The organism is Streptomyces sp. NPDC050264 (assembly GCF_040655895.1).
Taxonomy (GTDB): Bacteria; Actinomycetota; Actinomycetes; order Streptomycetales; family Streptomycetaceae; genus Streptomyces.
The window spans coordinates 1-114296 of the sequence record NZ_JBFAKV010000017.1 but is presented as its reverse complement, the minus strand read 5'-3'; the positions used below and the strand labels follow the sequence as shown (position 1 = coordinate 114296).

The window sequence follows — 114296 nt, the reverse complement described above, 5'->3', positions numbered from 1 at the left end:
GCGAGCGCGGGCGCGAACTTCCAGACGCCCATCATCATCGGGTAGTTCCAGGGCGCGACCTGCGCGCAGACGCCGATCGGCTCGCGCCGGACGATGGAGGTGAGCCCCTCCATGTACTCACCGGCCGCACGGCCTTCGAGCATCCGGGCGGCGCCCGCGAAGAACCGGATCTGGTCGACCATCGGCGGGATCTCTTCGCTCCGGGTGAGCCCGATGGGCTTGCCCGTGTTCTCCACCTCGGCCGCGATGAGCTCCTCGGCCCGCTCCTCGAACGCGTCCGCGATCTTCAGGAGGGCCTTCTGGCGCTCGGCCGGGGTGAGGTCGCGCCAGGCCGGGAACGCGGCCGCGGCGGCCGCCATGGCGGCGTCGACGTCGGCCTGCCCGGACAGCGGGGCGGTCGCGTACGCCTCGCCGTTGGCCGGGTTGACCACTTCGGTGGTCCGGCCGTCGGCGGCGTCCCGGAACTCGCCATCGATGTAATTGCGCAGACGACGCAGCTCACTGGTGGTCACTGACCGGCCTCCTTGCGGATGGAAATGACGGAAAAGACGGATGTCCACTGCTTGAGACACCCACCCTAATCCGTGCACCGACGTTTTCGACACCCCCCACCGCCCCACACCTACGAAATCCGTGACGATCGGACGCGTAGACAACGAATAACATCGATCCGGGCTTGCGGAACTGTCGAGTCCTCGTGCAGAGTGACGTCGTGGCCAGTCGCAGCGCAGATCCCAAGGGACCCCGTCAGAGGAACGGCGGGAGTCCGCCGCTGGACGCCGTCTCCCTCGCCATCATCGAGCAGCTCCAGGAGGACGGCAGGCGCCCGTACGCCGCCATCGGCAAGGCCGTGGGCCTCTCCGAGGCGGCCGTGCGCCAGCGCGTCCAGAAGCTGCTCGACCAGGGCGTGATGCAGATCGTCGCCGTCACGGACCCGCTCACCGTGGGCTTCCGCCGGCAGGCGATGGTCGGGATCAACGCCGAGGGCGACCTCGATCCCGTGGCCGACGCGCTGACGGCCATGCCGGAGTGCGAGTACGTCGTGATGACCGCGGGCTCGTTCGACCTGATGGTGGAGGTCGTCTGCGAGGACGACGACCACCTTCTGGACGTGATCAACAAACGCATCCGGGCCCTTCCCGGCGTGCGCTCCACCGAGAGCTTCGTCTACCTCAAGCTCAAGAAGCAGACCTATATGTGGGGAACCCGATAGCCGTGAGCAAGGACCTCAGCCGAACCGCGTACGACCACCTGTGGATGCACTTCACGCGGATGTCGTCGTACGAGAACGCGCCCGTTCCCACCATCGTGCGTGGCGAGGGCACCTACATCTGGGACGACCAGGGCAAGAAGTACCTCGACGGGCTCGCGGGCCTCTTCGTGGTCCAGGCCGGTCACGGCCGTCGCGAGCTCGCCGAGGTCGCTGCCAAGCAGGCGGCCGAGCTGGCGTTCTTCCCCATCTGGTCGTACGCCCACCCCAAGGCGGTGGAGCTGGCGGAGCGCCTGGCCCACCACGCCCCGGGCGACCTCAACAAGGTCTTCTTCACCACTGGTGGCGGCGAGGCCGTCGAGACCGCGTGGAAGCTGGCGAAGCAGTACCACAAGCTCACCGGCAACCACCAGAAGTACAAGGTCATCTCGCGTGCGGTCGCCTACCACGGCACCCCGCAGGGCGCCCTGTCCATCACGGGCCTGCCTGCCCTGAAGGCGCCCTTCGAGCCGCTCGTCCCGGGCGCGCACAAGGTGCCGAACACGAACATCTACCGCGCCCCGATCCACGGCGACGACCCCGAGGCCTTCGGCCGCTGGGCCGCCGACCAGATCGAGCAGGAGATCCTGTTCGAGGGCCCGGAGACGGTCGCGGCCGTCTTCCTCGAGCCGGTGCAGAACGCCGGCGGCTGCTTCCCGCCGCCGCCCGGCTACTTCCAGCGCGTGCGCGAGATCTGCGACCAGTACGGCGTACTGCTCGTCTCGGACGAGGTCATCTGCGCCTTCGGCCGCCTCGGCACGATGTTCGCCTGCGACAAGTTCGGCTACGTGCCGGACATCATCACCTGCGCCAAGGGCATGACGTCGGGCTACTCCCCGATCGGCGCCGCGATCATCTCGGACCGCATCGCCGAGCCGTTCTACAAGGGCGACAACACCTTCCTGCACGGCTACACCTTCGGCGGCCACCCCGTGTCGGCCGCGGTGGGCCTCGCCAACCTCGACATCTTCGAGCGCGAGGGCCTCAACCAGCACGTGCTCGACAACGAGGCGAACTTCCTCCAGACGCTGCAGAAGCTGCACGACCTGCCGATCGTCGGCGACGTCCGCGGCAACGGCTTCTTCTACGGCATCGAGCTCGTCAAGGACAAGGCCACCAAGGAGACCTTCACGGACGAGGAGTCGGAGCGCGTGCTCTACGGCTTCGTCTCCAAGAAGCTCTTCGAGTACGGCCTGTACTGCCGCGCCGACGACCGTGGCGACCCGGTCATCCAGCTCTCTCCGCCGCTGATCTCGGACCAGTCGACGTTCGACGAGATCGAGGGGATCGTCCGCCAGGTCCTCACGGAGGCCTGGGCGAAGATCTGATCAGCCTTCGAACGACGGCCCGGCTGCGCCCATCCGAGTGAGATGGGGGCGGCCGGGCCGCGTCCTTTCTCCGGCGCCCGCTCATGGATACCTACCGTGCCCAGTGACCGATCGGCCCCGCCTTCGTTCCCCCGTATGGGGGAAGGCAACTGATCTGAACCGAGGTGTACGCCATGGTGGCCCCGCCGGACAACGACGTGCTCTGGGCACGCGCCCTGCACGTCTCCCACAACGGCTCGCCCGCGCTCACCGGTGTCTCGCTCGGTGTCCGCGAGGGCGAGATCCTCGCCGTCAGCGGCCCGCGCGGCGCCGGAAAAACGACTCTGCTGCGGTGCCTGTCGGGCCAGCTCCTGCCGCGCGACGGCGAGGTGTGGTTCAACAGCACCCCGGTGCACACCATGGGCCCGCTGGTGCGCGAGCGGCTGCGCCGCGACCGGTTCGGCTGGATCGACCCCGAGCCGGCCCTCGTCCCCGAACTGAACGTCTGGGAGAACACCGCCCTGCCGCTGATGCTGCGCGGCACCGCCCGGCGCCCCGCCAAGACCGCCGCCCAGGAGTGGCTCGACCGGCTCGACGTCGGCCACCTCGCCCGCAAACGCCCCGGCGCCCTGCGGATGGCCGAGCGGCAGCGCGTCGCCATCGCCCGCGCCCTGGTGCACGCCCCGGACGTCGTCTTCGCCGACGAGCCGACCGCGACCCTGCACCGCGCCGACCGCGCGCACGTCCTGCGCACGCTGACGGCGGCGGCCCGCTCGCACGCCATCACCGTCGTCCTGGCCACGCACGACCCCGAGGTCAGCGCGCTCGCCGACCGCACGGTGTCGCTGCTCGACGGACGCCGCGTCACCACCGTGCACCTGCCCGCGGGGGCCGCCGAGACGGAAGGCCGGGCCGAGTGCTCGCTCTCCGTCTAGCCCGCGGCGCCCGTCCCCTGGTCCAGCTCCGCAGACTCCTGGTCGCCGCTGCCTCCGCGGGCACCGGCTTCCTGCTGCTGTGCACGCTGGGCTACGCGATGGGCCACCCCGAGGCCTCCACGAACGCCGCGCTGCGCCTGGCCTGGTGTGTCGTGCCGCTCGCCGCCACCGTGTACTTCGCCGTCGCCGTGGCCCGCTCGGACCCCGCGACGAAACCCCGCCCCGGCCTGTCCGCGGTCGGCCTCGGCCCGGCCCGCCTCACCCTCCTCGCCGCGATCTCCACGGCGGTCGCCTGCACGCTCGGCTCGATGCTGGCGCTGCTGTTCTTCCTGCATCTGCGCGGCGACCTCTCGGGGCTGCCGTTCGACGGCGCGGCACGGCAACTCCTCGCCTCGGACCGGCCGTTGCCGCTGGCCGCCGCGCTCACCCTGCTGACCTTCGTGCCGCTGGCCGCGTCCGGCGCCAGCGCCGTGGTGCTGCGCCCGGGGACCACCAAGCCCGCCGGGCCCGGCAGGGCGGCGACCGACGAGCCCGAGCAGCCGGCCGCGGAGCCGACCCCCGCGCCGACCGGACTGCCGTGGGGCGTCGCACTGCTCGCCGCCGGGCTGGCCGTGGAGACGTACGCCTCGCACGCACGCGGCGGCGACGGGCCGCCGATGCCGGGCGGCCTCGGCGGCAGCCCCGGCGGGGTCCTGGCCGGCTGGGCGCTGACCGCGCTCGGCCTCGCGCTCGCCGGCCCCGGCCTCACCTACCTGTGCGGGCGGGCACTGCAGGCGGTGCGCCCGGGAGCCGTCCGGCTGCTCGCCGGGCGGGTGCTGCAGGAGGAGGCGCAGCGCATCGGGCGCCCCCTCGGCGTCGTCTGCGCGGTGGCCTCGGGGGCGTACGCGGCGAACGTCCTGTCCGCGCACGCCGGGACGGCGGCACCCGGCCTCGGGCCGCTGTCGGCGCTGGGCGCGACGCTCGTCGTCGGCTGCGCCCTCGCCACGCTGGGGACGGCGGCCGTCGAGGCCCGCCAGGCCCGCAGGCACACCACCTCCGCGCTGCTGCGGCTCGGTGCGCCGGCGACGATACTGCGCGGCGCCGCGGCCCTGCGCGCAGGTGCTCTGCTGGCCGTCTTCGGGTCGCTGACCTGGGTCGTCTCGGAACTTTCGGCCATTCCCCTGTCCTCGCGATGACTTTTGCCTCCGAGGCCCGTCTAATCCTGCGTACGAGTCCCGCACAGGAGTCCTGGATGCGAGGACGACACCGACCGACTCAGAAGGCGACGGGCCCCATGTACCAGCAGATGATCTTCGTGAACCTGGCCGTGAACGACCTGGACGCCGCGAAGAAGTTCTTCTCGGAGCTGGGCTACTCCATCAACCAGCAGTTCACGGACGAGACCGCGTCCGCCGTGGAGATCAGCGACACCATCGTGTTCATGCTGATGACGAAGGAGAAGTACGCGGGCTTCACCCAGAAGACGATCGTCGACTCGGCCAAGAGCAGCGAGGTGCTGCTGTGTCTGAGCGCGGAGAGCCGCGAGAAGGTCGACGAGCTGGTCGAGCGGGCCCTCGCGGCGGGCGGCACCGAGCACGGCGAGAAGCAGGACCACGGCTTCATGTACGGGCGGGCCTTCGACGACCTGGACGGCCACACCTTCGAGGTCGCGTGGATGGACCCGTCGGCGATCCAGAGCTGAACAACTCCCGGGCCGGGGGCCGTGTTTGGCGACGCGCCCGATGTCGTACCAGGACCGGCTCTTAGCATGGGCGGGTGCAGCCGACATCATCACGGGCATCCGAACCGTCCCCCACGCCCGGGACCACCTCCGACCGCGAGATCGAGACGCTCGCCGAGTTCGACGAGACCGTCGCCGCGCGGGGCACCCTCGCCGGCCACCGGGTGCAGGCCGTCGACCTGACGGACCGCACGGACCGGCTGCTCGCCGCGGACGTCGCGGGCGCCGTCTTCCTCGGCTGCCCCATGGACCCGGCGGCCGCCGCTCAGGTCAGGGCCGCCGGGGCCCTGGTCTTCCCGCCGGTCCCCGGCCTCCCGTTCGACCCGTACCGGGGCCACCTGTACACGCCCGACGAACTCTTCGAGGGACTGTCCGGCCCCGGCGGGTACGAGGCGACGCCGGACGCCCGCGCGTACGCCTGGTTCCAGCGGACCAAGTCCGACGGGGACGTGTTCGCGTCCATGCTGCGCGCCGTGCACGACGACTCGGTCTCCGACGCCCTCGACGAACTCCTCGTCGGCGCCCGGGTGGTGGGCGTCATGGGCGGTCACGCGATGGCGCGCGGCACCCAGGAGTACGCCGGGGCGGCCCGGCTCGGCCGGTCGCTGGCGCGGGCCGGGTTCACGGTGGCGACGGGCGGCGGCCCGGGCGCGATGGAGGCGGCGAACCTGGGCGCGTACGCGACGCCCTTCGCCGACGGCGTGCTGGACGAGGCGCTGCAACTCCTCGCGAAGCAGCCGTCGTTCACGCCGTCGGTGACGGACTGGGCGGGCGCCGCGTTCGACGTGCGCTCGCGGTGGCCCGGCGGCGGCACCTCGGTCGGCATCCCCACCTGGTTCTACGGGCACGAGCCGCCCAACGCGTTCGCCGCGCACCTCGCCAAGTACTTCGCCAACGCCACCCGCGAGGACGGCCTGCTGGCCCGCTCGAACGCGGGCGTCATCTTCCTGCCCGGCGCGGCCGGCACGGTCCAGGAGATCTTCGACAACGCCACGCCCAACTACTACGAATCACGCGGCGAACCGACCCCGATGGTGCTCGTCGACCGGGCCCACTGGACGGAGCGGCTGCCGGCGTGGCCGCTGCTGCAGGCGCTCGCGCGCGGCCGGTCGATGGAGTCGCGCATCGCACTCGTCGACTCGGTGGAAGAGGCGGGCGAGGCGCTGGAGCGGATGGTTTGAGGTAACGAAGGTCAAGTACAGGTCAAGACTGAACTCCGGGTGCCCTCTGCGTATTGACGCTTCGTTATAACCACTTGTAAACGTGAGGGGACCGTGAGGGTGCTGAGGTGAGAGCTACGCGTTCCCTCACAGTACCCACCGTTTTCTGCACTTTATCCCGTGAAGGACAACCGTGTCCGTAACCCCCCGTATATCCGCACGCGCCGCGCGCTTCGCCGGAGTCGCGGCCGCCGCGACGGCGCTCACGCTGGGCGTCGCCGGTTCCGCTTCGGCGTGCAACATCAGTGAGTTCTCCGCCGAGGCCACCTGCGACGGCGACCAGGGCGTCATCACCGTCAAGGACGTCGACTCCTCAGGGACGCCTGCCACCATCACCCTGTTCACCGGGTCGGGCGCCGATGAGAAGCTCGTCGGCACCCAGACCGTGACGGGCTCCAAGGAGGGCACCACCGTCACGTTCAAGGAGAACTGGGCCCCGAACACCCAGTACCGCGTCCACGTGAAGACCGACAAGTACAACGTGGACGACGACATCAAGGGCGGCGTCACCACCCCGGCGACGGCCTGCGCCACCGAGAAGCCGACCCCGCCGGCGTCCACCCCGCCGTCCTCCCCGGCGCCGAGCACGACGAAGCCGGCCGAGACGGCCAAGCCGACCCCGTCGGCCTCCGAGTCGGCCACCCCGGCGGCCCCGGCCCCGAGCAACTCGGCCTCCCCGGCCGGCGGTTCGGACCTCGCCGAGACCGGCGCCAACAGCAACACCGGCCTGTTCGCCGGCATCGCCGCGGCGCTCGTCGTCGCGGGCGGCGGTGTGGTGTTCGCCCTGCGCAAGCGCGGTGCGGCCCAGCGCTAGCACTCTGAAGGGGTCGTACGGGGCGTCATCGGCCGAGCAGGTGGGCCAGCGCCGCGTACGACCTTTTCCAGTTCCACTCCCGGAGTACGCGGTCCCGCCCCTTGGCGCCCATCTCGCGCGCCAACTCCCGGTCGAGCAGCAGCCGTACGACGCGGTCGGCGACGGCGGCCGGCGACCGGCCGTCGACCACGTACCCGCTCTCTCCCTCTCGTACGGTCTCGGGCGCACCGCCGGAATTCCCGGCGATCACGGGCAGCCCGGCGGCGGCGGCCTCCAGGAAGACGATCCCGAGCCCCTCCACCTCCAGTCCGGCCCGGCGGGTGCGGCACGGCATCGCGAACACGTCGGCGGCGGCGTAGTACCCCGGCAGTTCGGCGTGCGCACGCCCTCCGGCGAACACCACGGCATCCAACACGCCGTGTTTCGCAGCGAGTTGTCGGACCCTGCGCTCGTACGGGCCCGCACCCACGAGCAGCAGCCGGGCCCCCGGCACCACGCGCCGCACCATCGGCAGCGCCTCCACGAGGGTGTCCTGCCCCTTGCGGGGCACCAGCCGGGCGGCGCACAGCACGACGGGCTCCCGCTCCCCGATGCCGTGCCGGGCGCGTACGGGCCACGGGTCGAGCCCCGGCCTGAAGGCATCGGCGTCGACACCGGGCACGAGCCGCGCGAGTTCCGTGCCCGGCGGCAGTACCGGCGCGATGGCCCGCCGCGTACGGTCCCCGAGGTACGTGACGACGTCCGCGCCCGCCCCGACGCGGCGCAGCAGGGCCCGGCTGCCCGGCGCCTTCGCCCACCACACCTCGTGCCCGTGCGTGGTGGCGACGACCCGGCGCACCCCGGCGTCGCGGCGCAGCGCCCCGGCGAGCAGCCCGAGCGGTGCCGCCGCCCCGAACCAGACGCTGTCGCAGCCGAAGCGGCGGGCCAGGGCGACGGCCCGCTCGGCGGTGCCGCGGGTGGGCAGCAGGGTGCGGGCGGCGTCCCGGACGACCGGGTGCGGCAGGCTCGGGTCGTACGCCTCGGCGCCGGGCTCCGCGGAGGCGTAGACGACGGTACTGTCCGCGGGGAAGCGGCGCAGCAGTCCGTCGACGAAGACCTCGATGCCGCCCTGCCGTGGCGGCAGGTCATTGGTGACGACGAGCGTGCGGTGGGAAACCGGTGCAGACATGTCCTCGACGCTAGGGAGCGGCGGATCCGCGCGCGTCGCCCGACGGGCCGCACCGACGCCTCAACCCGTGGCATGACAGCGCCGGGCGATCTCCACCCCCGCGGCGACGCCCGACCCGTCCGATGCCGGACACAATCGGAGGCATGAGCACGCCACACCGGACCGCCGCGGCGGCCTGGACGACCTGGACCGGCGCCCCGTCCTATCCGTACGTCACGGGCGCCGCGCTCACCGTCGGCACGCTCGCGGAGCTGACCGTCTACCCCGGCTCGCCCACCATGACGACCGCGATCCTGGTGTGCGCGGTGTCGTTGATGTGGCGCCGCGCCTGCCCGGCCGTCGCCCTGCTCACCGTCGCCGCCGCCCTGGTGAGCTTCGGCGCGGACACGGCCCTGTCGATCTCGGCGATGATCTGCGGCCCGATGGGCTGCTACGTCCTGGGCCGGCACCGCGTTCTGCACCCCGCGCTCCTGGTGGCCGGCGGTACCCTCGGCGCGCTCAGCGTGAATCTCGTGCACATCACGAGCTGGGCCCGGGTCGACCGCCTGCCGGACATACCGGCGTTCGGCCAGGCGGGCGCCCTGAGCCTGTTCACGGAGACGTTCGGTGTGTCGGCGTTCGTCCTGGCGGCCGTCGCGCTCGGCGACGCGGTCCGCTCCCGTGAGCGGGCCGAAAACGAACGGGCGCTGGCACAGGCCCAGTTGATCGCCATGGAGCGGCGACAGGCGGCGGAGGCGGAGCGGGCGGTGATCGCCCGTGAGCTGCACGACATCGTCTCCCACTCGGTGTCGATGATCGCGGTGCGGGCGGAGAGCGCCACGTACACGACCCCGGATCTGTCACCGGGGGCCCGCGACGGCTTCCAGCAGATCGCCGGCACGGCCCGCTCCTCGATGGCCGAACTGCGCCGCCTGCTGGGCGTGTTGCACGAGGACGGCGACGCGGCGACGGCCCCGCAGCCCTCGCTGGACCGTCTCGGCGACCTGATCGAGCAGCACCGGACGGTGGGCGGCGCCGCCGGGCTGACGGTGACCGGGGAGCGGGTGCCGCTGGCCGCCGCGTGGGAGCTGTCGGCGTACCGGATCGTGCAGGAGTCCCTGACGAACGTGCGCAAACACGCCACCGGGGCCCGCACCCGCATCGAACTCGCCTATGGGAGAGACCAGTTGATGATCCGCATCACCGACGACGGACCGGGGCCCGACGCGTCCTCCCCCACCAAGCCCCCGGGCCACGGCCTGCCCGGCATGCGTCAGCGTGCCGCCCTGGTCGGCGGCAGCCTGCGCGCAGGACCGGGCCGGGACGGCGGATTCGTGGTGGAGGCGGTGCTGCCGTGGTGACGGCGAGCCCTTCTGTCATCCGTACGCTGGTCGCCGACGACCAGGCGGTCGTGCGCACCGCCTTCGCCGGCCTCCTCGCGACCCAGCCGGACATCGAGGTGGTGGCGGAGGCCGAGGACGGCGCGGACGCCGTGCGGCTCGCCGCGGAGCACCGCCCCGACGTGGTGCTCCTGGACATCCGGATGCCCGGCACGAACGGTATCGAGGCGGCCCGCACCATCCTCGACGCGTCCGGAGGCGCGACGAAGGCGCTGATGCTGACGACGTTCGGGCTCGACGAATACGTGTACGAGGCGCTCGCGGCGGGCGCGTCCGGGTTCCTTCTCAAGGACGCCACGTTCCCCGAACTCCTGCACGCCGTACGGGTGGTGGCGGCCGGGAACGCGCTGCTGTCCCCGGAGATCACCAAGCGTCTGGTCGCCGAGTTCACGCGCCAGCGCGCCACCGCACCGCTGCACCGCAGCGTCGAGGGGCTCACCACCCGCGAGGCGGAGGTGCTCGTCCTGATCGCGCGCGGCCTGTCGAACGCGCAGATCGCCGACCGGCTCACCATCACCGACCACACGGTGAAGACCCATATCAACCGGCTCTTCGCCAAGCTGGAGCTGCGCGACCGGGCGCAGGCGGTGATCGCCGCCTACGAGACGGGCCTGGTCCGGCCCGCCTCATAGGGCCCGGTCACCCGTTCACGGCCTGAGCCTCACCCGAACGACGCCCGCTCCAGCCAGAAGTCCAGCAGCGACCGGTCACCGAGCACCTCGACCCGTCCGCTGTCGAGCGGCTCCCGCCGGTAGAAGGCGAGCAGCACGGCGGTCAGCGGGCCGCGCAGCGCGACGTCGGCCTTCGCGTGGTCGCGGCGCCAGACGACGCCCTCGTCACGCAGCTCGATCAGCCACTCGGCGGCCAGGTCCGGTGCGGTGTCGGTGGCGTGCAGGTGCAGGGTGCGCCCGTCGGACTTCAGCTCCTGGGCGGAGTCCCGGGCTTCGACGTCCTGGACGAAGCGCACGATCCGCAGCCACTCGTCGATCGCGTCGGCGGCGATCTCGGGCGCCACGGCGTAGTCGGCCTTCGTGGTGAGCGCCGCGTCGGCCCGGTGGATCACCGTCTCGTGGACCATCCGGCGGGCCCAGAACCCGGAGTCCTGCTGCCAGGCCCAGCTCCAGCAGGCGGTGTCGGGCCCGGCGGCGCGCAGCGTCTCCGCGAGGCGCCCGGCCCCGTCGCCGAGCCAGGTGCCGAGCGTGGCGGGGTCGCCGCCCGACGGGGCGCGGTCCGGCACCTCGTCCTCGGGCAGCGCCTCGGCCGCCCGGGTGCGTACCATCGCCTCGGCCCAGCGGTGGGCGCGGCCGACGTGTCCGGCGAGTTCGCGCAGGCTCCAGTCGGGGCAGGTCGGCACGGTCGCGGAGAGGTCGACGCCGGCCAGATGCTCCCTCAACAGCCCCGTCTGCACGATGATTTCGTCGCAGAATCGGTCATGGGAGAGCTGGCCGGTCGGTTGCGGCGCGGGTGTCGTCATGCGCCGACCCTACGTAGCCGGTCCCCCGCCCAGCACCACGATTTCCGCCGCGTCGAAGGCGACGCCCACCTCGGCACCCTGCTCCGGCGCCTCGCGCAGCGCGCAGGCCGCTTCGAGCCGGGGCCCGTCGCCGGGCTGCAACCGCAGGGCGACATGCGTGCCGCGGAAGGTGCGGGCGGCGACGGTGCAGGTCACCTGGGCGTCGGCGGCCGCGACCAGGCGTACGCCCGCGGGCCGTACGAGGATCGTGCCGGGGCCCGGCGGCGAGCCGGGCGGCACCGGCACCTTGCCCCAGGGGGTGTCCGCGGCGTCGCCCGAGACCGACACCGTGGCCTCGACGACGTTGTCGAAGCCGAGGAAGCGGGCCACGAACTCGTCGGCCGGGTGCCGCCACACGTCGAGGGGCGTGCCGGACTGCGCGATCCGTCCGTCGCGCATGACGACGACCCGGTCGGCGAGCGCGAAGGCCTCGCCCTGGTCGTGCGTGACGGCGAGCACGGTGGTGCCCAACTCGCCGAACAATTCCCGCAGTTCGACGACGAGCCGCTCGCGCAGCGACCGGTCGAGCTGGCCGAGCGGCTCGTCCAGCATCAGCAGCCGGGGCCGCGGCGCGAGCGCCCGGGCGAGCGCGACGCGCTGCTGCTCACCGCCCGACAGTGCGGCCACGGCCCGCCGCTCGGCGCCCGGCAGACCGACGAGTTCGAGCAACTCCCCCACACGGGACGCCTGTTCACCGCGGCTCGCGCCGTGCATCCGCAACCCGAAAGCGACGTTGCCGCCGACGTCCCGCTGCGGGAAGAGCTGGTGGTCCTGGAACATCAGGCCCACCCCCCGCTTGTGCGCGGGCACCCCGCCCTGGTCCTGTCCGCCCAGCAACACCCGGCCCCCGTCGAGAGGTTGGAGGCCCGCGACGGCCCGCAGCAGTGTCGACTTGCCGCTGCCGCTGGGTCCCAGGACGCACACGATCTCGTGCTCGGCGACCTCCAGGTCCACGGCATCGAGGGCGGCGCGCCCGCCGAACCGTACGGTCGCTTCGTCGAGTGCGAGCAAGGCCGCCATCAGAACTCCCCGGTCGAGGCCCGTGCGGGCCGCATACGTTCGAGCAGCAGCAGGGAGACGGCGCAGACGACCATGAGGACCGTCGACAGGGCCATCGCCTGCCCGTAGTTGAGGTCACCGGCCCGGCCGAGCAGCCGCGCCACGGCGACGGGCAGGGTCGGGTTGTCGGGCCGCGCGATGAACACGGTCGCCCCGAACTCGCCGAGGGACACGGCGAACGCGAACCCCGCCGCGACCAGCAACGCGCGGCGCACCATGGGCAGATCGACCTCCCGCCAGGCCCGCAGCGGCGAGGCCCCGAGCACGGCCGCGGCCTCCCGCAGCCGCCCGTCGACGGCCCGCAGCACCGGCAGCATGGTCCGTACGACAAAGGGCACGCCGACCAGGGCCTGCGCGAGCGGCACCAGGATCCAGGACGCCCGCAGGTCGAGCGGCGGCTTGTCGAGGGTGATGAGGAACCCGAAGCCGACGGTCACCGCGGACACTCCGAGCGGCAGCATCAGCAGCGCGTCGAACCCGCGCACGAGCCGCCCGGCCCGCCGGGTCAGCGCCGCTGCGGCGAGCCCGCCGATCACCAGCGCGATGGCGGTGGCGGCGAGCGCGTACTCCAGCGAGTTCCCGATGGCGTTGATGGGCGGCACGAGGAAGGTGCCGCCGTCGGCGTCGCCCAGCGCCCGGTAGTACGCGAACCCGTACCCGCCCGGAGTGTCGAGCGAGCGCTGCACGAGCACGCCCAGCGGCAGCAGGATCAGCACGACGACGGACGCCAACACCCCGCCCAGCAGGGCCCACTGACCCGCGCCGCGCGGTCGGCGCGCGGTGTGCGCGGGGTCGACGAGCCGCAACGCGCTCTCCCGCCGCCGCACGGTCCAGGCGTGCACTGCGAGGATGAGCCCCACCGCGACGAACTGCACGATCGTCAGGACCGCCGCGGTCGACAGGTCGAAGATCTGCGCGGTCTGCCGGTAGATCTCGACTTCGAGGGTCGAGTAGCCCGGCCCGCCGAGGATCTGCACGACCCCGAACGACGTGAACGTGAACAGGAAGACCATGAGCGCCGCGGCCGCCACGGCAGGGCCGAGCGCGGGCAGCGTCACCGTGCGCCAGGCCGCGAACCGCGAGGCGCCGAGCATCCGCGCGGCCTCCTCCTGCCGCGGGTCGAGCTGCGCCCACAGCCCGCCCACGGTCCGTACGACCACCGCGTAATTGAAGAAGACGTGCGCGATCAGGATCGCCCACACCGTGGTGTCGAGCCGGACGCCCCACAACTCGTCGAGGAGCCCGCCCCGGCCGACCAGCGCCAGGAACGCCGTCCCCACGACCACGGTCGGCAGCACGAACGGCACGGTCACGACGGCCCGCAACACCTGCTTGCCGGGGAAGTCGAGCCGGGCGAACACGTACGCGCCCGGCAGCGCGATCAGCAGCGTGAGCGCGGTCGAGGCGAGCGCCTGCCACGCCGTGAACCAGAGGACGTGCCGGATGTCCGACTCCCCCAGCACGTCCACGATCCGCCCGAACTGCCAGGCGCCGCCGACGTGCAGCCCGCGCCGGACGATCGCGACGACCGGATACGCGAAGAAGAGACCGAAGAACACGACGGGCACGACCATCAGACCGAGCCGCGCCACGCTTCCGGAGCGGCGTACGCGGACCGCGCGGGTCTTCGCTCCTCGCGCTACTTCCTTACGAGCGATGTCCACGACTTGACCCAGCTGTCACGGTTGTCCGCGATCTTGCGCGGGCTCATGGTCTCGGGATCGTCGACCCGCACGGCGTACTTCGTGTAGTCGGCGGGCGCGGTGGCGTTCCCGGTCACCGGGTCGACGAACATGTTGAGCGGCATGTCCTGCTGGAACTCCTTCGAGATCAGGAAGTCGAGGAGCGCCCGGCCGCCCTTCTCGTTCTTGGCCCCGTCGAGCAGCCCGGCGAACTCGATCTGCCGGAAGCAGGTCCCGGTCGAGACACCGACCGGCGACGTCTTGGGCTGCGGGTCGGAGTAGATGGCCTCGGCGGGCGGCGAGGACGCGTACGACACGACGAGCGGCCGCTCGCCACCCGCCTTCTTGCCGCCGGCGCTCCCGCTGAACTCCTCGTTGTACGCCTGGTCCCAGCCGTCGACGACCTTCACACCGTTGGCCACGAGCTTCTTCCAGTACCCCTGCCAGCTGTCGTCGCCGTACCGGGCGGCGGACCCGAGCAGAAAGCCGAGACCCGGCGAGGAGGTGGCCGCGTTCTCGGTGACGAGCAGATCCTTGTACTTCGGCTCGGCCAGATCGGCGAAGGACGACGGCGGCGCCAGCTTGTGGTCGGCGAAGTACTTCTTGTCGTAGTTGACGCAGATGTCGCCGCTGTCGACGGGAGTGACGCGGTTCTTCCCGGCGTCGAGCTGATACGCGCTCTTCACCTGGCCCAGACCCTTGGCCTTGTAGGAGGCGAAGACGCCGTTGTCGAGCGCCCGCGACAGCAGGGTGTTGTCGACGCCGAAGAAGACGTCACCCTGCGGATTGCCCTTCGACAGGATCGCCTTGTTGACGGCCTGCCCCGCGTCACCGTCCTCCAGGACCTTCACCTGGTAGCCGGACTTCTTCTCGAAGTCCTTCAGTACGTTCTTGGAGACGGCCCATGAGTCATGGCTGACGAGGGTGACGGACTTGGAGTCCCCGCCGGAGCCCGCGTCGTTCGACGACCCGCAGGCCGACAACGTGACCAGACCGAGGCCCACGGCCAGAGCCACGCAACTCTTCTTGCTCACCGAAATTCCTCCTGGAGTGACCAGGAGAAGACGCGGCCCTGCCCGGAGACCTTCGAAGATCTCCGGGCAGGGCGCAACAGCATGAGTGATGACCGAACTTCCTACCCGGAATGACCCGGGCGAGGTTCAGAGGGTCTGCGGCCTGCCATTGGTCTGGTGCCGCACTCTCAGCGCTGTGGCGCTCCCCTGTCGGAATATGAAGATGTAGAAACTACTGCACTACTGCACTACTGAACGCAGAACTACTGACGTCCAGGCTACCGCTCGGTGGCGGCGAGCTGGCCACACGCCCCGTCGATCTCCTGGCCACGGGTGTCCCGGACGGTGACGGGCACCCCGTGCGCGGCGATCGCCTCGACGAAGGCCTTCTCGTCCTCGGGCCGGGACGCAGTCCACTTCGAGCCCGGGGTCGGGTTCAGCGGAATCAGGTTCACATGCACCGGCTTGCCCTTGAGCATCCGGCCGAGCCGGTCACCGCGCCACGCCTGGTCGTTGATGTCGCGGATGAGGGCGTACTCGATGGAGAGCCGGCGCCCCGACCTGGCGGCGTACTCGAACCCGGCGTCGAGCACCTCCCGCACCTTCCACCGCGTATTGACCGGTACGAGGGTGTCGCGCAGCTCGTCGTCGGGCGCGTGCAGCGAGATGGCGAGGCGGCACTTGAAGCCCTCGTCGGTAAACCGGTTGATGGCGGGAACGAGCCCGACCGTCGACACGGTGATACCGCGCTGCGACAACCCGAGCCCGTCCGGCTCGGGGTCGGTGAGGGCGCGGATGGACTGAACGACACGCTTGTAGTTGGCGAGCGGCTCGCCCATGCCCATGAAGACGATGTTGCTGAGCCGCGCGGGCCCACCGGGAATCTCGCCGTCACGCAGCGCCCGCATCCCGTCGACGATCTGGTGCACGATCTCGCCGGTCGACAGGTTCCGGTCGAGCCCGGCCTGCCCGGTGGCGCAGAACGGGCAGTTCATCCCGCAGCCGGCCTGGGACGAAATACACATGGTGACCCGGTCCGGGTACCGCATCAGCACCGACTCGACAAGCGTGCCGTCGAACAGCCGCCACAGCGTCTTGCGCGTGGTGTCCTGGTCGGTCGACAGATGCCGTACGACGGTCATCAGCTCGGGAAGCAACGCCTCCCGCAGCTTCTCGCGCGAACCGGCGGGGATGTCGGTCCACTCCGCGGGATCGTGCGCGAGCCGCGCGAAGTAGTGCTGCGACAGCTGCTTGGCGCGAAACGGCTTCTCACCGACCGCGGCAACGGCTTCCTTCCGCTCGGCAGGCGAAAGGTCAGCGAGGTGCCGCGGCGGCTTCTTGGCTCCGCGGGGGGCAACGAAAGTGAGTTCTCCGGGCTTAGGCATGGCTCACCCAGTGTCGCACGCAACCCCGATCAGTTGAGAATCGCGCCGATCAGCAGGGCGACCCGGGCCCCGTAGTTCTTCCACCGGTGGCCCATCCGGCAGTACAGCCGCGGCCTGCGCCGTCCGCCCTGGTCGATGAGCGTGTCGCACCACTTGCACGGCATGTCACCGCTGTAGGTGCCGTCCTTGTCCCGTCTGGCCCGCCCCATGGACTGGACCATATGACAACGGGCCCCCACCAGAAGGCGGGGGCCCGTACCGGATCGGCAAAATCCGGGAGGCCGGTTCAGGATCCCGTTCAGGACCCTACGAACAGCACCAGAAGCAGCCACACCACCGGCGCGGTCGGCAGCAGTGAGTCGAGGCGGTCCATGATGCCCCCGTGCCCGGGGAGCAGGGTGCCCATGTCCTTGATGCCGAGGTCCCGCTTGATCATGGATTCGCCCAGGTCACCGAGGGTCGCGCTCGCGGCCACGAAGAAGCCGAGGATCAGACCCTGCCACCAGGTGCCGTCGTCCACAAGGAACTCCATGCACAGCACACCCGCCGCCATCGCGAACGTGACGGCGCCGACCAGGCCCTCGCGGGTCTTGCCGGGGCTGATGCGCGGCGCAAGTTTGTGCTTGCCGAACCGCCAGCCGATCGCGTACGCCCCGGTGTCGCTGACCACGGTGAGGATCAGGAACGTGAGGACGCGCCAGGCCCCGTCGTCCGCGGTGAGCATCATCGCCACGAAGGTCGCGAGGAACGGTACGTAGAACGCGGCGAAGACCCCCGCCGTGACGTCCTTCAGATAGCCCTCGGGCGGCTCGGTCATCCGCCACACCAGGACGGCGAGCGCGGTCAGCGCCATCGCCACCCAGGCGCCCTCGGCGCCGCGGACGTATCCGGCGACGACCATCGCCGCCCCGCCGACGGCGAGCGGCACGAGCGGAGCCTTGATGCCCTTGCGCTCATCGAGCCGCGAGGTCAGCTCCCACAGGCCGACGACGACGGCGACCGCTATCACGCCGACGAACACGGCCTTGACGATGAACAGCGACGCGATGATCACCACGCCGAGCCCGACGCCGACTCCTATGGCCGCCCCGAGGTCCCGGCCGGCGCTCTTCTTCTGCTTCGGCACGGAAGGCTGCGGCTGCGGCTGCGAAGAAGCGGCCGGGGCAGGCTGCGGCGCGGCGCCGGGCATGGGCTCCGGCGGCGTCTGCGGGGTCGTCGTCTCGTCGCGGAACAGGGGGCCACTCAGCCGAGCGGCCCCCGGGTCGACGTCCTGGTCCCCGTCCCCACCACCAGTGGGCACGTCGGGCATATCGGGCACGATAGGCATGGGCCGAGTCTCCTCAACCGCGTGCCGTTCGTACGCGGGACCCGCCGGGGCGCGCCCCTGGTCGTACGAGGGCCCCTGACCGTAGGCGGGCCCTTGGCCGGCAGGCCCCCAGTACCCGGGCTCGGACGGCGTCCCCCAGGAAGAGTCGTTCACGGATTCCTCGAACCTCGATGTTCCGCGCTGGCTCAGACTTCGAGCAGCTCGGCTTCCTTGTGCTTGAGCAACTCGTCCACCTGGGCGACGTACTTGGCGGTGGTGTCGTCCAGTTCCTTCTCGCCGCGACGGCCCTCGTCCTCGCCGATGTCGCCGTCCTTGATCGCCTTGTCGATGGCTTCCTTGGCCTTGCGACGGACGGAACGGATGGACACCTTGCTGTCCTCCGCCTTGCTCTTGGCGACCTTGATGTAGTCGCGGCGGCGCTCCTCGGTGAGCTCGGGGAACGTCACTCGAATGATATTGCCGTCGTTGCTCGGGTTGACGCCCAGGTCGGAGTCCCGGATCGCCTGCTCGATGTTGCGCAGCGCGCTCTTGTCGAACGGGGTCACCACGGCCATCCGCGGCTCGGGAACCGAGAACGAGGCCAGCTGGTTGATCGGCGTCAGTGCGCCGTAGTAGTCGGCCACGATCTTGTTGAACATCGCCGGGTGCGCACGACCGGTGCGGATCGCGGCGAAGTCCTCCTTGGCGACCACGACGGCCTTCTCCATCTTTTCCTCGGCCTCGAGGAGGGTCTCTTCGATCACCACTTGCTCCTGCGTGTCTTGAGTGAGGCCCGGCTTGCACGGGGGCGGCCGGCTGCGTCGCGTGTCTGTTTCCCGCGCGGTTTCCTGCGGTGTCCTTGCACGGTGTCCGACCGGCAGGACATTGTCCATCCCTCGCGGGCCCTCGCGAAGGCCCGTACGGACATGAGGTTCAGGCGCGGGTGCCCTGGTCGCCCACGAGCGTCCCGATCTTCTCACCCTTGACGGCCCGGGCGATATTGCCCGACGTCAACAGCTCGAAGACGAGAATGGGCAGCTTGTTGTCGCGGCACAGAGTGATCGCGGTCATGTCGGCGACCTTCAGGTCGCGCGTAATGACCTCGCTGTAGTTGAGCGCGTCGAACTTCACGGCCTCGGGGTTCGTCTTCGGGTCCGAGTCGTAGACGCCGTCCACGCCGTTCTTGCCCATGAGGAGCGCCTCGGCGTCGATCTCCAGGCCGCGCTGCGCGGCGGTGGTGTCCGTGGAGAAGTACGGCATGCCCATACCGGCGCCGAAGATGACGACGCGGCCCTTCTCCAGGTGGCGCACGGCGCGCAGCGGGATGTACGGCTCGGCGACCTGGCCCATCGTGATGGCGGTCTGCACGCGGCTGTCGATGCCTTCCTTCTCCAGGAAGTCCTGGAGGGCCAGGCAGTTCATGACGGTGCCGAGCATGCCCATGTAGTCGGAGCGGGCCCGGTCCATGCCGCGCTGCTGCAGTTCGGCGCCCCGGAAGAAGTTGCCGCCGCCGATGACGACCGCGATCTGCCACCCGTCGCGGACCACGGCCGCGATCTCCCGGGCGATCGCGTGCACCACGTCGGGGTCGACACCCAGACCCCCGCCCCCGGCGAACGCCTCGCCGGAAAGCTTCAGCAGAAAGCGGCCCGCGCCTTTGCCGTCGTCGCTCTTGTCACCGTTGTCGGCCTGGGTGGTGGTCATGGAGTTCTCCTCGTGGTGCACATACGAAGGAGGCCACTGCCGGTGGGGTGTTCGCAACCCATGCGCGGCAATGGCCTCCTCGTCACATCTGCGGCCGTCCGGCGCGTACCCGGACGGCTGCTGTCGACCCTAGCGGGGTCTCGCGGCTGTCGCGGTACGGACTCAGATGCCGACCTTGATGCGCGAGAAGCGCTTCAGGGTGACACCGGCCTCCTGGAGGACCTTCTCGACGGACTTCTTGTTGTCGAGGGCGTACGGCTGACCGAGCAGCGTCGCCTCCTTGAAGAACCCGTTGACGCGACCCTCGACGATCTTCGGGAGCGCGGCCTCGGGCTTGCCCTCGGCGCGGGTGGTCTCCTCGGCGACACGACGCTCGGACTCGACGACCTCGGCCGGAACGTCCTCACGGGAGAGGTACTTCGGCGCGAAGGCGGCGATGTGCTGCGCGACGCCCTTGGCGATCTCGGCGTTCTCCTTGTCGAGCTCGACAAGAACACCGATCTGCGGGGGCAGGTCGGGCATCGTGCGGTGCATGTACGCGGTCACGTAACCGTCGGTGAACTGCGCGAAGCGGTCCAGGACGATCTTCTCGCCCAGCGTGGCGTTGGCCTCGTCGACGAAGGCCTGGACGGTCTTGCCGGCCTCGATCTCGGAGGAGAGCAGCGCCTGGAGGTCGGCGGGGGTCGTCTTGGCGACGTGCTCGGCCAACTGGTTGGCGACCGACTGGAACTTCTCGCCCTTGGCGACGAAGTCCGTCTCGCACTTCAGCTCGACGATGACACCGGAGGTGTTGTCGTCGGCGATGAGGGAGACGACGGCACCGTTCTCGGCGGAGCGGCCCTCGCGCTTGGCGACGCCCTTCTGACCCTTGATGCGCAGGGCCTCGACGGCCTTGTCGACACTGCCGTCGGCCTCGTCGAGCGCCTTCTTGCAGTCCATCATGCCGGCGCCCGTGAGCTCGCGGAGCTTCTTGACGTCAGCGGCGGTGTAGTTCGCCATGATCCTGGTTTTCTCTCTACGAAGTCTGAAGTCGAAGGTCACGGGTGAACGGCGGGGGCCGAAATGGCCCCCGCCGTCACCTCATGAAACCGGTGTTGATCCCGGTACCCGTACGGGTCAGGCCTGCTCGGCGTCCGCGGCCGGAGCCTCGGTGGCGGCGGCCTCGGCGACCGGAGCCTCCTCAGCGGCCGGAGCCTCGGCGGCGGGCGCCTCGGCAGCGGGGGCCTCGGCGGCAGCAGCCTCGGCGGCCGGGGCCTCCTCAGCCTTCTCGTCGGCCTTCTTCTCGCCCTCGAGCAGGTCGCGCTCCCACTCGGCGAGCGGCTCGGCGGCGGCCTTCTCGCCCGGCTTCTGGTCGCCGGTCGCAGCGCCGGAACGGGCGATGAGGCCCTCGGCGACGGCGTCGGCGATCACGCGGGTGAGCAGGGTGACGGAGCGGATCGCGTCGTCGTTGCCCGGGATCTTGTAGTCGACCTCGTCGGGGTCGCAGTTGGTGTCGAGGATCGCGACGACCGGAATGTTGAGCTTCCGGGCCTCACCAACCGCGATGTGCTCCTTCTTGGTGTCCACGATCCAGACGGCGCTGGGAACCTTGGACATCTCGCGGATACCGCCGAGGGTCTTCTCCAGCTTGGCCTTCTCGCGCGAGAGCACGAGAAGCTCCTTCTTGGTCAGACCGGACGCGGCGACGTCCTCGAAGTCGATCTGCTCAAGCTCCTTGAGGCGCTGCAGACGCTTGTAGACGGTCGAGAAGTTGGTGAGCATGCCGCCCAGCCAGCGCTGGTTCACGTAGGGCATGCCGACGCGGGTCGCCTGCTCGGCGATCGCCTCCTGCGCCTGCTTCTTCGTGCCGACGAACATGACCGTGCCGCCGTGGGCGACGGTCTCCTTGACGAACTCGTAGGCGCGGTCGATGTACGACAGCGACTGGAGCAGGTCGATGATGTAGATGCCGTTGCGCTCCGTGAAGATGAAGCGCTTCATCTTCGGGTTCCAACGACGGGTCTGGTGACCGAAGTGGACGCCGCTTTCCAGCAGCTCCCGCATCGTGACGACGGCCATGGCCGTACTCCTTGTGTGTTCTCGGTTGTTTCCTGACGCCCCGCTGCGCGCCTGCCGCGTACGTGAGTACGGGACCGAAGGACGCTGACACCGAACCGGTAAGGCTCTGTGTTGGGGCGTGCGAAGTCGATCCGGTGGCCCGGATCGCCACATGAAGTGTACGGGACCCGCGAGGTAGGGGGTGACGCCGCTGTCCACAACCGCCCGGTACTCCACGTTTCCCGGCCATGATCCCCCGAAATCCACTCGTCCGTGGATCGTCGGAGCCATGAGAAAACTACTCTGCGTGACGCTGACTCTGCTTGTCTGCGCCCTGCCTCACCGTGCGCTCGCGGCAGGCTCCCGGTTCTGGCCGGTGGGCGACCGCCCGGCGGTGGTACGGCCCTGGGCCCCGCCGGCGACTCCCTACGGACCCGGCCATCGTGGCGTGGACCTGGCAGCCCCGATCGGCGCCCCGGTCCGCGCGGTCGCGGCCGGCCGGGTCGTGTTCGCGGGCGATGTGGCGGGCCGGGGCGTGCTGTCGGTGGAACTGGCGGGCACCGGGAATCCGCCCCTGCGCACGACATACGAACCCGTGACGGCGATGGTCGAGAAAGGCGCGCAGGTGGCGCCGGGCGACCCAGTGGGCGTTCTGCAACTCCCGACCGGGCACTGCCCGCCCGCTTCCCCCTCGTGCCTGCACTGGGGCCTGCTGAGAGGCGCCACGTACCTGGACCCGCTGTCGCTGCTGGACCCGTCGCAACTGCACCGTGACCCGGCGAGGCTGCTGCCGGTATGGGGATGGCCCCAGCCCGGCCTCTGGCGCTCCGCCGACCGTTGGGAAGACCGAGCGGGCGAGAGCCGACTCTGAGCGCCGAGCAACTCCTCGACGGACGTCCGCAGCAGCTGCCTCACGCGGAACAGCCTTACTGGGAACGGCGCTATGACGAACGGCGCTACGACGAACGGCCTCTTGCTGAACAGCCCCGGCATCGAGGAGCGAACCGGGCCTCAGCCCTGAATACCCCGCAACGCCATCCCCACGGCCGCGTCCACGATCACACCCGGATCCTCCGCGGCCCCGAGCTCGATCCGCCGCACCGCCGCGTCCACCACGCCCTGCAACAACATCGCGGCGAGCCGAGGCTGCTCGTGCCCCATCTCCGCGAGCGCCTCGACGATCATCGCGACGAGCCCGCCGTGGGCGGCGCGGATCTTCTCCCGAGCCCCGGCGTCCAGCTCGCTCGCGGAGATCGCCACCACAGCGCGGTGCCGCCGGTCCCCGACCAGGGCCAACTGTTCCCGCACATACGCCTCGACTTTGCCCTCAGGCGTAGCTGCCCGCGCCATGCCGTCCTCGACCTCGGCGGCCCACACCGGGAAGTCGACCTCGCACAGCTCCTCGACCACTGCGGCGCGGGACTTGAAGTACTCGTACACGGACGACCGCGCGAGCCCCGTCCGCTCGGCCAGCGCGGGGAACGTCAGCGCCTCCGTCCCGCCCTCGGACAGCAGGGAACGCGCCGCGTCCAGAAGGGCGCCGCGCTGCATCGACCGGTGCTCGGCCACAGAGGCCGCTCGAATCCTTGGCACGTCTCCACTTTACGGACGCCCCGCCCGGGACGGGAGTCGCACCGGCCACCCGACGCGGTCCGCACGGCAGGGACGATTCGCCTCCGCCAGCGGTCTCAGGCCGCTCACCGGCCGAAACTGGCCAGCTTCGCCCGCAGCTGCAGCACCGACTTCGTATGGATCTGACTGACCCGGCTCTCGGTGACCCCGAGCACGTTGCCGATCTCGGCGAGGGTGAGGCCCTCGTAGTAGTAGAGCGTCACCACAGTCTTCTCCCGCTCGGGCAACGTCGTGATCGCCCGCGCCAGGAACCGCCGCAGTTCCCGGTCCTCGGCGACCTCCACCGGATTGTCCGCCGCACGGTCCTCGAGGGTGTCCATGAGGCTGAGCCGGTCGCCGCCCTCACCGCCGACGTGCAGCAGCTCCTCGAGCGCCACCACGTTGGCCAGCGACAACTGGCTGAAAACGGCGTGCAGTTCCTCCAGCGCCACGCCCATCTCCTCGGCGACCTCGGTCTCCGAGGGGCTGCGCCGCAGCTTGGCCTCCAGCGTCGCGTAGGCCCGCTCCACATTGCGAGCCTTCTGCCGCACGGACCGCGGGATCCAGTCCAGGGCCCGTAGCTCGTCGATCATCGCCCCGCGGATCCGGGTGATCGCGTACGTCTCGAACTTGATCTCGCGCTCGATGTCGAACTTCTCGATCGCGTCGATCAGCCCGAAGACGCCCGACGAGACGAAGTCGGCCTGCTCGACATTGGGCGGAAGCCCCACGCTGACCCGGCCGGCGACGTACTTCACCAGCGGCGAGTAGTGCAGGATCAGCTGCTCCCGCAGCCGCTCGTCGCCGGTCGCCTTGTACGACCTCCACAGCTCCTCTAGGGAGGAGGGAGCCGGAGGCCGCACGCTGGAGCCGCGGGCGGCGGGAGGGACCGCCGCCCGGTCGGATCCGGAGGTGTGCTGTGGCATGCGCCGCCTTGTGCCGTTCTGCTGCGTACCGAGTGAGTCGGACAGGGAGTCGGGGAGGGTGGCCGAGGTTCTGGTCGCTGGAGTCGCTTTGCTGGTGAAGATGCCGTCTTGCCCGTCTGGTGGTGACTGGTGCCGAACCGCCTGCCTGAGTCCGGAATGAGGGGACGAACCCGAATCCTGGTGAGCGTAGCGTGACTGGAGAGTCGCAGTGTGCGAAGGGTATGGGATCGTACGCGCGCAGATACGTTCCGTTGGGGGACTTGCGCAAGCGCTTCCGTTCCCGTACGTGATCGGGTCGCGCCGCCAACTACCCGAATTGCCAAGGACATCGGGGTTCATCCGGACGGCGGAACACTCTGCGTCACGGAACTCCCCCGTCCGAAATCACCGGACGGATCGCCTGGCGTGTCAACTGCCAGCCGTCGCCGTGTCGTTCGACGAACCCCAAAGAGCGCAGTTCGTACAACCTCCCGATCGTGTCGTCCGCGCTCGCCTCTCCGTCTCTGCCGATCTCCGCGACGGAGCGCACCCCTTGCGCGGGCATCGCGGCGAGCACCCGCGCCGTGGCCGGCGGCAGCAGATCACGCGGCAGTACGGGCCCGCGCCGCTCCGGGGCCAGCTCCCCCATCTCCCCGATCAGCTCGACTACTTCCGCGGCGTCGGTCACCAGTACGCCCTCCTTGCGCAGCAGTTCGTGCACTCCGGCGGAGACGCTGCTGGTCACCGGCCCCGGCACCCCCATCGCATGCCGACCCAGTCGCTGGGCCCAGCGGGCCGTGCCCAGCGCGCCGCTGCGATAGGCCGCCTCGACGACCACCGTGCCTCTGGTGAGCGCGGCGATCACCCGGTTCCGCAGGATGAAACGGCTGGGTGTCGGATGATCGCCGGGTGGCAACTCACTCACCACAAGCCCCTGTTCGGCGACGCGGTCGATCAACTGGGAATGTCCGCGCGGATAGACACGATCGACGCCGCAGGCGAGGACCGCGACCGTGGCTCCCGAGGCGCCGAGCGCGCCACGGTGCGCCGCCGCGTCGACCCCGTACGCGCCACCGGAGACGACGACCCAGCCGCGCTCGGCCAGCCCAGCCCCGAGGCTCGCACTTATCCGCACCCCGTACTCCGTGCACGCCCGCGCTCCCACCACGGCCACCGAGCGCAGCGCCCACATGCGCAGGCTCGCCCCGCCCCGCAGCCACAGCCCGACGGGCCGCGCGTCCCCCAGATCGTCCAACTGTCCCGGCCACTCGGCGTCCCCCGGGCACACGAAGCGCCCTCCGAGTCCTTCCAGCCGCGCCAAGTCCCGCTCCGGCGGCGGCGTTTCACGCGCTCTCGCGAGAAGCCCGGCCCAGCGCTCGGCCCGCACCCCAGGCATCGGCGGCGGCTCGTCGCCTCCCTCGTCCGCCTCGTCGATCCGCCGCACGGTCTCCACCGGCCCGAACTCCCTGAGCCAGCTCCCCGCCACCTCCCAGCCCGGCTCGACGATCCGGGTCAGCCGGGCCCGCGCGAGCCGCACCTCCTCCGGGACGCGCGCCGCTGTCACGAGCCGACTCCGATCGTCATCGGAACCCCGCGCGAGATCCCGGTCCGCAGCTGCAGCGCGAGCGCCACGTCCTGCGCGAAGGGCCGGTCGCGCCCGGCCAGGTCGGCCACGGTCCAGGCCACCCGCAGGACCCGGTCGAGCCCACGCGCGGTCAGGAAGCCGCGCTCCAGATCCAGTTCCGCCTCGTCCAGGGCGCCGGGTGCGGCTGGCCAGCGCGTACGCAGGGCGTGCCCCGGCACTTCGCTGTTGGTCCGCCAGGGGGTCTCCGCGAGCCGTGCCGCTGCCCGCTCCCGCGCTGCCCGCACCCGGTCGGCGACGACTTGGGTGCTCTCGCCCCGGGGCCCGTGACCGGCCAGTTCATTACGGGTGACGGCATCCACCTCGACCCGCAGATCGACCCGGTCGAGGAGCGGCCCGGAGAGCCGCGACTGATAGCGCCGCACGGCGGCCGGCGGGCAGTCGCACTCACCGCCCAGGGCCCGGTACTGCCCACAGGGGCAGGGGTTCGCAGCCAGTGCCAGCAGAAAACGCGCGGGCAGCCGTACCACTCCGGCGCTGCGGGCGATCACCACGTGCCCCGCCTCGAGCGGCTGGCGCAGGGCGTCGAGCGCCTGGCCACTGAATTCGGGCGCCTCGTCCAGGAACAGCACTCCTCTGTGGGACAGCGACACGGCTCCCGGTCGCGCCGTCCCGGGCCCGCCTCCGACCAGGGACTGCATGGTCGCCGAGTGGTGGGGTGCGCAGTACGGCGCACGGTCGATCATCGAGGTGCCCGGAGGCAGCATGCCGGCCACCGAGTGGATCGCCGTGACCTCCAGGGACTCCTGGCGGGTGAGCGGCGGCAGGACGGCCGGCAGCCGCTCCGCGAGCATCGTCTTGCCCGCGCCGGGCGGGCCGGAGAGCATCACGTGGTGTCCGCCCGCGGCGGCGACCTCGATCGCGGTGCGGGCGGACATCTGTCCGACAACGTCGGCCAGGTCGAAGCTGTGTCCCTCGTGCGGCGGCCCGCCGAGCCCCATGCCCGCGCCGCCGCCCGGCATGCTCAGGCCGGAGAGCATCGGATCGGGGCGTCCTCGCTCGTCCGGGTCCTCGTCCGGCACCGGCTCATCCGTGAGTACCGCGATGAGCTGGCGCAGGCTGCGGACCCCGAGGACGGAGACGCCCGGCACCAGAGTCGCCTCGCCGACCGTGCACTCGGGGACCACCACCTGCTCGTACCCGGCGCCGGCCGCGGCGAGGACGGCCGGCAGCACGCCTGGCACCGGCCGCACCCGCCCGTCGAGCCCCAGCTCCCCGATCATCACGATGTCGGCGAGGACCCGCGGATCGATCCGCTCGGCCGCTCCGAGTACGGCGCAGGCCACAGCAAGATCAAATCCACTGCCGCTTTTGGGTACGGAGGCGGGGCTGAGCCCCACCGTGAGCTTCTTCTGCGGCCAGTCCGCCCCGGAGTTGACCACCGCTGCCCTGACCCGGTCGCGGCTCTCGACGAGGCTCTTGTCGGGCAGGCCCACGAGGGTGAAGGCGGCGATGCCCGGCTCCAGGTCCGCCTGTACCTCGACGACGACGCCCTCGACGCCGACCAGGGCCACGGAACACGTACGCGCGAATCCCATCAGGACACCCCCCGCACGTGCTCGACGCACGGAGCTCCGCGCTCCGGCAGCACGACGCCGACCAGATCGATCCGGACGCCGCCGGGTGGCGCTCCCCCGTGCTCCTGCACCCACCGCTCCGCGAGCTGCCGCAGCCGCCGGGCTTTGACCGGAGTGATCGCGGCCATGGGGTGCTCGAAGGCCGCGCCCTCCTTGCCGTGTCCCCTGCGGGTCTTGACCTCGCAAACGACGATCGCGTCGCCGTCCCGCGCCACGATGTCGAGCTCGCCCGTTCGGCCCGCGCGCCAGTTCCTCGCGAGCACCGTCATCCCGGCGTCGGTCAGCCGCCTCGCGGCCAGATCCTCGCCGTACTTTCCCATCGCGCCCCGTGCGTTCACGTCGGCACCACCTCCGACACCCACGCTGACGCACGGGCTCTCACGAAGTGGATCTTGGTGAACTACTCACGGGTTGTGGAAAACCCCGTCGCCCGCCAGGGGCGTTTGCCGAGCATTTTCGGCCCGCCTCAGCTGCCCGGGAGCTCCAAGTCGCTCTTGTTGAGCTCCTCGATGTTCACGTCCTTGAACGTGAGGACGCGCACCTGCTTGACGAACCGGGCGGGCCGATACATGTCCCAGACCCACGCATCCGCCATCGAGACCTCGAAAAACACCTCGCCCTGAACCGAGTGCACCTGCATCTCGTAGTCATTGGTGAGGTAAAAACGCCGCTCGGTCTCGATCACGTATTTGAACAGCCCGACGACATCGCGGTACTCCCGGTAGAGCTTCAGCTCCATCTCGGTCTCGTACTTCTCGAGGTCCTCGGCGCTCATGGCATGTTCCCCTTCAGCCGTGCGTCCCCCTATTGTGCGCCAGCCCCTGGGACCTCTAGACGATTTCCGTGTCGAGGACCAGCGGTCGGCTCGGGGGACCTTCGTCGAGCAGCCGGTTCAGCAGCTCGACGAGTCTGGTCGGATACACCGTCTCATGCGCCTCGGCCAGTTCCCGGTACGTCCACCAGCGCGCTCCGGCGACGCTGCGACGTTCCAGGTCGGTCAGGCCGCTCTCGTTGATCTCCGGCCGTGCCCCCTTGGCGGTCGTTCGAGCCAGGAAGTACCACTCGTCCTGGTCCCAGCGCCGCCCGTCGAACGGGAACGAGCAGATCCGCTGCCACAGCACGGGTCCCAGCTCCACGTCGGTGATGCCGGTCTCCTCTGCGAGTTCCCGCAGCGCCGCCTGTTCACGCGTCTCATCGCCCTCCAGGCCACCGCCCGGCGTGAACCACCAGTCGTCCGCGCTGTCATCGGGCTCATGCCCGTGCAGCAGCAGAACGCGCCCGTCCGGGTCGAGCAGCACGACCCGGGCCACCTTGCGCAGTTCGGGGCCGAGCTCAGGCACGAACCGGCTCCGCGGCCCTCGTCCGGGGCCGCTTCGACCGCTTGGCGATCGGCCCGTACGCCGCCCCGGCGAGCACCAGGACCGCGCCCGCGATCACGGCTGTCAGGACCAGCTTGAGGGGACCCGGCTGAGAGATCCCTCCGGGCAGCGCTTCGAATCCGGTGGGCTTCGCCAGCATGCCGTCCAGCGGCCAGGCCACCGCGTCCACGCGGGCCCGCACGGCGCCGCGCTCCACCGAGCCGTGATCGGCGTCGCCGAGGTGGACACTGGAGTCCAGGGATCCGCTGCGCTCGTCTCCGAGCAGGAACAGCCGGCCCTTCGGGACGGTCGTGGATTTGATGCCGGTGAGCGACACACTCTTGCCGGCCGGAAGATACGGTTCAGCGATCTTCTGCCCGTTGATGGTCAGTTTGCCGTCCGTGCAGCAGGCGACCTTGTCGCCGCCGATGCCGACGACACGCTTGACCATCGGCAGCTCGCCCCAGCTGGCCTCCTGGAAGACGACGACGTCACCGCGCTTGACCTCGCTGCCGTCGATCCGCTGCGCGAGGACCCGGTCGCCCGCGCCGATCGTCGGCGTCATCGAGTCGGTGGGCACCGTGTACGGCTGGTAGACGATGGCGCCCCATACGAATCCGCCGAGGAACAGCACACAGCCGAGGGCCACGGCTATGCCCGACAGCGTGCTGCCGACCCGGCCGTGGCCCTCGTCCGTACGACGTGTCCTGCTCATCCCAGTTGCTCCCCGCGTTGGAGAAATCGATCCCCGCGGTCCGGCCTCGGAACGGCACGGACCACGGAAGATCGGCGATCTGGGACGGCACCCTACCCGGCGGTACCGGTCGCAGAAACCCTGGTGTTCCCGTCGGTAAGGCGCTGGTTGATCTTGCGCCTGCGCCACAGGACCAACGGCACCGCGCCCGCGAGGCCGAGCGCGCCCGGAGCCGCGCTCGCCGCGGCGTTGATGCCCGACTGGTCGAAGGTGTCCGGCACCGGCAGGGTCGACCAGTGCGTGGGCGGCCAGGCGACGACGATGGCCCGACCCACGACGTTGCCGACCGGCACGAAGCCGTCGTTCGCGTCGTTCTGGTGGTACCGGGAGTCCGCCGAGTCCTGGCGGTGGTCACCCATGACCCAAACTTTGCCGTCGGGAACCTTCACCTTGAAGGTTCCGCCCGCGTTGTCGGCACTGCACGGGGTGTTGCCCGCGTACACGTACGGCTCGTTGAGCGCCTTGCCGTTGACCTTGAGCGGGCCCGTGCCCTTGCATTCGATGGTGTCACCGCCGACGCCGACCACGCGCTTGATGAGGTCCTTCTCGTTGGCGGACGGCATCAGACCGACCCAGCTGAGGACCTGCTGCACCGCGTTCGGCTCCGCGGTCGGCTCGCCCTCCAGCCACCCGTCCGGGTCGTGGAACACGATGACCTCGCCACGCTCGGGCTCCGAGCCGAACCACGGGGTGAGCTTGTCGACGAGCACGCGGTCGCCGATCTGCAGCGTGTTCTCCATGGAAGCCGACGGGATCGAGAACGCCTGGACCAGGAAAGTCTTGATCACCAGAGCGAGGACGAGGGCGATGATGATGAGGAGCGGCAGCTCCTTCCAGAAGGAGCGGGGCTTCTTCTGCCTGCTCGCCGCCTCGTCGCTGCCGGATCCCGCCTCGCCCGCGGGTGCCCGCTCCACCGCGTCACCGTCCTCGGGAACGCGGTCCGTCACGGCCGGACTCGCCGCGTCGTCGGATCGCCCGGGCTGCTCTTCGGGCCCATGCCCTGACCGTGCGCCGACCGCCAAGTCCCCCACATCCACTCCTCACTCCGTGCCGCTGCCTGATCCCTACGCGATGCAGGCCCACCATTCCCATAACGAGCGGGAGTTCCGCAGGGGTCGGGAGGGGGATCAATCCGTCCGAATCCGATGCCATCGAACTCGATCCGGCGCTGTTCGCAGTGGCCAGCCTATGCGACGTACCGGGGGCCGCGGTCGACCCGGAGCCACGCGGGTCGGCCACCGCCGCGAACGTGTCCGGCTCCCCGAGCCCGGACCAGTGCCCGACGGGCCACACGATCCATCTGGCGCGGCCCACAACGGACTTCTCGGAGACGGTCCCGTTGAACTTCTCGGTGAGGTGATAGCGCGAGTCCGCCGAGTTGGCGCGGTGGTCCCCCATCACGAACAGCCGCCCCTCGGGCACCTTCACCGAGAAGTCGAACTTGGAGGGGGCATTGCCCGGGTGGATGTACGAAGTCTCGTTCAGCGGCGTCCCGTTGACCGTGACGCGCCCCTTGTCGTCACAGCACTTCACGGTGTCGCCGCCGACTCCGACGACCCGCTTGATGAGATCGCGCTCGTTGTCGGACGGCAGCAGCCCGATCCAGGTGAGGCCCGTCTTGATCTGCTTGACGCCGACAGGGGCGTCCTTCGTCTGGCCGGTCTCCTGCTCGAGCCACTTGCCGGGGTCCCGGAAGACGACGACATCACCGCGCTGGACCTTCGCGCCGAACCACGGGGTGAGCTTGTCGACGACGACCCGGTCACCGATCTTGATCGTCTGCTCCATCGAGCCCGACGGGATCACGAAGGCCTGTACGAGGAACGTCTTCAGGACAAGGGCTATCAGCAGGGCCACGCCTATGAGGAGGGGTATCTCCTTGATCGCGGAGCGCCTTCTGCGTCGCTTCACCTTGCGGGCGAGCTTGCGTCGCTCGGCACGACCGGGCAACGGCTGGCCGCTGGTGGGTCGGCTCCCGGTGGGCAGTTGCTCGTCGGAGTGCTGACCGGAGCGGTCCTTGCCGCGCCTACCCATGGGCACCGCCGGGTGCGGGCACGCGCGCGTAGACGTCGGCACGTGACAAGGAGTGCCAGTGTCCGGCAGGCCAGCCGATCCACTGCGCCTTTCCGATCACCTGGTCCACGGGGACGAAGCCGCCCCCTGGCGCGCCCAAGTAGTCACGGGAGTCACGGGAGTCGCTGCGATGGTCGCCCAGGAGAAAGAGGGAGCCGTCGGGAACCACGATGTCGAACGGCACTTCCGAAGGAGCGTCCCCCGCGTGCAACAAGGAGCGCTCGTCCACGGACCGCCCGTTCACCTCGATCCACCCCTTGCTGTCGCAGCAGGTCACACGGTCTCCCCCCACACCGACCACGCGCTTGATGTAGTCGGCGTTCCCGAAGTACCCGCTGCCGTCGAAGACCACGACGTCTCCCCGCCTCGGTTCGGCACCGAAACGGTACGCCACCTTATTTACGAGAACGCGGTCCCCGACCCTCAACGTGGTCTCCATCGAACCGCTGGGGATCTGGAAGGGCTGCATCACGAAGATGCCGAAGGCCCACAGGAACACCAGGCACACAAGCAGCGTGAGTGTGACCCGGCCGCCGGGCAGCCAGGCGGCGACCCCGGACAGCAAAGAGGAGCGCGACCGGTCCTCCTCGCCCGCTGAGGTGCTCTCTGAGGGCTCGGAGGAGCGATCGCGCTCCACATGCTGTGCTTCGGTGTCCATCGAGGCCAGATGCTATCCGGCCGCGCTGTGACTCCGTCCGCGAGTGGTGCTCTCGCGGGCGCGAGATCAGTTCTCGCGCTTCTCCTTGATCTTCGCGGCCTTACCGCGCAGCTCGCGCAGGTAGTACAGCTTGGCGCGGCGGACGTCACCCTTGGTGACGAGCTCGATCTTCTCGACGATCGGCGTGTGCACCGGGAAGGTGCGCTCGACGCCGACGGAGAAGGAGACCTTGCGGACCGTGAAGGTCTCGCGGACGCCGGCGCCCTGGCGGCGGATGACTACGCCCTTGAACTGCTGCACACGGGAGCGGTTGCCCTCGATGACGCGGACGTGGACGTTGACGGTGTCACCCGGGCGGAAGGCCGGGAGGTCGCTGCGCAGCGACGCGGCGTCGACGGAGTCGAGCAGGTGAGTCATGATCGTCTGCTTTCTTCACCGATGCCACAGGTCATCGGTGGGAGGGTATGCGATGAGTTTCGGTAGCTGATCGCGTCGGGCTCGGCGTCGTTCCCCCTGTGGCAGGGGCGCAGGCTGGACGTACAGCGGCGGCCTATTCTTCCACGGCTTCGGGCGTTGGCCCAAATCGCCCGTCGGGACCGGGCCGCCAGCCCAGGATCGAGAGCATTTCCCGGTCCTTCTTGTCGAAGGCCTTCGGATCCGTGCGCTCGACCAGGTCGGGCCGGTTGCGCACGGTGCGGCGCAGCGCCTCGTCGCGGCGCCAGCGCGCGATCTTGCCGTGGTGACCGCTGAGCAGCACGTCCGGGATGTCCCGGCCACGCCACTCGGGCGGCTTGGTGTAGACGGGGCCTTCCAGGAGGTTCGCCATGACGCCGGGCGCGAAGGAGTCGTCCTGGTGCGAGGCGGCATTGCCGAGGACGCCGGGCAGCAGCCGGGCGACGGCCTCCGTGATGACCAGCACCGCGGCTTCGCCGCCCGCGAGGACGTAGTCACCGATGGAGACTTCGTAGACCGGCATACGGGTCGCGTACTCGTCGATGACGCGACGGTCGATGCCCTCGTAGCGTGCGGGCGTGAAGACCAGCCAGGGGCGCTCGGAGAGCTCCACGGCGAGTTCCTGGGTGAAGGGGCGCCCGCTGGGCGTGGGGACGACCAGGACGGGCCCCTGGGCCCCGTTCTCGTACCCGTCGGCCAGTACGTCGTCGAGGGCGTCGCCCCACGGTTCGGTCTTCATGACCATGCCGGGGCCGCCGCCGTAGGGCGTGTCGTCGACCGTGTTGTGCCGGTCGTACGTCCACTCCCTCAAGTCGTGCAGACGCACGTCGAGTTGACCGCGCGCGCGTGCCTTGCCGACGAGGGAGACGTTCAGCGGTTCGAGGTACTCGGGGAAGATCGTGACGACGTCGAGCCTCATGCGGACTCGTCCTCGGCCGCGTCGCGCTCGGAGACGATCTCCGCCTGGTCGTCGATGAGGCCGGGCGGCGGGGTGATGATCGCCTTCTGCTCCTCGAGGTCGATCTCGGTGACGATCTCCTCGACGAACGGGATCATGACCTCGCTGCCGTCGGGCCGCTCCACGATGAACAGGTCCTGCGAGGGCAGGTGCGAGATCTCCGTGATGCGCCCTACCTCGATGCCGTCGGCGGTGACGACGTCGAGGTCCATGAGCTGGTGGTCGTAGAACTCTTCCGGGTCCTCCGGCAGCTCCTCCGGGTCGACCTGGGCGATCAGGAGCGTATTGCGCAGCGCCTCCGCCCCGGTCCGGTCGTGGACGCCCTCGAAGCGCAGCAGCAGCCGGCCGCTGTGGACACGTCCGGACGCGATGGTGAGCGGTCCAGTGGCGGCGGGGTCGGTGGCGAGCACCGCACCGGGGCCGAGCCGCAGCTCGGGCTCGTCGGTGCGCACCTCGACGGTGACGTCGCCCTTGATGCCGTGGGCGCGGCCGATGCGCCCGACTACCAACTGCACGATCGGTAACTCTCCTGTCATACGACTAGGGCCGGGGACGGCCCGTAAGCCCTCCCCGGCCCGAGCCGGTGTTCAACTTGTTCAGCGAGCCTGGTCGACGTCGACGAGGTCGACGCGGACACCGCGGCCGCCGATGGCGCCCACGACAGTACGCAGAGCACGCGCGGTGCGGCCGTTACGACCGATCACCTTGCCGAGGTCGTCGGGGTGGACCCGGACCTCGAGAACGCGCCCACGCCGCAGGTTGCGCGAGGCGACCTGCACATCGTCGGGGTTGTCGACAATGCCTTTCACGAGGTGCTCAAGAGCCTCCTCGAGCATGCTCAGGCCTCGGTCGACTCGGACGCAGCGGCCTCGGCCGTGTCGTCCTTCTTCTCAGCCTTCTTCTTCTGGGTGATGGCCTCACCCTTGGGCTCGTCGGCCGTGGCGAGCGCCTCGAAGGAGGGGCGGGCCTTCTTCGGCTCGGCGACCTTCAGCGGCTCCGGGGCCGGCAGACCCTTGTGCTTCTGCCAGTCGCCGGTGAGCTTCAGGATGGCCATGACCGGCTCGGTCGGCTGTGCGCCGACACCCAGCCAGTACTGCGCGCGCTCCGAGTCGACCTCGATGCGCGACGGGTTCTGCACCGGGTGGTACAGGCCGATCTCCTCGATGGCCCGGCCATCACGGCGGGTACGGGAGTCGGCGACGACGATGCGGTAGTGAGGCGCGCGGATCTTGCCCAGACGCTTCAGCTTGATCTTGACTGCCACGGAAGTGGTGTCTCCTGGTCTTGACGTGGGTGGGCACGGCGAGATTGCCGCGTGGGGTTGCGGTACCCGAGTGCCCGATGGACGCGTCAGCCGGAGGAGAGAGGGGTCCTATGCGACTGTCGAGTACAGCTAGCCATTGTGCCATACGCCGCCGGGCGGCCGAACCTCCCCCAGGCTCTCAACTGCGCTCGAGCGGGAAAGGGCCCTTCGGCCGCCCCACCAGTCACCGGGCAGTTAGCCCACTGCGGCTCCGACGACCTCCGGGATGCGGAACGGCTTGCCGCACCCGCCGCACATGATCGGGGCCTGGGCGAGCACCGACGGTACGACGCGGACATTGCGGCCGCAGTCGCAGACGGCCTTGACGCGGACACCGCCCCCGGAGGATCCGTGCCGCGCGGCCGGGCCGCGGAAACTGCGCTTGGTGTCCGCGGCGGTCGCTACGGTGTGCGCCTTGAGGGCGTGCTGCAGTCGCTCGATCGTCTGCCGGTAACGCTGCTTCGCCTCGGAGTTGAGCGTGACCAGTGAGAAGCCACTACTGGGGTGCGGTTCCTCGGGGTGGTCGAGGCCCAACTCCTCGGCGATGGCCAGGAATCTGCGGTTGTGGTATCGACCAGCGCGCGATGTGTCGCGGATTCCGCGCGCGGCGGCGATGCCGTGGACTGCCTCATGGAGGAGTCGCTCGAAGGAGAGCTCGTGTCCGCAGGCGGACGACGACTCCCCGATCAGGGATTCGGGCGCGGCAAGATCCGGCAGTTCGGGGTGGTGCCGCTGAATGTCGGCCCACGCCCCTGCCAGCTCTGCGGCGAGAACAGGTGGTGTCGTGCTCACGTCGTGACAACGAGCCGGGGTGCCTCTGTGTTCCTATTCCGGGGCATCCCAAATATTTTGCACGTACCAGTCAGTTGCCGCTCATGCATCCGGACGAGGGCGGGTGCGCTGATCTGCGGAGAAGCCACACAGCTCACACCAAGGTGGTGCGTAGCAACACGTACGCCCCGGCGCGTAGAAGACTCGCTCGCGCCGGGGCGTACGTATCAGTCAGTTGCGCAAGAGACGTTTCGGCCTCTTCCGCCTCTTGTGCATGACCAGAGGTCGCTCAGTAGGCGCGTGCCACGACCGCGACGTTACCGGGCGCGTCATCGGCGTCGGGCACCGCCCCGTCCGCGGCGAGCAGACACCGTACGGACACCGCGTGCTCGGCGAGCTTCGCCTCGCCCGCCTCGCCGAGGGTTGCCCACGGGATGCGCGCCCAGCCACCGGCGGCGGCCGCCTCGATGGCCTCGTCGATGGTCGCGACGTCGCTGGTCCGGGATTCACGGCGCTCACGTGACTCCTTGAGGAGCAGCGCTTGGTCCTCTTCGAGGACGGTGGGCAGCAACCCGGCCAGGGCGTCCACGGACACGGCTTCTTTGCCGCCGGCGATGCGGCGGGCGAGCATGGCGGTGCCGTTCTCCAGGTCGCGGGGTCCGACCTCGACGCGCACGGGAACGCCCTTCAGCTCCCAGTCGACCGCGCGGCGTCCGAAGGGCGTGTCCGTACGGTCGTCGACCTGGACACGGAGACCCACCGCCTTCAAGGCGTCGCCGATCTCGCGGACCTTGGCGAGAACGGCCTCGTCGCCCTTGATCGCGAGCACCACGACCTGGATGGGGGCGAGCCGGGGCGGCACCCGCAGTCCGTGGTCGTCGCCGTGCATCATCACCAGGGCGCCGATCATGCGTGTCGTCGAGCCCCAGGAGGTCTGCCAGACCAGTTCCTGCTTGCCCTCCTTGGACAGGTACTGGGTGTGGAACGCCTTGGCGAAGTTCTGGCCGAGTTCGTGACTGGTGCCCATCTGGAGGGCCTTGCCGTCACCCATCATTCCTTCGAGGGTGAGGGTGTTGATGGCACCCGCGAAACGCTCCTTGGGCGTCTTGCGCCCCAGGATGACGTCCATCGCGAGAACGTTCTCCATGAAGTCCGCGTAAACGTCCCGGTGGATGCGTGCCGCGAAGTCGCGCGCCTCTTCGCGCGTCGCGTGCGCCGTGTGGCCTTCCTGCCACAGGAACTCCGTCGTGCGCAGGAAGAGCCGCGGGCGCAGCTCCCAACGCACCACATTGGCCCACTGGTTGATGAGGAGCGGGAGGTCGCGGTAGCTCTGGACCCACTTGGAGAAGTACTCGTTGACGATCATCTCCGAGGTGGGGCGGACGACGGCGGGCTCTTCGAGCTCCTTGCCGCCGCCGTGGGTGACCACGGCGAGTTCGGGCGCGAAGCCCTCGACGTGGTCGGCTTCCCTGGCCAGGTAGGACTGCGGGATGAGGAGCGGGAAGTACGCGTTCTGCGTGCCCGTCTCCTTGATGCGTGCGTCCATGTCCTGCTGCATCCGCTCCCACAGGCCGTAGCCGTACGGTCGGATGACCATCGTGCCGCGCACCGGCCCGTTGTCGGCCAGTTCGGCCTTGGAGATCAGGTCCTGGTACCAGCGCGGGAAGTCTTCCGCCTGGGGCGTGAGAACAGGTGCTTTGGCCATGTCGCGCATGCTACGGCGCGGGCATGGGCGCACGGGAATCCTTTTCGCCCGGATGCAGGCACCCGCCCGCGGACCGTTTTCCGGGGGCGCACGACGGTGCACGCGGGCATTGTCGGCACACCTGCCAAACACCCCCTAGACGTGACGGACGATGCGGAGTTCTCTGGCATACGGGGGGATTGCGAGCAGCGCGCGAACACGGTCGACACACCACAGCGACAACTCTCGGCATCTCTCGGCGGATTGGGGCACTTTCGATGACACCTACGCTCGTGCGGCGACTCCTCCCCCACGCGGCCCGTGGGCCGCGCGCGGATCTGTGGGCACGCGCGCGTGACTGGTCAGAGATTCAGGAGCGGATGCTGGCACCTGTCTACGAAGCTGTGTACGAGCGGCTGGAGGTCGGCTCGGGCACCCGGCTGCTGGGCCTGGGCTGCGGTTCCGGCCTGGCCTTGCTTCTGGCGGCCTCGCGGGGCGCCACGGTGACAGGCGTCGAGTCCGCGGAGCCCGAGCGTCTGGCACTCGCCCGGGACCGCTTGCTGCCCGCTGCCGGGAAGCGGCGCAAGCCCACGGTCGCCCGATTGACGGACGGCGGCGCGGACGGCATCACCGTGGCCGAGCCGGGCGACCCCCCGTACAACCTGATCACCGCCTTCCAGCCGATCGGCTGCACCGCGGGGGACTCGGACGGTCTGTCCGCGCTTCTGGAGAGCGCGGCGCCGTTGGCGCAGCGGGGGGCTCCCGTGGTCCTCGTCGGATGGGGTCCTCCGGAGCGTTGCACCGCGTCGGCCGTCCTACGGGTGGCCACGAAGCTCGCTGACCCTCTACGTAGTACGGGCAGTTGGCGGCCCGCTCTGCGGGACGACCTGGAAGAGGTGGCGCACCGGGCGGGGCTGCGGCCCGACGGCTCGGGACGCGTGGCGTGCCCCTTCGGGTACGCGGACACGGAGAGCGCGGTGCGTGGCCTGCTGTCCACGGGCCTGTTCGACGCGGCCGTGAGCGCGACGGATCTGGCGCAGGTGGACAAGGAGGTGACCGAGGCGCTGCAACCGTATGCGCGCCCGGACGGCACCGTATGGATGCCCAATGTCTTCAGGTACTTGATTGCCCGTACGCCGTGAACTGAGCGTTTAACGCGCCCAGTTCAGTCCTTAAAGAGGCGAGTGATGCCGGCGACCCGGTATGCGTGCGCCTCTTCCAGGGTCTCGTTCTCCAGTAGCGCGGCCGCCAGCGCGTCGAGCTTGTCGCGGTTCTCGCGCAGCTTGTCGCACGCTTCCTGGTAACACTCGTCCACGATGCGGCGCATCTCGCCGTCGATCGTGTCGAGGGTTTCGGGTGCGGCGGCGAGTCCGTACGCCTGCTGGGCGTCGTTCGGGAGGGCCGACAGGCGGCCGACCTTCTCGCTCATGCCCCAGCGGGCGACCATGCCGCGGGCGATGTTGGTGACCTGTTCGAGGTCGTTCTCGGCACCGGTGGTGATGACTCCGTAGACGACCTGTTCGGCTGCCATGCCTCCGAGGGCACCGATGATGCGGCCGCGCAGGTACTCCTCCGTGTACGCGTACTTGTCGGCGTCCGGAGTGGACAGCGTCACACCCAGGGCCCTGCCGCGCGGCACGATCGTGATCTTGCGGACCGGGTCGGCGCCGGGCTGGAGCATGCCCAGGAGGGCGTGACCGCTCTCGTGGTAGGCGGTGCGGCGGCGCTCCTCGTCGGGCATCACCAGGGGCCGCTCAGCGCCGAGCTGGACCTTTTCGAGCGCTTCGGAGAGGTCGGTCTGGGTGACCTGCTCCTGCTTGCGCTTGACGGCGAGGAGGGCGGCTTCGTTGGTGAGGTTGGCGAGGTCCGCACCGGTCATACCCGGTGTCGTACGCGCGACCTGGGCGAGGTCCACGTCGGAGGCGAGCGGGATCTCACGCGAGTGGATCTTCAGGATGGCCTCACGGCCGCCGCGGTCGGGCGGCGAGACGTTGACCATGCGGTCGAAGCGGCCCGGCCGGGTGAGGGCCGGGTCGAGGACGTCGGCGCGGTTGGTCGCGGCGATGACGATGACACCCTCGGAGCCGGTGAATCCGTCCATCTCGGTGAGGATCTGGTTCAGGGTCTGCTCGCGCTCGTCGTGGCCGCCCATACCGCTGCCGCCGCCCCGCGCCCTGCCGATGGTGTCGATCTCGTCGATGAAGATGATCGACGGGGCCACCTTGCGGGCCTCGGCGAAGAGCTCCCGGACACGCGAGGCGCCGACGCCGACGATCATTTCGATGAACTCGGAGGCGGAGGCCGAGAAGAACGGCACACCGGCCTCACCCGCGACCGCGCGCGCGAGCAGCGTCTTACCGGTTCCGGGCGGGCCCGCGAGCAGCACGCCGCGCGGCATCCTGGCGCCCATCTTGCGGTAGGCGTCGGGGTTCTTGAGGAAGTCGACGACGTCGTTGAGCTCACCCTCGACCTCGTCGATGCCGGCGACGTCCTCGAAAGTAGTGCGCTTCTTTCCTGGTTCCAACTCGACCGGCTTGGGCGGCTGTTTACGGCCGAGCATGCCGCCCGCGCCGCCCATGCCCTGGCTCATGCGCCGCGCGATGAAGATCCACAGGAAGACGAGGAGCAGCATCGGGGCGAGCGAGATGAGCAGGTTGGACAGGAAGCTGCGCTCCTGGACGACCGGTTCGGCCGTCACGACGACGTCGTGCTTCTCCAGGTTCGACCAGAGGTCGTCGTCGGCGAACGATGGTCGCTGCGTCGTGAATTTCGTGTACTTCTTGCCGTTGCTGTCGCTGCCGTCCGGAGTGGGCTGCTCCTTCTTGAGCTGCCCCTGGATCGCGTCACCCTTGGCATAGATCTTGGTGACGTTGTCGTCGGCGACCTGTTTGCTGAACTCGGTGTACGAGATCGTCGGCTCGTCGCCCTGGTTGAAGAACGACAGCACCAGGTTGGCGATGAGGTAGACGACCAGGGCCGTGAGGATGAGCCCGCCCCAGCCGCCGGGCATCTTGCGCTTGGGCGGCTGCTGGGGCGGCGGCGGGGGCGCGCCCTCGGAGCGCCAGGGCTGATCGGTCCGATCGCGCGGGGGTACGGGGTCAGCCACGCCTGTTCTCCTCCTGCCGTCCGCCGCCGATCGAGCGCCGTCCTGGCCCTTGAGCCTTGGGCCTATGACCGCACAGATCCCGAACCCTTGCCAGTATCCAGAATCCTGGTTACTGTCTGGATTGTGAACGGTTTCGACGATCGCTTCCTTACGCGCAACGGCCTCGCGGCCCGTCAGCTCGCGGTCCTCCTCATGGGCCACGAGCCGGACACGCGGCTGCCGCGCGTCAAGGACTTCGCCCAGGAGCTGGGCTGCGGGAACGGAACCGTGCAGGCGGCGCTGCGCCTCCTTGAGGAGGCGGGCGGCATCTCCACCGCCGCCCGGGGCCATCTGGGCACCTTCCTGGTCCGCTCGGACCGCGCCATACTGTGGCGGCTCTCCGGACTCGGCACCCTGCTGGCCGCGATGCCGCTCCCCTATTCACGCCGCTACGAAGGTCTGGCCACCGGCTTGCGCGCCGCCTTCGAAGAGGCCGGTACGCCTTTTGCCATCACCTTCATGCGAGGCGCCGGCGATCGTACGGCCGCCCTTCTTGAAGGCAAGGTCGACCTGGTGGTTCTGTCGCGGCTCGCGGCGGACGGGCTGGTCGAGCAGCACAAGGACCAGCTGGCGCTCGTCGCCGATCTGGGACCGGCCACCTACGTAGGCGCTCACGGATTCCTGGTGCGCGAGGGAGCCTCCCTGGACAGCCCCGGCCTGCGGGTCGCGGTCGACCACGCTTCGGAGGACCAGCGCATGCTGGCGGAGCGCGCCTTCGCGGGGCGAAGCGACATCCAGTGGGTCGAGTCGTCGTACATGCAGCTGCGCGACCTGTTCGCGCAGAACCAGGCGGACGCCACCGTCTGGAACCTCGACGAGGTGCAGGGCCGGCTCGGCATGGAAGTGGACGTGCTGCCCCTGGGCGACGAGGTCACCCGGGACCTGGCGCTGCGCAACTCCAGCGCGGCGATCATCAGCAGGACCGAGGGCGCGAAGGCGCTGTCCGCGGTGCGCGACGCCCTCGACCTGTCCCAGGTGGCACAGCTGCAGTCCGAGGTACTGCGAGGCGAGCGCGTTCCTTCGTACTGACACGGGCCGATCGCGGTTCCGCACTTGGGGACCTTCATCCCGGCTCAAAATCCAAAATCCCGGTTACTGTCTCGTTGAGGAGGTCCCATGGACGACCAACTAGCCCTCCGTATCCGGCTGTTCCGCGAGGGCGGCCAAGTCCCACCGGAGGTCGCCGACTTCGTGATCGCGGAGCTGACGGCCCTGGAAACCGAGGGCCGGACCATCACCGAAGAGAGCGCCGGGATGCTGACCAGCCATCTGATGATGGCGCTCACCAGGCTCCTGGGCGGCGCCCCGATCGGGGAGTTCGTCACGGACGAGCAGGTCGCCGCCGAACTCACGGACCACCCCGAGGCGGTGGAGCGCGCCCGCCGCGTCTCCGTCCGGGCGCATGCGGAACTCGGCGCGTCCCTGCCCGAGTCGGAGATCAACTTTCTGGCCCTGCATCTCGCCGTCCTGGCGCAGCAGCCCACCCACTGAGTCCTACGGAAAGAAGGAACCAGCCATGACGAAGATCCTCACCGGCGGCGTCGGCAAGGTCGAAGTGGCGAACACGGTCAAGGAGCTGGGGCTCGACGGCGTCGACATCACGGTCTCCAGCGACATGGACGCGGCGATGAAGCTGCGTGCCGGGCAGGCCGACTACTTCCTGGGCACCTGTCACACCGGCGCCGGCGCCTCCCTCGGCGTGCTCGTCGGCCTGATGGGGCAGGCCGCCTGCCACACCTTCGGCCGCGGCGTGCCGACCGAGAACGAGGTCAACGCCCTGCTGGCGGACGGCAAGAAGGTGTTCGGCTTCTCCATGGACCAGATCGACCGGATCGCCCCGCTGATGGCGCGCGCGATCGCGGCTCGCTCGTAGGCGCACAGGAGACCGCCATGCACACGTCCACGGGCACCGTCCTCGCCGCCGGTGCGAACCTCGACTTCACGCTCGCGCAACAGCTCACCGTGATCGCCCTGTGCGCGCTGACCGCGTTCATCTCGCACATGGCCCTGGCCGTCTTCAACGACGGCGTGCGCCCCTTCATGCTCGACTTCATCCAGGGGCGGTCCACCCGCAGCGCCACCACGGCGGTCTCCTTCGGTCTCTCCGCCGGGTTCATCTTCGGTCTGGGCGCGCCCATGGCCCTGTCCACGGGTGTCCTCAACCCGTGGCTGGTGTTCCTGCCGACCGACATCCTGGGCATCCTGTCGCCCAAGAAGTGGCTCGCGCCGATCCTGGGCGCGGCCTGGGGCGCGGTCGTCGTCTTCGGTCTGAACGGCGCCAACAACCTCGCGCACGACCTGCCCGTCGACTTCCTGACAGCGATGCAGCAGATGTCGACGCCGATCCTGTTCCTGTTCACGCTGTTCCCGGTGCTCGCCATCACCAAGCAGTTCGGCCGCAAGTGGGGCGGGATCGCGGGCGTGGCCGAGCTGGCCCTGGTCATCATGACCATGAAGCTGTGGCCGAACGTCTTCGCCGGTGCCATCGCCATGGCGGTCGGCGTCCTGATGCTGATCTCCCTGGCGATCGCCAAGGACCTCAAGCAGCGCAAGGCCGACCGGGCGAACGAGGTCGAGGAGATCGCCCTCGCCGACGACCCGATGGCTTCCCTGTTCAGCGCGAGCGCGGCCCGGCTGCGCAGGTACCTGCCGCTGTTCATGGTGCTCGGCGCGGGCGTCTGCGTGCTGGCCCAGATGCACATCTTCGGCGGCGGCGAGGCGACCAGCTTCCTGATCGCCAAGGGCCAGTACGGGGAGGCGGCCCAGGTCGACTTCTATCGCGTCTTCGGCTTCATCCCGCTGATCGCGACGACGGCCCTGGCGTCCGGTGCGTACGGCATCGCGGGCTTCACGCTCGTCTACCCCATCGGCTACCTCATGCCGAACCCGTTCGTCGCGGCCGTGGTCGGCGCCCTGGTCTTCGCGGCCGAGGTGCTCGCCCTGTCCTACATCGGCAAGGTCCTCGGCAAGCTGCCGAGTGTGCGCGACTCCTCGGAGCACCTGCGCAGCGCGATCTCCGACACGCTGCAACTGGCCATCCTGTTCGGCTCGTTGATGGCGGCGAACGCGATGGGAGCCGGGCTCGGCATCCTCATCGTGGGCGGGCTGTACCTGCTCAACGAGGCGATGGGCCGGCCGGTCGTGCGGATGGCGGCGGCGCCCGCGGCCGTGATCGTCGGCGGCATCCTGCTCAATGTCCTGTACTGGCTGAACCTGTTCACCCCGCTCAAGACCTGAGCGGCGCGGTCGCCAAGCGCCCCAACGTTTCACTCTCCGTGAAATTCTCCCTCCAATTCGTCACTCTCCGTGGAACTCATGGGGAACGCGAACCGTTGTGGGAGTGAACGGGCCGCCGACCGAGGCCGACAGCACCATCCAACCCGAGTCAGGACGCCGAGCCAGGGCCGGGTCAGGACGCCGGAAAGGAACACGCCCACCATGCACACCACCACCCTTCACACCGTCACGGGACCCCTTTCCTACGAAGCCGTGCGTGGCCCCGTCCTCTCCCATGAGCACCTCGTCCTGGACCTGGACCTCAAGGGCGACGGCGGCGCGATCCTCGACGCGGAGCGGCACAGCACGGCGGTGACCTCCGAACTCGTCTCACTGCGCGATGAGTTCGACCTCTCCCTCGTCATGGAGCTGACCTGTCGCGGGATGGGGCGCGATCCCCGCGCACTCGCCGCGATCGCGAGAGAGTCGGGGGTCGCGGTCGTCGCGGCCACCGGCTGGTACTACGAGCCGTTCCATACGCCGGAGTTGACCTCGGCGAGCGTAGAGGAGCTCGCGTGCAGCCTCGTGCGCGAGATCGAGGACGGCTTCGACGCCACCGGCGTCCGGCCCGGCGTCCTCGGCGAGGTCGGCAGCCACGGTGATGTGCCGAGCGAACCCGAGACCCGTTCGCTGCGTGCCGCCGCCCGGGCCGCCGTCGCCACGGGCCTCTCCGTCGCCACACACGCCCAGCTCGGGCGCGGCGGCCTCGCCCAGCTGGAGCTGCTCACCGCGGAAGGGCTGCCCGCGCACCGCGTCTCCGTCGGTCACCAGGATCTTCTGGACGATCCGGCCGTGCACAAGGAACTCGCGGCGAGCGGTGCGTACGTCGCGTTCGACACGGTCGGCAAGGAGAACTACCAGAGCGACGACACCCGGCTGCGGCTGCTGCTCGGTCTCATCGAGGCGGGCCACGCCGACCGGGCCCTGCTCAGCTGCGACATCTCCCGGCACGGATACCTCGTATCCGAGGGCGGCCAGGGCTACGGGCATCTGTTCCGCTCGTTCCTGCCGCGGCTGCGAGCGGCCGGGGTGGACGACGACCTGATCGACCTGATGACGCGGCGCAATCCCCTGCGCTTCCTGACCGGCGCGAGCACGGAGGAGATCTGATCATGCCTCTCGCGAACTCCCCTTCTCTGCCGATGACCCACCCGCTGGCCACAGTGCCCATCGAAGAGGCGGCGCGGCGCCAGTTCCGTCTTCTGGAGTGCACGGCCGCGCACTTCGAAGGTGCCGAGCTGTTCACCGCGGACGCGGGTGTGGTGCCCGGTCTCGGCCGGCCGAGGACCACCGCCCAGGTGGAAGCCGTGCTCGCCGACTTCTTCGGCGCCGAGGACGCCGCGTTCGTCCAGGGCGCGGGTACGGGTGCGATCCGTGCCGCGCTGAACGCGGCGGTGAGCGCGGGCGACCCGCTGCTCATCCACCGCGCGCCCGTCTACCGCACCACCGGAGTCACCCTGCGCGGCCTCGGCGTACAGACGCACGAGGTCGACTTCAACGACCTCGACGCGCTCCGTACCGCCCTCGGCTCCGGCCGGTTCCGCTGGGCGTACGTGCAGCACACGCGCCAGCGGCTCGCCGACTCGTACGACCCGGGCGAGGTGCTGGCCGCCTGCCGCGCGGCCGGGGTGCGCACGATCGTCGACGACAACTACGCGGTGCTGCGGGTCCCGGCCTCCGGTGTCGAACTGGGCGCCGACGCCTCCTGCTTCTCGCTGTTCAAGCTGCACGGCCCGGAGGGCGTGGGTGTCGTGGTCGGCGCCCGTGACCTCGTCGAGCACGTACGTGCGGACAACTACTCGGGGGGCGGCCAGGTTCAGGGCCACCAGGCGCTCGACGCGCTGCGTGCGCTCACGCACGTGCCGGTGATGTGGGCCCTGCAGTCGAGGGTCGGCGCCGAGGTGGCCGAGCGCCTCGCGGCCGGTGAGGTGCCGGGCGTCGCCGAGGTGCGGCTCGCCAACGCGCAGGACCGCTGCCTGCTGGTGCGGCTGGACCGGCCCGTCGCACGTGAACTGCCCTCTGTGGCAGCGAGATTCGGTGCGGCGCCCTACCCGGTGGGCTCCAACTCGCGGTACGAGATCGCGCCGCTCTTCTACCGCATGTCCAGCTCCGCCCTCGACGACGCCCCGGAACTCGCCGAGTGGACGGTCCGGATCAATCCGATGCGCGCGGGCGCCGACCTGGTCGTCGACATCCTGCGCCGCTCGCTCCACGAACTCAGCAAGGACTGACCGACCGTGTTTCTCGACAGTCTGCTCACCCGCAATCCCGCACTGATCGACGCGGCGGCCGACCTCCATCGGCGCGGCGCGATCCCGCCGGACACCTACGTGATGGACCTCGACGCGATCGAGGGGAACGCGGCCCTGCTCGCCGCGGAGGCAGAGCGGCTCGGCCTGGGCCTCTGGTTCGTCGTCAAGCAGCTCGGGCGCAACCCCGAGCTGATCAAGGCCATCGCCCGGCACATCCCGAAGTACGCCGCCATCGACCCACCCGAGGCCCGCACCCTGCACGCGGCCGGCGCGCAGGCGGGCAACCTCGGGCATCTGGTCCAGATCCCGCACCGCGCGCTGCCCGAGATGCTGGCGTGGCGTCCCGAGACGGTGACTGTGTACGACCTGGCGAACGCGCGGGCCGTGTCCGACGCCGCGCGCGAACTCGGCTTCGTACAACACGTGTTGATCCGCCTCGAAGGGGCGCAGGGGTCCGTCTATCCCGGGCAGGAGGGCGGTGTCCCGCTCGCGGGGACAGACGGGTTCGCCGCGGAGGTGGAGCGGCTTCCCGGGGTGCGGATCGCGGGTGTCACGGCGTTCCCGTGCGTGCTGTGCGACCCGGCCACCGGTATGCCGGCACCCACGCCGAACTTCGAGATCGCCCTCAAGGCGCGCCAAATACTGGCCGCGCGCGGGCACGAGGACCTCAAGCTCAGCGCCCCCAGCGCCACGTCCATGGCGACGCTCCCGCTGCTCGCCGAGCTCGGGGCCACGCACGGCGAGCCCGGCCACTCCCTCACCGGCACCACCCCGCTGCACGCGCGAGACCTCGGCCAGCCGGAGCAGCCCGCCTACGTGTACGTCACGGAGGTGGCGCACACTCTCGCCGACGGCCGGCCCGCGGTCTTCGGGGGCGGCTTCTACGCGCGTTCCCACATCACGTCGGCGCTGCTCCCCCGCACCGGCCTGCGCCTGCCGGTGCAGGCCGCGCCACCGGAGAACATCGACTACTACCGGCTGCTCGACGCTCCCGGGCCCGGTGAGGACGTACGGCCGGGCGACACCGCGCTGCTCGCGTTCCGTACGCAGATCTTCGTGACGCGCTCGACCGTCGCGGTGGTGGCCGGCCTCTCGACCGGGGCGCCCCGGCTCGTCGGGCTGTACGACGCACAAGGGAAGGCCACCTCATGAGCAAGACCGTGATCGTGGTGGTGGACGGATTCGGCGTCGGCGCCATGGCGGACGCGGGGGCGCTGCGCCCCGGCGACCTGGCCGCGGACACCTGTGGACACGTGCTCGACCGGTGCCGGGAGGCGTTCGGCAGACCGCTCCGGCTGCCCGTGCTCGGCGCGCTCGGCCTCGGGCTCGTCCACCCGCACCCCGATCTGGCCCGGCGCACGCACCTGCCGGTGGCGGTGGGACGGGCCGCGCTCGGCTACCCGGGAGCTGACACGTTCGCCGGGCACCAGACGATGATGGGCGCGGACTTCAGCCGGGTGACAGTGGCGCGGCTCGCGGAGCACCTGGACGAGGTGACCCAGGTCCTCACGGACGCGGGCCACCAGGTCGAACTGCTCGACGGAAAGCCCTTGTTGGTCGTCGACGGCGCGGTCCTCGTGCACGACAACCTGGAGGCGGACCCGGGGATCAACTGGAACGCGTCGGGCCGACTCGACGACATCGGCTTCACCGGCATCCTGGCCATCGCCCGTACGGTGCGGGCCGTCGCACCGGTCGCCCGGGTCATCGCGGTGGGTGGCCACGCGGAGAGCCCGCTGGGCACGTATGTCCGCGCGGGCGACGGCAACACGGTGGGGCTGGACACTCCGGCGAGCGGCTTCTACCGCAACGGCGGGCTCCAAGTGCAGCACATGGGCGCCGAGTTGGACCACACCAGGCAGCTGCCGGATCTGGCGGCGCGGGCGGGTATCCCGGTGACGCTCGTCGGCAAGGCGGCGGACATCCTGGCCTGCGAGGCGGCGGTGCGCAGGCCCGCCGTGGACACGGCCGAGGTCCTCACGCACACGCTGGAAGCGGTGCGGGCCGAGGGGGACGCGCTGGTCGTGGCGAACGTGCAGGAGTCGGACCTCGCCGGGCACCAGCAGGACGTCGAGCGCTACGGACGGATCCTGGAGCAGGTCGACGCGGGCCTCGCGGCACTGCTGTCCCTGCTGTCGGAGCCCGGCGACCGGCTGATCGTCACGGGCGACCACGGCAACGACCCGACGATCGGCCACGCCTTCCACACGCGCGAGTACGTGCCGGTACTGATCCACCGCCCCGAAGCGCCGGGCCCGGAGCTCCTGCCGGACGCGACGAGTCTGGCCGACGTGGGCGCCACGGCAGCGGCGGCGCTCGGCCTCGACCCGGCGGGCCTGGCCAGTGGCACGGAGATACGCGGGGCCGCCACACGGGCCGCCTGACCACCTCCGTACAGACCTCCGTACAAGGAGTGAGGGGCGCCCGCAGCAGCGAGCGCCCCTCTCCCCTCCGTCTACGGAAAGGTCACCGACCCATGACGTCAGCCCATGAACTTCTTGAACTCGTCGGGGAGTTCGAAGTCCTTGCCGCCCTGCTGGTCGGCGCCGGGCAGCCCCAGCGCGCCGCCGGCCTCAGCGGCGGCCGCACGCCGGGCGGCCTCCTCCTGCTCCTGCTGCTTGCGCTTCATCGGGTTGCCGGAGCGCTGCTTGCCCTTGGCCTTCTTCGCCTGCTTCTTCTGCCGGCCGGCGCCGCCACCCATGCCGGGCATGCCCGGCATCCCGGGCATGCCGCCGCCCTGGGCCATGCGGGACATCATCTTGCGGGCCTCGAAGAACCGCTCGACCAAATTCTTGACCGCGCTGACCTCGACACCGGAACCCTTGGCGATACGGGCGCGACGCGAGCCGTTGATGATCGCTGCGTCGGCGCGCTCGGCCGGGGTCATCGACTTGATGATGGCCGCAGTGCGGTCGACGTCACGCTCGTCGAGGTTGGCGATCTGGTCCTTCATCTGGGCCATCCCCGGCAGCATGCCGAGCAGCTTGGAGATGGAGCCCATCTTCCTGACCTGCTCCATCTGCGCCAGGAAGTCGTCGAGCGTGAAGTCCTGGCCCTTCTTGGAGGCCAGCTTCGAGGCCATCTTCTCGGCCTCTTGCTGCGAGAAGGTCTGCTCGGCCTTCTCGATCAGCGTGAGCATGTCGCCCATGCCGAGAATGCGGGACGCCATGCGGTCCGGGTGGAACGCGTCGAAGTCGTCCAGCTTCTCGCCGTTCGAAGCGAACATGATCTGGCGGCCGGTGACGTGGGCGATCGAGAGCGCCGCACCACCGCGCGCGTCACCGTCGAGCTTCGACAGCACGACACCGTCGAAGCCGACACCGTCGCGGAACGCCTCGGCCGTGTTGACCGCGTCCTGACCGATCATCGCGTCGACGACGAACAGGACCTCGTCCGGCGATACCGCGTCGCGGATGTCCGCGGCCTGCTGCATCAGTTCCTGGTCGATACCCAGGCGGCCGGCGGTGTCGACGATGACGACGTCGAAGACCTTCGACTTCGCGAACTCGATGGAGTCCTTGGCGACCTTGACCGGGTCGCCCACACCATTGCCCGGCTCGGGGGCGTAGATGCCGACGCCGGCCCGCTCGGCGACGACGCTGAGCTGGTTCACGGCGTTCGGGCGCTGCAGGTCACAGGCGACGAGCAGCGGCGAGTGGCCCTGGGACTTGAGCCAGTGGCCGAGCTTGCCCGCGAGGGTCGTCTTACCGGCACCCTGCAGACCCGCGAGCATGATCACGGTGGGCGCGGTCTTGGCGAAGCGCAGGCGTCGGGTCTCGCCACCGAGGATGCCGACGAGCTCCTCATTGACGATCTTGATGACTTGCTGTGCCGGGTTCAGCGCCTGGGAGACCTCGGCACCGGCAGCGCGTTCCTTGACCTGCTTGATGAAGGCGCGGACGACCGGCAGGGCCACGTCGGCTTCCAGCAGGGCGATCCGGATCTCGCGCGCCGTGGCGTCGATGTCCGCCTCGCTGAGGCGACCCTTGCCGCGGAGATTCTTGAATGTCGCTGCGAGGCGATCGGAAAGAGTGTCGAACACGGCGGTCGCGAATCCTCGGGTCGGGTGGCTCTACGGACGGGTGGCCTTCCAGGGTATCGGTCGCGACGGATTGGGTCAGCGCCCCGTCAGGAGCAGGGGGAACCAGGCGCCCGGCCACGTGCCTCCCGCACCCGCAGGCCACCCCTCGGCCGGCTTCGCCCAGAGGCCGTGACGGCCCGCCGCGACCCCCACTTCTCAGCCCCCGGCGGTGCTTGTTTGCAGTGCCTTCTCCAGCGACCGCGCCACCGACACCGCCTCCTGCGACGGCAGCGGCGCCTCATCGGGCCCGGTGACGTAGAAGGCGTCCACGGCGTTGGCGCCCAGCGTGGAGACGTGCGCGGAGCGCACCCGCACGTCGGAGACCTCCAGCGCCCGCCCGATCCGGTGCAGCAGCCCCGGTGCGTCCTGGGCCCGTACCTCGATGACGGTCGCGAGCCGGGAGCCGGCCGACGCCACGGTGACCCGGGGCGGTGGCGCCACCGCGCCGCGCCGGCGCGGGTACGCCGCGTCCCGCTCGGCGAGCCGCGCCGCGATGTCGAGCGAGCCGTCGAGGGCGCGTACGAGATCGGCCCGGAGCCGGGCGGCCTGCGGCAGGGAGCCGTACTCGGCGGCGACCCGCCAGTTCAGCAGCAGGACCGATCGGCCCTCCGGGCGTCCGCCCTCGTCCTTCCGCGGCCGCTGGCCCCATTCGTCGGGCAGCGACAGGGACCGCAGTTCCGCCGTGCGCACGGTCAGCCGGTGCATCGCGAGCACGCCGGCCACCGCCGGGAGCACTCCCGACTGGTCCGGCACGGCGATCAGCAGCTCGACGCCCTGCGGCTCCGGCCCGATCGCCTCGGAGGCGTGCTCCGAAGTGTCCTCCTCGGAAGAGGGCACCGCCTCTGTCTGCGCGCGCAGCGAGAGCACGGGGCCGCCCGTACGGAACGCCTCGACCGCGAGCCGCTCCTGTTCGGCGGTGGGTTCCACGGCGTCGGGAGCGTCGGGGTCGAGGGGCGCGTCCCCGGCGAGCACCGCGGAAACCCGCTTGACCAGGTCGGTCACGAGCGACCCGCGCCACGACGACCACGCGGCGGGGCCCGTGGCCAGGGCGTCCGCCTCCGTCAGCGCGTGCAGCAGCTCCAGCGTCCCCTGCGAGCCGACCGCGTCCGCGACGGCTCGTACGGTCGCCGGGTCCTCCAGATCGCGCCGGGTGGCGGTCTCGATGAGCAGCAGGTGGTGACGGACCAGGGAGGCGAGCACCGCGACATCGGCCCGGTCGAAACCGATCCGGGCCGCTACGTCCCGCGCGATGACCTCGCCCGCGACCGAGTGGTCGCCGGGCCAGCCCTTGCCGATGTCGTGCAGCAGCGCCGCGACGAGCAGCAGGTCGGGCCGCCCGACGCGGCGCGTCAGCTCCGAGGCGCGCACGGCGGTCTCGACGAGGTGCCGGTCGACGGTCCAGGTGTGCACGGCGTTGCGCTGCGGGCGGCAGCGGACCCGCTCCCAGTCGGGCAGCAGGCGCGTGATCAGCCCCTCGGCCTCCAGCGCCTCCCACACCTCGACGGTCGTCCGGCCGGCGCCGAGCAGCGTGACGAGCTGCTCGCGTGCCTCGGCGGGCCAGGGCGTGGGGAGCGGGCGGGCGGCCGCGGCCATCCGCCGCACCGCGTGCAGCGACAGCGGGAGGCCGGCCTGCGCCGCGGCGGCGGCCGCTCGCAGCGGGAGCACCGGGTCCCGCTCGGGGCGGGCCGCCCGCGCGAGCACGACCTCGCCGTCCATCTCGACGACACCCTCGGCGAGCGGCGAGCGCTCCACAGGTGCGGACTTGCCGCCCAGCATGGCCCGCAAGCGGGGACGTACCGAGCGGGACTTGAGCACGCGGCCGACCTCGCGCCAGGTCACGTCGCTCGCGTACGACACCGTGCGGGCCGCCTCGTACACCTGCCGCAGCAGTGTGTCGGCGTCCAGCAGGCCCAGCTCGGCGGCGACCTGGTCCTGTTCCTGGAGGGCGAGCCGGTCGGTGGCGCGGCCCGTCGCCAGATGCAGCGCGTCGCGTACGTCAAGCAGGCGGCGGCGGGCGTCGGCGAGGCCTTCGCGCGGCGCGTCGGCCAGCCACGAGGCGGCGACTGCCCGCAGCGCGGTCGCGTCCCGAAGGCCGCCCCGCGCCTCCTTCAGGTCGGGTTCGAGAAGGTACTGCAGTTCGCCCTGGCGCTCGGCCCGTTCCTCGCACAGCTCGCGCAGTTCGGGCAGGCGCTTGGGTGCCTGGTTGCGCCAGTCCGCGAGGACGGCGGTGCGCAGTCCCGCGGTGAGGCCCAGGTCGCCCGCGAGGTGCCGGGCGTCGAGCAGTCCCAGCTGCACCTTGAGGTCGTCGCCCGCGGTCTTGCGCGCTTCCACGGGGGTGCGCACGGAGTGGTCGAGGGCGAGGCCGAGGTCCCAGACCGGGTACCAGATGCGGTCGGCGAGCGCGGCGACCGCGGCGGGGTCGGCCGAACCGTCGTGCAGGAGCAGCAGGTCGAGGTCGCTGCGCGGGGAGAGTTCACCGCGCCCGTAGCCGCCGACGGCGACCAGCGAGACGCCCCCGCCCGGCGTTCCGGCGCCGAAGAGTTCCGTCAGCCAGTCGTCGGTGAGCTCCGCGAGGGCTGTACGCCGCGGCGGCCCGGACCGCGCCTCTCCTTGGAGGAGGCGCAGCCGGGCCGCCGCGTAGCCGCTGGGTTTGCCGTCCGCTTCTTCGGTCGTTACGTCGTTCACACTCGTCACCCAGCGACTCCCGTTCCGTCCGTCGAATCGGTTACAGCGCGTCCGGTCCGCGTTCGCCGGTCCGGACCCGCACGGCCGTCTCGACGGGGACCGCCCAGACCTTGCCGTCCCCGATCTTGCCTGTTCGTGCCGCCTTCACGACGACATCGATCAGTTGCTCGGCGTCGTCGTCCTCGACCAGTACCTCGATACGGATCTTGGGCACCAGGTCGACGGTGTACTCCGCGCCACGGTAGACCTCGGTGTGGCCGCGCTGGCGGCCGTAACCACTGGCCTCCGTCACCGTCAGCCCCTGGACGCCGAAGGCCTGCAGGGCCTCCTTGATCTCGTCGAGCCGGTGCGGCTTGACGACCGCGGTGATGAGCTTCATGCGTCCACCTTCTTGGAGTCCTGAGCGACCGGGGCGGGCACCGCCGTACGGGCGATGGAGCCGCCGCCCGCGCCGCTGAAGTCGTACGCGGTCTCGGCGTGCTCGACCTGGTCGATGCCCGCGACCTCGTCGTCCTCGCTGACCCGCATGCCCAGCGTCTTGTCGATGAGGAAGGCGAGGATCGCGGAGGCGATGAGCGAGTAGGCCAGGACCCCGCCGACGCCCGCGCACTGCTTCCACAGCTGGGAGAAGGAGTGGTCGCCGTAGAAGACGCCCGTCGCGTCGGACTGGCCGCCGCCGGTGGCGAAGAAGCCGATGAGCAGGGAGCCGGCGATGCCGCCGACCAGGTGGACGCCGACGACGTCGAGCGAGTCGTCGTAGCCGAACTTGTACTTGAGGCCCACGGCCATGGCGCACAGCACACCGGCGATGGCGCCGACGGCGATCGCGCCGAGCGGCGAGACGGCACCACCGGAGGGGGTGATCGCGACGAGACCGGCGACGGCACCGGAGGCGGCGCCCAGCGAGGTGAACGCGCCGTGGCGCAGCTTCTCGTAGATGAGCCAGGCGAGCATGGCGGCGGCGGTGGCGACTTGGGTGTTGATGAACATCAGCGCGCCCACGCCGTCGTCGTTGCCGAGCCACGAACCGGCGTTGAAGCCGAACCAGCCGAACCAGAGCAGACCGGCGCCGAGCATCGTCCACGGCAGCGAGTGCGGCCGCATCGGGTCCTTCTTGAAGCCGACGCGCTTGCCGATGACGAGGATCACACCGAGTGCGGCGGCACCGGCGTTGATGTGCACGGCCGTACCGCCGGCGAAGTCGATGACGCCGAGGTCGAAGGCCCAGCCGCCGGTCCCCCACACCCAGTGCGCGACCGGGAAGTAGACGATCGTGGCCCACAGGGCGATGAACAGGGCCCACGCGGAGAACTTCACGCGGTCCGCGAGGGCACCGCTGATCAGGGCGGGCGTGATGATGGCGAACATCAACTGGAAGACGGCGAAGACATAGATCGGGATGGTGTAGCCGTCCCAGAGCTGGGTCAGCCCGACGCCGCTGAGACCGACGAAGTCGCCGTCCCAGCCGATCAGCGACCCCTTGTCGGTGCCGAACGCGAGAGAGAAGCCGTACAGCACCCACAGGATCGTGACGATCCCGAGGCTGATGAAGCTCATCATCAGCATGTTCAACGTGCTCTTGACGCGGACCATGCCTCCGTAGAAGAAGGCCAGTCCCGGCGTCATGAGCATCACCAGGGCGGAACAGATCAGCATGAAGCCTGTGTTCGCGGCAGAGAGCTTGGGCGCTTCTGCGGCGAGCGTGATGGCGGCTGGTGCCATCGGCGTCTCCTCGTCGTTGGTACGGCCCCGTGCGGGCGAAGCCTGATGCGGTCATGAGGGGTGGCTTATGCGCCAAAAGATTGGCGCAGCGCGGTTTCCGCGGGCGCCCCTCGATGTTTCGCCGCAGTGACGAAGAGGTCGTGGGTGTTACGCGTGCATGAAATGCCGGAGAGCGGCGGTGTCGATCGTTATCGTGACGCAACCGGACGCAGACACGAAAGAACCGGCCGCGGTCTTCCGTCCTCGATGACCTGGCATGGGGGAGCCGAGTCGGGCTGTTGCGGGACGGTCGGCCGCGGCCGGCGTTTATGGGGGTGTCAGACCGCCGCTTCGGCGGTCTCGGGCAGCTGGACGGCCAACTGGTCGGTCAGCTGGATGACTTCGGCGACGTCCCCGAAGTCCCGCACGGCGGTGTCCACGGTCTTGCGGATACGGGTGTTGACCCGCTCGGAGCGCACCTTCCTGGCGATCCCGAGCGCTTGGTCCGCCAAGACCGTGGCCTGCTCGGGCTCCTTCTGGAGCAGGTGCACCGTGGCCATGCCGATCAGGTTCAGTGCGTACGAACGCTGGTGCTCGATGTCCTTGCCAAACAGCTCGACGGCCGTCTGCATCAGCGGCTCGGCCATCGACGCGTAGGTGGGGCTGCGCCCTGCGACGTAGGCGAGATCACGGAAGGAGTGGCTGTTCTCCCCGTGCAGCTCGGCCTCGGAGAAGAAGCGGATCCAGTCGGGGTCCGGGTCGTCCCAGTCGTCGGCGTCGGTGAAGGTGTCCTCGGCCATCCGCACGGCCCGCTTGCACTTGCCGGGCTGCCCCATGTTCGCGTACGCGCGGGCCTCCATCGCATACAGCATGGACTGGGTGCGCGGGCTGGCGCAGTCGCGACTGCCGTACTGGGCGAGGTGCACGAGTTCCAGGGCGTCCTCGGGGCGGCCGAGGTGGATCATCTGCCGGCTCATGCTGCTCAGCACGTACGAGCCCAGCGGCTTGTCGCCCGCTTCCTTGGCGGCGTGCAGGGCGAGCACGAAGTATTTCTGGGCGGTGGGCTGCAGACCCACGTCGTAGCTCATCCAGCCGGCCAGCTCGGCGAGTTCGGCCGCGACCTTGAACAGGCGCTTCGTGGTCTCCTCGGGCTGCGGCTCCTGGAGGAGGTCGGTGACCTCGTGCAGCTGTCCCACGACCGCTTTGCGGCGCAGACCGCCCCCGCACTGGGCGTCCCACTGGCGGAACATGACGGTGGTGGACTCGAGCAGGTCCAGCTCCGGCCTGGACAGCCGGTTCCCCCGGCGCTGGGCGGCGGGATCGGAGGCGGACGCGGACGCGCCGCCGGGGCCCGGCACCAGCCAGCGCTGCATCGGCTCGATGAGCGAGGGCCCGGCGGCGAGCGCGAGCGAGCTGCCGAGGAAGCCGCGGCGCGCCAGCATCAGGTCGCTGCGCGAGAACTCGCCGATGAGCGCGACGGTCTGGGGCCCCGTCCAGGGCAGGTCGACGCCGGACACCGAGGGGGCCTGGTGCGCGGCCCGCAGTCCGAGGTCCTCGACGGCGACCACGCAGCCGAACCGCTCGGAGAACAACTCGCTGAGGATGCGCGGGATCGGCTCGCGCGGGTTCTCCCCGTCGAGCCAGCGCCGCACACGCGAGGTGTCGGTGGAAATGTGGTTCGCACCCAACTGCCGTGCGCGCCGGTTCACTTGACGCGCCAGCTCGCCTTTCGACCAGCCGCTGCGCACGAACCACGAGCCGAGCAGTTCGTTCGGGCGCTTCTCAGCGTTCGTCACGCTTCCGCCGCTGCCGCCCACTGGAACGCCCCCATCCCTGAAGCCATCTACGACACCCAACGCCGAGTCCTGTCGGCCGCTCTTCGCCCGCAAGCCCTATCAGGATGCCGTCAACTACGGCGCCCCGTCCGGCACTTGTCACTCCTCGAACAGGAAACCGAGTTGCCTGCGGCATACCCGCGGCTGCACGCACCCTCAGGGTTCGTGTACCGAAAGTAATCCTACGATCACCCGTCCGGCGAGGGCGAACCGGGAAACGCCACCATTCGCCACCCCTTCGAATGAACTCAGAAGCGGCCCCGCACGATTCACTTGACATAGGACAGCCGGAAGTAGGCGAAACGGTGTGCGCCGGGGCGCGTGCCACCGGGCGCACCACCCCGGATGCGACTCGGCGCCGCCCTGACCACGCGGCGCGCACACTGGGTCACGATCCGATTCCGTCTCGTAACCACCGGCGCGCAGGACCCGTTGGAGGGGGCATGGGCTTCACGATCGGCGGCATTCGCGAGATGCGTTCCGGCTCACGTCGCCGCGGCCGCACATCCGGCCGCGCTTCGGAGTGCACGACGGTGGCGGAGTTCACCGGGCTGTGGGGCTGGGACGTGGTGCCCGGCGCGCGCGCCGCGGGGCCGGACTGCTCCTGCGGCAGGACGAACTGCCCGGCGCCAGGCGCTCATCCGCTCGACCCGGCGGCGGTGGTGCCGGCCGGGGCCACGCTCGGCGAAGTGACCAAGTCCTGGGGGCAGTTCCCCGGCGCCTCGATCCTGCTTCCCGTGGGCCGCGCCTTCGACATCATCGACGTCCCGGAACCGGCGGGCCGTCGCGCCCTGATCCGCCTGGAGCGCATGGGCCTGCCGCTCGGCCCGGTGATCGCCACCCCCGAGGGCCGCGCCCACTTCTTCGTGGCGCCGGGAGCCGCCGCCCACCTCCCGACCCTGCTCTACCGCACGGGCTGGGACGACGCGAGCCTCGACCTGCACGCGCTCGGTCCGGGCACGTACATCACGGCCCCGCCCTCCGACCGCGCGGGCCTGGGCCCGGCGACCTGGTTGCGGGCTCCGTCCCTGGACACGGCGACGCAGCCGCCGCAGGCGCGGCTGCTGTTGGGGACGTTGGCATACGTCGCCCATCGCTCGCCCTGCGCATAAGTTGAGGGGCGGGGAGTCGCGGTCCGATCCCGGCCCGCGACTCCCCGCCCCTCTGCCGAAGGCCCTGAACCGACTACTCCCCGATCAGCGCGTCCACGAACGCCTCGGGCTCGAACGGCGCCAGATCGTCCGCCCCCTCACCGAGACCGACCAGTTTCACCGGCACGCCCAGCTCGCGCTGCACGGCCACGACGATGCCACCCTTGGCCGTACCGTCCAGCTTGGTCAGCACGATGCCGGTGATGTCGACGACCTCGGCGAACACCCGGGCCTGTACGAGCCCGTTCTGCCCCGTCGTGGCGTCGAGCACCAGGAGCACCTCGTCGACCGGCGCGTGCTTCTCCACGACGCGCTTGACCTTGCCGAGCTCGTCCATCAGGCCGGTCTTGGTGTGCAGCCGGCCGGCGGTGTCGATGAGCACGACGTCGGCGCCCACCGCGATGCCTTCCTTCACGGCATCGAAGGCGATGGACGCCGGGTCGCCGCCCTCGGGCCCGCGCACCGTACGCGCGCCGACCCGCTCGCCCCACGTCTGCAGCTGATCGGCGGCGGCGGCACGGAAGGTGTCGGCGGCACCGAGCAAAACGTTCTTGCCGTCGGCGACGAGCACGCGCGCGAGCTTGCCGGTCGTGGTGGTCTTGCCGGTGCCGTTGACCCCGACGACCATCACGATGCCCGGAGTGTCCAGGTTCGAGTCGGTCTTCACCACGCGGTCGAACTCGGGGACGAGCAGCGCAAGGAGCTCCTCGCGCAGCAGCGCGCGCAGTTCCTCCGGGGAGCGCGTGCCGAGCACCTTCACCCGCGCGCGCAGCCGCTCGACGAGCTCCTGGGTGGGCTGCACGCCGACGTCGGCGGTGAGCAGCGTGTCCTCGATCTCCTCCCAGGTGTCCTCGTCGAGGTGCTCACGGGACAGGAGCGTGAGCAGCCCCTTGCCGAGCGCGTTCTGCGAGCGGGAGAGCCGGGTGCGCAGCCGCACCAGGCGGCCCGCGGTCGGCTCCGGGACCTCGATCTCGGGAGCGGCCGGGGCCGGCGGCTCCGCTTCGGTGACCTCCTCGGTGACCGGCTCGGCGACCGGGAGGTCGACCTCCTCGATCGTGCGCCGCGCTTCGTCGCGCGGCGTCTCGGCCTCGTCGCCGACGTGCGGCTCAGTGGGCGGGGCGGCGGTGATGTCGGGCGCCGAGGGCGGCGCGGGCGGCAGCTGCTTCTTCTTGCGACTGCCGACCACGAGCCCGCCGAGCGCGCCGATCACGACCACGGCGATGACTACAGCAAGGATGACGATTTCCATAACTCGTCCAGTATCAGCCATGGGGCTCCGCCGGGGCTGTTCTCGTAAGTTCCTCCAAAGGACAAACGCGTACGGAGGGCATTACTCGGACTAAAGTACGATGGAAGAGGGTGCATCAACGCGCGTAGAGTCCACCGCATCCCCGCCCCACCCCACAGAGGCACGGAACCCACCGCATGAGCAAGACCGCCGAATCCGAAGGCGCCCTGGAGACGCGCGGCATCGAGCCCGTCCCCGGTGCCGAGCGCACCGCCAAGACCCGCGAGCTGTTCCCGACGTGGGTCGCCGCCAACATCAGCGTGCTGCTGCTCACGATGGGCGCGAGCCTGGTCGTGGCGTACAAGCTCAACTTCTGGCAGGCCGTCGTCGTCGCGGTCGCGGCGCCCGTCGTGTCGTACGGCCTCGTCGGCCTGATCGGCATCGCGGGCAAGAGGGGCGGCGCTCCCGGCATGGCCCTGTCCCGTGCGGTCTTCGGTCAGCGCGGCAACCTGCTGCCCGGTTCGCTGATCTGGGTGGCGCGCTGGGGCTGGGAGACGATCAACGCGGTGACGGGTGCGTACGCCGTGCTCACCGTCCTGGACATCCTGTTCGGCATCGAGCAGAACGACGTCCTGGTGATCGTCACGCTGCTGCTCTTCGTGGTCGCCACCTTCGCCATCTCGGGCCTCGGCATCAACGCCGTGCAGAAGTGCAACAAGTACGCGACCTACCTCTTCGGTCTCTTCACGGCACTGGTGCTGATCTTCCTGATCGTCGACACCGACTGGTCGGAGGTCTTCGGCCGGCCCGCGGGCCAGACCTCTCTGATGGTCGCCGGCATCGGCCTGATCGCCGCCGGTGGCGTCAGCTGGATCCCGGCCTCCCCCGACTTCACGCGCTATCTGCCGCGCACCGCCTCCTCCAAGGCGATCGTCCGCAACTCGATCGGCGGCGCCGGCATCGTCGTCCTGCCGATGGTCCTGATGGGCGCCGTCATGGCGGTCTCCACGCCCGACCTGGCCTCGGCCGCCGACCCGGTCTCCTTCCTCGGCGAGATCCTGCCGATGTGGATCGCGGTGCCGTACCTGCTGATCGCCCTGGTCGGCATGTTGCTGATCAACGCCATGTCGATGTATTCGGCCGGCTTCACCGCGCAGACACTCGGCTTCAAGGTCCCGCGCCACTGGGCCGTCTCGGTCAACGCGGTGATCTCGCTGGTCTTCGGCGGCATCCTGATGCTGGTCGCGACGAGCTTCATGGGCTCGTTCATCGCCTTCCTCTCGCTCCTCGCCGTCGCCTTCTCGGCCTGGGTCGGCGTCTTCGGCGCGGACATGTTCACACGCAAGCACTACGACGCCGCCGCCCTCGTCGACACGACCCGCGCCAGCGCGTACTGGTACAAGGGCGGCTTCGCCCCGGCGGCGGTCGCCTCCTGGGCCGTCGGCCTCGGCGCGGGCCTGCTGTTCACCACGTCGGACTGGTTCACGGGACCGCTCGCCTCGAACAACTTCATCGGCGAGTACGGCCTCGGCTGGGTCGTCACCATCGTGGTCTCCGGACTGCTGTACCTGGCGCTGCCGAAGCCCGCGGACACCACCACGGCCCCGGACGAGAGCAAGGAGCCCGCGACCCTGGCCGTCTGACGCTCCGTCAGCTACCGTCCCCCTTCACCCGAGCCCGAGCCCGCGTGAAGGGGGACTTTTTCATGCCCGTCTCCGTCGTACGGTTCAATCTGGTCGACCCCGCCGGTACCCCCGAATCGCTGAGCGTCCGCTACAAAGCGGCGGTCGAGATGGCGGCGTACGCCGACGACCGGGGCGTCGACACGGTGCAGACCGAGGAGCATCACGGCGCCGCGAACAACTGGCTGCCCTCCGCGTTCACCTTCGCGGGCGCTGTCTTCGGCGCCACGCGTCGCATCGCGGTCACCGTCTCCGCGATCATCGGGCCGCTGCACGACCCCCTGCGCCTCGCCGAGGACATCGCCGTACTGGATCTGCTGAGCGGCGGCCGGCTGGTGACCGTGGCCGGGATCGGGTACCGGCCCGAGGAGTACGCGCAGTTCGACGTGGAGTGGAAGCGGCGCGGCAAGCTCCAGGACGAGCTGCTCGACACGTTGCTGAAGGCCTGGACGGGCGAGGAGTTCAGCTTCCGCGGGCGCCGGGTCCGCGTCACCCCGCGCCCGCTCACGCAGCCGCACCCGCTGCTCCTGGTCGGCGGCTCCTCGCAGGCGGCCGCGCGCCGGGCGGCCCGGCTCGGCCTGCCCTTCTTCCCCAGCGCGCATCTGCCGGACCTCGACGCGTACTACAAGGAACGGCTCGCCGAGTACGGCACCGAGGGCTGGACCATGATGCCCGCGAAGACCACGCCCCTGCTGCACGTGTCCGAGGACCCGGACCGCACCTGGGCCGAGCACGGCGCGCACTTCCTGCACGAGGCGCGGACGTATGCGTCCTGGCAGTCCACGGACATCCGGTCGGCGGTGAAGTCGGCGGCGACGACGGTCGACGAGCTGCGCACCGAGGGCGTCTACCGCATCCTCACGCCCGACGAGTGCCTGGCGCAGGGCCTCGACAGCTACGTACTGCATCCGCTGTCGGGCGGCATGCCGGTCGACGAGGGCTGGCGCAGCCTGCACCTGTTCTGCGAAAACGTACTGCCCCGGCTCAAGGACCTGTCACAGGTCGACGAGCCGGGGCAGTGACGCGAACGGGGAGATGGCAGCGGGGACTTGACCCATCTCCCCGGGTCTCGCGGGGAGCGGGCCGGTGTCAGCCCATCTCCTCCAGGGCCTTGCCCTTGGTCTCCTTCACGAACTTCATCACGAACGGGATGGAGATCGCGGCGAAGGCGCCGTAGATGATGTACGAGCCGGTCAGGCTCCACTCCGACATGCTCGGGAAGGTCTTGGTGATGGCGAAGTTGGCCAGCCACTGGGCCGAGGCCGCCACACCGAGCGCCGCGGCGCGGAGCCGGTTCGGGAAGATCTCGCCGAGCAGCACCCAGACCACCACGCCCCAGGAGAGGGCGAAGAAGAGGACGAAGGCGTTGGCCGCGATGATCGCGGTCAGACCCTGCGCGTTCGGCAGCGAGACGTTGTCGCCGGAGCCGGTCCGGTACGAGAAGGCCCAGGCACAGGTGAACAGGGCGATCGCCATACCGGTGGAGCCGATGATCGCGAGCGGCTTGCGGCCGATGCGGTCGACGAAGACCATCGCGATGACCGTACCGATGATGTTCACGATCGACGTCTCGAACGAGTACAGGAACGAGCTGGAGGGGTCCTTGCCGATGGACTGCCACAGCTGGTTCGAGTAGTAGAAGATCACGTTGATGCCGACGAGCTGCTGGAAGATCGACAGGAAGATGCCGATCCAGACGATCGGCAGGAAGCCGAACTTGCCGCCGAGCAGGTCCTTGAAGGTCGACTTGTGCTCGCTGCGCATACCGGCCTCGATCTGCGCGGCACGCGCGTCGAGGTCGATCCCTTCGCCCTCGACCTCGGCCAGGACCTTCTTGGCCTCGGCCTCGCGTCCGACGGAGATCAGGAAGCGCGGCGACTCGGGGATCGCGAAGGAGAGCAGACCGTAGAGCAGGGCCGGGATGACCATGACGCCGAGCATCCACTGCCAGGCTTCCAGGCCGCCGACCTTGCCGCGCTGGTCGCCGTCGGCCATGTTCAGGATGCCCCAGTTGACGAGCTGGGAGATCGCGATGCCGATGACGATGGCGGCCTGCTGGAACGAGGCGAGCCGGCCGCGGTACGCGGGCGGGGCCACCTCGGCGATGTAGGCCGGGCCGATGACGGAGGCCATACCGATGCCGATGCCGCCGATGACGCGCCACATCGTCAGATCCCAGGCCGCGAACGGCAGGGAGGAGCCGACGGCGCTGATCGCGAAGAGGCCCGCGGCGATCTGCATACAGCGGATACGGCCGATGCGGTCCGCGAGCCGCCCCGCGACGGCCGCGCCGACGGCGCAGCCGAGCAGCGCGGACGCGATGATCCAGCCGAGCACGTCGGCGTTCACGTCGAACTTGTGCTGGATGGCGACGGTCGCACCGTTGATCACGGAACTGTCGTAGCCGAACAGGAAACCACCCATCGCGGCTGCCGCCGTGATGAAGATGACGTGCCCGAGATGATCGGGCTGGGCGTCCTTGGCTCCTGATTTAGGTGCCTCAGTGCTGGTCACGTGTACTCCTCGGGCCACCGGCTTCGCTGCCGGGGGTGGGGGCGAGAGCCCTTCCAGTGGCGCACAACTTCACGCCGCCCACCACCTGAAGGTAAAAGCAACGTTGCAGAGACTATGCCTTCAAGTTTCGAAGTCAATACTTCGACTGCTGTGAGTTTTTAGGCATGAAGAGGCACATTGAGTTCAACTCTTGAAGACTGCCGGGCAGGCTAGCGCAGTCGCTGACTGATCACCTTCGACACCCCGTCGCCCTGCATGGAGACCCCGTACAACGCGTCGGCGACCTCCATCGTGCGCTTCTGGTGCGTGATCACGATCAGCTGCGAGGCCTCCTGCAGCTCCTGCATGATGCGGATCAGGCGCTGCAGATTGGTGTCGTCGAGGGCGGCCTCGACCTCGTCCATCACGTAGAACGGGCTGGGGCGCGCCTTGAAGATGGAGACCAGCAATGCCACGGCGGTCAGCGACCGTTCGCCGCCCGAGAGCAGGCTCAGCCGCTTGACCTTCTTGCCCGGCGGGCGGGCCTCGACGTCCACGCCCGTGGTGAGCATGTTGTCGGGATCGGTCAGGATCAGCCGTCCCTCGCCGCCCGGGAACAAGCGGCTGAAGACGCCCTCGAACTCGCGCGCGGTATCGCGGTAGGCCTCGGTGAAGACCTGCTCGACCCGCTCGTCGACCTCCTTCACCACCTGAAGGAGGTCGGCCCGGGTCTTCTTCAGATCCTCCAGCTGCTCGCTGAGGAACTTGTGACGCTCTTCCAGCGCCGCGAACTCCTCGAGAGCCAGCGGATTGACCTTTCCGAGCTGCTGGTAAGCGCGCTCGGCGGACTTGAGCCGCTTCTCCTGCTCCGAACGGACGAAGGGCCGCGGCCTGTTGCGCGGGTGCTCCGGATCCTCCGGCAGTTCCTCACCCTCGGCGGGGAGCGAGGGCGGCACCGGCTGACCGGGACCGTAGTCCGCGACGAGCCCGGCCGGTTCGACACCCAGTTCCTCCAGCGCCTTGGTCTCCAGCTGCTCGATCCGCAGCCTCTTCTCCGCTCCTAGTACCTCGCCTCGGTGAACTGAATCAGTCAGCTTGTCGAGTTCTGCCTTCAGATCGCGGCCGCGGGCCCGCTCGGTGACGAGTTCCCGCTCCCGCTCGGCCTTGGCCCGCTCGGCCAGCGTCCGCTCCTCGTCGGCCCGGGTGACGGAGACCTCGACGTGCGCGAGCAGCTGTCGCGCGCCGGACGCCACCGCCTCGGCGACAGCGGCCTCGTACCGGAGCCGGGCGCGCTGCCGCTCGGCACGCGCGCGTGCCTCGCGCTCGGCGCGGGCCGCGCGGTCCAGCGAGTCGGCCCGCCCCGCGAGCCCCTTCACCCGCTCCTCGTGCGTACGCACCTGGAGGCGGGCCTCCATCTCGGTCTGCCGCGCGTTGGCGCCATCGGCGGAGAGCCGGTCGCGTGCCGAGGTGTCCGGTTCCTCGCCCCCTCCTTCCCCGACGGGGGCTTGCTCCTCGGCCACCGCGAGCCGCTCGGCCAGCTCCTCAGCGTCCATGGCCGCCTGTTCCAGCGCGTCCTGCGCCTTGGCCGCCGCGGTGGCGCTGCGCTCGGCCTCGCCCGCGGCGCCACGGGCCTGCCCGGCGAGCCGCCCGAGCTGCTGGGCGCGGCCGGAACGTTCCCTCTCTATGGCCCGCTGCTGCTGCCCGAGCTCCTCGACGAGCGCGGTGCACTCCCGGCGCCGCTCCCCCGCCGCCTGCTGCACCTCGGCCAGCTCCTCGCACTGCGCGACCAGTCGCTCCAGCTCGGCGGCGGCCTCGTCGACGGACGCCTGCACTTCCAGCAGGCTGGGCGCACCGGCGGACCCGCCCTGCGCGAAGTGCGCCCCGAGCAGGTCCCCTTCGGCGGTCACCGCGGTCAGCTCGGGCCGCGCGTAGACCAGATCCTCCGCGTCCTCCAGGCTGCCCACGACCACGATGCCGTGCAGCAGCTGCCGCACGGCGGGCATCAGCTCGGCGGGGCCGCGGACGAGTTCGGCGGCGTACGGCGGGTCGCTCCGCGACTGCTCGGCGCACGTCCCCGCCGGGGCCCCGGCCAGCAGCAGCGCCGCCCGTCCCGCGTCCTGCTTGCGCAACAGGCGAATCGCTTCCGCCGCGGAGGCGGGCGTCGTCACGGCGATCGCGTCGGCGGCCGCGCCGAACGCGGCCGCCACCGGCACCTCGAACCCGGGCGTCACCGACAACAGCTCGGCGGCGGGCCCGAGCACCCCGCTCAGCCGCTCCCTCGCCCCGAGCAGCGCGCCCGTACCGTCCTTCCTGCGCAGGCCGAGCGCGAGCGCCTCGCGCCGGGCGGCGACAGCGGCCCGCTCGCGCTCCGCGGACGTGGCCGCCTCGCGGGCCGCGGACAGTGCGGACTCGGCACCGGCGAGCGCGGCCTTGGCGCCTTCCAGCCGCTCTCCGAGTTCCTCGTCCCCGGCGTCGAGCCCGTCGACCTCGGCCTTGAGCTGCTCGTACTCCTCCTGCGCGACGCCGGCCCGCTGCTGCGCCTCGTCCCGGGCGGCCGCGAGCCGGTCGATCTCGGCCTGCGCGGAGGCGGCCCGGGAGCGGGCGGCGTTGACCTGGCCCTGCAGCCGCGCCAGACCTTCCCGCCGGTCGGCGATGGCGCGGGCGACGTCCCTCAGCCGGCGCTCCTCGACCGTCAACTCGCGCTCCAGTTCGGCCCGGTGGGCCACCGTCTCGTCGAGGGCGACCTGGGCCGATTCGAGCGCCGCGGTCAGCTCGGCCTCCTGTTCCCGCACCCGGGCGGCCTCGCGCTCCAGGTCCTCGGGGTCGCGCCCGCGCCGCTCCTCGGCCGGGGCGGAGGTGGCGCTCTTGACGCGCGCGTCGGCCAGCGAGATCGTGCCCCGCACCCGCTCGGCCAGCTGCGACAGCTCGTACCAGCTCTGCTGCGCCCGTTGCAGCCGGGGCGTCAGCTGCCGCACCTGGTCCTCCAGGTGCCCTTCGCGCAGCAGCGCCCTCTTCAGCTCGCCCTCGGCCGCTTCCTTGCGCTGCTTCAGCTCGGCCTCGTCGGCGACCTCGGTGCTGAGCGCCTCCTGGAGGCGCACGAGATCGTCGGCGAGCAACCGCAGGCGCGCGTCGCGCAGATCGGCCTGGATGACGGCGGCCCGGCGGGCGACGGCGGCCTGCCGGCCCAGCGGCTTCAACTGCCGCCGGAGTTCGTCGGTCAGGTCCTGTACGCGGGCGAGGTTGGCCTGCATCGAGTCCAGCTTCCGCAGCGCCTTCTCTTTGCGCTTGCGGTGCTTGAGGACGCCCGCGGCCTCCTCGATGAAGGCGCGGCGCCCCATGGGATCGGCGTGCAGTACGCCGTCGAGCTGGCCCTGGCCGACGATGACGTGCATCTCGCGCCCGATGCCGGAGTCGGAGAGCAGGTCCTGGATGTCGAGCAGCCGGCAGGTGTCCCCGTTGATCTGGTACTCGCTGCCGCCGTTGCGGAACATGATCCGCGTGATGGTGACCTCGGCGTACTCGATGGGCAGCGCGCCGTCGGAGTTGTCGATGGTGAGCGACACCTCGGCACGGCCCAGCGGGGGGCGCCCGGTGGTGCCGGCGAAGATAACGTCCTCCATCTTGCCGCCGCGCAGCGACTTGGCGCCCTGCTCCCCCATGACCCAGCTCAGGGCGTCCACGACATTGGATTTGCCCGAGCCGTTGGGACCGACGACGCAGGTGATGCCCGGCTCGAAGCGCAGGGTGGTGGCCGAGGCGAACGATTTGAACCCGCGCAGGGTCAGAGCCTTGAGGTGCACGCCGTCGGACTCTACCCGGCGGCTATGTCTCACTCCACGAACCCACGGTTTCGCCTGTGAAAGTGCAGGGCACATCAGACGTTAAGAAAACGCGTCGGTGCGTGGGGGCCCGGGGACCGGGGCGTCGAGGCATGGGGAGCAAGAAAGAAGGGACGCCGAAGCGTCCCTTGCATATCTCTGTCAACTGCAGATCTTTGTCAAGCGGCTGGTACGAGCAGCCTGCTCACGCGCGTCGCTGGGCGTGATCAGGTGAGCGCCGGCTCCGCCTGGGGTACGTCGATGCTCTCCATCAGAGAGTCGTGAGAAGCGGCAGCCGCGAGCGCGTCGTTCTCGGCCTGGATCCGACCGAGCTCGGATTCAAGATCCTGGACGCGCTGCTGGAGCCGTCGCATCTCGGAGAGAAGTCGCGGGTCGCTGCCGCCGACGTAACCGAGAAGCGCCTTTGCCATGATGGATGGTCCTCCACACTGAGTGACCGACCGAAGCGGTGTGGGTCGGGAGAATCGCACCCGCGGTGCTTGGCACTTCTTCTGTCTTTTGCTGCCGTTCTTACATGCCAAACAGCTAAGGTGCGCGGGGATTCCAGAGTCTCACCAAAAAGTTTGACGGTCAACACGATCACGCCCCATATCGGCGGGTAACCCGGGGGCTTCACGCCGTGAATCGTCCGGCGCGGCCTGACCTTCGGGACCCTGGGGGCGTAGCGATCTTCCGTAGGTCCGGAGCCTGCCACGAGTCCCCTGCCTTGGCAACCACCAGGGCGTTTCTGCCCGGAGCAGATGCCTACGGCACCTCTCCCAGGGGCGCGCGCGGCCCCGCCTGCGGTGACGGTTCAGCGAATGGCAAACCCGTCGTAGCCGCCGCGGGGCGTGTCCCAGATCTCAGTGACACCGTCGACGCGGCCGGGTGTGTCGCCGTCGTGGAGCCAGTCGAGCAGCTGCTGGCACGCGGACCGCTGCCCCTCGGCGACCACTTGTACGCGGCCGTCCTCCAAATTGAGAGCAAAGCCACTCAGGCCGCCGATCTCCATGGCTCGCGCACGGGTGAACCACCGAAAACCCACACGTTGGACGCGTCCTCGCACCCAGGCGGTGAGTCGTACGTCTTCGTTCATGGGTGCACGCTAACCGGCCGATTGCACTCGGAGCACTTCGTCCCCTTCCGTCTTGCGGTACCGTCGCGGACCGATGAGCCTCACTCGTATGAGTGAGTCACATCGATGACCGCCAGGACGAGGAAGGCCAAGACATGGGACGCCACCGACGCTCCGCCGCCGGCCGCGCCGTCACGGGCCGCGCCGCTCAGACCCCGGGGAGCTACCCCGAGGGAACGTACGCCGAAGCATATGGCGAGACGTACGGTGCTGGTCAGGCGGGGTCTTATTCCCCGTACGACGACGCGACCGTGACCGGCGTGTACGGCTCCATATCCTCGGCCGGCGGATCGGGCCAGGAGCAGCACGGCCGGTCCCACCGGCGCAAGAAGCGCGGCGGCGTCCCCGTCCGCACCGGGCTGCTCGGCGCCTCCGCCGCCGTCGCCATGGGCGCGGTCGCGGTGGCCTCGGGACTGATCCCGGGCAGCGACAGCCTCAAGCTCGGCGGCGACCACAACGGGAACAACGTGCAGGCCGCCGGCTCCCCCTCGGTCGAGGCGCAGGGCGGCACGAGCGGCACGGTCGACGACCGCGCCCCCTCCGCCGCGAGCCGCGACAACGAGCGCACCACCCCGTCGGCCTCGGCCTCTCCCTCGAAGTCCACGTCGGCCGAGCCGTCGTCGAAGCCCTCGACGAAGCCGGCGCCGTCCAAGACGTCCGCCGCCGGCGGCACCACTACGACGAAGAGCGCGAGCCCCTCGACTCGGGCCCCCGAGAAGACGCAGGCGCCCCCCGCGAGCGCGCCCGCCGCGTCGGCGGAGAGCTCGGCGGCGGCCCAGGTACTGACGCTCGTCAACCAGGAGCGGGCCAAGGTCGGCTGCTCGCCCGTGACCGCCGACAGCGGCCTCGCCGCGCTGGCGACCGCGTTCAGCGAGGACATGGCCGCGCGGAACTTCTTCGACCACACGGACCCGGACGGCGCAACGCCCTGGGACCGCGCCAAGAAGGCCGGCATCACCGACCTCGGCGGCGAGAACATCGCCCGCGGCCAGGCCAATGCCCAGTCCGTGATGGACGCCTGGATGAACAGCCCCGGCCACAAGGCGAACATCCTCAACTGCGACTACAAGACCCTCGGTGTGGGCGTGCACTTCGGCTCCGGTGGTCCTTGGTGGACGCAGGACTTCGGCTTCTGAGTCCCCCACCGCACAACCTGCGCTAACTATTGGATAGCGCTGTGCGGGAGTACCCTCGGTGTATGGACTCCACCGACCTCGCCTTCGACGTGTTCTCCAAGGCGTGTCCGTCCCGCGGCACGCTGGAGCACGTCACCGGCCGCTGGGGCGGGCTCACGCTGAGCGCGCTGTACGAGGGAACCCTCCGCTTCAACGAGCTGCGCCGCCGCGTGGACGGGGTGAGCGAGAAGATGCTCTCCCAGACGCTGCACGCGCTGGAGCGCGACGGCCTGGTGCACCGCGAGGCCCAGCCGACGAACCCGCCGCGCGTGGATTACGAACTGACCCCACTGGGCCGGGACGTGGCCGAGCGCCTGCTGACCCTCATCCACTTCGTGGAGGGGCGCATGGACGACGTACTGGTGGCGCGCGAGCGTTACGACGCGACGCGCGGGGCGCGCTGACAGCGCGGGCAGAAGTAGCTCGACCGGTTCATCCAGGCCCGTCGGCGCATGGGCGTGGCACACCGGCGGCAGGGCTCGCCCTCACGTCCGTACGCGTCGAGGGACCGGTCGAAGTAGCCCGACTCCCCGTTCACATTCACGTAGAGCGAATCGAAACTCGTCCCGCCCACCGCGAGCGCCGCGTTCATCACATCCCTTACGTGGCCCAGGAGTTCGGCCGTGCGGGGGCGTGTGAACGTGCCTGTGGGGCGCTCGTAGTGCAGCTTCGCGCGCCACAGCGCCTCGTCCGCGTAGATGTTCCCGACACCGCTGATGAGCGACTGGTCGAGGAGCGCCCGCTTGATGGTGGTGCGCTTCGCGCGCAGCGCTTCATGGAAGGCCGCGTCGGCGAAGAGCGGGTCCAGCGGATCGCGGGCGATGTGCGCGATCACGTCGGGCAGACCGTCCGCACTGTTCTCGGCGGTCTCGTGCAGCGACAAACCGCCGAAGGTGCGCTGGTCGACGAAGCGGAGTTCGGTGCCGAGGTCGTCGGCGAAGCGGACGCGGATGCGCAGGTGCTTCTCGTCCGGGGCGTCATGCGGCTGGACCAGGAGCTGACCGCTCATGCCGAGGTGCGCGAGCACGGACATGTGCGTCGTCTCCAGCGGCAGCCACAGGTACTTGCCCCGTCGGCTCGGCTCCCCGATCCGCTGCCCTTTGAGGCGGTACGCGAAGTCGTCGCCGCCCGCGATGTGACGGCGAACGGAGCGCGGGTGCAGAACCTCCGCGTCGGCGACGGTCCGGTGCGCCACCCAGCGCGCGAGGCCGCGCCGGACGACCTCTACTTCGGGCAGCTCTGGCACGGCGGTCCTCCGGACGGGGCGGGCGTTGAGGGGGTGCGGCGAGCCTATCGCGCGCCCCGGCGGCGCGGGGAACGGGGAGCCCTCCGCAAAAACGCCCGTCCCCACCGGCCGGAGCCGGTGGGGACGGGCGCAGGAAGCGCAGCGGTTACGCGCCGGGGGCGGTGTCTGCCGCCGTCCCGTCCGGGGCGGCGGCCGAAGCCGCGGCCTCGGCCCGCTCGTCCGCGGCAGCGCGAATCGCACGCCACGCGGACTCTGCGGCCTGCTGCTCCGCTTCCTTCTTGCTGCGGCCGGTGCCGGTGCCGTACGAGACGCCTCCGACGCGGGCGGCAGCAGTGAAGGTCTTCTCGTGATCGGGGCCGGTCTCGGAGACCAGGTACTCGGGAACACCGAGCCCCTCGGTCGCCGTGAGCTCCTGGAGACTGGTCTTCCAGTCCAGGCCGGCTCCCAGGTTCGAGGACTTCTCGATCAACGGGTCGAACAACCGGTGCACCAATTCACCGGCCGCTTCCAGTCCTTGATCCAGATAGACCGCGCCGATCACCGCTTCAAGGGTGTCGGCCAGAATGGACGCCTTGTCCCGGCCGCCCGTGCCTTCCTCGCCCCGGCCGAGCCGGATGAAGGAGCCCAGGTCCAGCCCGCGGCTGACCTCCGCCAGTGCACGCGAATTGACCACCGCGGCCCGCAACTTGGCCAATTGGCCCTCGGGCAGGTCGGGGTGGGTGCGGTAGAGCGTGTCGGTGACCACGAGGCCGAGCACGGAGTCCCCGAGGAACTCCAGACGCTCGTTCGTGGGCAGTCCGCCGTTCTCGTACGCGTACGAGCGGTGCGTCAGCGCACGCACCAGAAGGGCGGACTCGAGCTTGTACCCGAGCCGCCCTTCCAGAAGCGTGTGGGACGAGGCTGTGGTGTCGGCCTTTTTCTTGGCGTCATCCGCCGATTTATGGCTAGCCACTGTGCCTCTCACCAGCCGCTCAGACCTCGAGGACCTGGCGCTTGTTGTAGGTGCCACAAGCGGGGCACGCGATGTGCTGCAGCTTGGGCTCCTGGCAGCGCTCGCACGAAACCAGGTTGGGGACCGCAGCCTTCCACTGCGACCGGCGGTGGCGCGTGTTGCTGCGCGACATCTTCCGCTTCGGAACAGCCACGGCTACTTCTCCTGCTTCTCGTCGACGCCCGACTCGGCGCCGCTCAGCTCGTCCTTCTCGCCGTCCTGGATGGATCCAGCGAGTCCCTGCAATGCCGCCCAACGGATGTCGACGGCGTCGTGATGATGTCCCGGTTCGTCCGCGAGCCGCACTCCACACTCGGAGCACAGTCCCTCGCAGTCGTCCTGGCACACCGGCTGCATCGGCAGTGAGAGCACCACCGCATCACGCAGCACGGGCTCGAGGTCGAACAAGCCGTCCTCGAGAAAGAGTCTGTCTTCGTCCTCTGGGGATTCCCCGGCGTCGTCGGCCGGTTCCGTGCGGGCACGGCCACGGTCGTCGGCGTCAGGGTACGAAAACATCTCCTGGAAGTCCGCTTCGGCATCGAGGCCGATCGGCTCCAGACACCTTACGCACTCCCCCTTCGCCAGTGCACGGGCGGTGCCTGTGACAAGCACCCCTTCCATGACCGACTCCAGACGGAGGTCGAGCTCCACCGGGGCGCCTTCCGGCACCTCGATGACTCCCTGGATACCGAAGTCCTTGGGAGCGTCGATCGTGCGGGACAACCGCTGCATGGCACCTGGACGCCGACCCAGCTCGTGCGTATCGAACACAAGTGGGTTGCGGTGGTCGAGGTGAGTACTCAGGGCCGATCCTGCTTTCGATCTTCGAAACTCATGGGGGTCACCGCCCCGAAATTTCCGGGCAGCTTGGGATCACACGTGTACGCGCGACCGGAGAACCAGGGTACTGGACCTTTCGCTGTCGGCCCAATCCGGTCCCGGCCACCCTGAGCGGCGCCCCCGGAGCGTGCTGTCAGCGCCCCTGCTCGTACTGCCGCATCTGTTCCAGGCTGATCATGCTCGTGTCGAAGAGGCTGGTCTCGTCGAGCGCGCCTGCCTGGTCGTGCTGCTGCTCCTGCTGCTGCGGCTGCTGGTATCCGTACGGATCCTGCTGCTGGTACGCGGCGTACGGGTCCTGCTGCATCTGCTGCTGGTATCCGTACGGGTCCTGCTGCTGGTAGGCGGCGTACGGGTCCTGCTGTCCGTACTGCTGCTGGTACGCATACGGATCCTGCTGCTGTGCGTACGCCGCGGCCGGCTGCTGGGCCGGGATCTCCGGCATCTCCGGGATCTGGGGCATGGCCGCGGGCTCCGGCTGCTGCTCCTGGCTCTGGCCGGGGATCCCGCCCTGGCCGCCGATCTCGGCAAGGCCCGCCAGGTAGTCGGCGTCGCTGGTGTGCGCCTGGGCACCGCCCTCGCCGTCCATGGACAGCGCGCCCAGGTCGTCGCTGGCGAGCCGGCCGTGCAGCTTCTGGCGGCCCTTGCCCACGGCGTCCAGGGTCTTGGCGAGCACCGCCTCGAAGGCGCCCAGCTTGGTGTCCACATACGCGTCGGCGTCACGGCGGAGCGTCTCGGGGTCGTGGCTGCGCTCGGGGGCGTCCTCGTCCTCGTAGCCCTGCTCGTCCGTGCCGGGGCCGGTGCCCAGGAGCTTCTCGCGGCCGCGGCCGACCGAGCCGAGCGTCTTGGTCAGGACGACCTCGAAGTTGGCCAGCTTGGAGTCGACGTACTCGTCGGCCTCCGCGCGGACCTCCTCGGCCTCCTGACGGGCCTCGGAGAGGATCCGGTCGCCCTCGTTCTGCGAGCGGCGGGCGATCTCGGTGTCGGAGATCAGGGAGCCGCGCTCGGCGTGCGCCGTCTCGATGATCCGGTCGGCCTCGGCCCGGGCCTGCTCGACCATCTGCTCACGGCCGCCGATGAGTTCCTGGGCCTGCGCGAGGGAGCCGGGCAGCGCCTGGCGCACCTCTTCGAGCATCGAGAGCAGGTCTGCGCGGTTGACCACGCACGAGGCCGACATGGGCATGGACCGGGCGCTGCCGACCGCGGCGACGATCTCGTCGAGCTTCTTCTGCACGTCCACCGTGTGCTCGCCACTCTCTCGTCTTGTCACCGGGGTGACAGGGGGTTTGGAGACGGACGGGACGACTGTATGCCCAACTGGTGTGTGGCTGTCACTTCTTGGGGAGGCGCTCGGTCAGCGCCTCGTGCACCAGCGGCGGGACCAGGTGCGATACGTCGCCGCCCCAGGCCGCGACCTCCTTGACGAGCGAGGAGGACAGGAAACTGTAGGTGGGGTTCGTCGGGACGAAGAGGGTCTCGACGCCCGAGAGACCGTTGTTCATCTGGGCCATCTGCAGCTCGTAGTCGAAGTCGCTGACGGCGCGCAGGCCCTTCACGATGGCCGGAATGTCTCGCTGCTTGCAGAAGTCGACGAGGAGGCCGTGGAAGGACTCCACTTCCACGTTGCCGAATTCGGCGGTGACCTCGCGGATCAGCTCGATCCGCTCGTCGACCGTGAACAGGCCCTTCTTGGACTGATTGATCATCACCGCGACGTGCACGACGTCATACAGCTTCGACGCTCGGGCGATGATGTCTAGGTGGCCGTTGGTGATGGGGTCGAACGACCCGGGACAGACTGCGCGGCGCACGGGAAGTCCCTCGCTCTCCGGTCCGGTCATCGTGCGTCGTCGCACGTGAGGGTGGTGTTCAGGGCGGCGCGACCGTACCAAAACGTGCCCTCGCCGTAGCGACGGGACCTGAGTCCCTCGAAGCCGTCCGGCCAGCTGAATTCTCCGCCCCTGGTGCTGCGCTCCACGGTGACGAGCGCTTCGTCCGTGAGCCAGCCCTGAGTGCGGAGTGTGAGCAGGATCTCGCGAAGATCGTCGTCCGCAACGGCGTACGGCGGGTCGAGAAAGACCAGGTCATAGGGCAAGGCCGGGGGCGCTCCCGCGACGACTTGGGCCGCTTTTCCGGTACGTGCCTCAGCTCCGGGCAGGTCGACCGCGCGGATGTTCTCCCGGATGGTGCGGGCGGCTCGGGTGTCGGCCTCGACGAGCAGCGCGTGCGAGGCGCCGCGGGAGAGGGCCTCCAGGCCGACGGCCCCCGAGCCCGCGTACAGGTCGGCGACGCGGGTGCCGTCGAGCGTGCCGAGCAGCGCCTGCCAGGTGGAGAAGAGGCCCTCGCGCGCCCGGTCGGAGGTGGGGCGGGTGCCGTTGCCCGGCGGCACGGCCAGGCGGCGTCCGCCGGCGCGCCCGGCGATCACGCGGGTCATCTCGGTCCTTGTCCTCGTGCGGGGCCGTGGGGCTGGGGGATCAGTGTCTCAGCCCTTGTCGAGGTACTGCTCACGCTCCTCGTCCAGAAGGGCGTCGAGCGCGATGCGCAGGCCGGGCAGGCGCTCCAGGTCCGGGTCGGCCGTGACCACCTTGGTGGCCTCCTCCCGCGCCTCGGCGATGATCTCCTCGTCCTCGATGACAGCGAGCATCCGCAGCGAGGAACGCACTCCGGACTGGGCCTGTCCGAGGACGTCGCCCTCCCGACGCTGCTCCAGGTCGATACGGGACAGCTCGAAGCCGTCGAGCGTGGAGGCGACGGCGCCCAGGCGCGCGCGGGCGGGGCTGGCCTCGGGCATCTCGGTGACCAGGAGGCACAGCCCCGGCGCCGAGCCACGGCCGACGCGGCCGCGCAGCTGGTGGAGCTGGGAGACGCCGAAGCGGTCGGCGTCCATGATCACCATCGCTGTGGCGTTCGGCACGTTCACACCGACCTCGATGACCGTCGTCGCCACCAGGACGTCGGTCTCGCCCGCGGTGAAGCGGCGCATCACCGCATCCTTGTCGTCGGGCTGCATCCGGCCGTGCAGCACCTCGACCTTGAGTCCCTGGAGCGGGCCGTGCGCCAGTTCCTCGGCGACGGCGAGCACGGCGAGCGGCGGCCGCTTCTCCGCCTCGTCCTCGGCGGACTTCTTGGGGGCCGCCTTGGAAGGGGCCTTACTGGAGGCCGCGCCCTTCCTGGGTTTCTCGTCCTCGTCGTCGCCGATGCGCGGGCAGACCACGTACGCCTGATGCCCCTTGCTCACTTCCTCCCGCACGCGCTCCCACGCGCGCGACAGGAAGTGCGGCTTGTCGGCGGCGGGCACCACATGACTGGCGATCGGCGAGCGCCCGGCCGGAAGCTGGTCGAGGACCGAGGTCTCCAGGTCACCGAAGACCGTCATGGCGACCGTGCGCGGAATCGGCGTCGCGGTCATCACCAGGAGGTGCGGCGGCTGCTTGCCCTTGGAGCGCAGGGCGTCGCGCTGCTCGACGCCGAACCGGTGCTGCTCGTCCACGACGACCAGGCCCAGATCATGGAACTGCACCTTGTCCTCGATCAGCGCGTGCGTGCCGATGACGACGCCGGCCTCGCCGGTGACCAGATCGAGCAGTGCCTGGCGGCGCGCCGCGGTGTTCATGGAACCGGTGAGCAGCACGACCTTGGTGGAGTGCTCCGAGCCGCCGAGCATGCCGCCCTCGGCCAGCTCGCCCATCATCTCGGTGATCGAGCGGTGGTGCTGCTGGGCGAGGACTTCGGTGGGCGCGAGCATCGCGGCCTGACCGCCCGCGTCGACGACGGCGAGCATGGCGCGCAGCGCGACCATCGTCTTTCCGGAACCGACCTCGCCCTGGAGCAGCCGGTGCATCGGATGCTCGGTGGCCAGGTCGTCGAAGATCTCCTTGGAGACCTTCTGCTGACCTTCGGTGAGCGTGAACGGCAGCTTCGCGTCGAAGGCCGTAAGAAGTCCGTCCGGTTTCGGCACGCGCGCGACGGCGGTCAGCTGAGTGTCCGCGAACCGGCGCCTGGCGAGGGCGACTTGGAGGACGAACGCCTCGTCCCACTTGAGGCGGCCCCGGGCGTCCTCGATGTCGGCCTTCGTGTGCGGCCGGTGGATCTTGAGCAGGGCCTCGGTCAGCGGGACGAGACCGCGGCCCTCCCGCAGCGACTCGGGCAGCGGATCGACGGCTTCCCGCGCGCTGGGCAGCACCAGATCGACGGCCTTGGCGATCTTCCAGGACTCCAGCTTTGCGGTGGCCGGGTAAAGAGGGAGCAGCGCTCCGGCCCAGGAGCCGACGGCCTCGGCCGCGTCCTCCGAGGTCTCGGCGCTCAGCAACTGGTAAGCAGGGTGCGCCAGTTGCATCTTCCGGTTGAAGACGCCGACCTTGCCGGCGAACATCGCGCGCGTGCCCGGCAGGAGGTCCTTGTGCGGCTTGTGGATGCCGCGGCCGAAGAAGACGAGCTGGAGCTGGCCGCTGCCGTCGGTGATGGTGACTTCGAGGCGCTGCCCGCTCCCCCCGTTGAATTTCAGGACGCGGGCGGTGGCGACCTGCGCGACGACCGTGACGTGCTCGTCGAGCGGCAGCTCCGCGAGACGGGTGAGCTCCCCGCGCTCCGCGTATCTGCGGGGATAGTGGTGCAGCAGGTCACCGACGGTGTGCAGGCCTAGATGCTCGGCCATCACCTTCGCGGTGGGAGGTCCGAGCACTTTCTTCAGCGGTTCTTCGAGCACGGGCACGAGATCCATTGCACACCACGCCACTGACAATCCCGCGAACATCTCGGAAAACCGCTGGTCATCCGCGGCTCTCCGGCCCGCGCGTTTCAGGCCGGAGGCGGACCACCACTCGACTTCCCGACGCCGGCTATTCGACGCCGATCAGCATCGGCGCCGACTGCCGCCCGCCCCGGTACACCACGGTGTCCACGGCCAGATAGGTCTCACGGACGTGCTGTTCGAGGCCGTCCGCGACCTCGTCGGGGACCTCGTCGCCCAGGACGAGCGTGACGAGTTCACCGCCGGCCGCGAGCATCCGGTCGAGAACGGTACGGGCGGTCGCCGGGATCTCGCCCCCGATGACGGCGACGTCGCCGTCGATGAGGCCGAGGACGTCGCCCGCCTGGCAGATGCCGGCCATCGTCCACGACTGCCGTTCGGCGACGGCCAGTTCGGCGTACCGGGTCGCTCCCGCGGCCGAGGTCATCGCGACGACGTCCTCGTCGAAGCGCCGGTCGGGTTCGTGCACGGCGAGCGCGGCGATGCCCTGCACCGCGGACCGGGTCGGGATGAGCGCGACCCGTACGCCCTCGGAGCGGGCCTGTTCGGCCGCGGCCGCCGCGGTGTGCCGCAGCTCGGCGTCGTTCGGCAGCAGCACCACCTCACGCGCGTGGGCACGCCTGATCGCGTCGACCAGTTCTCCGCTGGCGGGCGGTTCGCCGGGACGGTCGGGCACCGTCGTCGCGCCCGCCTCCGCGTACAGGCCGGCGAGCCCGTCACCCGGCACGACCGCCACCACGGCCCGCTGGGCCCGTTCGCGCGGGGGCGCCGAGGAGCGGGCCGCGTGTGCGTCACCGAGCCCGAAGTGCGTGATGCGGATGCGGTGCGGCCGACCTGCCTCCACGCCCGCCTCCACGGCCGCGCCCGCGTCATCGACGTGCACGTGGACGTTCCACAGGCCGTCCCCGCCCACCACGACCAGCGAGTCCCCGAGGGCGTCGAGCCTGGTCCGCAGCCGGGCCACGGCACGGTCGTCGGCTTCGAGAAGGTAGATGACCTCGAAGGCGGGCCCGGCGGCACCGGGCTCCTCCACGCACTCAATAGGGGCGCCGTCAGCGACGTCTTCGCCAGGGACATCGGTACGGGTGTCCACGCGCGCGTGGACACCGTCCCGGCGATCGCGTACTGGCGCGGCCTGTCCGGAGACGGCCTCGCACAGGGCCCCGAGCACCACGACAAGGCCGCGCCCGCCGGCGTCCACGACCCCGGCGCGGCTCAGCGCCGCGAGTTGTCCCGGCGTCGCGTCGAGCGCCGCGCACGCGCCTTCGTAGGCGGCACGGGCCACGGCGCCGCAGTCACCGTCGGTCTCCGCCGCCGCCTGCGCGGCCGCCGTCGCCACGGTCAGGACCGTGCCTTCCACAGGGCGGGCCACCGCTTCGCGCGCGGACTCGGCGGCCCGGACCAGCGCGAGTCGAAGTGCGCCCGCCTCCGCTCCGGCGCCGTGATCCCCGTCACTGCCGCCGCCGTCGGCGAGGACCTGCGCCATGCCCCGCAGCAGCTGCGCGAGAATCGTCCCTGAGTTGCCGCGGGCGCCGATGAGTGCGCCGTGGGCCATCGCGCGCACCACTTCCGGCAGTGCGGGCGCGGCCGGCTCGGGACCCGCCTCGAGCCCCGTGAAGACCGCCTCGACGGCTTGCTGCGCGGACTCGACGGTCAGGTAGAGGTTGGTGCCGGTGTCCCCGTCGGCCACGGGGTAGACGTTGATCGCGTCGATCTCCGCACGGTCGCGGCCGAGCGCCTCGAGAGCGAGTGAGCACCAGGTGCGCACGGCGACGACGTCGAGCACCTGCGGCACCTGCGCCTCCTTGAGCGGCCGGACTGGCCTCGCAGAGTAGACCCCGCCGGACAGCCGCCGGGGAAGGGGCCCGGACCGGGGGGCGGGGCAGCGGCCCGGGCAGTCATGGTAATTTCGTTGTACCGAAGCAGCCGTTGTATGCTGCTCCGGTTGCCCGATATCCATCGGGCTCTCCCCTGGCACCGCCACTCAGATCCTCTGATCCTGATCCCGGCATGCCGGGATCAACCGTAAGTGCATCTGAAGTCTTTGGAGTGACCCGTGGCTGCCAACTGCGACGTCTGCGGCAAGGGGCCGGGCTTCGGCAACAACATTTCGCACTCGCACCGCCGTACGTCCCGTCGCTGGAACCCGAACATCCAGCGTGTGCGTGCAGTGGTCGGGCGGACGCCGAAGCGGCTCAACGTCTGCACCTCGTGCATCAAGGCCGGCAAGGTCTCGCGCTGACGAATCGCTAGCGCGGCCACCTCGCTGGTTGCTTGAAGAAGCCGGTCCCCTCGGGGACCGGCTTTTTCTTATGCCCGCTTCCGGGACAGGGCTGGAAATCCCGTCGAGGTCAGCACTGTCAGTGGCGGCTGCCAGACTCTGCGCATGCGGTTCGGCATCCTCGGCCCCCTCGACGTGCGGGGCCCCGACGACAGCCCCCTCGACCCCGGGGGGCCACGGCCGCGTGCCCTGCTGACCGTGCTGCTCCTGGAGGCCGGCCGTGCGGTATCGGCGGAGCGCCTGATCGACGGCCTGTACGGCGAGGACCCACCGGCCAACGCCGCCAACGCGTTGCAGTCGCAGGTCTCCCGGCTGCGCAAGCGGCTCGGTCTGGAGATCGAGACGGGACCGGCCGGATACCGGCTTGTCGTCGCCCCGGACGCCGTGGACGTACACCGCTTCCAGCGCCTGGCGCGCGAGGGCAGGCAGGCGCTGGACACCGGAGACCATGCGCGCGCGGCTGCGCTGCTGCACGAGGGTCTCGCCCTGTGGCGTAGCCCGGCGCCGGACGACCTGCCCCGCCTGGACGAGCTGCGGCTCGGTGCCGAGCAGGACCGGATCGAGGCAGACCTGGCCCTGGGCGGTGACGCGGACCTGGTGGCCGAGGTACGCGAGCTGATCGCGCGGAATCCGCTCGGCGAGCGCCTGTACGGCCTGCTGATGCGCGCGCTGCACGCGGCGGGCCGCCCTGCCGAGGCACTGCACGTCTTCGAAGAGGCACGGCGCGTCCTCGCGGACGAGCTGGGCACCGACCCGTCGGCGGAGCTGGCGGCCCTGCACCTGGAACTGCTGCGGGGGCAGGAGCCCGTGCGACAGCGCGGGGTGCCCGCCCAGCTGACGCGCTTCGTCGGGCGGACGGACGAGCTGGCCCGGATCGACGCGTTGCTGGCCGATGCCCGCCTGGTGACGCTGACCGGTCCCGGCGGCACGGGCAAGACGCGGCTCGCGATCGAGGCGGGGCGGGCCCGCGAGGACGTCTGTTACGTGGAACTGGCGCCGCTCGCCGACGGCGCGGGCATCCCGTACGCGATCCTCACCGCGCTCGGTGTGCGCCAAGGGCTGCGCGGACCGCAGGGCGAGGAGGCCACGGAGCGGCTCGTGGCCGCGCTCGAAAGCCGTGATCTGCTGCTCGTGCTCGACAACTGTGAGCACCTGATCGAGGGTGCCGCCCAGGTGGCGGGGGTGCTCCTGGGCAGCTGTCCCGGCCTGCGCATCCTGGCGACCAGCCGCGAGGCGCTCGGCATCACCGGCGAGGTGCGGTGCCCGGTGCCGCCCCTCGCGGCCGGCCCGGCGGCCCAGCTTTTCGGGGACCGGGCGGCAGCGGTGCGGCCGGATTTCGAAGCCCACGGGCACGCGCAGGTGGCCGCCATCGAGCGTGTCTGCGAGGCGCTCGACGGACTGCCGCTGGCGATCGAGCTGGCCGCTGCCCGACTGCGTACGCTCACGGTCGACGAGCTGGCCGAGCGGCTCGGTGACCGCTTCCGGGTCCTGTCGCGCGGGGATCGCACCAAGGCCCCGCGGCACCGCACACTGCGGGCCGTCGTGGAGTGGAGCTGGGAGCTGCTCGACGAGGAGGAGCGGGACCTGGCCTGCCGGATGACGGTGTTCGTGGGCAGCGGCCTGTCCGGCGGCGCGACACTGGACGCTGTGGAGGCGGTGTGCGGCATCCCATATCCGGAGGATCTGCTGGCCTCGCTCACAGAAAAGTCGTTCCTGGAGGCGTCCGAGGGGCGCTACCGGATGCTGGAGACGATCCGCGTCTTCTGTGCCGAGCAGCTGACGGACGACGTATCGGGGGACGTCTCGGCCAGGCTGAGGGACGCGCACGCGACGTACTTCCTGCGGCTCGCGGCGGAGGCCGAGCCGCGCCTGCGCGGACACGAGCAACTTCCCTGGCTGGCGCGGTTGTCCTCGGAACGCGGCAATCTGGACGCGGCCCTGCGCCACTTCCTCCGTGCCGCCCCGTCCGACGGACTGCGCCTCATGGCGGACCTCTCATGGTTCTGGCGGTTGCACGGCCTGGCCGGCGAGCGGGTCGCCCTGGCGCGCGAACTGATGGACGCTGTGGGGCCGAAGGCACCGCCGGGCCTGGAGGAGGAGTACGCGCTGTGCGCGCTCAACTCCGTGATGGGGGAAGGCGACGAGGCCCGGCTCGCCCGTGCGGACAGACTGCTGGGCACGATCGACCGCCAGTTGAGACTGCCGTTCACGGTGGTTCTGTGGACGCTCGCCGTCGGACCCGAGCGGTCGCGCGACGAGCGAGTGCGCGCACAGGTCGGGAACGATCCGTGGGGTCGGGCACTGCTCGCCGTCGGACTGGGGTTCCAGGAGCAGTTCGCGGGCCGCCCGGCGGCATCGGAGACACTGTTCACGCAGGCCCTGGCGGGTTTCCGGGAGACCGGCGACCGATGGGGCATGGCCAACTCGCTCGACCAGCTGGGGATGTACGCCGACTGGCGCGGCGAGTGCGGCCGTGCACTGGAGCTCATCGACGAAGCGCTCGGCTACGCGCGCGAGTTGGCGGCGCCGGAGGAGACCGCCGACCTGTTGTGCAGACGTGGCGCCGTCCTGCTGCACAGCGGCGCGTACGAGGAGGCGGCCACGGACTTCGCGCGGGCCGGTGAGCTGGCGCGGGCGGCAGGCACCCCCGAGAAGGTGGCCGGGGCGATGTGGGGCATGGGCGATGCGGCGCGCCTGTCCGGGAACACGGCTCTCGCACGGGAGCACTATGAGACGGCCCTGGAGACGAGCGCGCGCTCCTGGTACAGCGTCGGCCAGACGGTGCACATCTTCCTGGGGCTGGGCCGCGTGGCCCTGGCCGAGGGGCGTGCGGACGAGGCGGACGACTGGTTCGCTCAGGCCTGGACACTGTCGACGAGCGCCGAGACACAGGGACTCGAACTCGCCCGGGTCGCCGAGGCGCTGGCGTCCCGGACCGACGAACCGGAGCACGCGGCGACACTCCTCGGCGCCGCGTCGGCGCTGCGCGGACAGCTGATCGTGGACGACCCGGACGTCACACCGCTCGAACTCCGGCTCCGGCGCATGCTCGCGCCGCAGGTGTACAAAAAGGCCTTCGAGCTGGGCGGGAGTCTGCGGCACGACGCCGTGCGCGGTCCGTAGCGTCGCTCCGGTCACTCGATGGGCCGGTCACCGGGCCACCCAGCCACCCGCCACCCGCACGCGCCGAGCCGGGCCATGCCGTCCAGCGGCGCATCGGTCAGCGGCCGGTAAGGGACGGTCAGCGCGTGGTCAGCGAACGGTAAGCGCCCGGCCGCAAGCTCACTGGCATGACGAAACAGACGCACCCCACCGACAGTGACAGCGACAGCCACCGGGGCTCCGAGGGCCGCCGGGCCACCGCCCACCCCGAACCTGCCCGCAGCGTTCCCGACGCCCTCGCCCACCTCGACGTCCTGGTCTCCGGCGCCAGCGTCGCCGGCCCCGCGATCGCCTTCTGGCTCTCCCGCCAGGGCGCCCGCGTCACGGTCGTCGAAAAGGCGCCGGCCCTGCGTGAGGGCGGCTTCGCGGTCGACTTCCGCGGCCCGGTCCACCGCGCTGTCCTCACCCGCATGGGCATCTGGGACGAACTGCACCGGATCCAGACCGACATGGGCCGACAGACCATCGTCGGTGCCGACGACAGCGAGCGCGTGGACCTGCCCGCGTATCTGATGAGCGGTGACGTCGAGGTGTTCCGCGGCGACCTCTGCGCGCTCCTGCACGAGCGCACGAAGGACAGCGTCGCGTACGTCTTCGGCGACTCGATCGCCTCGCTCACGGAGACGGCCACCGGCGTCGACGTCACGTTCGACCACGGCGCGCCCCGCACCTTCGACCTGGTCGTGGGCGCGGACGGCCTGCACTCGAACACCCGGCGTCTGGCCTTCGGTGACGAATCCCGGTACCTGCGGTTCTTCGACTACTACATCGCCGGGTTCGACATGCCCAATCACCTGGGCCTCGACCGCACAGCCCGGCTGTACACCGAGCCCGGTCGGACCGCGATGATCAGCAACTACGACGGCACCCCCGAGCGGGCGGGCGCGGCCGTGGTCTTCCACTCGGAGCAGCTCGCGTTCGACCGCAGGGATGTCGCCCAGCAGAAGCGGATCATCGCCGAGAAGCTGCGCGGTATGGCCTGGCCGCACGTGCGGCAGATCCTCGACGCGCTCGACGCGACGGACGACCTGTACTTCGATGCCATCGCCCAGGTCCATATAGGCCGGCTCTCCGAGGGCCGCGTGGTCCTGCTCGGCGACGCGGGGCACGGCGCGACGATGGGCGGCATAGGCACCGGTACGGCGTTGGTGTCGGCCTACGTCCTGGCGGGCGAGCTCGTGGCGGCGCACGGCGATCACCGCGCCGCGTTCGCGGCCTACGAGGCGGAGATAACGGAGTACGCGAAGGGCTGCCAGAAGCTTTCGGGGAACGCGGGCCCGTTCTTCGCCCCGCCCACCGAGAGAAGGATCCGCAGTCGCGACCGGATGTACCGGGTGCTCGGCTCACGCTTCGTGGCGGGCTTCTTCAAGCGCATCACGGAGAAGGCGGCGAGCAACCTGGCGCTGAAGGACTACGGCCTGGCCGGCGAGTCGGGGCCCACGGCCGGCCTGAACCTCCAGCCGTGATCCACCGGCCCGATCCCACCGCCGAGCGCGAATCCGGCGGCGATCGCCCCGGTCACGTACTCCTTGGCCGCGTACACGGCCTCGGGCACCGGCTGTCCCTTTGCCAGTTGGGCCGCGATCGCGGAGGCCAGGGTGCAGCCCGTGCCGTGCGTGTGCCGGTTGTCGTGGCGCGGAGCACGCAGCCAGTACTCCTCGGACCCGTCCGTGAGCAGATCCACGGCCTCTGCAGACCCAGCCGACCCTGCTGTCCCTGCTGACCCTCCTGAGCTGACGGAGACGAAGGTCCCGCCGCCCGAGTCGGCACCCCCGGGGGCAACGACTCCCCCACCCGGACCGAAACCGGAGTACGCACGCCGACCGTCGGAGCGCAGATGTCCGCCCTTGATCACCACCCACTTCGGCCCGTACGCGAGCACGGCCGTGGCGGCGCGTCGCATGCCGTCCTCCGACTCGACGTGCAACCCGGTGAGTTGAGCCACTTCGTCGAGGTTGGGGGTGGCGACGGTGGCGGTCGGCAGCAGTCTCGTGCGGACGGAGTCCAGCGCGGACGCGGCGAGCAGCGAGTCCCCGTGCTTGGACACGCCGACCGGGTCGATCACGACCGGGGCCGCGGTCCCCGCGAGCAACTCGGCTACGCATTCCACGAGTTCGGGCGATGCGAGCATCCCCGTTTTGACGGCCTGCACCCCGATGTCGTCGACGACACTGCGGTACTGAGCGCGTACCGCCTCCGCCGGAAGCTCCCAGGCTCCTTGCACGCCGAGGGAGTTCTGCGCGGTGACGGCGGTGATGACGCTCATGCCGTGAGTGCCCAGCGCGAGCATGGTCTTCAGGTCCGCCTGAATTCCGGCGCCGCCCCCGGAGTCGGACCCGGCGACGGTCAGCACCCGTACGGGCGCGGTGGCGGGGGTGACGGGAACGGTCATGACTCGATCTCCCCACCGGGGCTGTCGTCCCCGAAGTGGTCCCAGCCGCCCTTGCTGGTCCAGGGAGCGCCGTCCACGGTGACCTGCGGCAGGGCCGAGGGGTTCAGCACCTCGCCGATCACCTTCCAGCGTGCGGGGAGTTTCACGTCCGGCGGGAAGGTGGCCACGATGGCGTGGTCCTCTCCCCCGGTCAGCACCCATTGCAGCGGGTCGACGCCGACGGCCTGCCCGATGTCGTTCATCTGGGAAGGCACGTCCACATTTCCGGACTTGATGTCGATGCGGACCTTGCTGGCCTCGGCGATATGGCCCAGGTCGGCGATGAGCCCGTCGCTCACGTCGCACATGGCGGTGGCGCCGAGCCCGGCCGCGGCGGGGCCCGCGTGGTACGGCGGTTCGGGGCGGCGGTGCGCCTCGACGAAGGCGCGCGGCGAGCGGAAGCCGCGGGAGAGCACGGCGTATCCGGCCGCGGACCAGCCGAGCCACCCGGTGACGGCCACGACGTCGCCGGGGCGTGCGCCGCCGCGTGTCACGGGGTCGTGGTTGCGCAGGTCACCGAGCGCGGTGATCGCGATGGTGATGGTGTCGCCGCGGACGACGTCGCCGCCGACCACCGCGGCGCCGGCCACCTGGCACTCGTCGCGCAATCCGTCCATCAGCTCCGAGGGCCAGGACGCGGGCAGTTCGGCGGGGACCACGAGGCCGAGCAGCAGGGCCGTCGGCACGGCGCCCATGGCGGCGATGTCGGCGAGGTTCTGTGCGGCGGCCTTGCGGCCGACGTCGTACGCCGTGGACCAGTCGCGTCGGAAGTGCCTGTTCTCCAGCAGGATGTCCGTGCTGGCGACGACTCTGCGGTCCGGCGCGGCGACCACGGCGGCGTCGTCGCCGGGGCCGATCCGTACGGCCGGGGTGGTGGTGAGCCGAGAGGTCAGCTCTCGGATGAGTCCGAACTCCCCCAGTTCGCCGACGGTGCCCTTCATGCGCGTGCTGCCCCTTCTGCCGCGGCCTGCTTGCGGTCGCGGGCCGTCTCTGTCATGGGTACGGTTTCTGTCATGGGCGTGCCCTCAGCTTCTCTCATGGGCCTGCCTTCACGATCCCTCGCGCGGCCGCCGTACACGCGGTGAGTACGCCACAGCCGCCCCGGGTCTCCCCGCGACGAGCGGCGACGCGATACCGTGGCGTCCCTTCTCCCCACATGATCCTCGTGGCCGCCCTGGAGGTTCCGTGGTACAGGCGTACATCCTGATCCAGACCGAAGTAGGCAAGGCGTCGACTGTCGCCGAGCTGATCGCGAAGATTCCAGGAGTGATGCAGGCCGAAGACGTCACCGGCCCTTATGACGTGATCGTGCGCGCGCAGGCCGACACGGTCGACGAGCTGGGTCGCATGGTGGTCGCCAAGGTCCAGCAAGTGGACGGCATCACACGCACCCTGACCTGCCCGGTCGTCCACCTGTAGCCCCCGTCTACCCTGGTCCGGTGAACTCTTTCCGTCACCGGATCCGCTCTGTCCGCTCTGTCATCGGGGTGCCCGCACTGTCGCTGCTGGTCGCCGCCGCTTCGGGCTGCGCTTCGACGGATGATGCGCCCGCGGCGAAGGTTCCCACCCCGGACGCGAAGGTCACCAAGCTGTGCCGGAATCTGCACGACCTGCTGCCGCAGAAGGTCGACGGACTTGAGCGCAACGATCCCGAACCACACTCCGAGCTGACCGCGGCCTGGGGAAGTCCGGCGATCATACTGCGCTGCGGTGTGGGCTGGCCTGACGCGGTGCTGAAGAAGGGCACCATGCCCGCGACCGTCGACGGGGTCGAGTGGGTGGTGGAGGAGCTCGGCAACGGCGCGCAGCGCATGACGACGGGGGGGCGTCTCGCCTACGTGGAGTTGACGATCCCCAAGGAGCAGGTCTCCCGGGGCGGCGCGGGCCCGCTGGTCGACCTGGCCGGGCCCGTCAAGAAGGCGATCCCGAAGGGGATCGCCGACTGACGCGGACGCGCGCGGCGCGCGTCCACGGGCGGATTCCTAGCGCAGCCCCGTCGACCGGCGCAGCGCGGCCTGCAGCAGCAGATCCACCAGTTCCGGGTAGCTGACCCCGCTCTCCTGCCACATCCGCGGGTACATCGAGATCGGGGTGAAGCCGGGCAGCGTGTTGATCTCGTTGATCACGAACTCGCCGTCCTCCCCGAGGAAGAAGTCCGCCCGCACGATGCCCTCGCAGGACACGGCGTCGAAGGCCGCGACGGCGAGGCGCTGGACCTCCGCCGTCTGTTCCGGCGTGAGCGGCGCGGGCACGATCCCCGCGGCGGAGTCGATGTACTTGGCCTCGAAGTCGTAGAAGTCGTGGGCCTGGACCGGCGGGATCTCGGCCGGGACGGAGGCGCGCGGCCCGTCCTCGAACTCGAGCACGCCGCACTCGACCTCGCGTCCGGCGATCGCCGCCTCGACGATGACCTTCGGGTCGTGGGCGCGGGCCGTCTCCATGGCCTCGTCGAGTCCCTCGAAGGAGTCGACCTTCGTGATGCCGATCGACGACCCGGCGCGCGCGGGCTTGATGAAGAGCGGCCAGCCCTGCTCGCCCACGAACTCGGCGACGCGGCGCCGGGCGCCTTCCTGGTCGCTTTCCCACTCGCGCGGCCGGATGACGAGGTACGGCCCGACCTTCAGCCCGAAGGACGTGAAGATCCGCTTCATGTACTCCTTGTCCTGGCCGACGGCCGAGGAGAGCACACCGCAGCCGACGTACGGCGTCCCGGACAGGTCCAGGAGTCCCTGGATCGTGCCGTCCTCGCCGTACGGGCCGTGCAGCACGGGGAAGACGACGTCGACGTCGCCGAGGGCCTTGGGCACGGAGCCGGGCTCGTTGTAGACGACCTCGCGGGAGGCCGGGTCGACGGGGAGGACCACGCCGCCCTCGGGCGAATCCGCGAGATCGGCGACGTCCGGCACTTTGCGGTCGGTGATGGCCATCCGCTCGGGGTCGTCCGACGTCAGCGCCCAACGCCCCTCGCGCGTGATGCCGATGGGCAGCACGTCGTACTTGGAGCGGTCGATGGCGCGCAGGACGGCGCCGGCGGTGACGACGGAGACGCCGTGCTCGGAACTGCGCCCACCGAAGACGACGGCGACCCGCGGCTTCCGCCCGCTCGCACCACTCACAGAGGACGCGGAGGACGCTGTAGGCGCAGGGCTCTGGGGGAGGTTCTCGCTGCTCATATCGCGTTGAGCGTACCTGCTGGTAGTACGGGAGTCAGCGCCCGACAGAGCCAAGCCGCGCCGCCGTCGCTCAGCGTCGCTCGGGCTTGGCGGAGCGCGACATCAGCTCCTTGAGGGCGACGACCGGAGGCTTCCCCTCGTGCACGATGCCGACGACCGTCTCCGTGATGGGCATGTCGATGCCGTGGCGGCGCGCCAGGTCGAGCACGGACTCGCAGGACTTGACGCCCTCGGCCGTCTGCTTGGTGACCGCGATGGTCTCGGCCAGCGTCATGCCCTTGCCGAGGTTCGTGCCGAAGGTGTGGTTGCGCGACAGCGGTGAGGAGCAGGTGGCGACGAGATCGCCGAGCCCCGCGAGTCCGGCGAAGGTCAGCGGGTCGGCGCCCATCGCGTGTCCGAGCCGGGTCGTCTCCGCGAGGCCGCGCGTGATGAGCGAGCCCTTCGTGTTGTCGCCCAGGCCCATGCCGTCCGCGATGCCGACGGCGAGCCCGATGACGTTCTTGACGGCGCCGCCGAGCTCGCAGCCGACCACGTCGGTATTGGTGTACGGCCTGAAGTACGGGGTGTGGCAGGCGACTTGGAGGCGCTGGGCGACCGGCTCGGAACGGCAGGCGACCACTGCGGCGGCGGGCTGCCGGGCGGCGATCTCGCGCGCGAGGTTCGGACCGGTGACGATCGCGATGCGGTCTTCCCCGACCTTGGTGACGTCCTCGATCACCTCGCTCATCCGCATGGCGGAACCCAGCTCGACGCCCTTCATCAAGGAGACGAGGACGGTGTCGGGGGCGAGCAGCGGCGCCCACTCGGCGAGGTTGCCGCGCAGCGTCTGTGAGGGCACGGCGAGCACGGTGAAGTCGGCGTCCGCCGCTGCCGCGGCCACGTCGGTCGTCGCCCTGATGCCCGCGGGCAGCTCGACGCCGGGCAGGTAATCCGGGTTCGTACGCGTGGAGTTGATGGCTTCGACGGGCTCCGGGCGGCGGCCCCACAGCGTGACATCGCACCCCGCGTCCGCGAGCACCATGGCGAACGCGGTGCCCCATGAACCGGTCCCGAAGACTGCGGCCTTCACGGGTCGGGTCACTTGCTCTCCTCCGAACTGCCGCTCTGTGCCTGCGACTTGCGGCGCTGCTCGATGCGGGCCCCGCGCGGGTCGTAGCGCTTCTGCGGGGCCTTCTCGCCGCGCAGGTCGGCCACCAGGGAGGTGATCTCGGTCATGATGACCTCGGTCGCCTCCTTCAAAAGGTCGGGGGTCATTTCCTTGTCGTAGAAGCGCGTCAGGTCGACGGGCTCGCCGGCGAGGACATAGTGCTTCTTGCGCGGGAAGAAATGCGGCTTCTTCGCATAGGGCGCGAGTGCTTCGGTGGCGCCCCACTGGCCGACGGGAATGACCGGGCACTGCGTCTGCAGCGCGACGCGCGCGACTCCCGTCTTACCGGTCATCGGCCACAGTTCGGGATCCCGGGTGAGAGTTCCCTCGGGATAGAAGGCGACGCACTCACCGCGCTCCACGGCATCGATCGCGGCGCGGAAGGCGCTCAGCGCGTTCGTGGACTCGCGATAGACGGGAATCTGACCGGTGCCGCGCATCGCCGCCCCCACGAACCCCTTCCTGAAGAGGCCGTGCTTGGCGAGGAATCGCGGGACTCGTCCGGTGTTGTACTGAAAATGGGCGTACAGGAAGGGGTCGAGATGCGAATTGTGGTTCACCGCGGTGATAAATCCGCCGTCGGCAGGAATGTTCTCCATTCCGCGCCAGTCCCGCTTGAACAGAACCACCAGGGGCGGTTTGCAGAGGACCGCTGCGAAGCGGTACCAGAAGCCGATTCTGCGGCGGGACACTCGGACACCTTCCTCTAGGACCTGGCAGGTGGTACCCCGTCGGGCCGCACAAGTGTCGCCCCAGGCCACCGGTCTGTCGAGAACACCGTACGCCCGCCCGAACAGCCGCACCTCATGCACAGGTCACAATAGGCACGTGCAGTGGACCCTGGTGATACCGCTGAAACCGCTGGTGCGGGCCAAGAGCAGGCTGGCGCCCGCGGCGGGGGGCCTGCGCCCGGGCCTGGCCCTGGCGTTCGCGCAGGACACCGTGGCCGCGGCGGCGGCCTGTACGGCGGTACGCGATGTGGTGGTCGTCACGGATGATGTCCGCGCGGCGCGTGAACTGGCGGCCCTGGGCGCCCGCATCGTCCCCGACACTCCCCAGGCCGGCCTCAACGCCGCGCTCACCCATGGGGCGGCGTCCGTACGGTCGCTGCGTCCCGCCGCGCCCGTGGTGGCCATGAACGCCGATCTCCCGGCGCTGCGGCCCGCCGAATTGGCCCGGGTTCTCACTGCGGCCGCCGCATTTCCGCGCGCATTTCTGCCCGACGCCGCCGGAATCGGCACCACCCTCTTGTCCGCGTCCGCCGGCACGGAATTGCTTCCCGCATTCGGCACCGCTTCCCGCGCCAGGCATACGGCGTCCGGGGCCGCGGAACTCCCCCTCGACGGCGTCGCCTCCGTACGCCAGGACGTCGACACCGGCGACGATCTGCGCGTGGCGCTCGCCCTGGGTGTGGGCCCGTACACCGCGAAGACCACGGCCGGGCTGCTGACCGTGGACTGAGTACGCTGCCTGCATGCAGGCCACCGCGTATACGTACGACCCCGATTCCCGCTCCGGCAGCGTCCTCCTGGACGACGGCACGCCGCTGCCGTTCGACGCCGCCGCCTTCGACGCGGGCGGGCTGCGCCTGCTGCGGCCCGGCCAGCGGGTGCGTATCGACGTACACGGTGAGGGCGAGGCGCGGCAGATCGCGCTCGTGACCCTGCAGACCTTCTGAACCACCCGGCCACACTCCTCCGTGGACACGCCGCGGGCCGGGCTCCCCGAGGGGAGCCCGGCCCGGCGCGTGAGCAGCCTGCTGGCGTACGCCCTTACTTCTTGCGGGCGGTGGCCTTCTTGGCGGTGGTCTTGCGCGCCGTCGACTTCTTGGCGGGCGCCTTCTTGGCGGTGGCCTTCTTGGCCGGCGCCGTCTTCTTCGCGGTGGCCTTCTTGGCGGTGGCCGCCTTCTTGGCCGGCGTGGCCTTCTTGGCGGCAGCCGTCTTCGTCGCCGTGGCCTTCTTGGCGGCGGACGCCTTCTTGGCGGTGGTGGCCTTCTTGGCGGTGGTCGCCTTCTTCGCGGCGGTCTTCTTCGCCGGCGTGGCCTTCTTGGCGGCGGCCTTCTTGGCCGTCGTCTTCTTGGCCGCGGCCTTCTTGACGGTCGCCGAAGCGGTGCCGGTCAGGCTGCCCTTGGGCGCCTTCTTGACCGCGACGTCGTTCTTCGGGAGCTTCTTGGAGCCCGCGACGAGGTCCTTGAAGCCCTGGCCCGCACGGAAGCGCGGCACCGACGTCTTCTTGACCCGGACGCGCTCACCCGTCTGCGGGTTGCGGGCGTAACGGGCCGGACGGTCCACCTTCTCGAACGAACCGAAGCCGGTGACCGAAACGCGGTCACCGTTGACCACGGCACGGACGACGGCGTCGAGTACGGCGTCGACAGCGTCGGCTGCCTGCTGACGGCCACCGACCTTGTCGGCAATCGCTTCTACGAGCTGCGCCTTGTTCACGTCTTCCCCTTCGGAGACCATTGCCGGGGCGAATCTCTTTCGACCCGGCTTTTTCGCACGTTAGGCAGATATATACCGCAAATCAAACGCGAAACGGGCTAATCACCCTTGTGCCGCAACGAACTCGGCTGTCTCAGAGTTCCTCTTCCGTGCCGGAGCCCTCTTCGAAGTCGTCGAGGTCCGCACTGAATCGCTCCAGACGCCTTGCCGCAGTGGCGAGATCGTGTTTGGCCGCAGCCGTAATGGCCAGCAGCTTCCGGGTCAGCGCCATCCGTACGCCCTCCGGGACTTGCAGTGCGCGCACTCGGGCGTGCGCTTCCTTCAGTTGGTTCGCGACCGCCATGTACATCTGGAGTTGGCCGTCGTGTTCCATGCACAGATTGTGCCATCTGGGGCGAGTTGTCGCCTCCGCAGGGGGTAACTCCCGCCCCACAAGGGCTTCCTGGGCCCTTTCGCGACGTCCCCGGTCAGAGCGACACCGAGTCCCGCGTACCCCAGGAACACCCCTGATATGCAAGGGAGTTGAGACACGCGGGAGACCACCCGTTCAGGTCAGCCGGAGGCCTTTGGGGCCGCACACGGAAGTACCCCCAACCGATGCACGATTGGGGGTACGAGGCCTGCGGATGTGGCCTGAATGAGCCTTGCTCAGACCTGGATCGTTTGCGGCTTGTGCGCGGGGCGCTTCGCCTCGTAGGCGGCGATGTCGCTCTCGTTGCGCAGAGTGATGCTGATGTCGTCGAGCCCGTTCAGCAGCCGCCAGCGGGAGTTCTCGTCGAGTTCGAAGGAGGCGGTGATGCCCTCGGCGCGAACTTCGCGCTCCTGCAGGTCGACCGTGATCTCGGCCTGCGGGTCGTTCTCCACCAGGTCCTGCAGCGCGTCCACGACCTTCTGGTCCAGGACCACGGTCAGCAGACCGTTCTTGAGGGAGTTGCCGCGGAAGATGTCGGCGAACCGGGCGGAGATCACGGTCTTGAACCCGTAGTTCTGCAGGGCCCACACCGCGTGCTCACGGGACGAGCCGGTGCCGAAGTCGGGGCCGGCCACCAGCACCGTGGCACCCTCGCGCTCGGGCTTGTTGAGCACGAACTCGGGGTCCTTGCGCCAGGCCTCGAACAGCCCGTCCTCGAACCCGTCCCGCGTGACCTTCTTGAGCCAGTGAGCAGGGATGATCTGGTCGGTGTCGACATTGCTGCGGCGCAGCGGGACGGCCCGGCCGGTGTGCGTGGTGAATGCTTCCATGGCTGATCAGACTCCAGCGGGCGTACGGGCATCGGCGTCGGACAGGTCGGCCGGAGAGGCCAGATGGCCCAGCACGGCGGTGGCGGCGGCGACCTGGGGCGAGACCAGGTGCGTACGGCCGCCCTTGCCCTGCCGGCCCTCGAAGTTGCGGTTGGAGGTGGACGCGGAGCGCTCGCCGGGGGCGAGTTGGTCCGGGTTCATGCCCAGGCACATGGAGCAGCCCGCGTGCCGCCACTCGGCGCCGGCCTCCTTGAAGACCTTGTCGAGACCCTCGGAGACGGCCTGCAGGCCCACCCGCGCGGAGCCGGGGACGACCAGCATCCGTACGCCGTCGGCGACTTTGCGGCCCCCGACGATCTCGGCGGCCGCGCGCAGGTCCTCGATGCGACCGTTGGTGCACGAACCTACGAAGACGGTGTCGACCTTGATGTCGCGCAGCGCCTGCCCGGCGGTCAACCCCATGTATTCCAGGGCCTTTTCGGCGGCGAACCGCTCCGAAGCGTCTTCGTACGAAGCCGGGTCGGGGACGTGCGCCGAAAGCGGTGCGCCCTGGCCGGGGTTGGTCCCCCAGGTGACGAACGGGGAGAGTTCCTCGGCCTTGATGAACACCTCGGCGTCGAAGACCGCGTCGTCGTCGGTGCGCAGCGTCTTCCAGTACGCGACCGCGGCGTCCCAGTCCTCGCCCTCGGGCGCGTGGACGCGGCCCTTGAGGTACTCGAGCGTGGTGGCGTCGGGGGCGATCATGCCCGCGCGGGCACCGGCCTCGATCGACATGTTGCAAATGGTCATGCGGGCTTCCATCGAGAGCTGCTCGATGGCGGAGCCGCGGTACTCCAGGATGTAGCCCTGGCCGCCGCCGGTGCCGATCTTCGCGATGATCGCCAGGATCAGGTCCTTGGCGGTGACGCCCTCGGGCAGGTCGCCGTCGACCGTGATCGCCATGGTCTTCGGGCGGGCCATCGGCAGGGTCTGGGTGGCCAGCACGTGCTCGACCTGCGAGGTGCCGATGCCGAACGCCAGCGCGCCGAACGCGCCGTGGGTGGAGGTGTGCGAGTCGCCGCAGACCACCGTGGTGCCCGGCTGGGTCAGGCCCAGCTGCGGTCCCACCACGTGGACGACGCCCTGCTCGACGTCGCCCAGGGAGTGCAGGCGCACCCCGAACTCGGCGGCGTTCTTGCGCAGCGTCTCCAGCTGGACCCGCGAGACCGGGTCGGCGATCGGCTTGTCGATGTCGAGGGTCGGGGTGTTGTGATCCTCGGTGGCGATGGTGAGATCGAGGCGCCGCACCTGGCGGCCCGCCTGGCGGAGGCCGTCGAAGGCCTGCGGGCTGGTCACCTCGTGCAGCAGGTGCAGATCGATGAAGAGGAGGTCGGGCTCGCCCTCGGCGCGCCGGACGACGTGGTCGTCCCAGACCTTCTCCGCGAGTGTCCTACCCATCGCTTTCCCTCCGACCGGCCACGTGCGCCGGCCCAACTAGAGATTCGGATCGCCGTCGCTCGTACCCCTCGTCCCGGGCGTCGGCTGCCGGACCCGTTTGTCCCCGGGCCGGTGTCCGTACAGAGTGGCAAGTTCCACGGGAAATTGAACTTGCGTTTCACAGAGTGAGACGGGAGTATCGACGCATGGACAACAGTAGCGGCGTCGGCGTCCTGGACAAGGCAGCACTTGTCCTGGGCGCTCTGGAGTCCGGGCCCGCGACCCTCGCAGGACTGGTAGCGGCCACCGGACTGGCAAGACCGACGGCTCACCGCCTGGCGGTGGCCCTGGAACACCACCGCATGGTGGCGCGTGACATGCAGGGCCGTTTCATTCTCGGCCCGCGCCTCTCGGAGCTCTCGGCGGCGGCCGGCGAGGACCGCCTGCTCGCGACCGCGGGCCCGGTGCTCACGCACCTGCGGGATGTCACGGGCGAGAGCGCGCAGCTCTATCGCCGCCAGGGCGACATGCGCATCTGCGTCGCCGCCGCGGAGCGCCTGTCCGGGCTGCGGGACACGGTCCCGGTGGGCTCGACGCTCACGATGAAGGCGGGCTCGTCCGCGCAGATCCTGATGGCCTGGGAGGAGCCGGAGCGGCTGCACCGCGGCCTCCAGGGCGCCCGTTTCACGGCGACGGCCCTGTCGGGCGTGCGCCGCCGCGGCTGGGCCCAGTCGATCGGCGAGCGGGAGCCGGGCGTCGCGTCCGTCTCCGCGCCCGTCCGCGGCCCGTCGAACCGCGTGGTGGCCGCCGTCTCGGTCTCCGGCCCCATCGAGCGCCTGACGCGCCACCCGGGGCGGATGCACGCCCAGGCCGTCATCGACGCCGCCGGGCGCCTCTCCGAGGCCCTGCGCCGCACCGGCTGACGCACAATCCGCCATATTCTTCCGCCAGTTCCGGCCGGTCGCTTCAACGCCGCAGCGACCGGCCGGAGTTGTCTTTCGGGCGGGTCGTCCGACGCACGCAGAAGAGGCCCTTCCCGTGTGGGAAGGGCCTCTTCGTGATGATGTACCCCCGACCGGATTCGAACCGGCGCTACCGCCTTGAGAGGGCGGCGTGCTAGGCCGCTACACAACGGGGGCCTGGCGGATCTGGGATCCGCGGTTGCAGATGAGCTCTGCGAGCTGGCCTACCAGGACTCGAACCTAGAATGACGGTACCAGAAACCGTAGTGTTGCCAATTACACCATAGGCCATGGTGGTATATACCAATGAGGTTCAATCCGAAGATTCAACCCGTACCCCCGACCGGATTCGAACCGGCGCTACCGCCTTGAGAGGGCGGCGTGCTAGGCCGCTACACAACGGGGGCCCTAGCGATCCTGCATCGTGGTCGGCGGGAGCTACCCGTACCGTCCTCGCGGGAAGGATCTGTACCCCCGACCGGATTCGAACCGGCGCTACTGCCGTGAGAGGGCAGCGTGCTAGGCCGCTACACAACGGGGGCTTCGCGGATCTGGGATCCGCGGTTGCAGATGAGCTCTGCGAGCTGGCCTACCAGGACTCGAACCTAGACTAACGGAACCAGAAACCGTCGTGCTGCCAATTACACCATAGGCCACCGGAACGCAACCCCCAGGGGGATTTTTGTTCGGCTTACGCTTCCGGGTCCGGGCCTTTCGGCTCGCTTCCCTCGGCGCAGGAAGAACATTACCCGAAGGACTCCGGCGCTCCAAAACGGGTATCGCGGGCCAGTAACGGGGGCAACTGGTCGAGGCCCGTGATGCGCACGAGCTCGGGCCGGCCGCCGATCGCTGCCCGGTCCAGCCAGATGCCGGTCAGCCCCGCCTCGACCGCTCCGCGCGCGTCGGTGTCCGGCTGGTCACCGACGTACGCGACCTCGTGCGGCGCCAGTCCGAGCTCCTCGCACACGGCGTGGAAGGCGGCCGCTTCGGGCTTGGCGACGCCCAGTTCGGCCGCGCAGACGAGGGCTTCGAAGCGGTCGCGTACGCCGAGGACGCGGAGTTTGCGGTCCTGGTTGTGGAGCGAGGAGTTGGAGAGGACCGCGTGCCGGTGGGTCGCGGCGAGGGTGTCGAGGACGGGCACCGTGTCGGGGAACAGGCTCCAGGCCGCCTCGTAGTGCCCGAGATAGCGGGTGAACCAGGCATCGGCCGTCGCGTCGTCCAGCGCCTCCCCCACAAAGGCGCGCACCCGGTCCCTGCGCTGCCCCTCCCAGTCGGCCTCCCCCGCCTCGAAGCGGGCCCAGTGCTCGCGGGTCAGGGCCTTCCAGCGGACGAGCGCCTGCTCGACCGTCCCGAAGGTGTGCAGCATGCCCTCGACGGTGAGGTGGGCGCGCATTCCGGTCGTGTCGGCCGTCGCGTAGTCGAAGATCGTGTCGTCGATGTCCCAGACGACGGCTTTGACGGCCCCCGGCTCCGGCTGGATCTGCTTCGGCATGTCGAGACCGTAACGCCGAACGGCCCGGTCGACGGGGTGAATCCGTCGGCCGGGCCGTTCGGTGCTGCCGCTTTCCCGACTCAGCCCGCGAGCTTCGCCAGGGCCGCGTCGATGCGGGTCAGGGTCTTCTCCTTGCCCAGGATCTCCAGGGACTCGAAGAGCGGAAGGCCGATCGTGCGGCCGGTCACCGCCACGCGGACCGGGGCCTGGGCCTTGCCGAGCTTGAGGCCGTGGGCCTCGCCTGCCGCCAGGACCGCTTCCTTGAGGGACTCGGGGGACGTCCAGTCCGCCGGCTCCAGCTTTTCGCGGGCCGTGCGCAGGAGGGCGTCGGAGCCTTCCTTCATCGCCTTCGTCCAGCTGGGCTCGTCGAAGACCGGCTCGGGAAGGAAGAGGAAGTCGACGTTGTCCGTGATCTCGGAGAGGACCTTGAGGCGGGTCTGGGCGTGGGGGGCGATCGCCGCCCACTTCGCCTCGTCGAAGTCCTCCGGCGCCCACGGGGCGACCGGCGCCTTCAGCCAGGGCTCGCAGCGGGCCGCGAAGTCCTTGGGGTCGAGCAGGCGGATGTGGTCGCCGTTGATCGACTCGCACTTCTTGAGGTCGAAGCGGGCCGGATTCGGCTGGACGTCGCTGACGTCGAAGGCCGCGACCATCTCGTCGATCGTGAAGATGTCGCGGTCGGCGGCGAGCGACCAGCCCAGGAGGGAGAGGTAGTTGAGCAGGCCCTCAGGGAGGAAGCCGCGCTCGCGGTAGAGGTTCAGCGACGACTGGGGGTCGCGCTTGCTGAGCTTCTTGTTGCCCTCGCCCATGACGTACGGGAGGTGGCCGAAGACGGGGGTCTGCTTCGCGATGCCCAGGTCCTGCAGCGCCGCGTACAGGGCGATCTGGCGGGGCGTGGAGGAGAGCAGGTCCTCGCCGCGCAGGACGTGGGTGATCTCCATCAGCGCGTCGTCGACCGGGTTGACCAGCGTGTACAGCGGGGCGCCGTTGGCGCGGACGATGCCGTAGTCCGGCACGTTCTCCGGCTCGTACGTGATGTCGCCGCGGACCAGGTCCGTGAAGGTGATCGTCTCGTCGGGCATCCGGAACCGGACGATGGGCTTGCGGCCCTCCGTCTCGTACGCCTGCTTCTGCTCGGCGGTCAGCTCGCGGCAGTGGCCGTCGTAGCCCGACGGCTTGCCGGCGGCGCGGGCCGCGTCACGGCGGGCGTCCAGCTCCTCCGTGGAGCAGTAGCAATGGTAGGCGCGGCCGGCCTCGATGAGCTTGGCCGCGACGTCCTTGTAGATGTCCATGCGCTGCGACTGGCGGTACGGCGCGTGCGGGCCGCCCACCTCGGGGCCCTCGTCCCAGTCGAAGCCGAGCCAGCGCATCGAGTCGAGGAGCTGGTTGTACGACTCCTCGCTGTCGCGGGCCGCGTCGGTGTCCTCGATGCGGAAGACCAGGGTGCCTTCGTTGTGGCGCGCGAAAGCCCAGTTGAACAGGGCCGTGCGGACCAGGCCCACGTGCGGGTTACCGGTGGGCGAAGGACAGAAACGGACACGGACTGAGGGGGCAGGTGCGCTAGCCACGCTTGACAACCTTGTTGGTGAGAGTGCCGATGCCTTCGATGCTGACGGCGACCTCGTCGCCGATCTGCAGGGGGCCGACCCCTTCCGGGGTGCCCGTGAGGATGACGTCGCCCGGGAGGAGGGTCATTGCCTCGGAGATGTTGGCGATCAAGTCCGGGATGGACGTGATCATCTGGGACGTGGAGCCGAGCTGGCGCTGCTGCCCGTTGACCGTGCACTGGATGCCGAGGTCGGAGGCGGCCGCCACGTCCAGGTCCGTCTCCACCCAGGGTCCCAGCGGGCAGGAGGTGTCGAAGCCCTTGGCGCGGGCCCACTGCTTCTCGCGCTTCTGTACATCGCGGGCGGTCACGTCGTTCGCCGCGGTGTAGCCGAGGATGACGTCGTTCACGCGCTCGGGCGGGACCTCGCGGCACATGCGGCCGATGACGACGGCCAGCTCCGCCTCGTGGTGCAGCTCCTGCGAGAACGAGGGGTACTGGATCTCGTCGCCGGGTCCGATCACGGACGTCGACGGCTTGAAGAAGGCGAAGGGGGCGTCGGGGACCTCGTTCCCCAGCTCCTTGGCGTGCTCCGCGTAGTTGCGGCCGAAGGCGATCACCTTGTTCGGGAGCACGGGCGGCAGCAGCCGGACCTTGCTCAGCGGGACCTTGGTGCCGGAGAGCTCGAAGTCCGCGAACGGGATGCCCTTGATGATGTCGAGGACGAGCTCGTCTGGCTTGTCGCCCTCGATCGCGCCGAAGGCGACGTTCCCGTCGATGGAGAATCTGGCGATGCGCACGGGTGGCTGCGCCCCTCAATCTTGCGTTGGGCCCGGGTGGGATGTGACCGGTCCAGGCTAACGCGGCGCCCCCTACTGCGGCTTCTCCATAAGGATGGTGCGCTTCGGGTTGGCCGTATTCATCGGCAGCGCGACGGAGTGCTCCGGCAGGAGCGGCGCGGCCTGGATCTCCTCGGCGTCCTTGAGGTGCGCCAGCGTGGTGCGCCGCGGGTTGGCGAGATTGAGGAACATCGTCGTTGTCTTCATGGCTGCGCTTGAGAACCTTCTCGGTTGTCGGATGGGCCGTCCCTGTAAAGCGTTCAGGCTAAACATCTGATTCCCACCGAAAGCCGGGAAGTTGTGATCCGTTGCGTGTGATTTTGCTCACGAGAGGGTACCCAAATCGGGCAGTTCGGGCCGCCAACTCGCCAGTAGGAAACGGACATTGCATAGCTGAAGACACTATTCCGCTCCCGATCATGGCGACTGGGACACCCCCGAACCGCACCGGTTACGCCCGCTAATATCCCGATTCCTCTTGATCACTTTCTACGTCTCGTCACCCTCCCCTTACAAGGGGTCACTGCTGGTGCGACCTGCTCCTCGGCCCTTGTTGGAGATCCGGCACTGTGCTGAAATTCCCGGGACTGCCGCGGGATGGAACCGGCGCACACGGCGCGACACAGCGTCCGACTGCGGTGGGGAAGGGGAGCCAGCGCCGGTCACTCACGACCAAGGGGGGCGTTTCAGGTCGCCCTTCGAACGACGCCGACACCGTCTTGTCCGCGCATGCGGGCGGGGCGCCTGGTCCAGAGGTTGCGACGCTAGTGCAGGGACGTAAGAACAGGGATGGCAGCGCTGCGGCGGAGCCGGAGCCGCGCGGCGGGACCGGTCCGATAACAGGCGGCTCCCAGCCCCCGCACGCCCAGAACCCGGGGCGCACGTCGTCCGTCGACGGCGGTGAGCGCGCCGGCGTGTCCGGCGGTTCGGCCACGCCCACGCCGCCCCCGGCCAAGGCCAAGGTACCCACCGGGCCCGGCCCGCGAATAGCCCTGCGGAACTGGCGCATCTCGACCCGTCTGGTCGCTCTGCTGACCCTGCCCGTGGTCGCCGCGACCTCGCTGGGCGCGCTGCGTATCTCCGAGTCCCTCGACGACATCCAGCAGCTCGACAACATGAAGCTGCTGACCGAGATGACGAAGAAGGCCACGGACCTGGCGTCGGCGCTGCAGGACGAGCGCGACCAGTCGGCGGGGCCGCTGTCCAACAACCCCAAGGCGTCCAACGACTTCAGCATCAAGGCGTCGCGCGAGAAGACGGACCGGGCCAGGCGGACGTTCCTCGACGGGACGTACAGCGTCGAGGACGACAACCAGTCCAACCTGACGGGTGTGCACGACCACGTCGTGCAGATCGCGTCCCAGCTCGCCACGATCAAGAGCGTCCGCGAGGACGCCTACGCCCCCGGAGCGACGACGTCGCAGACCGTCGAGGCGTACAGCCGCATCATCGAGAACCTCCTGTCGCTCTCCACCGACATGGCGCAGGCGACCAGCAACCCGGAAATGATCGAGCGCACGCGCTCGCTCGCCGCGTTCTCCTCGGCGAAGGAGTACGCCTCCGAGCAGCGCGCCGTCATCGCCGCAGCCCTGCCGGCGAACAGCTCCCAGTTCGGCAAGCTCTCGGAGACGGACCGGCAGTACGGTCTCTCCGCGGCCGAGAGTCTCGACAACTCGCTCAACTCCTTCCGCAACGTCTACGGTTCCGACGCGGCGAGCGCGCTCCTGAAGCCGCTCACGGAGAACAACGCCACCATCAAGGCCGCGGACACCTACGCGGACCGGGTCCTGTCCAAGTCGGACGGCATGCGGTCCCAGGACAAGCGCTCCTACAAGGACTGGGTCGACGCGGACAGCTCCCGCTTCCAGGAGATGTCCAAGATCGAGCTGACGCTGCTCAACCAGATGGAGCAGCAGGCGCGCGAGCTGCGCAACTCCTCCGAGCAGTCGGCGATCATCAACGGTGCGCTGATCCTGCTCGTGCTGGGCGTCTCCCTCGTCGGCGCGTTCGTCGTGGCCCGCTCCATGATCCGCTCGCTCCGCCGGCTGCAGGACACGGCGACCAGGGTCGCCCAGGACCGTCTGCCCGAGCTGGTCAAGCAGCTGTCCGAGTCCGACCCGCAGGACGTCGACACGTCCGTGGAGTCGGTCGGTGTGCACTCCCGGGACGAGATCGGCCAGGTGGCCACGGCCTTCGACGAGGTGCACCGCGAGGCGGTCCGCCTCGCCGCCGAGCAGGCCCTGCTGCGAGGCAACGTCAACGCGATGTTCACCAACCTGTCGCGCCGTTCGCAGGGCCTCATCCAGCGTCAGCTCTCCCTCATCTCCGAGCTGGAGTCGCGCGAGGCCGACCCCGACCAGCTCTCCTCGCTGTTCAAGCTCGACCACCTCGCGACCCGTATGCGCCGTAACGGTGAGAACCTGCTGGTGCTCGCGGGTGAGGAGCCCGGTCGCCGGTGGACGCGGCCCGTGCCGCTCGTCGACGTGCTGCGTGCCGCCGCGTCCGAGGTGGAGCAGTACGAACGCATCGAACTCGCCTCGGTTCCGCCGACCGAGGTCGCCGGCCGGGTCGTCAACGACCTCGTGCACCTGCTCGCCGAGCTGCTGGAGAACGCGACCTCGTTCTCGTCGCCGCAGACCAAGGTGAAGGTGACCGGTCACGCGCTGCCCGACGGGCGGGTGCTGATCGAGATCCACGACACGGGTATCGGTCTCTCTCCGGAGGACCTCGCCGCGATCAACGAGCGGCTCGCCGCGCCGCCCACCGTGGACGTGTCGGTCTCGCGCCGCATGGGCCTGTTCGTGGTCGGCCGGCTGTCGCAGCGGCACGGTATCCGCATCCAGCTCCGCCCCTCCGACTCCGGTGGTACGACCGCGCTGGTCATGCTGCCCGTCGACGTCGCCCAGGGCGGCAAGAAGATTCCCGGTCAGGGTGGCGCCGGCGGTCCGGCCGCCGTGCAGGCCGCGGCCGGTGCCGCCGGTGCGCGGCGCGGTGTCGCGCCGGCCGCCGGTGGGGGCGCCATGGGCCGTCTCGGTGCCGGGCCCGGTGCGGCGCGTCCGCAGGTCGGTGCCGGTACCGGTGGTCCCCGGGCGGCACTGCCCGCCCGCGACGGCGGCTCCCCGAACCCCCAGGGCCCCCAGGGTCCGCAGAACCCGCAGGGTCCGCGCGACGGCGGACAGCAGCGCGGCCCGCAGATGCCGCAGCGTCCGCAGGCCCCGCAGCCCGCTCACGCCCAGCAGAATCCGCAGGCCCCGACCGGTTCGGGCACCGGTGCCTTCAACGGCGTCGGGCAGGGTCCCGTCCCGCCGCAGCAGCGCACCCACAACGACCCCGCCGAGAAGCAGGGCCGGCGCCGTCCGGTGCTGCCTCCGCGCGGTGGGCCGCGTGCCGAGCTGCCGGGCGGCAACCCGCAGCCCCGCGTGCCGAGTTGGAGCGACGAGAACGCACAGCCGAACCTCGACGCGCCGCGCGGTCACGACGAGCCGGACTCGACGACACAGTTCCCGCCGGTCCAGGACGAGCGGCAGGGCCCGGCCACCACGGCCGAGTTCGCCCGCCCCGACTTCGACGCGCCGCGCCCCGCGCCCCGGACCGGCCCCGGCCAGGTCCCGGGTCAGGGCACCGGTCAGTTCGTCCGCACCGACGTGTTCGGTGGCGTACCGAACGGGAACGGTGCGCCGGCCGCCGGTAACAGCGCTTTCCGCGACGGTGGCCTGCCGAGCCGCCGCGACCCGTCCGGCACGGGCCAGTACGAGCGCCCGCAGGACCCGTCGAACACGGGGCTTTTCGGACAGCAGCAGGACCCGGCGAGCACCGGTCAGTACGAGCGCCCGCAGGACCCGTCCACCACCGGGCAGTACGGCCAGCCGCAGGACCCGTCCGGCGCCGGTCAGTACGGCCGGCCGCAGGACCCGTCCGGCACGGGCCAGTACGAGCGTCCCCAGGACCCGTCGAACACGGGGCTTTTCGGACAGCAGCAGGACCCGGCGAGCACCGGTCAGTACGAGCGTCCGCAGGACCCGTCGAACACCGGTCAGTACGGCCAGCCGCAGATCCCGTCGAACACCGGCCAGTACGAGCGTCCCGCCGCGCCGCGGCAGCGCGGTGGCGGGCAGGACCAGGGCGTACCGGCGCAGCCGCAGCAGGAGTACCTGCCGCCGGCCAGCGAGCCGGGCGACGGCCGCACCCCGCTGTACGACACGCTGGAGACGAACTGGTTCCACGGCCAGCAGGGCCAGGGCCAGAACCAGGATCCGCAGCACGGGCAGCAGGCCCACTCCTTGCCGCAGCGCGGTGCTCAGCAGGCCGCTCCGCAGCAGGCCCAGCAACGGCCGCAGGCACCGGCGCGTCCGGCGCCCGCCGCCCCCGATTCCGGTCAGAACCAGGCCAATTGGCGGCAGTCCCCGAACGACGAACTGATGCGTCAGGCCGAGCGGGTGCGCAAGCCCGCCGCGGGCGGCGTCACCGTCTCGGGTCTGCCGCGTCGTGTGCCCCGGGCGAACCTCGTGGCAGGCACGGCCCAGGAGCAGCAGAACCAGACCGGTCCTCAGGTCTCGCGCGCACCCGACGAGGTACGCGGACGGCTGACCAATCTCCGTAGGGGCATCCAGCAGGGTCGGCAGGCCGGCGGCACCGGCCAGACCGGCAGCTACCCCCGCCCCACTCACCAGCAGGAGCGTTAGTTGAGCCAGATGAGCCAGGCGGCACAGAACCTGAACTGGTTGATCACCAACTTCGTGGACAACACACCGGGGGTCTCCCACACGGTCGTGGTGTCCGCGGACGGCCTGCTGCTCGCGATGTCCGAGGGCTTTCCGCGCGACCGCGCGGACCAGCTGGCGGCCGTGGCGTCGGGTCTGACCTCGCTCACGGCGGGGGCCTCGAGAATCTTCGAGGGCGGGCCGGTGAATCAGACGGTCGTGGAGATGGAGCGCGGCTTTCTCTTCATCATGTCCGTCTCCGACGGATCATCGCTCGCCGTGCTCGCGCACCCGGACTGCGACATCGGTCTCGTCGGCTACGAGATGGCGCTCCTCGTGGACCGGGCCGGCGCCGTGCTCACCCCTGATCTCCGTGCAGAGCTGCAGGGAACCCTGCTGCACTGACGGGGGTGACGACCGGTAACCCCGGCCACACCTGAAGTCTGGCGCATCACCAGCACCAGAAGCCAGAGAAGACACGCAATCCCCTTCCGACCCACGTCAGGCCGTCACAATCCCCCCACCGGCCAACCCTCAGACGACAGGCCCCCGCCCTGCCGTCCCGCCCGGAGGATCCATGACCCCGCCCACCGCTCCTCACGATCCGTACGGCAGCGCAGCCGCACACGCCGCCTACGGTTTTGAGGGCGACCAGCCGCTGGTCCGCCCGTACGCGATGACCGGCGGCCGGACCCGGCCGCGCTACCAGCTCGCCATAGAGGCGCTGGTCAGCACGACCGCCGACCCCTCGGCCCTGGGGACGCTGCTGCCCGAGCACCAGCGCATCTGCCACCTGTGCCGTGAGGTGAAGTCGGTGGCGGAGGTGTCGGCCCTGCTGTCGATGCCGCTCGGGGTGGCCCGGATCCTCGTCGCGGACCTGGCCGAGGCCGGGCTCGTCGCGATCCACCAGCCGGGCGGCGACGAGAACAACGGCGGCGCGCCGGACGTGACTCTGCTCGAAAGGGTGCTCAGTGGACTTCGCAAGCTCTGACGGCGCCACGGGGGCCGCTCCCCGGTCGACCACCTCGGCCAAGATCGTGGTGGCCGGTGGCTTCGGTGTCGGCAAGACGACGTTCGTCGGTGCCGTCTCCGAGATCAACCCGCTGCGCACCGAGGCCGTCATGACGTCCGCGTCCGCGGGCATCGACGACCTGACCCACACCGGGGACAAGACGACGACCACCGTCGCCATGGACTTCGGCCGCATCACGCTCGACCAGGACCTGATCCTGTACCTGTTCGGCACGCCCGGCCAGGACCGCTTCTGGTTCATGTGGGACGACCTGGTGCGCGGCGCGATCGGCGCCATCGTGCTGGTGGACACGCGCCGCCTCGCCGACTGCTTCCCCGCGGTCGACTACTTCGAGAACTCCGGCCTGCCGTTCGTCGTCGCGCTCAACGGCTTCGACGGGCACCAGCCGTACGCCCCCGAAGAGGTGCGCGAGGCGCTGCAGATCGGTCCGGACACCCCGATCATCACGACGGACGCCCGACACCGCGCGGATGCGAAGAGTGGGCTGATCACGCTGGTGGAACACGCTCTGATGGCTCGTCTCAAGTAGAACAAAACAGACAGCAGAGCAGGCGCCGGAGTGAACAGGAGTGGTCGGAAACCGGCCATCAAGTGGCTGGATCCGTAAGGCAGTTGTCGCGGCCCTTTCGGTGCCCCTGTGGCCTTTGACACGCGGGGCTGCTGTGTTCATAACGTTTCGACAGAGAATTCCCCGAGTGCGGACACACGTCGCGCACAGCCGGTTCCACTGTGCGCACAAGAGCCCCGCCTTTTGGCGGGGCTCGCTCTTTATGACCGTTTTATCTAGGGCATACATCACGTGGAGCTTCCGGTTCCGACTGTTTGTGGGTGCACCTCCTGACGTGCTGGAATGCGCTGAACTGCCCAGTAAGAACGGGCCTGGAGACATACAGCGGCACAACGTAGGTGCCGACGCCGAGAGGTTGTTGGTCGAGTGAGGCGAAGCAAGAACAGTCCCGAGCCGTCGTCGGCGCGGGGCAACTTCACCCCGCCGCCGCGCACGGCGGCGCAGGCCGCACCGGCCGAGACGGCACCACCGAAGCCGTCCGGCGGCCGGATGTCGCCGCGCAACTGGCGTGTGCCCACGAAGCTGAACGCGATCCTCCTCATACCCGTGCTGGTCGGCCTGGTCATGGGTGGCTTCCAGGTGAACAGCTCGATCGACACCTGGCACGAGGCCCAGGACGCCGAGAACACCGCACGCCTGGTCCAGGCGTCGCTGAAGTACGGCGACCAGCTCATCCAGGAACGCGACATCTCCGCCGCGCCCCTGCTCCAGGGCAAGAAGAACGACCCCGAGGTGGTCAAGGCCCGCGCGGCGACGGACGCCGCCGCCGACGCCTTCCACGCCGCGGCGAAGAACATGCCGCACAAGGAAGGCCTCGAGCGGCGCATGGCGCAGTTCACCACGGTCGAGGGCGGCCTCAGCAAGCTGCGCGCCGCCGCGTACACCTCGAAGCTCGGCGGTGTGCAGACCGAAGAGGGCTACGTCGCCATCCAGCACCCGCTGATGGAGTTCGCCAACGAGCTGGGCCTCGGCACCGGAAACATCACCAGTTACGGCCGCACCGTCTACGCGATCTCGCTCACCAAGGCGGCGCTCTCGCTGGAGCGCTCCATCGGTATGCACCTGCTGGTGAAGCCCGGTCCGACCGTGACGAGCTTCGCCAAGCAGCGCACCGCGCTCGGCAGCTACGCCTACCTCGAGGGCATCGCCCTGGAGGAGTACAAGGGCGGCGGTACGCAGCAGGACCTCGACAAGCTCGACGCCACGATCAAGAAGCTGAAGTCCGACGGCGCCAAGCAGGCCGCGGCCGCGAAGGTCAAGGACCCCTCGTACGTGCCGCCGCCGGCCGACACCACCGAGATGGTCGGCGACATCGTGGCGCTGCCCAGCACGCAGCCCAGTGCCCGGCTCGCTCTCGCCCAGAAGGGCGTGACGCCGGAGAACTGGTGGGCGGTCAACACCGCCAAGTTCGACGCCTACCGCACCATCGAGTCGAACCTCGCCGACAAGGCCGTGACCGAGGCCTCCGGTATCGCCGACGACGCGAAGCGGGAAGCGATCGTCATCGGCGCCGCCGTCGTGATCGCCCTGCTCGCCGCGTTCCTGCTCGCCGGGATGATGGCCCGCCAGATGTCCCGCTCCATGCGCCGGCTGCGCTCCGCCGCCTTCGACGTGGCCGAGCAGCGGCTGCCGATGCTGGTCGACCAGCTCTCGCGCACCGAGCCGGGCCGTGTGGACACCCGCGTCCAGCCGATCCCGATCAACACCACGGACGAGATCGGCGAGGTCGCCCGCGCCTTCGACCAGGTGCACCGGGAAGCGGTACGGCTCGCCGCCGAGCAGGCGCTGCTGCGGGGCAACATCAACGCGATCTTCACCAACCTGTCGATCCGCAACCAGTCGCTGATCGAGGGCCAGCTGACCCTCATCACCGACCTGGAGAACAACGAGGCCGACCCGGACCAGCTGGAGAGCCTGTTCCGCCTGGACCACCTCGCGACCCGTATGCGCCGCAACGGCGAGAACCTCCTGGTCCTCGCCGGTGAGGAGCCCGGCCGCCGCTGGGACCAGCCGGTCCCGCTGGTGGACGTGTTGCGGGCCGCCACCTCCGAGGTCGAGCAGTACGAGCGTGTCGAGCTGTCCGGCGTACCGGAGGCCGACATCCACGGCCGCGCGGTCACCGACCTCGTGCACGCGCTCGCCGAGCTGCTGGAGAACGCCACGACGTTCTCCTCCCCGCAGACCAAGGTCCGCGTCACCGCGACCCGTCTCCCCGACGGCCGCATCATGATCGAGATCCACGACAAGGGCATCGGCCTCACCGCCGAGGACTTCGCGGACATCAACCACAAGCTGGCCAACCCGCCGACCGTGGACGCCGCGATCTCCCAGCGCATGGGCCTGTTCGTGGTCGGCCGCCTCGCCGACCGGCACGGCATCCGCGTGCAGCTGCGCCCCTCGGGCGAGCAGGCGGGCACGACGTCGCTGGTCATGCTTCCGGACGCGATCACGCACGGCGGCAGCGGACAGCACGGCGACGCGGAGTTCGACGGGTTCACCGTCTCGACGATGATCCCGCAGCAGCCGGCCTTCGAGAAGGAGCCGCTGCGCACCGCCGCCGAGCTCGGTTTCGACGACAGCCGCTACGAAGTCCCGGACGACGCGCGCGAGTTGGACCCGGTCGGCCGCTCCCTGATGCGGGAGGAGCGCCGTGCGGCGCTGGAGGCGCAGACGTACGGCCCGGACGCCGAGGGACCTCAGCACTCCCAGCCGAACCAGCCGTCGTACGCGGAGCAGTCCGGCTACGACGGTCAGCAGCTCGGATTCGACCATCAGCAGCAGATTTCCTACGACAATCAGCGTCAGGACGTCTACGGCGATCAGCAGCAGGTCTCGTACGACGACCCGCAGCAGACCGGGTACGACGGCTTCGCCCCCGCGCAGCCGGCCTACGACCGAGGTCAGCAGGGGGACCACGCTCCGGGCCTCCCCTCGCCGGACGGTTATACGGAAGCTCCCGGGGACTCCTACAACGCCTTCGAGCAGCCGGCCCGGCAGGCCGACTGGCAGGAGCGGGACGGCCACCAGGGCGACTTCCGGGCGCCGTTCGCCCCCGAAGCGGAATCCGCGCAGGCCACTGACGCGGCGGGCCGGGAGAGCGTAGGCTTCGACCCGGGTGCTGCTGCCGGTACCGGGATGGCGGCCGGCCCCTCCCCCTCCGTCTCGCACGATCTGACCGACGCCGGCCTCCCGCGCCGCGGCTCCAGTGCCCCCCAGCGCCAGGAGCCCGCGCAGGACGAGCCCGCGGAGGCCGCGACCGACGACACCAGCTGGCGTTCGTCCAACGACGAGCGCTGGGGGCGCGCGGAGCGGCTGAAGCAGCCGAAGGCGGGCGGGGTCACCTCCTCCGGTCTGCCGCGCCGGGTGCCCAAGGCCAACCTGATCGAGGGCACCGCGGAGTCGACGCCGCAGGGCGGTCCCCAGATATCCCGCGCGCCCGAGGATGTGCGGGGCAGGCTGAGCAATCTGCGCCGGGGCGTGCAGCGCGGGCGCAGTGAAGGCAGTGGCGAGCAGCAGTGACCGTAGTGATGATGAACGGCCAGGACAGCGGGTTTCCCGGTGGCCCTGACAGCACCTACTTCCAGGAGCGTTAGTGTGAGCCCGATGAGCCAGGCGGCACAGAACCTGAACTGGTTGATCACGAACTTCGTGGACAACACCCCCGGGGTGTCCCACACCGTCGTGGTCTCCGCCGACGGACTCCTTCTGGCGATGTCCGAAGGGTTCCCCCGCGACCGCGCCGACCAGCTGGCGGCCGTCGCGTCGGGACTGACCTCGTTGACCGCGGGCGCGTCCCGCATCTTCGAGGGCGGCGCGGTGAACCAGACAGTTGTGGAGATGGAGCGAGGATTCCTCTTCATCATGTCCATCTCGGACGGTTCTTCCCTTGCCGTCCTTGCACACCCCGAGGCGGACATTGGCCTCGTTGGGTACGAGATGGCCCTTCTTGTCGACCGCGCGGGCACGGTTCTCACGCCCGACCTGCGTGCGGAGCTTCAGGGAAGCCTTCTCAACTAGCAGACAGGCGGTGCGTTTTCGCGCCTCGTGGCCGTAAAGTTTCGGGACGCGGCTCCACAGTGATGGTGCCCAGCGCAGTCGGAGGAGGAGTACGTGTCTGGTTCAGCAACACCCCCGAGCGGTTCGTCGGCCCATTGGCCGCCCTACGGCCATGCCCAGGGTCAGGGCCGGTCCGGCGCGGGCGACGGGTCGCAGAACCGGTACAACTTCCCCTCCACGCCGAGCCACGCCCGGCCCACCCGGCAGCCCGGTCCCTACGACCAGCCGCCGGCGCCGCGCATCCAGCCTGTGCAGCCGCAGCCACGTTCTGACGCGAGGCCCGCCCCCGCTGCCAACAATCCCCTGGTGCGCCCGTACGCCATGACGGGCGGCCGCACCAGGCCGCGCTACCAGCTCGCCATCGAGGCGCTGGTGCACACCACCGCGCAGCCGCACCAGTTGCAGGGCCAACTGCCCGAGCACCAGCGGATCTGCCACCTCTGCCGGGAGATCAAGTCGGTGGCCGAGATCTCGGCCCTGCTCACCATCCCTCTCGGCGTGGCCAGGATTCTCGTCGCCGACTTGGCGGAAGCGGGCCTGGTCGCCATCCATCAGCCCGGCGGCGACGACAGCGCCGGCGGCCAGCCAGACGTGACACTGCTCGAAAGGGTGCTCAGTGGACTTCGCAAGCTCTAGCGGAGGGCCGGTTGCTCAAAGTCGCTCCACCACGTCCGCGAAGATCGTGGTGGCGGGCGGCTTCGGCGTCGGCAAGACGACGTTCGTCGGCGCCGTGTCGGAGATCAACCCGCTGCGCACCGAGGCCGTCATGACGTCCGCGTCCGCGGGCATCGACGACCTGACCCACACCGGGGACAAGACGACCACGACGGTCGCCATGGACTTCGGCCGCATCACGCTCGACCAGGACCTGATCCTGTACCTGTTCGGCACGCCCGGCCAGGACCGCTTCTGGTTCATGTGGGACGACCTGGTGCGCGGCGCGATCGGCGCCATCGTGCTGGTGGACACGCGCCGCCTCGCCGACTGCTTCCCCGCGGTCGACTACTTCGAGAACTCCGGCCTGCCGTTCGTCATCGCCCTCAACGGCTTCGACGGCAGCCAGCCCTACGGCCCCGACGAGGTGCGCGAGGCGCTGCAGATCGGTCCGGACACCCCGATCATCACGACGGACGCCCGACACCGCGCGGACGCGAAGTCCTCGTTGATCACGCTGGTCGAGCACGCGTTGATGGCGCGCCTGCGCTAGCCGGATCACGGTCCGCTTTATACCTTCGCCCCGCTGGTGCACACCAGCGGGGCGATGTCGTTCTCCGCGCCGGCGCCACCGGATGAAATACGGTGCCGCCTCTCGGCCATGCTCCGGCGGCTTTCCGCGGCCGCGTCCACAAGTCCCTCACATGCGCGTTGTGCCCGGATACTTGCGCGTACGGGCAGTAATAGCTTTGGCTATAGGTTGAGTTCGTCCGACTTGTCCGGTAGGGCATCTGACCGGATCTGCATACCTGCCACTGTGATGATTTCGCTCGCTCTCGCGCTCACCTTGTGGGGGCGGGACGATGTGCGATGCCCGCCCAACCCAGGGCGATATGAGAGCAGGAAGCGGAGCCATCCGATGAGTTTGTCCCACTCGGGCACCCGAGCTACCAGAGTCGGTGCCGCCATCGCGCGACCGGCACGGCCTCCCAGTCCGCGGTCCGAGACGACGGGGAGCGCCTGCGAGTCGGAGCAGCACCCGCTGCACGACGCGATCCGCGAGGCACAGGAAGGTGACGAACGGGCCTTCCGTACCGTCTACGAGATGCTGCAGCCGCGGCTCCTCCCGTACGCGCGAGCGTTGGTGGGGGTCACGGAAGCAGAGGACGTACTCTCCGACAGCTGGCTCCAGATCGCCCGCGACCTGCACAAGTTCCGCGGCGACGGCGCCGGCTTCCACGGCTGGTGCAACCGGATCGTGCGCAACAGAGCACTGGATCACATCCGTTGGCGCAAGCGCCGTCCCGAGTCCATCGACGACATCGCCGTGATGGGCGAACGACCGGCGCCGGACGACACGTCGGAGCAGGCGCTGAACACCATCGGCACCGAGCGGGCCATGGCCCTGGTGGCCCAACTCCCGCGGCAGCAGGCCGAGGCGGTGATGCTGCTGGCCGTCGTCGGACTCGACGCCAAGCGCGCGGCCGGCATCCTCGGCAAGCGCGTCGGCGCCGTCCGCACGGCCGCCCACCGCGGCATCCGCAGGCTCTCCTGCCTCGTCGCGGAGACCGCACACTCGTAGCGGCCGGCCGGCCGCACTCCACCGGCCCGGTGGCGCCCCGCAACCGCGGCGTCACCCCGACCGCGTTCCCCGGGAACTCCTGACAGCCTCATCCGGCGCGAGGAGTCCCGCACCACCTTCCGCCCCGCGCGGAAGTCGCGCCCAGGCCCCCGGCGCGGACGCACCCACCGGACACGCGGCTCCGCAGCGACGGAGCCGGCTCAAGCGTGTCCGTCGCTTGCGTCCACACCCGCGTCACCGGTCGATCGCCGAACCGGTCGCGAGGACGGGCCCAGTCCCTCCGCGTCGCCCTCCCGCAGGGCCGTGCACGCGGATCCCTGCCGCCCTCCCCGCTTCCCGGCCCCGGTACCCGTCCGGTCGGATCGCGGGGATCCGCACGCCCGACAGCGAACACGCAGAGGATTCGAATGCATACGCACAGGCACACGAAGACGCCACCGCCCCCGCAGACCCGAAGGTCAGCGGCGGCGATGGCGTCACGTTCTTCCCGGGAGGCCCGGGATGTGCCGGCCCCGTCAGCCGGACACGTCCGTGTCGACGTCGCCCAGCGCCAGTTCGGCCCACACCACCTTTCCGGTGGGCGTCGGGGTCATACCGACCGCGGAGGCCTGAGCGGCCACCAGGAAGAGGCCTCGCCCGCCGGTCGACATGAAGTCGGGCGGCTCGGTGGGTATCACCACCAGCTCCGGCGAGGAGTCCGCCACTTCGAGGCGGACACCGCCGTCGGTCCGGCGCATGACGAACTCGAACACGCTGTCGTCGCAGTGCCGCACGTTGCTGCACAGCTCCGTCGCGACGAACGAGGTGTCGTAGACCAGCTTCTGCAGCCCCCAGCACCGCAGGCGGGCGCCCACGATCCTGCGGATCTGCTCCAGGCGTTGCGGGCTGTACTCCATACGGATCGCACACGGCCGATCGATCACGTCGACCTCGTCCGTTGGCTGGTCCGGCATTACCCCTCCGGGGGTCGCGTAGCGGTCAACTCGCTTGCAGACAAAGCACGTTGCGTGACCATCATGTATCCGAAAGTATTGCTGAGGCAAGTATTACGCTCGAGTACTATGCCGTTGGAGGGGAAACACATATGACAGTTGTGTGGCCGGAAGGCGCGGGACATCATGTGGCCATGTCCCAGAGCGAGATGCCCACCATGCGCAGCCGCCGCCTCGGTGCCGAGCTACGCCGCCTGCGCACCGATGCCGGCCTGAAGGTCAACGACGCGGCCTTGGCACTCGAGTGCGGACAACCCAAAATCAGTCAGATCGAGACGGGCAAACGCGGCATCCGCCAACTCGACCTGACAACTTTGCTCAATCTGTACGAAGTTCTGGACGAGCGACAGCGGGCCAACCTCAAGCGGCTGGCCCGGGACGTCCACCAGGTCGACTGGTGGTCCGGCCAAGGTCCGCTCCTCAGCGACGACTTGCGCGACTACTTGACGCTGGAATCGGATTCCTCGCTCGTACGGTCTTTTGAACCGTCGGTGCTACCTGGGCTGTTGCAGACAGAGGCATATATGCGTGAGATATTCACCGCAGGGGCGGAAGCGGATCGGGTCGAACCCCTTGTGAAGACTCGACTGAAGCGCAAGGATCTACTCAGCGGATCTGCAGAATTCCGCCTGAGAGTTGTCATCGACACAGCCGCGTTGCACCGGATCCCCGGGCCGCGAGCGTTGATCAATGAACAGTTCGAACACCTGATAGAAACAGGTGAGTTGCCCAATGTCACCATCCAGGTCCTGCCCCTGGACATAACCTTGCCCCTCGCGCAGTACGCTCCGTACACGCTCTTCACCATGCGCGGAGAACCGGCGGTTCAGGTGGCATGGCTGGAGCATATGACCGGTGGCACGCTCCTTGAGCAACGCCCCGACGTGGAGATGTACACCAAGGCGTGGGACGACCTGACAGCCGGCGCACTTTCCCCGGCCCAGTCCCGCCAGTACATCAAAGACCGAATCAAGCTAGAAAGCGGGTCGTGATGCCCCCCACTTCCGCACCCACCGCGACATACCTCGAAATCGGGTCAGCGGTGTGGCACAAGAGCACTTTCAGCGGCGCATCCAACGGATGTGTCGAACACGCAGAACTATCTTCGAACCTGCGGGCGGTCCGCGACACGAAGAACCGGGAGTCCGGAGCGATTGTCTTCGATTCCCCGGCATGGCGAGCATTTGTTGAAGGCGTAAACTCGGGGGCTTTGTCGCTATGAGCACGCCAACGACGGACAGCCTTTCCTCCGGTGTCGAGATCGACATCGACATAGACCGGGAAAAGGCACAGCTGTACTCTCTCGACCTCTCCGACGCCCAGTGGCGAAGTGCCCCGGGCAGCCCCGCACACGGGCCCGTGGAGGTCGCATCACTCGGAGACGGAGGAGTGGCCATGCGCAACCCGGCGGACCCGCGAGGACTCGTCCTGCGGTTCAACGCCCGGGAGTGGGAGGCCTTCAGGCTGGGGGCGCTGCACGGCGAGTTCGACTGAGTGAGCGCCTGACGCACGCACGAGTGAGCCCCGCCCGGATCGGGCGGGGCTCACTTGCTGCGGGGCGCGGGCGGGCTTGTTCAGCCCTGCCAGGAGTGCGGGGCGCGGAAGCCGTACTGGCGCTCCAGGCGGCGCCAGCCGGCCTTGTCGCGGCCGCGGGCGGGAGCGGCGGGTGCGGCGGCGGCGCGGGCCAGCAGGATCGCGGTGATGGCCGCGACCTCTTCTGGCTCGGCGTGGCCCTTCTCGACACGGATGTCAGGCGTGGACATAGGGGCAGGTCTCCTACGAGTAGGTGCCGCTACTGCGGCGGGTTGCCGTGCTTGCGGGACGGCAGGTCGGCGTGCTTGGTGCGCAGCATCGCCAGCG

The 114296-nt window shown here is 70.0% G+C and carries 109 protein-coding genes, 5 tRNA genes, 1 pseudogene and 1 riboswitch (1 of these 116 running past the window's edge); of the genes and pseudogenes, 44 read left to right on the top strand and 71 right to left on the bottom strand.

Features of this window, described 5'->3' with window-relative positions:
* Nucleotides 1-512, bottom strand: partial view of a gamma-aminobutyraldehyde dehydrogenase gene (locus AB0J02_RS27800; protein ID WP_363196502.1) — the start only. It extends 931 nt beyond the left edge of the window; only the first 512 of its 1443 coding nucleotides appear in the window; it begins with the start codon at nt 510-512; its stop codon lies off the left edge, out of view.
* Between the two features lie 185 nt (nt 513-697).
* On the opposite strand from AB0J02_RS27800, the gene AB0J02_RS27795 reads away from it, so the two are divergent.
* From AB0J02_RS27795 to AB0J02_RS27765, 7 genes are all read left to right on the top strand, one after another.
* Nucleotides 698-1213 carry an Lrp/AsnC family transcriptional regulator gene (locus AB0J02_RS27795; RefSeq protein ID WP_363196501.1) on the top strand — a complete coding sequence of 172 codons (516 nt, stop codon included), beginning with the start codon at nt 698-700 and terminating at the stop codon, nt 1211-1213.
* Nucleotides 1198-2577 (top strand): aspartate aminotransferase family protein, encoded by a 1380-nt coding sequence (locus AB0J02_RS27790; protein ID WP_363196500.1) that lies wholly within the window; start codon nt 1198-1200, stop codon nt 2575-2577. Before AB0J02_RS27795 ends, AB0J02_RS27790 begins: the two co-directional genes overlap by 16 nt.
* 173 nt (nt 2578-2750) lie before the next feature.
* Nucleotides 2751-3491 carry an ATP-binding cassette domain-containing protein gene (locus AB0J02_RS27785; RefSeq protein WP_363196499.1) on the top strand — a complete coding sequence of 247 codons (741 nt, stop codon included), beginning with the start codon at nt 2751-2753 and terminating at the stop codon, nt 3489-3491.
* The gene (locus AB0J02_RS27780) at nt 3473-4666 is read left to right on the top strand and encodes a hypothetical protein (protein WP_363196498.1); all 1194 of its coding nucleotides are present in this window, start codon (nt 3473-3475) and stop codon (nt 4664-4666) included. The genes AB0J02_RS27785 and AB0J02_RS27780 overlap by 19 nt, the downstream gene beginning before the upstream one ends.
* A gap of 98 nt (nt 4667-4764) precedes the next feature.
* Nucleotides 4765-5172: a VOC family protein gene (locus AB0J02_RS27775; protein ID WP_363196572.1), complete on the top strand. Its 408-nt coding sequence runs from the start codon at nt 4765-4767 to the stop codon at nt 5170-5172.
* Nucleotides 5173-5246: 74 nt separating this feature from the next.
* The gene (locus tag AB0J02_RS27770; RefSeq protein WP_363196497.1) at nt 5247-6392 is read left to right on the top strand and encodes an LOG family protein; all 1146 of its coding nucleotides are present in this window, start codon (nt 5247-5249) and stop codon (nt 6390-6392) included.
* A gap of 172 nt (nt 6393-6564) precedes the next feature.
* Complete coding sequence (locus tag AB0J02_RS27765; RefSeq protein WP_363196496.1) at nt 6565-7245, top strand: LAETG motif-containing sortase-dependent surface protein; 681 nt, start codon at nt 6565-6567, stop codon at nt 7243-7245.
* Nucleotides 7246-7270: 25 nt separating this feature from the next.
* Here the strand turns inward: AB0J02_RS27765 and AB0J02_RS27760 are convergent, their stop codons facing one another.
* On the bottom strand, nt 7271-8413 hold the full coding sequence (locus tag AB0J02_RS27760) for a glycosyltransferase family 4 protein (RefSeq protein ID WP_363196495.1): 1143 nt from the start codon (nt 8411-8413) through the stop codon (nt 7271-7273).
* 143 nt (nt 8414-8556) lie between these two features.
* Here AB0J02_RS27760 and AB0J02_RS27755 point away from each other — a divergent pair, with 143 nt between their 5' ends.
* Both AB0J02_RS27755 and AB0J02_RS27750 read left to right on the top strand, forming a co-directional pair.
* The gene (locus AB0J02_RS27755; protein ID WP_363196494.1) at nt 8557-9753 is read left to right on the top strand and encodes a sensor histidine kinase; all 1197 of its coding nucleotides are present in this window, start codon (nt 8557-8559) and stop codon (nt 9751-9753) included.
* Nucleotides 9747-10424 (top strand): response regulator transcription factor, encoded by a 678-nt coding sequence (locus AB0J02_RS27750; RefSeq protein ID WP_363196493.1) that lies wholly within the window; start codon nt 9747-9749, stop codon nt 10422-10424. The genes AB0J02_RS27755 and AB0J02_RS27750 overlap by 7 nt, the downstream gene beginning before the upstream one ends.
* A 29-nt stretch (nt 10425-10453) precedes the next feature.
* On the opposite strand, the gene AB0J02_RS27745 is transcribed toward AB0J02_RS27750, so the two are convergent.
* From AB0J02_RS27745 to rpsB, 11 genes are all read right to left on the bottom strand, one after another.
* Nucleotides 10454-11266, bottom strand: coding sequence for a maleylpyruvate isomerase family mycothiol-dependent enzyme (locus tag AB0J02_RS27745; RefSeq protein WP_363196492.1), 813 nt, complete (start codon nt 11264-11266; stop codon nt 10454-10456).
* 9 nt (nt 11267-11275) lie between these two features.
* Entirely contained in the window at nt 11276-12325 is a 1050-nt protein-coding gene (locus AB0J02_RS27740) for an ABC transporter ATP-binding protein (RefSeq protein ID WP_363196491.1), read from the bottom strand.
* The gene (locus AB0J02_RS27735) at nt 12325-13938 is read right to left on the bottom strand and encodes an iron ABC transporter permease (protein ID WP_363196571.1); all 1614 of its coding nucleotides are present in this window, start codon (nt 13936-13938) and stop codon (nt 12325-12327) included. Before AB0J02_RS27735 ends, AB0J02_RS27740 begins: the two co-directional genes overlap by 1 nt.
* Before the next feature lie 65 nt (nt 13939-14003).
* Nucleotides 14004-15080, bottom strand: a complete 1077-nt coding sequence (locus AB0J02_RS27730; RefSeq protein ID WP_363196490.1) for a thiamine ABC transporter substrate-binding protein — start codon at nt 15078-15080, stop codon at nt 14004-14006.
* 80 nt (nt 15081-15160) lie between these two features.
* Nucleotides 15161-15278, bottom strand: a riboswitch (TPP riboswitch).
* A gap of 59 nt (nt 15279-15337) precedes the next feature.
* Nucleotides 15338-16444 carry a 23S rRNA (adenine(2503)-C(2))-methyltransferase RlmN gene (rlmN, locus tag AB0J02_RS27725; protein WP_363196489.1) on the bottom strand — a complete coding sequence of 369 codons (1107 nt, stop codon included), beginning with the start codon at nt 16442-16444 and terminating at the stop codon, nt 15338-15340.
* A 29-nt stretch (nt 16445-16473) separates the two neighbouring features.
* Nucleotides 16474-16653: a hypothetical protein gene (locus AB0J02_RS27720; protein ID WP_363196488.1), complete on the bottom strand. Its 180-nt coding sequence runs from the start codon at nt 16651-16653 to the stop codon at nt 16474-16476.
* Nucleotides 16654-16742: 89 nt separating this feature from the next.
* Nucleotides 16743-17924, bottom strand: a complete 1182-nt coding sequence (locus AB0J02_RS27715; protein ID WP_363196487.1) for a phosphatidate cytidylyltransferase — start codon at nt 17922-17924, stop codon at nt 16743-16745.
* Between the two features lie 32 nt (nt 17925-17956).
* Nucleotides 17957-18514, bottom strand: coding sequence for a ribosome recycling factor (gene frr / locus AB0J02_RS27710; protein WP_353944974.1), 558 nt, complete (start codon nt 18512-18514; stop codon nt 17957-17959).
* A gap of 169 nt (nt 18515-18683) precedes the next feature.
* Nucleotides 18684-19454: a UMP kinase gene (gene pyrH / locus AB0J02_RS27705; protein ID WP_363196486.1), complete on the bottom strand. Its 771-nt coding sequence runs from the start codon at nt 19452-19454 to the stop codon at nt 18684-18686.
* A gap of 162 nt (nt 19455-19616) precedes the next feature.
* Entirely contained in the window at nt 19617-20453 is an 837-nt protein-coding gene (gene tsf, locus AB0J02_RS27700; RefSeq protein WP_363196485.1) for a translation elongation factor Ts, read from the bottom strand.
* Nucleotides 20454-20570: 117 nt separating this feature from the next.
* On the bottom strand, nt 20571-21512 hold the full coding sequence (gene rpsB / locus AB0J02_RS27695; protein ID WP_363196484.1) for a 30S ribosomal protein S2: 942 nt from the start codon (nt 21510-21512) through the stop codon (nt 20571-20573).
* 292 nt (nt 21513-21804) lie between these two features.
* Between rpsB and AB0J02_RS27690 the strand changes: the two genes are divergently transcribed.
* Nucleotides 21805-22362: a M23 family metallopeptidase gene (locus tag AB0J02_RS27690; RefSeq protein ID WP_363196570.1), complete on the top strand. Its 558-nt coding sequence runs from the start codon at nt 21805-21807 to the stop codon at nt 22360-22362.
* A 140-nt stretch (nt 22363-22502) separates the two neighbouring features.
* Here AB0J02_RS27690 and AB0J02_RS27685 read toward each other — a convergent pair whose 3' ends face one another.
* From AB0J02_RS27685 to proS, 18 genes are all read right to left on the bottom strand, one after another.
* A complete protein-coding gene (locus tag AB0J02_RS27685) occupies nt 22503-23060 on the bottom strand; it encodes a helix-turn-helix domain-containing protein (protein ID WP_363196569.1) in 558 nt (185 codons plus the stop codon).
* Between the two features lie 128 nt (nt 23061-23188).
* On the bottom strand, nt 23189-24028 hold the full coding sequence (gene whiG, locus AB0J02_RS27680) for an RNA polymerase sigma factor WhiG (protein WP_363196483.1): 840 nt from the start codon (nt 24026-24028) through the stop codon (nt 23189-23191).
* A gap of 361 nt (nt 24029-24389) precedes the next feature.
* On the bottom strand, nt 24390-25571 hold the full coding sequence (gene dprA, locus AB0J02_RS27675) for a DNA-processing protein DprA (protein WP_363196482.1): 1182 nt from the start codon (nt 25569-25571) through the stop codon (nt 24390-24392).
* Nucleotides 25568-27187, bottom strand: a complete 1620-nt coding sequence (locus tag AB0J02_RS27670) for a YifB family Mg chelatase-like AAA ATPase (RefSeq protein WP_363196481.1) — start codon at nt 27185-27187, stop codon at nt 25568-25570. The genes dprA and AB0J02_RS27670 overlap by 4 nt, the downstream gene beginning before the upstream one ends.
* Entirely contained in the window at nt 27187-27546 is a 360-nt protein-coding gene (locus tag AB0J02_RS27665) for a YraN family protein (RefSeq protein WP_363196568.1), read from the bottom strand. Before AB0J02_RS27665 ends, AB0J02_RS27670 begins: the two co-directional genes overlap by 1 nt.
* A gap of 146 nt (nt 27547-27692) precedes the next feature.
* A complete protein-coding gene (locus AB0J02_RS27660; RefSeq protein ID WP_005311352.1) occupies nt 27693-28001 on the bottom strand; it encodes a DUF2469 domain-containing protein in 309 nt (102 codons plus the stop codon).
* Between the two features lie 55 nt (nt 28002-28056).
* The gene (locus AB0J02_RS27655; RefSeq protein WP_363196480.1) at nt 28057-28566 is read right to left on the bottom strand and encodes an NUDIX hydrolase; all 510 of its coding nucleotides are present in this window, start codon (nt 28564-28566) and stop codon (nt 28057-28059) included.
* Complete coding sequence (gene lepB, locus AB0J02_RS27650) at nt 28559-29299, bottom strand: signal peptidase I (protein ID WP_363196479.1); 741 nt, start codon at nt 29297-29299, stop codon at nt 28559-28561. Before lepB (AB0J02_RS27650) ends, AB0J02_RS27655 begins: the two co-directional genes overlap by 8 nt.
* A gap of 92 nt (nt 29300-29391) precedes the next feature.
* Entirely contained in the window at nt 29392-30369 is a 978-nt protein-coding gene (gene lepB / locus AB0J02_RS27645) for a signal peptidase I (RefSeq protein WP_363196478.1), read from the bottom strand.
* Nucleotides 30257-31372, bottom strand: a complete 1116-nt coding sequence (gene lepB, locus AB0J02_RS27640; protein WP_363196477.1) for a signal peptidase I — start codon at nt 31370-31372, stop codon at nt 30257-30259. The genes lepB (AB0J02_RS27645) and lepB (AB0J02_RS27640) overlap by 113 nt, the downstream gene beginning before the upstream one ends.
* Nucleotides 31365-32069 (bottom strand): signal peptidase I, encoded by a 705-nt coding sequence (lepB, locus tag AB0J02_RS27635; protein ID WP_363196476.1) that lies wholly within the window; start codon nt 32067-32069, stop codon nt 31365-31367. The genes lepB (AB0J02_RS27640) and lepB (AB0J02_RS27635) overlap by 8 nt, the downstream gene beginning before the upstream one ends.
* A 66-nt stretch (nt 32070-32135) precedes the next feature.
* The gene (gene rplS / locus AB0J02_RS27630; RefSeq protein WP_363196475.1) at nt 32136-32486 is read right to left on the bottom strand and encodes a 50S ribosomal protein L19; all 351 of its coding nucleotides are present in this window, start codon (nt 32484-32486) and stop codon (nt 32136-32138) included.
* A 133-nt stretch (nt 32487-32619) separates the two neighbouring features.
* Complete coding sequence (gene trmD, locus AB0J02_RS27625) at nt 32620-33441, bottom strand: tRNA (guanosine(37)-N1)-methyltransferase TrmD (RefSeq protein WP_363196474.1); 822 nt, start codon at nt 33439-33441, stop codon at nt 32620-32622.
* Nucleotides 33438-33995, bottom strand: coding sequence for a ribosome maturation factor RimM (gene rimM / locus AB0J02_RS27620; protein ID WP_363196473.1), 558 nt, complete (start codon nt 33993-33995; stop codon nt 33438-33440). The genes trmD and rimM overlap by 4 nt, the downstream gene beginning before the upstream one ends.
* A gap of 81 nt (nt 33996-34076) precedes the next feature.
* Nucleotides 34077-34316, bottom strand: a complete 240-nt coding sequence (locus AB0J02_RS27615; RefSeq protein ID WP_324767399.1) for an RNA-binding protein — start codon at nt 34314-34316, stop codon at nt 34077-34079.
* A 2-nt stretch (nt 34317-34318) separates the two neighbouring features.
* The gene (gene rpsP, locus AB0J02_RS27610) at nt 34319-34744 is read right to left on the bottom strand and encodes a 30S ribosomal protein S16 (RefSeq protein ID WP_363196472.1); all 426 of its coding nucleotides are present in this window, start codon (nt 34742-34744) and stop codon (nt 34319-34321) included.
* A gap of 234 nt (nt 34745-34978) precedes the next feature.
* Nucleotides 34979-35575, bottom strand: coding sequence for a hypothetical protein (locus AB0J02_RS27605; protein ID WP_363196471.1), 597 nt, complete (start codon nt 35573-35575; stop codon nt 34979-34981).
* Between the two features lie 268 nt (nt 35576-35843).
* A complete protein-coding gene (gene proS, locus AB0J02_RS27600) occupies nt 35844-37259 on the bottom strand; it encodes a proline--tRNA ligase (protein WP_363196470.1) in 1416 nt (471 codons plus the stop codon).
* Between the two features lie 257 nt (nt 37260-37516).
* Between proS and AB0J02_RS27595 the strand changes: the two genes are divergently transcribed.
* Complete coding sequence (locus AB0J02_RS27595) at nt 37517-38380, top strand: SAM-dependent methyltransferase (protein ID WP_363196469.1); 864 nt, start codon at nt 37517-37519, stop codon at nt 38378-38380.
* Between the two features lie 23 nt (nt 38381-38403).
* On the opposite strand, the gene ftsH is transcribed toward AB0J02_RS27595, so the two are convergent.
* Entirely contained in the window at nt 38404-40344 is a 1941-nt protein-coding gene (gene ftsH / locus AB0J02_RS27590; protein ID WP_363196468.1) for an ATP-dependent zinc metalloprotease FtsH, read from the bottom strand.
* Between the two features lie 123 nt (nt 40345-40467).
* Between ftsH and yhfZ the strand changes: the two genes are divergently transcribed.
* The 8 genes from yhfZ to AB0J02_RS27550 all read left to right on the top strand — a co-directional run bounded on the left by yhfZ (nt 40468) and on the right by AB0J02_RS27550 (nt 48295).
* On the top strand, nt 40468-41412 hold the full coding sequence (gene yhfZ / locus AB0J02_RS27585) for a GntR family transcriptional regulator YhfZ (RefSeq protein WP_363196467.1): 945 nt from the start codon (nt 40468-40470) through the stop codon (nt 41410-41412).
* A gap of 87 nt (nt 41413-41499) precedes the next feature.
* Nucleotides 41500-41874, top strand: coding sequence for a PRD domain-containing protein (locus AB0J02_RS27580; protein ID WP_363196466.1), 375 nt, complete (start codon nt 41500-41502; stop codon nt 41872-41874).
* Nucleotides 41875-41899: 25 nt separating this feature from the next.
* Nucleotides 41900-42256: a DUF2620 domain-containing protein gene (locus AB0J02_RS27575; protein ID WP_363196465.1), complete on the top strand. Its 357-nt coding sequence runs from the start codon at nt 41900-41902 to the stop codon at nt 42254-42256.
* Between the two features lie 17 nt (nt 42257-42273).
* Nucleotides 42274-43620, top strand: coding sequence for a YhfT family protein (locus AB0J02_RS27570; RefSeq protein WP_363196464.1), 1347 nt, complete (start codon nt 42274-42276; stop codon nt 43618-43620).
* 201 nt (nt 43621-43821) lie between these two features.
* Nucleotides 43822-44769 carry a phosphotriesterase gene (locus AB0J02_RS27565; protein ID WP_363196463.1) on the top strand — a complete coding sequence of 316 codons (948 nt, stop codon included), beginning with the start codon at nt 43822-43824 and terminating at the stop codon, nt 44767-44769.
* Between the two features lie 2 nt (nt 44770-44771).
* Complete coding sequence (locus AB0J02_RS27560; protein ID WP_363196462.1) at nt 44772-45890, top strand: aminotransferase class V-fold PLP-dependent enzyme; 1119 nt, start codon at nt 44772-44774, stop codon at nt 45888-45890.
* A gap of 6 nt (nt 45891-45896) precedes the next feature.
* Entirely contained in the window at nt 45897-47063 is a 1167-nt protein-coding gene (locus AB0J02_RS27555) for an alanine racemase (protein WP_363196461.1), read from the top strand.
* Nucleotides 47060-48295, top strand: a complete 1236-nt coding sequence (locus tag AB0J02_RS27550; protein ID WP_363196460.1) for a phosphopentomutase — start codon at nt 47060-47062, stop codon at nt 48293-48295. The genes AB0J02_RS27555 and AB0J02_RS27550 overlap by 4 nt, the downstream gene beginning before the upstream one ends.
* Before the next feature lie 98 nt (nt 48296-48393).
* On the opposite strand, the gene ffh is transcribed toward AB0J02_RS27550, so the two are convergent.
* The 5 genes from ffh to AB0J02_RS27525 all read right to left on the bottom strand — a co-directional run bounded on the left by ffh (nt 48394) and on the right by AB0J02_RS27525 (nt 56195).
* Nucleotides 48394-49953, bottom strand: a complete 1560-nt coding sequence (gene ffh, locus AB0J02_RS27545) for a signal recognition particle protein (protein ID WP_363196459.1) — start codon at nt 49951-49953, stop codon at nt 48394-48396.
* A gap of 195 nt (nt 49954-50148) precedes the next feature.
* Nucleotides 50149-52686, bottom strand: a complete 2538-nt coding sequence (locus tag AB0J02_RS27540; RefSeq protein WP_363196458.1) for a [protein-PII] uridylyltransferase — start codon at nt 52684-52686, stop codon at nt 50149-50151.
* A gap of 31 nt (nt 52687-52717) precedes the next feature.
* Nucleotides 52718-53056, bottom strand: coding sequence for a P-II family nitrogen regulator (locus tag AB0J02_RS27535; RefSeq protein ID WP_116509391.1), 339 nt, complete (start codon nt 53054-53056; stop codon nt 52718-52720).
* Nucleotides 53053-54399: an ammonium transporter gene (locus AB0J02_RS27530; protein ID WP_363196457.1), complete on the bottom strand. Its 1347-nt coding sequence runs from the start codon at nt 54397-54399 to the stop codon at nt 53053-53055. Before AB0J02_RS27530 ends, AB0J02_RS27535 begins: the two co-directional genes overlap by 4 nt.
* Before the next feature lie 317 nt (nt 54400-54716).
* Nucleotides 54717-56195 (bottom strand): hypothetical protein, encoded by a 1479-nt coding sequence (locus AB0J02_RS27525; RefSeq protein ID WP_363196456.1) that lies wholly within the window; start codon nt 56193-56195, stop codon nt 54717-54719.
* A 461-nt stretch (nt 56196-56656) separates the two neighbouring features.
* Here AB0J02_RS27525 and AB0J02_RS27520 point away from each other — a divergent pair, with 461 nt between their 5' ends.
* Nucleotides 56657-57325: a bifunctional DNA primase/polymerase gene (locus AB0J02_RS27520; RefSeq protein ID WP_363196455.1), complete on the top strand. Its 669-nt coding sequence runs from the start codon at nt 56657-56659 to the stop codon at nt 57323-57325.
* 73 nt (nt 57326-57398) lie between these two features.
* On the opposite strand, the gene ftsY is transcribed toward AB0J02_RS27520, so the two are convergent.
* The gene (gene ftsY, locus AB0J02_RS27515; RefSeq protein ID WP_363196454.1) at nt 57399-58613 is read right to left on the bottom strand and encodes a signal recognition particle-docking protein FtsY; all 1215 of its coding nucleotides are present in this window, start codon (nt 58611-58613) and stop codon (nt 57399-57401) included.
* A gap of 176 nt (nt 58614-58789) precedes the next feature.
* On the opposite strand from ftsY, the gene AB0J02_RS27510 reads away from it, so the two are divergent.
* Together AB0J02_RS27510 and AB0J02_RS27505 are read left to right on the top strand one after the other, a co-directional pair.
* A complete protein-coding gene (locus AB0J02_RS27510) occupies nt 58790-60235 on the top strand; it encodes a cytosine permease (RefSeq protein ID WP_363196453.1) in 1446 nt (481 codons plus the stop codon).
* Nucleotides 60236-60297: 62 nt separating this feature from the next.
* Complete coding sequence (locus AB0J02_RS27505) at nt 60298-61296, top strand: LLM class flavin-dependent oxidoreductase (protein WP_363196452.1); 999 nt, start codon at nt 60298-60300, stop codon at nt 61294-61296.
* A 67-nt stretch (nt 61297-61363) separates the two neighbouring features.
* On the opposite strand, the gene AB0J02_RS27500 is transcribed toward AB0J02_RS27505, so the two are convergent.
* From AB0J02_RS27500 to AB0J02_RS27485, 4 genes are all read right to left on the bottom strand, one after another.
* Nucleotides 61364-62788, bottom strand: coding sequence for a sugar porter family MFS transporter (locus AB0J02_RS27500; protein ID WP_363196451.1), 1425 nt, complete (start codon nt 62786-62788; stop codon nt 61364-61366).
* A 209-nt stretch (nt 62789-62997) separates the two neighbouring features.
* The gene (smc, locus tag AB0J02_RS27495; RefSeq protein ID WP_363196450.1) at nt 62998-66567 is read right to left on the bottom strand and encodes a chromosome segregation protein SMC; all 3570 of its coding nucleotides are present in this window, start codon (nt 66565-66567) and stop codon (nt 62998-63000) included.
* 245 nt (nt 66568-66812) lie between these two features.
* Nucleotides 66813-67016 carry a hypothetical protein gene (locus AB0J02_RS27490; protein ID WP_324767428.1) on the bottom strand — a complete coding sequence of 68 codons (204 nt, stop codon included), beginning with the start codon at nt 67014-67016 and terminating at the stop codon, nt 66813-66815.
* A gap of 383 nt (nt 67017-67399) precedes the next feature.
* A complete protein-coding gene (locus AB0J02_RS27485) occupies nt 67400-67681 on the bottom strand; it encodes an acylphosphatase (protein ID WP_363196449.1) in 282 nt (93 codons plus the stop codon).
* A gap of 134 nt (nt 67682-67815) precedes the next feature.
* On the opposite strand from AB0J02_RS27485, the gene AB0J02_RS27480 reads away from it, so the two are divergent.
* Nucleotides 67816-68856: a CAP domain-containing protein gene (locus tag AB0J02_RS27480; protein WP_363196448.1), complete on the top strand. Its 1041-nt coding sequence runs from the start codon at nt 67816-67818 to the stop codon at nt 68854-68856.
* A gap of 62 nt (nt 68857-68918) precedes the next feature.
* Nucleotides 68919-69299 carry a helix-turn-helix domain-containing protein gene (locus tag AB0J02_RS27475; RefSeq protein WP_363196447.1) on the top strand — a complete coding sequence of 127 codons (381 nt, stop codon included), beginning with the start codon at nt 68919-68921 and terminating at the stop codon, nt 69297-69299.
* Here the strand turns inward: AB0J02_RS27475 and mutM are convergent.
* The 9 genes from mutM to AB0J02_RS27430 all read right to left on the bottom strand — a co-directional run bounded on the left by mutM (nt 69272) and on the right by AB0J02_RS27430 (nt 78514).
* A complete protein-coding gene (gene mutM / locus AB0J02_RS27470) occupies nt 69272-70141 on the bottom strand; it encodes a bifunctional DNA-formamidopyrimidine glycosylase/DNA-(apurinic or apyrimidinic site) lyase (protein WP_363196446.1) in 870 nt (289 codons plus the stop codon). The two genes, AB0J02_RS27475 and mutM, sit on opposite strands and share 28 nt — an antisense overlap.
* Nucleotides 70142-70286: 145 nt before the next feature.
* Nucleotides 70287-71105 (bottom strand): ribonuclease III, encoded by an 819-nt coding sequence (gene rnc, locus AB0J02_RS27465; RefSeq protein WP_363196445.1) that lies wholly within the window; start codon nt 71103-71105, stop codon nt 70287-70289.
* A 7-nt stretch (nt 71106-71112) separates the two neighbouring features.
* Nucleotides 71113-71286: a 50S ribosomal protein L32 gene (gene rpmF / locus AB0J02_RS27460; RefSeq protein WP_363196444.1), complete on the bottom strand. Its 174-nt coding sequence runs from the start codon at nt 71284-71286 to the stop codon at nt 71113-71115.
* Nucleotides 71287-71288: 2 nt separating this feature from the next.
* Entirely contained in the window at nt 71289-71936 is a 648-nt protein-coding gene (locus tag AB0J02_RS27455; RefSeq protein WP_363196567.1) for a DUF177 domain-containing protein, read from the bottom strand.
* Nucleotides 71937-72105: 169 nt separating this feature from the next.
* Nucleotides 72106-73209: an ATP synthase F0 subunit B gene (locus AB0J02_RS27450; RefSeq protein ID WP_363196566.1), complete on the bottom strand. Its 1104-nt coding sequence runs from the start codon at nt 73207-73209 to the stop codon at nt 72106-72108.
* 91 nt (nt 73210-73300) lie between these two features.
* Complete coding sequence (gene coaD / locus AB0J02_RS27445) at nt 73301-73780, bottom strand: pantetheine-phosphate adenylyltransferase (RefSeq protein ID WP_363196443.1); 480 nt, start codon at nt 73778-73780, stop codon at nt 73301-73303.
* Nucleotides 73781-73806: 26 nt separating this feature from the next.
* Complete coding sequence (gene rsmD / locus AB0J02_RS27440; protein WP_363196442.1) at nt 73807-74403, bottom strand: 16S rRNA (guanine(966)-N(2))-methyltransferase RsmD; 597 nt, start codon at nt 74401-74403, stop codon at nt 73807-73809.
* A gap of 48 nt (nt 74404-74451) precedes the next feature.
* Complete coding sequence (gene recG, locus AB0J02_RS27435) at nt 74452-76689, bottom strand: ATP-dependent DNA helicase RecG (RefSeq protein ID WP_363196441.1); 2238 nt, start codon at nt 76687-76689, stop codon at nt 74452-74454.
* 118 nt (nt 76690-76807) lie between these two features.
* The gene (locus AB0J02_RS27430; RefSeq protein ID WP_363196440.1) at nt 76808-78514 is read right to left on the bottom strand and encodes a DAK2 domain-containing protein; all 1707 of its coding nucleotides are present in this window, start codon (nt 78512-78514) and stop codon (nt 76808-76810) included.
* A gap of 261 nt (nt 78515-78775) precedes the next feature.
* Here AB0J02_RS27430 and rpmB point away from each other — a divergent pair, with 261 nt between their 5' ends.
* The 3 genes from rpmB to AB0J02_RS27415 all read left to right on the top strand — a co-directional run bounded on the left by rpmB (nt 78776) and on the right by AB0J02_RS27415 (nt 83628).
* The gene (rpmB, locus tag AB0J02_RS27425) at nt 78776-78961 is read left to right on the top strand and encodes a 50S ribosomal protein L28 (protein WP_003957616.1); all 186 of its coding nucleotides are present in this window, start codon (nt 78776-78778) and stop codon (nt 78959-78961) included.
* Nucleotides 78962-79105: 144 nt separating this feature from the next.
* Nucleotides 79106-82123: a BTAD domain-containing putative transcriptional regulator gene (locus AB0J02_RS27420; protein WP_363196439.1), complete on the top strand. Its 3018-nt coding sequence runs from the start codon at nt 79106-79108 to the stop codon at nt 82121-82123.
* 167 nt (nt 82124-82290) lie between these two features.
* Complete coding sequence (locus AB0J02_RS27415) at nt 82291-83628, top strand: FAD-dependent monooxygenase (RefSeq protein ID WP_363196438.1); 1338 nt, start codon at nt 82291-82293, stop codon at nt 83626-83628.
* On the opposite strand, the gene thiD is transcribed toward AB0J02_RS27415, so the two are convergent.
* Together thiD and AB0J02_RS27405 are read right to left on the bottom strand one after the other, a co-directional pair.
* Nucleotides 83574-84554, bottom strand: a complete 981-nt coding sequence (gene thiD / locus AB0J02_RS27410) for a bifunctional hydroxymethylpyrimidine kinase/phosphomethylpyrimidine kinase (protein WP_363196437.1) — start codon at nt 84552-84554, stop codon at nt 83574-83576. The genes AB0J02_RS27415 and thiD overlap by 55 nt on opposite strands.
* Nucleotides 84551-85534: a thiamine-phosphate kinase gene (locus AB0J02_RS27405; protein WP_363196436.1), complete on the bottom strand. Its 984-nt coding sequence runs from the start codon at nt 85532-85534 to the stop codon at nt 84551-84553. Before AB0J02_RS27405 ends, thiD begins: the two co-directional genes overlap by 4 nt.
* A 244-nt stretch (nt 85535-85778) precedes the next feature.
* Here AB0J02_RS27405 and AB0J02_RS27400 point away from each other — a divergent pair, with 244 nt between their 5' ends.
* Both AB0J02_RS27400 and AB0J02_RS27395 read left to right on the top strand, forming a co-directional pair.
* On the top strand, nt 85779-86012 hold the full coding sequence (locus tag AB0J02_RS27400) for an Lrp/AsnC ligand binding domain-containing protein (protein ID WP_363196435.1): 234 nt from the start codon (nt 85779-85781) through the stop codon (nt 86010-86012).
* A gap of 20 nt (nt 86013-86032) precedes the next feature.
* Nucleotides 86033-86539: a DUF3515 domain-containing protein gene (locus AB0J02_RS27395; protein ID WP_363196434.1), complete on the top strand. Its 507-nt coding sequence runs from the start codon at nt 86033-86035 to the stop codon at nt 86537-86539.
* 36 nt (nt 86540-86575) lie between these two features.
* Here the strand turns inward: AB0J02_RS27395 and AB0J02_RS27390 are convergent, their stop codons facing one another.
* The 3 genes from AB0J02_RS27390 to AB0J02_RS27380 form a co-directional block, all read right to left on the bottom strand.
* On the bottom strand, nt 86576-87766 hold the full coding sequence (locus tag AB0J02_RS27390) for a D-alanine--D-alanine ligase family protein (RefSeq protein WP_363196433.1): 1191 nt from the start codon (nt 87764-87766) through the stop codon (nt 86576-86578).
* Between the two features lie 70 nt (nt 87767-87836).
* Nucleotides 87837-88847, bottom strand: coding sequence for an NAD(P)H-dependent glycerol-3-phosphate dehydrogenase (locus AB0J02_RS27385; protein WP_363196432.1), 1011 nt, complete (start codon nt 88845-88847; stop codon nt 87837-87839).
* Nucleotides 88844-89605: a lysophospholipid acyltransferase family protein gene (locus AB0J02_RS27380; RefSeq protein WP_363196431.1), complete on the bottom strand. Its 762-nt coding sequence runs from the start codon at nt 89603-89605 to the stop codon at nt 88844-88846. The genes AB0J02_RS27385 and AB0J02_RS27380 overlap by 4 nt, the downstream gene beginning before the upstream one ends.
* A gap of 136 nt (nt 89606-89741) precedes the next feature.
* Here AB0J02_RS27380 and cofC point away from each other — a divergent pair, with 136 nt between their 5' ends.
* Both cofC and AB0J02_RS27370 read left to right on the top strand, forming a co-directional pair.
* Nucleotides 89742-90374: a 2-phospho-L-lactate guanylyltransferase gene (gene cofC, locus AB0J02_RS27375; RefSeq protein ID WP_363196430.1), complete on the top strand. Its 633-nt coding sequence runs from the start codon at nt 89742-89744 to the stop codon at nt 90372-90374.
* Nucleotides 90375-90387: 13 nt separating this feature from the next.
* On the top strand, nt 90388-90591 hold the full coding sequence (locus AB0J02_RS27370) for a hypothetical protein (protein ID WP_363196429.1): 204 nt from the start codon (nt 90388-90390) through the stop codon (nt 90589-90591).
* A gap of 94 nt (nt 90592-90685) precedes the next feature.
* Here the strand turns inward: AB0J02_RS27370 and AB0J02_RS27365 are convergent, their stop codons facing one another.
* From AB0J02_RS27365 to leuC, 4 genes are all read right to left on the bottom strand, one after another.
* On the bottom strand, nt 90686-91357 hold the full coding sequence (locus tag AB0J02_RS27365; protein WP_363196428.1) for an HU family DNA-binding protein: 672 nt from the start codon (nt 91355-91357) through the stop codon (nt 90686-90688).
* A gap of 133 nt (nt 91358-91490) precedes the next feature.
* Nucleotides 91491-91730, bottom strand: coding sequence for a hypothetical protein (locus AB0J02_RS27360; protein ID WP_363196427.1), 240 nt, complete (start codon nt 91728-91730; stop codon nt 91491-91493).
* A gap of 275 nt (nt 91731-92005) precedes the next feature.
* Nucleotides 92006-92599, bottom strand: coding sequence for a 3-isopropylmalate dehydratase small subunit (leuD, locus tag AB0J02_RS27355; RefSeq protein WP_363196426.1), 594 nt, complete (start codon nt 92597-92599; stop codon nt 92006-92008).
* A gap of 6 nt (nt 92600-92605) precedes the next feature.
* Nucleotides 92606-94036: a 3-isopropylmalate dehydratase large subunit gene (gene leuC / locus AB0J02_RS27350; protein ID WP_363196425.1), complete on the bottom strand. Its 1431-nt coding sequence runs from the start codon at nt 94034-94036 to the stop codon at nt 92606-92608.
* 185 nt (nt 94037-94221) lie between these two features.
* On the opposite strand from leuC, the gene ndgR reads away from it, so the two are divergent.
* A complete protein-coding gene (gene ndgR, locus AB0J02_RS27345; RefSeq protein WP_326015364.1) occupies nt 94222-94938 on the top strand; it encodes an IclR family transcriptional regulator NdgR in 717 nt (238 codons plus the stop codon).
* A 143-nt stretch (nt 94939-95081) separates the two neighbouring features.
* On the opposite strand, the gene AB0J02_RS27340 is transcribed toward ndgR, so the two are convergent.
* The 9 genes from AB0J02_RS27340 to AB0J02_RS27300 form a co-directional block, all read right to left on the bottom strand.
* Nucleotides 95082-95154 (bottom strand) — tRNA-Glu (locus AB0J02_RS27340).
* Between the two features lie 42 nt (nt 95155-95196).
* Nucleotides 95197-95268 (bottom strand) — tRNA-Gln (locus AB0J02_RS27335).
* A gap of 43 nt (nt 95269-95311) precedes the next feature.
* A tRNA-Glu gene (locus AB0J02_RS27330) sits at nt 95312-95384 on the bottom strand.
* Between the two features lie 62 nt (nt 95385-95446).
* A tRNA-Glu gene (locus AB0J02_RS27325) sits at nt 95447-95519 on the bottom strand.
* A gap of 42 nt (nt 95520-95561) precedes the next feature.
* Nucleotides 95562-95633: transfer RNA gene (locus AB0J02_RS27320), tRNA-Gln, on the bottom strand.
* A gap of 89 nt (nt 95634-95722) precedes the next feature.
* Nucleotides 95723-96469 carry an HAD family hydrolase gene (locus AB0J02_RS27315; protein WP_363196424.1) on the bottom strand — a complete coding sequence of 249 codons (747 nt, stop codon included), beginning with the start codon at nt 96467-96469 and terminating at the stop codon, nt 95723-95725.
* Nucleotides 96470-96549: 80 nt separating this feature from the next.
* Entirely contained in the window at nt 96550-98034 is a 1485-nt protein-coding gene (gene gltX, locus AB0J02_RS27310) for a glutamate--tRNA ligase (protein WP_363196423.1), read from the bottom strand.
* Nucleotides 98027-98812, bottom strand: a complete 786-nt coding sequence (locus tag AB0J02_RS27305; RefSeq protein ID WP_363196422.1) for a fumarylacetoacetate hydrolase family protein — start codon at nt 98810-98812, stop codon at nt 98027-98029. Before AB0J02_RS27305 ends, gltX begins: the two co-directional genes overlap by 8 nt.
* Nucleotides 98813-98884: 72 nt before the next feature.
* Nucleotides 98885-99058, bottom strand: a complete 174-nt coding sequence (locus AB0J02_RS27300; protein ID WP_363196421.1) for a hypothetical protein — start codon at nt 99056-99058, stop codon at nt 98885-98887.
* A 560-nt stretch (nt 99059-99618) separates the two neighbouring features.
* Here AB0J02_RS27300 and AB0J02_RS27295 point away from each other — a divergent pair.
* The 9 genes and pseudogenes from AB0J02_RS27295 (at nt 99619) to AB0J02_RS27255 (ending at nt 111444) form a co-directional block, all read left to right on the top strand.
* Entirely contained in the window at nt 99619-103533 is a 3915-nt protein-coding gene (locus AB0J02_RS27295) for a nitrate- and nitrite sensing domain-containing protein (protein WP_363196420.1), read from the top strand.
* A gap of 9 nt (nt 103534-103542) precedes the next feature.
* Nucleotides 103543-103956 carry a roadblock/LC7 domain-containing protein gene (locus tag AB0J02_RS27290; RefSeq protein ID WP_356494565.1) on the top strand — a complete coding sequence of 138 codons (414 nt, stop codon included), beginning with the start codon at nt 103543-103545 and terminating at the stop codon, nt 103954-103956.
* Between the two features lie 172 nt (nt 103957-104128).
* On the top strand, nt 104129-104542 hold the full coding sequence (locus tag AB0J02_RS27285; RefSeq protein WP_363196419.1) for a DUF742 domain-containing protein: 414 nt from the start codon (nt 104129-104131) through the stop codon (nt 104540-104542).
* Nucleotides 104523-105113: an ATP/GTP-binding protein gene (locus AB0J02_RS27280; protein ID WP_363196418.1), complete on the top strand. Its 591-nt coding sequence runs from the start codon at nt 104523-104525 to the stop codon at nt 105111-105113. The genes AB0J02_RS27285 and AB0J02_RS27280 overlap by 20 nt, the downstream gene beginning before the upstream one ends.
* Nucleotides 105114-105518: 405 nt before the next feature.
* Nucleotides 105519-108745 (top strand): annotated as a pseudogene (locus AB0J02_RS27275) (nitrate- and nitrite sensing domain-containing protein).
* A gap of 10 nt (nt 108746-108755) precedes the next feature.
* A complete protein-coding gene (locus tag AB0J02_RS27270; protein ID WP_026057603.1) occupies nt 108756-109169 on the top strand; it encodes a roadblock/LC7 domain-containing protein in 414 nt (137 codons plus the stop codon).
* Nucleotides 109170-109262: 93 nt separating this feature from the next.
* The gene (locus AB0J02_RS27265) at nt 109263-109844 is read left to right on the top strand and encodes a DUF742 domain-containing protein (protein ID WP_363196417.1); all 582 of its coding nucleotides are present in this window, start codon (nt 109263-109265) and stop codon (nt 109842-109844) included.
* On the top strand, nt 109825-110415 hold the full coding sequence (locus AB0J02_RS27260) for an ATP/GTP-binding protein (protein ID WP_363196416.1): 591 nt from the start codon (nt 109825-109827) through the stop codon (nt 110413-110415). Before AB0J02_RS27265 ends, AB0J02_RS27260 begins: the two co-directional genes overlap by 20 nt.
* Before the next feature lie 366 nt (nt 110416-110781).
* Nucleotides 110782-111444: an RNA polymerase sigma factor gene (locus AB0J02_RS27255; RefSeq protein ID WP_363196415.1), complete on the top strand. Its 663-nt coding sequence runs from the start codon at nt 110782-110784 to the stop codon at nt 111442-111444.
* Between the two features lie 515 nt (nt 111445-111959).
* On the opposite strand, the gene AB0J02_RS27250 is transcribed toward AB0J02_RS27255, so the two are convergent.
* A complete protein-coding gene (locus AB0J02_RS27250) occupies nt 111960-112397 on the bottom strand; it encodes an ATP-binding protein (RefSeq protein ID WP_363196414.1) in 438 nt (145 codons plus the stop codon).
* Between the two features lie 173 nt (nt 112398-112570).
* On the opposite strand from AB0J02_RS27250, the gene AB0J02_RS27245 reads away from it, so the two are divergent.
* The 3 genes from AB0J02_RS27245 to AB0J02_RS27235 are packed head-to-tail and all read left to right on the top strand — an operon-like array spanning nt 112571 to nt 113930.
* On the top strand, nt 112571-113428 hold the full coding sequence (locus AB0J02_RS27245) for a helix-turn-helix transcriptional regulator (protein ID WP_363196413.1): 858 nt from the start codon (nt 112571-112573) through the stop codon (nt 113426-113428).
* Nucleotides 113428-113658, top strand: coding sequence for a DUF397 domain-containing protein (locus AB0J02_RS27240; protein ID WP_363196565.1), 231 nt, complete (start codon nt 113428-113430; stop codon nt 113656-113658). The genes AB0J02_RS27245 and AB0J02_RS27240 overlap by 1 nt, the downstream gene beginning before the upstream one ends.
* The gene (locus AB0J02_RS27235; protein ID WP_363196412.1) at nt 113655-113930 is read left to right on the top strand and encodes a DUF397 domain-containing protein; all 276 of its coding nucleotides are present in this window, start codon (nt 113655-113657) and stop codon (nt 113928-113930) included. The genes AB0J02_RS27240 and AB0J02_RS27235 overlap by 4 nt, the downstream gene beginning before the upstream one ends.
* An 80-nt stretch (nt 113931-114010) precedes the next feature.
* Here AB0J02_RS27235 and AB0J02_RS27230 read toward each other — a convergent pair whose 3' ends face one another.
* The gene (locus AB0J02_RS27230) at nt 114011-114199 is read right to left on the bottom strand and encodes an acyl-CoA carboxylase subunit epsilon (protein ID WP_363196411.1); all 189 of its coding nucleotides are present in this window, start codon (nt 114197-114199) and stop codon (nt 114011-114013) included.
* Between the last annotated feature and the right edge of the window lie 97 nt (nt 114200-114296).

Coding starts and splice junctions, on each gene's coding strand:
- rlmN (WP_363196489.1), bottom strand. CDS start 16,444: ATGCCTAAGCCCGGAGAACTCACTTTCGTTGCCCCCCGCGGAGCCAAG.
- AB0J02_RS27720 (WP_363196488.1), bottom strand. CDS start 16,653: ATGGGGCGGGCCAGACGGGACAAGGACGGCACCTACAGCGGTGACATG.
- AB0J02_RS27520 (WP_363196455.1), top strand. CDS start 56,657: ATGGGCTTCACGATCGGCGGCATTCGCGAGATGCGTTCCGGCTCACGT.
- AB0J02_RS27580 (WP_363196466.1), top strand. CDS start 41,500: ATGGACGACCAACTAGCCCTCCGTATCCGGCTGTTCCGCGAGGGCGGC.
- AB0J02_RS27285 (WP_363196419.1), top strand. CDS start 104,129: ATGACCCCGCCCACCGCTCCTCACGATCCGTACGGCAGCGCAGCCGCA.
- AB0J02_RS27550 (WP_363196460.1), top strand. CDS start 47,060: ATGAGCAAGACCGTGATCGTGGTGGTGGACGGATTCGGCGTCGGCGCC.
- AB0J02_RS27390 (WP_363196433.1), bottom strand. CDS start 87,766: ATGAGCAGCGAGAACCTCCCCCAGAGCCCTGCGCCTACAGCGTCCTCC.
- AB0J02_RS27270 (WP_026057603.1), top strand. CDS start 108,756: ATGAGCCAGGCGGCACAGAACCTGAACTGGTTGATCACGAACTTCGTG.
- AB0J02_RS27300 (WP_363196421.1), bottom strand. CDS start 99,058: ATGAAGACAACGACGATGTTCCTCAATCTCGCCAACCCGCGGCGCACC.
- AB0J02_RS27785 (WP_363196499.1), top strand. CDS start 2,751: ATGGTGGCCCCGCCGGACAACGACGTGCTCTGGGCACGCGCCCTGCAC.
- AB0J02_RS27740 (WP_363196491.1), bottom strand. CDS start 12,325: ATGGCGGCCTTGCTCGCACTCGACGAAGCGACCGTACGGTTCGGCGGG.
- proS (WP_363196470.1), bottom strand. CDS start 37,259: ATGGCCAAAGCACCTGTTCTCACGCCCCAGGCGGAAGACTTCCCGCGC.
- AB0J02_RS27660 (WP_005311352.1), bottom strand. CDS start 28,001: ATGAGCGCCGAGGACCTCGAGAAGTACGAGACCGAGATGGAGCTGAAG.
- AB0J02_RS27510 (WP_363196453.1), top strand. CDS start 58,790: ATGAGCAAGACCGCCGAATCCGAAGGCGCCCTGGAGACGCGCGGCATC.
- lepB (WP_363196477.1), bottom strand. CDS start 31,372: ATGGGTAGGCGCGGCAAGGACCGCTCCGGTCAGCACTCCGACGAGCAA.
- AB0J02_RS27415 (WP_363196438.1), top strand. CDS start 82,291: ATGACGAAACAGACGCACCCCACCGACAGTGACAGCGACAGCCACCGG.
- AB0J02_RS27570 (WP_363196464.1), top strand. CDS start 42,274: ATGCACACGTCCACGGGCACCGTCCTCGCCGCCGGTGCGAACCTCGAC.
- AB0J02_RS27535 (WP_116509391.1), bottom strand. CDS start 53,056: ATGAAGCTCATCACCGCGGTCGTCAAGCCGCACCGGCTCGACGAGATC.
- AB0J02_RS27755 (WP_363196494.1), top strand. CDS start 8,557: ATGAGCACGCCACACCGGACCGCCGCGGCGGCCTGGACGACCTGGACC.
- whiG (WP_363196483.1), bottom strand. CDS start 24,028: ATGCCACAGCACACCTCCGGATCCGACCGGGCGGCGGTCCCTCCCGCC.
- AB0J02_RS27315 (WP_363196424.1), bottom strand. CDS start 96,469: ATGCCGAAGCAGATCCAGCCGGAGCCGGGGGCCGTCAAAGCCGTCGTC.
- AB0J02_RS27360 (WP_363196427.1), bottom strand. CDS start 91,730: ATGGAACACGACGGCCAACTCCAGATGTACATGGCGGTCGCGAACCAA.
- lepB (WP_363196476.1), bottom strand. CDS start 32,069: ATGGACACCGAAGCACAGCATGTGGAGCGCGATCGCTCCTCCGAGCCC.
- AB0J02_RS27235 (WP_363196412.1), top strand. CDS start 113,655: ATGAGCACGCCAACGACGGACAGCCTTTCCTCCGGTGTCGAGATCGAC.
- AB0J02_RS27250 (WP_363196414.1), bottom strand. CDS start 112,397: ATGCCGGACCAGCCAACGGACGAGGTCGACGTGATCGATCGGCCGTGT.
- leuD (WP_363196426.1), bottom strand. CDS start 92,599: ATGGAAGCATTCACCACGCACACCGGCCGGGCCGTCCCGCTGCGCCGC.
- AB0J02_RS27665 (WP_363196568.1), bottom strand. CDS start 27,546: ATGGGAAAGTACGGCGAGGATCTGGCCGCGAGGCGGCTGACCGACGCC.
- AB0J02_RS27255 (WP_363196415.1), top strand. CDS start 110,782: ATGAGTTTGTCCCACTCGGGCACCCGAGCTACCAGAGTCGGTGCCGCC.
- AB0J02_RS27240 (WP_363196565.1), top strand. CDS start 113,428: ATGCCCCCCACTTCCGCACCCACCGCGACATACCTCGAAATCGGGTCA.
- AB0J02_RS27290 (WP_356494565.1), top strand. CDS start 103,543: ATGAGCCAGGCGGCACAGAACCTGAACTGGTTGATCACCAACTTCGTG.
- rplS (WP_363196475.1), bottom strand. CDS start 32,486: ATGACTCACCTGCTCGACTCCGTCGACGCCGCGTCGCTGCGCAGCGAC.
- AB0J02_RS27405 (WP_363196436.1), bottom strand. CDS start 85,534: ATGAAGGGCACCGTCGGCGAACTGGGGGAGTTCGGACTCATCCGAGAG.
- ndgR (WP_326015364.1), top strand. CDS start 94,222: ATGGACAACAGTAGCGGCGTCGGCGTCCTGGACAAGGCAGCACTTGTC.
- AB0J02_RS27735 (WP_363196571.1), bottom strand. CDS start 13,938: ATGGTCGTGCCCGTCGTGTTCTTCGGTCTCTTCTTCGCGTATCCGGTC.
- tsf (WP_363196485.1), bottom strand. CDS start 20,453: ATGGCGAACTACACCGCCGCTGACGTCAAGAAGCTCCGCGAGCTCACG.
- rpsB (WP_363196484.1), bottom strand. CDS start 21,512: ATGGCCGTCGTCACGATGCGGGAGCTGCTGGAAAGCGGCGTCCACTTC.
- rsmD (WP_363196442.1), bottom strand. CDS start 74,403: ATGACCCGCGTGATCGCCGGGCGCGCCGGCGGACGCCGCCTGGCCGTG.
- AB0J02_RS27670 (WP_363196481.1), bottom strand. CDS start 27,187: ATGGGATTCGCGCGTACGTGTTCCGTGGCCCTGGTCGGCGTCGAGGGC.
- AB0J02_RS27490 (WP_324767428.1), bottom strand. CDS start 67,016: ATGGCAAAGGCGCTTCTCGGTTACGTCGGCGGCAGCGACCCGCGACTT.
- thiD (WP_363196437.1), bottom strand. CDS start 84,554: ATGACCGTTCCCGTCACCCCCGCCACCGCGCCCGTACGGGTGCTGACC.
- AB0J02_RS27775 (WP_363196572.1), top strand. CDS start 4,765: ATGTACCAGCAGATGATCTTCGTGAACCTGGCCGTGAACGACCTGGAC.
- AB0J02_RS27475 (WP_363196447.1), top strand. CDS start 68,919: ATGGACTCCACCGACCTCGCCTTCGACGTGTTCTCCAAGGCGTGTCCG.
- pyrH (WP_363196486.1), bottom strand. CDS start 19,454: ATGACCACCACCCAGGCCGACAACGGTGACAAGAGCGACGACGGCAAA.
- AB0J02_RS27480 (WP_363196448.1), top strand. CDS start 67,816: ATGGGACGCCACCGACGCTCCGCCGCCGGCCGCGCCGTCACGGGCCGC.
- AB0J02_RS27575 (WP_363196465.1), top strand. CDS start 41,900: ATGACGAAGATCCTCACCGGCGGCGTCGGCAAGGTCGAAGTGGCGAAC.
- leuC (WP_363196425.1), bottom strand. CDS start 94,036: ATGGGTAGGACACTCGCGGAGAAGGTCTGGGACGACCACGTCGTCCGG.
- AB0J02_RS27595 (WP_363196469.1), top strand. CDS start 37,517: ATGACACCTACGCTCGTGCGGCGACTCCTCCCCCACGCGGCCCGTGGG.
- AB0J02_RS27745 (WP_363196492.1), bottom strand. CDS start 11,266: ATGACGACACCCGCGCCGCAACCGACCGGCCAGCTCTCCCATGACCGA.
- AB0J02_RS27245 (WP_363196413.1), top strand. CDS start 112,571: ATGTCCCAGAGCGAGATGCCCACCATGCGCAGCCGCCGCCTCGGTGCC.
- AB0J02_RS27615 (WP_324767399.1), bottom strand. CDS start 34,316: ATGCTCGAGGAGGCTCTTGAGCACCTCGTGAAAGGCATTGTCGACAAC.
- AB0J02_RS27760 (WP_363196495.1), bottom strand. CDS start 8,413: ATGTCTGCACCGGTTTCCCACCGCACGCTCGTCGTCACCAATGACCTG.
- AB0J02_RS27370 (WP_363196429.1), top strand. CDS start 90,388: ATGCAGGCCACCGCGTATACGTACGACCCCGATTCCCGCTCCGGCAGC.
- trmD (WP_363196474.1), bottom strand. CDS start 33,441: ATGAGGCTCGACGTCGTCACGATCTTCCCCGAGTACCTCGAACCGCTG.
- AB0J02_RS27485 (WP_363196449.1), bottom strand. CDS start 67,681: ATGAACGAAGACGTACGACTCACCGCCTGGGTGCGAGGACGCGTCCAA.
- AB0J02_RS27530 (WP_363196457.1), bottom strand. CDS start 54,399: ATGGCACCAGCCGCCATCACGCTCGCCGCAGAAGCGCCCAAGCTCTCT.
- ftsY (WP_363196454.1), bottom strand. CDS start 58,613: ATGGAAATCGTCATCCTTGCTGTAGTCATCGCCGTGGTCGTGATCGGC.
- AB0J02_RS27505 (WP_363196452.1), top strand. CDS start 60,298: ATGCCCGTCTCCGTCGTACGGTTCAATCTGGTCGACCCCGCCGGTACC.
- AB0J02_RS27230 (WP_363196411.1), bottom strand. CDS start 114,199: ATGTCCACGCCTGACATCCGTGTCGAGAAGGGCCACGCCGAGCCAGAA.
- lepB (WP_363196479.1), bottom strand. CDS start 29,299: ATGAGCAGGACACGTCGTACGGACGAGGGCCACGGCCGGGTCGGCAGC.
- recG (WP_363196441.1), bottom strand. CDS start 76,689: ATGGATCTCGTGCCCGTGCTCGAAGAACCGCTGAAGAAAGTGCTCGGA.
- AB0J02_RS27560 (WP_363196462.1), top strand. CDS start 44,772: ATGCCTCTCGCGAACTCCCCTTCTCTGCCGATGACCCACCCGCTGGCC.
- AB0J02_RS27565 (WP_363196463.1), top strand. CDS start 43,822: ATGCACACCACCACCCTTCACACCGTCACGGGACCCCTTTCCTACGAA.
- AB0J02_RS27420 (WP_363196439.1), top strand. CDS start 79,106: ATGCGGTTCGGCATCCTCGGCCCCCTCGACGTGCGGGGCCCCGACGAC.